Annotated in this window: 101 protein-coding genes and 1 pseudogene (2 of these 102 cut by a window edge); 57 read left to right on the forward strand and 45 right to left on the reverse strand. The window is 72.2% G+C overall.

Annotated features, from left to right (window positions below; translation table 11 throughout):
- Positions 1-129, reverse strand: the 5' end (the start) of a protein-coding gene (locus IE145_RS08530; protein ID WP_189520292.1) for a lactonase family protein. It extends 1089 nt beyond the left edge of the window; only the first 129 of its 1218 coding nucleotides appear in the window; the start codon lies at positions 127-129; its stop codon lies off the left edge, out of view.
- 124 nt (positions 130-253) lie between these two features.
- Complete coding sequence (locus IE145_RS08535) at positions 254-1093, reverse strand: GntR family transcriptional regulator (protein ID WP_189520293.1); 840 nt, start codon at positions 1091-1093, stop codon at positions 254-256.
- 316 nt (positions 1094-1409) lie between these two features.
- Here IE145_RS08535 and IE145_RS08540 point away from each other — a divergent pair, with 316 nt between their 5' ends.
- The 10 genes from IE145_RS08540 to IE145_RS08585 all read left to right on the forward strand — a co-directional run bounded on the left by IE145_RS08540 (position 1410) and on the right by IE145_RS08585 (position 13838).
- The gene (locus IE145_RS08540) at positions 1410-2678 is read left to right on the forward strand and encodes an extracellular solute-binding protein (protein WP_189520294.1); all 1269 of its coding nucleotides are present in this window, start codon (positions 1410-1412) and stop codon (positions 2676-2678) included.
- 40 nt (positions 2679-2718) lie between these two features.
- The gene (locus IE145_RS08545; protein ID WP_189520295.1) at positions 2719-3711 is read left to right on the forward strand and encodes a carbohydrate ABC transporter permease; all 993 of its coding nucleotides are present in this window, start codon (positions 2719-2721) and stop codon (positions 3709-3711) included.
- The gene (locus tag IE145_RS08550; RefSeq protein ID WP_189520296.1) at positions 3708-4553 is read left to right on the forward strand and encodes a carbohydrate ABC transporter permease; all 846 of its coding nucleotides are present in this window, start codon (positions 3708-3710) and stop codon (positions 4551-4553) included. The genes IE145_RS08545 and IE145_RS08550 overlap by 4 nt, the downstream gene beginning before the upstream one ends.
- 90 nt (positions 4554-4643) lie before the next feature.
- On the forward strand, positions 4644-6254 hold the full coding sequence (locus IE145_RS08555) for a beta-N-acetylhexosaminidase (protein ID WP_189520297.1): 1611 nt from the start codon (positions 4644-4646) through the stop codon (positions 6252-6254).
- 37 nt (positions 6255-6291) lie between these two features.
- Entirely contained in the window at positions 6292-7752 is a 1461-nt protein-coding gene (locus tag IE145_RS08560) for a cellulose binding domain-containing protein (protein WP_189520298.1), read from the forward strand.
- Between the two features lie 216 nt (positions 7753-7968).
- On the forward strand, positions 7969-8808 hold the full coding sequence (locus IE145_RS08565) for a TIM barrel protein (protein WP_189520299.1): 840 nt from the start codon (positions 7969-7971) through the stop codon (positions 8806-8808).
- A gap of 67 nt (positions 8809-8875) precedes the next feature.
- On the forward strand, positions 8876-9769 hold the full coding sequence (locus tag IE145_RS08570; protein ID WP_189520300.1) for a 2-hydroxy-3-oxopropionate reductase: 894 nt from the start codon (positions 8876-8878) through the stop codon (positions 9767-9769).
- A 231-nt stretch (positions 9770-10000) separates the two neighbouring features.
- The gene (locus tag IE145_RS08575; RefSeq protein WP_189520301.1) at positions 10001-11458 is read left to right on the forward strand and encodes a catalase; all 1458 of its coding nucleotides are present in this window, start codon (positions 10001-10003) and stop codon (positions 11456-11458) included.
- A 329-nt stretch (positions 11459-11787) separates the two neighbouring features.
- Entirely contained in the window at positions 11788-12588 is an 801-nt protein-coding gene (locus IE145_RS08580) for an alpha/beta fold hydrolase (RefSeq protein WP_189520302.1), read from the forward strand.
- Positions 12589-12656: 68 nt separating this feature from the next.
- Complete coding sequence (locus IE145_RS08585; protein WP_229825458.1) at positions 12657-13838, forward strand: PP2C family protein-serine/threonine phosphatase; 1182 nt, start codon at positions 12657-12659, stop codon at positions 13836-13838.
- Positions 13839-13918: 80 nt separating this feature from the next.
- On the opposite strand, the gene gcl is transcribed toward IE145_RS08585, so the two are convergent.
- Positions 13919-15703: a glyoxylate carboligase gene (gene gcl, locus IE145_RS08590; protein WP_189520303.1), complete on the reverse strand. Its 1785-nt coding sequence runs from the start codon at positions 15701-15703 to the stop codon at positions 13919-13921.
- A gap of 260 nt (positions 15704-15963) precedes the next feature.
- Here gcl and IE145_RS08595 point away from each other — a divergent pair, with 260 nt between their 5' ends.
- From IE145_RS08595 to IE145_RS08605, 3 genes are all read left to right on the forward strand, one after another.
- A complete protein-coding gene (locus tag IE145_RS08595; RefSeq protein WP_189520304.1) occupies positions 15964-16674 on the forward strand; it encodes a hypothetical protein in 711 nt (236 codons plus the stop codon).
- Positions 16675-16756: 82 nt separating this feature from the next.
- Positions 16757-17389: a GNAT family N-acetyltransferase gene (locus tag IE145_RS08600; protein WP_189520305.1), complete on the forward strand. Its 633-nt coding sequence runs from the start codon at positions 16757-16759 to the stop codon at positions 17387-17389.
- 9 nt (positions 17390-17398) lie between these two features.
- Positions 17399-17596, forward strand: coding sequence for a hypothetical protein (locus IE145_RS08605; protein WP_189520306.1), 198 nt, complete (start codon positions 17399-17401; stop codon positions 17594-17596).
- Positions 17597-17634: 38 nt separating this feature from the next.
- Here the strand turns inward: IE145_RS08605 and IE145_RS08610 are convergent, their stop codons facing one another.
- Together IE145_RS08610 and IE145_RS08615 are read right to left on the reverse strand one after the other, a co-directional pair.
- Entirely contained in the window at positions 17635-19242 is a 1608-nt protein-coding gene (locus IE145_RS08610) for an AMP-binding protein (RefSeq protein ID WP_189520307.1), read from the reverse strand.
- Positions 19239-20915 (reverse strand): AMP-binding protein, encoded by a 1677-nt coding sequence (locus tag IE145_RS08615; protein WP_189520308.1) that lies wholly within the window; start codon positions 20913-20915, stop codon positions 19239-19241. The genes IE145_RS08610 and IE145_RS08615 overlap by 4 nt, the downstream gene beginning before the upstream one ends.
- A gap of 132 nt (positions 20916-21047) precedes the next feature.
- Between IE145_RS08615 and IE145_RS08620 the strand changes: the two genes are divergently transcribed.
- Positions 21048-21890 (forward strand): response regulator transcription factor, encoded by an 843-nt coding sequence (locus IE145_RS08620; protein ID WP_189520309.1) that lies wholly within the window; start codon positions 21048-21050, stop codon positions 21888-21890.
- Positions 21891-21958: 68 nt separating this feature from the next.
- Here IE145_RS08620 and IE145_RS08625 read toward each other — a convergent pair whose 3' ends face one another.
- Entirely contained in the window at positions 21959-23095 is a 1137-nt protein-coding gene (locus IE145_RS08625; RefSeq protein WP_189520310.1) for a winged helix DNA-binding domain-containing protein, read from the reverse strand.
- 146 nt (positions 23096-23241) lie between these two features.
- On the opposite strand from IE145_RS08625, the gene IE145_RS08630 reads away from it, so the two are divergent.
- Positions 23242-24099: a DMT family transporter gene (locus tag IE145_RS08630; RefSeq protein WP_189520311.1), complete on the forward strand. Its 858-nt coding sequence runs from the start codon at positions 23242-23244 to the stop codon at positions 24097-24099.
- Between the two features lie 9 nt (positions 24100-24108).
- Here the strand turns inward: IE145_RS08630 and IE145_RS08635 are convergent, their stop codons facing one another.
- Together IE145_RS08635 and IE145_RS08640 are read right to left on the reverse strand one after the other, a co-directional pair.
- Positions 24109-25161 carry a glutathione S-transferase family protein gene (locus IE145_RS08635; protein ID WP_189520312.1) on the reverse strand — a complete coding sequence of 351 codons (1053 nt, stop codon included), beginning with the start codon at positions 25159-25161 and terminating at the stop codon, positions 24109-24111.
- Positions 25158-26657, reverse strand: coding sequence for an MFS transporter (locus tag IE145_RS08640; protein WP_189520313.1), 1500 nt, complete (start codon positions 26655-26657; stop codon positions 25158-25160). The genes IE145_RS08635 and IE145_RS08640 overlap by 4 nt, the downstream gene beginning before the upstream one ends.
- An 83-nt stretch (positions 26658-26740) precedes the next feature.
- Between IE145_RS08640 and IE145_RS08645 the strand changes: the two genes are divergently transcribed.
- The 3 genes from IE145_RS08645 (at position 26741) to IE145_RS08655 (ending at position 31034) form a co-directional block, all read left to right on the forward strand.
- Positions 26741-27136, forward strand: coding sequence for a VOC family protein (locus IE145_RS08645; RefSeq protein ID WP_189520314.1), 396 nt, complete (start codon positions 26741-26743; stop codon positions 27134-27136).
- 180 nt (positions 27137-27316) lie between these two features.
- Entirely contained in the window at positions 27317-28411 is a 1095-nt protein-coding gene (locus tag IE145_RS08650; protein WP_189520315.1) for a glycoside hydrolase family 5 protein, read from the forward strand.
- Positions 28412-28619: 208 nt separating this feature from the next.
- A complete protein-coding gene (locus tag IE145_RS08655; RefSeq protein WP_189520316.1) occupies positions 28620-31034 on the forward strand; it encodes a DUF8508 domain-containing protein in 2415 nt (804 codons plus the stop codon).
- 39 nt (positions 31035-31073) lie between these two features.
- Here the strand turns inward: IE145_RS08655 and IE145_RS08660 are convergent, their stop codons facing one another.
- The 3 genes from IE145_RS08660 to IE145_RS08670 are packed head-to-tail and all read right to left on the reverse strand — an operon-like array spanning position 31074 to position 33503.
- Positions 31074-31985 carry an alpha/beta fold hydrolase gene (locus IE145_RS08660; RefSeq protein WP_189520317.1) on the reverse strand — a complete coding sequence of 304 codons (912 nt, stop codon included), beginning with the start codon at positions 31983-31985 and terminating at the stop codon, positions 31074-31076.
- A gap of 22 nt (positions 31986-32007) precedes the next feature.
- A complete protein-coding gene (locus IE145_RS08665; RefSeq protein ID WP_189520318.1) occupies positions 32008-33273 on the reverse strand; it encodes a beta-ketoacyl-[acyl-carrier-protein] synthase family protein in 1266 nt (421 codons plus the stop codon).
- Positions 33270-33503: an acyl carrier protein gene (locus IE145_RS08670; RefSeq protein ID WP_006128548.1), complete on the reverse strand. Its 234-nt coding sequence runs from the start codon at positions 33501-33503 to the stop codon at positions 33270-33272. Before IE145_RS08670 ends, IE145_RS08665 begins: the two co-directional genes overlap by 4 nt.
- Positions 33504-33782: 279 nt before the next feature.
- On the opposite strand from IE145_RS08670, the gene IE145_RS08675 reads away from it, so the two are divergent.
- The 4 genes from IE145_RS08675 (at position 33783) to IE145_RS08690 (ending at position 37555) form a co-directional block, all read left to right on the forward strand.
- The gene (locus IE145_RS08675; protein ID WP_189520319.1) at positions 33783-34229 is read left to right on the forward strand and encodes a nitroreductase family deazaflavin-dependent oxidoreductase; all 447 of its coding nucleotides are present in this window, start codon (positions 33783-33785) and stop codon (positions 34227-34229) included.
- Positions 34230-34467: 238 nt separating this feature from the next.
- A complete protein-coding gene (locus tag IE145_RS08680; protein ID WP_189520320.1) occupies positions 34468-35199 on the forward strand; it encodes a nitroreductase family protein in 732 nt (243 codons plus the stop codon).
- 296 nt (positions 35200-35495) lie between these two features.
- Positions 35496-37049: a peptidoglycan-binding protein gene (locus IE145_RS08685; protein ID WP_189520321.1), complete on the forward strand. Its 1554-nt coding sequence runs from the start codon at positions 35496-35498 to the stop codon at positions 37047-37049.
- A 131-nt stretch (positions 37050-37180) separates the two neighbouring features.
- Entirely contained in the window at positions 37181-37555 is a 375-nt protein-coding gene (locus IE145_RS08690) for a hypothetical protein (RefSeq protein WP_189520322.1), read from the forward strand.
- Between the two features lie 42 nt (positions 37556-37597).
- Here the strand turns inward: IE145_RS08690 and IE145_RS08695 are convergent, their stop codons facing one another.
- Positions 37598-38269 (reverse strand): hypothetical protein, encoded by a 672-nt coding sequence (locus IE145_RS08695; RefSeq protein WP_189520323.1) that lies wholly within the window; start codon positions 38267-38269, stop codon positions 37598-37600.
- 73 nt (positions 38270-38342) lie between these two features.
- On the opposite strand from IE145_RS08695, the gene IE145_RS08700 reads away from it, so the two are divergent.
- Positions 38343-39206: a DUF3626 domain-containing protein gene (locus IE145_RS08700; protein ID WP_189520324.1), complete on the forward strand. Its 864-nt coding sequence runs from the start codon at positions 38343-38345 to the stop codon at positions 39204-39206.
- 51 nt (positions 39207-39257) lie between these two features.
- On the opposite strand, the gene IE145_RS08705 is transcribed toward IE145_RS08700, so the two are convergent.
- The 6 genes from IE145_RS08705 to IE145_RS08730 all read right to left on the reverse strand — a co-directional run bounded on the left by IE145_RS08705 (position 39258) and on the right by IE145_RS08730 (position 46463).
- Positions 39258-39401 (reverse strand): hypothetical protein, encoded by a 144-nt coding sequence (locus tag IE145_RS08705; protein ID WP_189520325.1) that lies wholly within the window; start codon positions 39399-39401, stop codon positions 39258-39260.
- Between the two features lie 151 nt (positions 39402-39552).
- Positions 39553-40695, reverse strand: coding sequence for an XdhC family protein (locus tag IE145_RS08710; protein ID WP_189520326.1), 1143 nt, complete (start codon positions 40693-40695; stop codon positions 39553-39555).
- 36 nt (positions 40696-40731) lie between these two features.
- Positions 40732-42189, reverse strand: coding sequence for an NCS2 family permease (locus IE145_RS08715; protein WP_189520327.1), 1458 nt, complete (start codon positions 42187-42189; stop codon positions 40732-40734).
- Positions 42190-42523: 334 nt separating this feature from the next.
- On the reverse strand, positions 42524-44974 hold the full coding sequence (locus tag IE145_RS08720; RefSeq protein WP_189520328.1) for a xanthine dehydrogenase family protein molybdopterin-binding subunit: 2451 nt from the start codon (positions 44972-44974) through the stop codon (positions 42524-42526).
- Entirely contained in the window at positions 44971-45570 is a 600-nt protein-coding gene (locus tag IE145_RS08725; RefSeq protein WP_006128538.1) for a (2Fe-2S)-binding protein, read from the reverse strand. The genes IE145_RS08720 and IE145_RS08725 overlap by 4 nt, the downstream gene beginning before the upstream one ends.
- 2 nt (positions 45571-45572) lie before the next feature.
- Entirely contained in the window at positions 45573-46463 is an 891-nt protein-coding gene (locus tag IE145_RS08730; protein WP_189520329.1) for an FAD binding domain-containing protein, read from the reverse strand.
- 337 nt (positions 46464-46800) lie between these two features.
- Between IE145_RS08730 and IE145_RS08735 the strand changes: the two genes are divergently transcribed.
- Positions 46801-48552, forward strand: a complete 1752-nt coding sequence (locus IE145_RS08735) for a PucR family transcriptional regulator ligand-binding domain-containing protein (protein ID WP_189520330.1) — start codon at positions 46801-46803, stop codon at positions 48550-48552.
- Between the two features lie 182 nt (positions 48553-48734).
- Positions 48735-49517: a hypothetical protein gene (locus tag IE145_RS08740; protein WP_189520331.1), complete on the forward strand. Its 783-nt coding sequence runs from the start codon at positions 48735-48737 to the stop codon at positions 49515-49517.
- Between the two features lie 52 nt (positions 49518-49569).
- Here IE145_RS08740 and IE145_RS08745 read toward each other — a convergent pair whose 3' ends face one another.
- The gene (locus IE145_RS08745) at positions 49570-50358 is read right to left on the reverse strand and encodes a GntR family transcriptional regulator (RefSeq protein ID WP_189520332.1); all 789 of its coding nucleotides are present in this window, start codon (positions 50356-50358) and stop codon (positions 49570-49572) included.
- Positions 50359-50506: 148 nt separating this feature from the next.
- Between IE145_RS08745 and IE145_RS08750 the strand changes: the two genes are divergently transcribed.
- Together IE145_RS08750 and IE145_RS08755 are read left to right on the forward strand one after the other, a co-directional pair.
- Complete coding sequence (locus IE145_RS08750) at positions 50507-51355, forward strand: (2Fe-2S)-binding protein (RefSeq protein WP_189520333.1); 849 nt, start codon at positions 50507-50509, stop codon at positions 51353-51355.
- Positions 51356-51547: 192 nt separating this feature from the next.
- Positions 51548-52642, forward strand: coding sequence for a DUF2637 domain-containing protein (locus tag IE145_RS08755; protein ID WP_189520334.1), 1095 nt, complete (start codon positions 51548-51550; stop codon positions 52640-52642).
- Between the two features lie 25 nt (positions 52643-52667).
- Here IE145_RS08755 and IE145_RS08760 read toward each other — a convergent pair whose 3' ends face one another.
- Positions 52668-53132, reverse strand: a complete 465-nt coding sequence (locus IE145_RS08760; protein ID WP_229825434.1) for an ATP-binding protein — start codon at positions 53130-53132, stop codon at positions 52668-52670.
- A 257-nt stretch (positions 53133-53389) separates the two neighbouring features.
- Here IE145_RS08760 and IE145_RS08765 point away from each other — a divergent pair, with 257 nt between their 5' ends.
- On the forward strand, positions 53390-53821 hold the full coding sequence (locus tag IE145_RS08765) for a guanyl-specific ribonuclease (RefSeq protein ID WP_189520335.1): 432 nt from the start codon (positions 53390-53392) through the stop codon (positions 53819-53821).
- A 103-nt stretch (positions 53822-53924) separates the two neighbouring features.
- A complete protein-coding gene (locus IE145_RS08770; protein WP_189520336.1) occupies positions 53925-57038 on the forward strand; it encodes an alpha-mannosidase in 3114 nt (1037 codons plus the stop codon).
- A gap of 30 nt (positions 57039-57068) precedes the next feature.
- Here the strand turns inward: IE145_RS08770 and IE145_RS08775 are convergent, their stop codons facing one another.
- The 3 genes from IE145_RS08775 to IE145_RS08785 all read right to left on the reverse strand — a co-directional run bounded on the left by IE145_RS08775 (position 57069) and on the right by IE145_RS08785 (position 64607).
- Positions 57069-58811 (reverse strand): pyruvate dehydrogenase, encoded by a 1743-nt coding sequence (locus IE145_RS08775; RefSeq protein ID WP_189520337.1) that lies wholly within the window; start codon positions 58809-58811, stop codon positions 57069-57071.
- A 110-nt stretch (positions 58812-58921) separates the two neighbouring features.
- The gene (locus IE145_RS08780; protein WP_189520338.1) at positions 58922-60637 is read right to left on the reverse strand and encodes a protein phosphatase 2C domain-containing protein; all 1716 of its coding nucleotides are present in this window, start codon (positions 60635-60637) and stop codon (positions 58922-58924) included.
- Positions 60638-60836: 199 nt separating this feature from the next.
- Positions 60837-64607 (reverse strand): S8 family peptidase, encoded by a 3771-nt coding sequence (locus IE145_RS08785; RefSeq protein WP_189520339.1) that lies wholly within the window; start codon positions 64605-64607, stop codon positions 60837-60839.
- 209 nt (positions 64608-64816) lie between these two features.
- Here IE145_RS08785 and IE145_RS08790 point away from each other — a divergent pair, with 209 nt between their 5' ends.
- Together IE145_RS08790 and IE145_RS08795 are read left to right on the forward strand one after the other, a co-directional pair.
- Complete coding sequence (locus IE145_RS08790) at positions 64817-65809, forward strand: helix-turn-helix transcriptional regulator (RefSeq protein WP_189520340.1); 993 nt, start codon at positions 64817-64819, stop codon at positions 65807-65809.
- Positions 65810-65900: 91 nt separating this feature from the next.
- The gene (locus IE145_RS08795; protein ID WP_189520341.1) at positions 65901-66383 is read left to right on the forward strand and encodes a DUF456 domain-containing protein; all 483 of its coding nucleotides are present in this window, start codon (positions 65901-65903) and stop codon (positions 66381-66383) included.
- Between the two features lie 26 nt (positions 66384-66409).
- Here IE145_RS08795 and IE145_RS08800 read toward each other — a convergent pair whose 3' ends face one another.
- Positions 66410-67789: a DNA-3-methyladenine glycosylase 2 family protein gene (locus IE145_RS08800; protein WP_308427799.1), complete on the reverse strand. Its 1380-nt coding sequence runs from the start codon at positions 67787-67789 to the stop codon at positions 66410-66412.
- Between the two features lie 74 nt (positions 67790-67863).
- Positions 67864-69024 (reverse strand): ribosome small subunit-dependent GTPase A, encoded by a 1161-nt coding sequence (gene rsgA / locus IE145_RS08805; RefSeq protein WP_189520343.1) that lies wholly within the window; start codon positions 69022-69024, stop codon positions 67864-67866.
- Between the two features lie 359 nt (positions 69025-69383).
- Here rsgA and IE145_RS08810 point away from each other — a divergent pair, with 359 nt between their 5' ends.
- Entirely contained in the window at positions 69384-69884 is a 501-nt protein-coding gene (locus tag IE145_RS08810) for a DUF5949 family protein (RefSeq protein ID WP_189520344.1), read from the forward strand.
- A gap of 176 nt (positions 69885-70060) precedes the next feature.
- Here IE145_RS08810 and IE145_RS08815 read toward each other — a convergent pair whose 3' ends face one another.
- The 6 genes from IE145_RS08815 to IE145_RS08840 all read right to left on the reverse strand — a co-directional run bounded on the left by IE145_RS08815 (position 70061) and on the right by IE145_RS08840 (position 72878).
- Positions 70061-70468 carry a rodlin gene (locus tag IE145_RS08815; protein ID WP_032768043.1) on the reverse strand — a complete coding sequence of 136 codons (408 nt, stop codon included), beginning with the start codon at positions 70466-70468 and terminating at the stop codon, positions 70061-70063.
- Positions 70469-70586: 118 nt separating this feature from the next.
- Positions 70587-70808, reverse strand: coding sequence for a hypothetical protein (locus IE145_RS08820; RefSeq protein ID WP_189520345.1), 222 nt, complete (start codon positions 70806-70808; stop codon positions 70587-70589).
- 187 nt (positions 70809-70995) lie between these two features.
- A complete protein-coding gene (locus IE145_RS08825; RefSeq protein WP_189520346.1) occupies positions 70996-71406 on the reverse strand; it encodes a rodlin in 411 nt (136 codons plus the stop codon).
- A 67-nt stretch (positions 71407-71473) separates the two neighbouring features.
- Complete coding sequence (locus tag IE145_RS08830; protein WP_189520476.1) at positions 71474-71764, reverse strand: hypothetical protein; 291 nt, start codon at positions 71762-71764, stop codon at positions 71474-71476.
- 229 nt (positions 71765-71993) lie between these two features.
- Positions 71994-72227, reverse strand: coding sequence for a chaplin (locus tag IE145_RS08835; protein ID WP_189520347.1), 234 nt, complete (start codon positions 72225-72227; stop codon positions 71994-71996).
- Between the two features lie 249 nt (positions 72228-72476).
- Positions 72477-72878 (reverse strand): rodlin, encoded by a 402-nt coding sequence (locus tag IE145_RS08840; RefSeq protein ID WP_006128514.1) that lies wholly within the window; start codon positions 72876-72878, stop codon positions 72477-72479.
- 561 nt (positions 72879-73439) lie between these two features.
- On the opposite strand from IE145_RS08840, the gene IE145_RS33850 reads away from it, so the two are divergent.
- Positions 73440-74150, forward strand: a complete 711-nt coding sequence (locus IE145_RS33850; RefSeq protein WP_189520348.1) for a chaplin — start codon at positions 73440-73442, stop codon at positions 74148-74150.
- 197 nt (positions 74151-74347) lie between these two features.
- A complete protein-coding gene (locus IE145_RS08850) occupies positions 74348-75580 on the forward strand; it encodes an FAD-dependent monooxygenase (protein ID WP_229825436.1) in 1233 nt (410 codons plus the stop codon).
- A gap of 22 nt (positions 75581-75602) precedes the next feature.
- Here the strand turns inward: IE145_RS08850 and IE145_RS08855 are convergent, their stop codons facing one another.
- Complete coding sequence (locus IE145_RS08855; protein ID WP_189520349.1) at positions 75603-76823, reverse strand: acetyl-CoA C-acetyltransferase; 1221 nt, start codon at positions 76821-76823, stop codon at positions 75603-75605.
- 137 nt (positions 76824-76960) lie between these two features.
- Complete coding sequence (locus tag IE145_RS08860; RefSeq protein ID WP_189520350.1) at positions 76961-77866, reverse strand: LysR family transcriptional regulator; 906 nt, start codon at positions 77864-77866, stop codon at positions 76961-76963.
- A gap of 144 nt (positions 77867-78010) precedes the next feature.
- Here IE145_RS08860 and IE145_RS08865 point away from each other — a divergent pair, with 144 nt between their 5' ends.
- The 4 genes from IE145_RS08865 to IE145_RS08880 all read left to right on the forward strand — a co-directional run bounded on the left by IE145_RS08865 (position 78011) and on the right by IE145_RS08880 (position 81756).
- Positions 78011-78928 carry a CoA transferase subunit A gene (locus IE145_RS08865; protein WP_189520478.1) on the forward strand — a complete coding sequence of 306 codons (918 nt, stop codon included), beginning with the start codon at positions 78011-78013 and terminating at the stop codon, positions 78926-78928.
- A complete protein-coding gene (locus IE145_RS08870) occupies positions 78925-79710 on the forward strand; it encodes a CoA-transferase subunit beta (RefSeq protein ID WP_189520351.1) in 786 nt (261 codons plus the stop codon). The genes IE145_RS08865 and IE145_RS08870 overlap by 4 nt, the downstream gene beginning before the upstream one ends.
- A 16-nt stretch (positions 79711-79726) precedes the next feature.
- On the forward strand, positions 79727-81277 hold the full coding sequence (locus IE145_RS08875; protein ID WP_189520352.1) for a 3-hydroxyacyl-CoA dehydrogenase: 1551 nt from the start codon (positions 79727-79729) through the stop codon (positions 81275-81277).
- Between the two features lie 71 nt (positions 81278-81348).
- On the forward strand, positions 81349-81756 hold the full coding sequence (locus IE145_RS08880; RefSeq protein ID WP_189520353.1) for a VOC family protein: 408 nt from the start codon (positions 81349-81351) through the stop codon (positions 81754-81756).
- Here IE145_RS08880 and IE145_RS08885 read toward each other — a convergent pair.
- Together IE145_RS08885 and IE145_RS08890 are read right to left on the reverse strand one after the other, a co-directional pair.
- Positions 81684-82454, reverse strand: a complete 771-nt coding sequence (locus IE145_RS08885) for a DUF6597 domain-containing transcriptional factor (RefSeq protein WP_189520354.1) — start codon at positions 82452-82454, stop codon at positions 81684-81686. The genes IE145_RS08880 and IE145_RS08885 overlap by 73 nt on opposite strands.
- A gap of 18 nt (positions 82455-82472) precedes the next feature.
- Positions 82473-83753 carry a YihY/virulence factor BrkB family protein gene (locus IE145_RS08890; RefSeq protein ID WP_373296578.1) on the reverse strand — a complete coding sequence of 427 codons (1281 nt, stop codon included), beginning with the start codon at positions 83751-83753 and terminating at the stop codon, positions 82473-82475.
- 17 nt (positions 83754-83770) lie between these two features.
- Between IE145_RS08890 and IE145_RS08895 the strand changes: the two genes are divergently transcribed.
- From IE145_RS08895 to IE145_RS08955, 14 genes are all read left to right on the forward strand, one after another.
- The gene (locus IE145_RS08895; RefSeq protein WP_189520355.1) at positions 83771-85408 is read left to right on the forward strand and encodes an acyl-CoA dehydrogenase family protein; all 1638 of its coding nucleotides are present in this window, start codon (positions 83771-83773) and stop codon (positions 85406-85408) included.
- Positions 85409-85650: 242 nt separating this feature from the next.
- Complete coding sequence (locus tag IE145_RS08900; protein WP_189520356.1) at positions 85651-86949, forward strand: GAF domain-containing protein; 1299 nt, start codon at positions 85651-85653, stop codon at positions 86947-86949.
- Positions 86950-86996: 47 nt separating this feature from the next.
- Positions 86997-87593, forward strand: coding sequence for a GNAT family N-acetyltransferase (locus IE145_RS08905; protein ID WP_189520357.1), 597 nt, complete (start codon positions 86997-86999; stop codon positions 87591-87593).
- Positions 87594-87806: 213 nt separating this feature from the next.
- A complete protein-coding gene (locus IE145_RS33920) occupies positions 87807-87890 on the forward strand; it encodes a putative leader peptide (RefSeq protein WP_309474722.1) in 84 nt (27 codons plus the stop codon).
- Positions 87891-88004: 114 nt separating this feature from the next.
- Positions 88005-89702 carry a nitrite/sulfite reductase gene (locus IE145_RS08910; protein WP_189520358.1) on the forward strand — a complete coding sequence of 566 codons (1698 nt, stop codon included), beginning with the start codon at positions 88005-88007 and terminating at the stop codon, positions 89700-89702.
- On the forward strand, positions 89699-89878 hold the full coding sequence (locus IE145_RS08915; protein WP_010059284.1) for a hypothetical protein: 180 nt from the start codon (positions 89699-89701) through the stop codon (positions 89876-89878). The genes IE145_RS08910 and IE145_RS08915 overlap by 4 nt, the downstream gene beginning before the upstream one ends.
- The gene (locus IE145_RS08920) at positions 89875-90591 is read left to right on the forward strand and encodes a phosphoadenylyl-sulfate reductase (protein ID WP_189520359.1); all 717 of its coding nucleotides are present in this window, start codon (positions 89875-89877) and stop codon (positions 90589-90591) included. The genes IE145_RS08915 and IE145_RS08920 overlap by 4 nt, the downstream gene beginning before the upstream one ends.
- Positions 90591-91160, forward strand: coding sequence for an adenylyl-sulfate kinase (gene cysC, locus IE145_RS08925; RefSeq protein ID WP_073823014.1), 570 nt, complete (start codon positions 90591-90593; stop codon positions 91158-91160). The genes IE145_RS08920 and cysC overlap by 1 nt, the downstream gene beginning before the upstream one ends.
- On the forward strand, positions 91157-92095 hold the full coding sequence (gene cysD / locus IE145_RS08930; protein ID WP_189520360.1) for a sulfate adenylyltransferase subunit CysD: 939 nt from the start codon (positions 91157-91159) through the stop codon (positions 92093-92095). Before cysC ends, cysD begins: the two co-directional genes overlap by 4 nt.
- Positions 92096-93433 (forward strand): sulfate adenylyltransferase subunit 1, encoded by a 1338-nt coding sequence (locus IE145_RS08935; protein WP_189520361.1) that lies wholly within the window; start codon positions 92096-92098, stop codon positions 93431-93433.
- 230 nt (positions 93434-93663) lie between these two features.
- Positions 93664-94776, forward strand: coding sequence for an aliphatic sulfonate ABC transporter substrate-binding protein (locus tag IE145_RS08940; protein WP_189520362.1), 1113 nt, complete (start codon positions 93664-93666; stop codon positions 94774-94776).
- Positions 94777-94823: 47 nt separating this feature from the next.
- Positions 94824-95615: an ABC transporter ATP-binding protein gene (locus tag IE145_RS08945; protein ID WP_189520363.1), complete on the forward strand. Its 792-nt coding sequence runs from the start codon at positions 94824-94826 to the stop codon at positions 95613-95615.
- Positions 95602-96531: an ABC transporter permease gene (locus IE145_RS08950; RefSeq protein ID WP_189520365.1), complete on the forward strand. Its 930-nt coding sequence runs from the start codon at positions 95602-95604 to the stop codon at positions 96529-96531. The genes IE145_RS08945 and IE145_RS08950 overlap by 14 nt, the downstream gene beginning before the upstream one ends.
- A gap of 8 nt (positions 96532-96539) precedes the next feature.
- Positions 96540-97292 carry a sirohydrochlorin chelatase gene (locus tag IE145_RS08955; RefSeq protein ID WP_189520366.1) on the forward strand — a complete coding sequence of 251 codons (753 nt, stop codon included), beginning with the start codon at positions 96540-96542 and terminating at the stop codon, positions 97290-97292.
- A 24-nt stretch (positions 97293-97316) separates the two neighbouring features.
- On the opposite strand, the gene IE145_RS08960 is transcribed toward IE145_RS08955, so the two are convergent.
- Both IE145_RS08960 and IE145_RS08965 read right to left on the reverse strand, forming a co-directional pair.
- Positions 97317-98009 carry a hypothetical protein gene (locus IE145_RS08960; protein ID WP_189520367.1) on the reverse strand — a complete coding sequence of 231 codons (693 nt, stop codon included), beginning with the start codon at positions 98007-98009 and terminating at the stop codon, positions 97317-97319.
- A 52-nt stretch (positions 98010-98061) separates the two neighbouring features.
- Positions 98062-98700 carry a DsbA family protein gene (locus IE145_RS08965; protein WP_189520373.1) on the reverse strand — a complete coding sequence of 213 codons (639 nt, stop codon included), beginning with the start codon at positions 98698-98700 and terminating at the stop codon, positions 98062-98064.
- Positions 98701-98904: 204 nt separating this feature from the next.
- On the opposite strand from IE145_RS08965, the gene IE145_RS08970 reads away from it, so the two are divergent.
- Positions 98905-99381, forward strand: a complete 477-nt coding sequence (locus IE145_RS08970) for a hypothetical protein (RefSeq protein ID WP_229825437.1) — start codon at positions 98905-98907, stop codon at positions 99379-99381.
- Between the two features lie 107 nt (positions 99382-99488).
- Here the strand turns inward: IE145_RS08970 and IE145_RS08975 are convergent, their stop codons facing one another.
- The 6 genes and pseudogenes from IE145_RS08975 to IE145_RS09000 all read right to left on the reverse strand — a co-directional run bounded on the left by IE145_RS08975 (position 99489) and on the right by IE145_RS09000 (position 106562).
- A complete protein-coding gene (locus tag IE145_RS08975; RefSeq protein ID WP_189520375.1) occupies positions 99489-100037 on the reverse strand; it encodes a DUF1697 domain-containing protein in 549 nt (182 codons plus the stop codon).
- Between the two features lie 238 nt (positions 100038-100275).
- On the reverse strand, positions 100276-101478 hold the full coding sequence (locus IE145_RS08980; protein ID WP_189520377.1) for a S8 family peptidase: 1203 nt from the start codon (positions 101476-101478) through the stop codon (positions 100276-100278).
- Positions 101479-102046: 568 nt separating this feature from the next.
- Positions 102047-103289 (reverse strand): annotated as a pseudogene (mgt, locus tag IE145_RS08985) (macrolide-inactivating glycosyltransferase).
- A 23-nt stretch (positions 103290-103312) separates the two neighbouring features.
- Positions 103313-104608 carry an ABC transporter substrate-binding protein gene (locus IE145_RS08990; RefSeq protein WP_189520381.1) on the reverse strand — a complete coding sequence of 432 codons (1296 nt, stop codon included), beginning with the start codon at positions 104606-104608 and terminating at the stop codon, positions 103313-103315.
- Positions 104608-105492, reverse strand: a complete 885-nt coding sequence (locus tag IE145_RS08995; protein WP_229825439.1) for a carbohydrate ABC transporter permease — start codon at positions 105490-105492, stop codon at positions 104608-104610. The genes IE145_RS08990 and IE145_RS08995 overlap by 1 nt, the downstream gene beginning before the upstream one ends.
- 26 nt (positions 105493-105518) lie before the next feature.
- Complete coding sequence (locus IE145_RS09000; protein WP_189520382.1) at positions 105519-106562, reverse strand: carbohydrate ABC transporter permease; 1044 nt, start codon at positions 106560-106562, stop codon at positions 105519-105521.
- Positions 106563-106706: 144 nt separating this feature from the next.
- On the opposite strand from IE145_RS09000, the gene IE145_RS09005 reads away from it, so the two are divergent.
- Together IE145_RS09005 and IE145_RS09010 are read left to right on the forward strand one after the other, a co-directional pair.
- Positions 106707-107573: a phosphotransferase enzyme family protein gene (locus IE145_RS09005; protein WP_189520383.1), complete on the forward strand. Its 867-nt coding sequence runs from the start codon at positions 106707-106709 to the stop codon at positions 107571-107573.
- 50 nt (positions 107574-107623) lie between these two features.
- Complete coding sequence (locus tag IE145_RS09010; protein WP_189520384.1) at positions 107624-108136, forward strand: hypothetical protein; 513 nt, start codon at positions 107624-107626, stop codon at positions 108134-108136.
- A gap of 51 nt (positions 108137-108187) precedes the next feature.
- Here IE145_RS09010 and IE145_RS09015 read toward each other — a convergent pair whose 3' ends face one another.
- Positions 108188-108901 carry a 3'-5' exonuclease gene (locus IE145_RS09015; protein ID WP_189520385.1) on the reverse strand — a complete coding sequence of 238 codons (714 nt, stop codon included), beginning with the start codon at positions 108899-108901 and terminating at the stop codon, positions 108188-108190.
- 146 nt (positions 108902-109047) lie between these two features.
- On the reverse strand, positions 109048-110283 hold the full coding sequence (locus IE145_RS09020; protein WP_029182173.1) for a DUF5919 domain-containing protein: 1236 nt from the start codon (positions 110281-110283) through the stop codon (positions 109048-109050).
- Between the two features lie 416 nt (positions 110284-110699).
- Here IE145_RS09020 and glgX point away from each other — a divergent pair, with 416 nt between their 5' ends.
- Together glgX and treY are read left to right on the forward strand one after the other, a co-directional pair.
- Entirely contained in the window at positions 110700-112829 is a 2130-nt protein-coding gene (glgX, locus tag IE145_RS09025) for a glycogen debranching protein GlgX (RefSeq protein ID WP_189520386.1), read from the forward strand.
- An 82-nt stretch (positions 112830-112911) separates the two neighbouring features.
- Positions 112912-114478, forward strand: partial view of a malto-oligosyltrehalose synthase gene (gene treY / locus IE145_RS09030; protein WP_189520388.1) — the 5' portion only. 812 nt of this gene lie beyond the right edge of the window; only the first 1567 of its 2379 coding nucleotides appear in the window; the start codon lies at positions 112912-112914; its stop codon lies off the right edge, out of view.

The following is a 114478-nucleotide window of genomic DNA, read 5'->3' on the forward strand; positions in this document are numbered from 1 at the left end:
TGCGGCGGGCCCCGCGGCCGCCAGGGCGGCCGTGGCCAGCAGGCCGCCGAGGAAGCCGCGACGGCCGGGGCGGGCGGGCACGGGAGCGGGGCGTTCGGGGCCGGAGTACGGGTGGGGGGACGGGTTCATGCGAGGCACCTCGGGTGGGGGGTCGGCTGCTTCGGATGCGTCCGCCACCCTGGCGCGCCGACGCCCGCACGGCAAGAGGCGCAACATGAGTTGCACTCTGCGCAACGGCAGTCGGGTCCGCCGGTCAGCCGGCCGCCTGGATGTCCCCCCTGGTCGAGGAGGCGATGGCGTCGCCGTGCGCGAAGTCGCCGGGAGGGATGCCCGGGTGGTGTCCCTCCCGGTCGGGGGCGACCTCCGCCGCCGGACCGAGCGCGAGCCGGGAGACGATCCGGTAGCGGTCGCCCCGGTACAGCGAGTGGACGTACTCCACCGGGCGGCCCGTGGTGTCGGAGGTGAGCCGCTCGAAGAGCAGTGCCGGGGACAGCTCCGGAACGTCGAGCAGCCCGGCCTCGGCGCGGGTGACGACGGTGGGCTCGATCGCCTGGACCGCCTCGTGGACGTGCACGCCGTGGGTGGCGCGCAGATGCTCGTACAGATCGCCGCTCTCCAGCTCCTGCGCACTGAGTCCCGGCACCAGCTCGGCCCGGATGTGCAGATGCTCGATGGCCATCGGCGCCCCGTCCACCAGCCTCAGCCGCGCCACGTAGACGATCTCGGCGGCGGGTGACATGCGCAGCTTGCGGCCGACGCGGGCCCCCGCCTGGAGCGTGGTGAACTCCAGCAGCCGGCTCGACCAGGCGCCGGCCGCCTGCGGCACACTGAGCGCGCGGTCCCCGGCGATCAGCTCCTGGGTGATCTTGGCGGGGGCGACGAACATGCCCCGGCCGTGTTCGCGCACCAGGAGCCCGGCGGCGACCAGCTCGTCGACCGCCGCGCGCACCGTGGGCCGGGAGACGCCGAGCAGGGCGCACAGGGCGCGCTCCGAGGGGATGGCGTCCCCGGGGCTGCGTGACTCGATCAGCTCCAGTACGGCATCGCGGGTCCGCTCCCGTTTGAGCACCGTCCCCGGCACATCCGCGTCCATGGTCTCCCCTCCCGACGACCGATTCTTTTCTTACCAGTTGACCACCCCGGCACCCCAACTGGCCTGCTGGTCAGGTGAAGTGTAGCGCTTGCCGGAGCAGGATCAGGCGCCCATGTTGCCAGGAGATCACCAATTCCCGCTCATACGCAGGGGGTTGACGACCCCATTGGTCTATGCCACCTTCATCCACCATCGACAGGCAAGCTGTCCAGCGAGTCTCACTGGTCAGGTGGTCAGGCCTCGTCCGGTCCGTCAGGTCCATCAAGTCCGTCCGATCCGCTCTGCTTCCCGATCCGTACCGCTCTCGAGGTGAACCGTGAAGTACCGCTTGCTCGCCGGTGGGTCCGTGCTCGTCCTGACCGCCGCGCTCAGTGCCTGCAGTCCGTCGTCCGGACCGGACTCCGGAAACGGGGACGGCCGGACGACGGTGGACGTGTGGCTGATGCGCGACAGCGTCTCGGCGCAGTTCCAGAAGGATTTCACCGCGGACTTCGAGAAGCGCCACCCGACGATCGACGTGAAGATCCAGATCCAGGAGTGGGACGGGATCGGCCAGAAGATCACCGCCGCCCTGGCCAGCAACGACGCCCCGGACGTCATCGAGGCGGGCAACACCCAGGTGGCCCAGTACGCGGAGAGCGGCGGACTGCTCGACCTCAGCGACCGCAAGGACGAGCTGAACGGCGAGGACTGGCTGAGCGGCCTGGCCGAGCCGGGATCGTACGAGGGCAGGCAGTACGGCATCCCGTACTACGCGGCGAACCGGGTGGTCATCTACCGCACCGACCTCTTCGCGAAGGCGGGCGTCGACGCGACGAAGATCAAGACCCGTGAGCAGTGGATCGACGCCACGGCCCAGCTCAACAAGGGCGGAACGCAGGGCATCTACCTCCCCGGACAGATGTGGTACGCGCTGGCCGGGTTCATCTGGGACGAGGGCGGCGACCTCGCCGCCGAGTCCGGCGGGAAGTGGTCCGGGGCGCTGGACACCCCCGAGGCGCTGCGCGGCATGGCGTTCTACGAAAAGCTCCAGGCGCTCGGCAAGGGCCCCAAGGACTCCGACGAGGACGATCCGCCGCAGGCCGAGGTGATGGCCCAGGGTCAGGTGGCCCAGGTCATCTCCACCCCGGGCGGGGCCAAGGTCATCGCCGAGAACAACCCCGGACTCAAGGGAAAGCTCGCCTTCTTCCCGATCCCGGGCAAGACGGCCGGCACCCCCGGCGCGGTCTTCACCGGCGGCTCCGACCTGGTCGTGCCGGCCGCGGCGGCCCACCCCGACGAGGCGGTCGCCTTCATCAAGGAGCTGACCGGGGACACCTGGCAGAAGAAGCTCGCCGTCGCCATGAGCTACGTGCCGAACCGGACCTCGCTGGCCTCCGCCGTGGCCGACGACCCGGGGGCCGCCGCGATGGCGGTCGGCGCCGCCCACGGGCACGCCACGCCCAACACCCCGGGCTGGGCGGCGGTCGAGGCGGAGAACCCGATCAAGGACTACATGACGGCCGTGCTCACCGGGGGCGATCCGGCCGAGGAGGCCGCGAAGGCCTCGCGGGACATCACCCGGGCCATGAACGCCGGCTCCTGACCCCGATCCGCCACCCGAGCAGGACGAAAGGAGGCGTGCCGTGCCGGTCGTCGACCAACGGACCGCACCCAGCACCCCCCGGCGAAGCCCGGCCCCACGCCTCGCCGTACGCAGGCCCCCGCCCCGGCGCCGGGGAACGGGCGGGGCCCGGAGCCTCTGGCCGTACGCCCTGGTCGCCCCCGCCGTCGGCGGCATGCTCTATCTGCTGGTCTACCCGCTGGTGCGGGCCGTCCTGATCTCGTTCCAGGACTTCCGGCTGCGGCAGCTGATCGCCGGTGACGCGGACTTCGTGGGCCTGCGGAACTACCGGACGCTGCTGACGGATCCCCGCTTCTGGGAAGTGGTCCGCCGCACGTTCCTGTTCATGGCGGTCAACGTCGTCCTGATCATGGTGATCGCCACGCTGGTGGCGTTGATGGTGGAGCGGCTCGGGCGGATCGGGCGGACGGTGGTGCTGTGTTCGCTGGTGCTGGCCTGGGCGATGCCGGTGGTGGCGGCGACCACCGTCTTCCAGTGGCTGTTCCACTCGGAGTTCGGCATCGTCAACTGGTCGCTGACCTCGCTCGGCCTCGACTCCTTCGACCGCTATCCGTGGTTCGCCAACGGCACCGCCGCTTTCGCGATCCTCGTGACGCTGATCGTCTGGCAGTCGGTGCCGTTCGCCGCGATCACCCTGTACTCGGCGCTGACCACCGTCTCCCCCGAGCTGTATGAGTCGGCACGGCTGGACGGGGCGGGCGCGGGGCGGATCTTCCGCTCGGTCACCTTCCCGATCCTGCGGCCGATCTTCCTGCTGGTGCTGTCGCTGGAGGTGATCTGGACGTTCAAGGCGTTCGTCCAGATCTGGGTGATGACGAGGGGCGGTCCGGGCGACGCCACGACGATCCTGCCGGTCTACGCGGTGCAGACGGCGCTCTCCAGCCAGCGGTACGACCTCGGCTCCGCCGCCTCGATGGTCACCGTGGTCCTGATGTCCGGGGTGCTCGTCCTCTACTTCCGCCAGATGCTCCGCCAGGAGGACGAGTCCCGATGAACTCACCTGTCGCGCGCCTTCGGCTCCGGCGCCTTCCGCTCCGCCTCGCCGCCGCCGTGACCGTCCTGATCTGCCTCTTCCCCGTGTACTGGATGATCTCCACGGCCTTCAAGCCGTCCAAGGACATCCAGTCGTCGAACCCGCGGCTCCTCCCGCACACCTGGACCCTCGACCACTTCCGACGAGCCGTGGAAGCCGACGGGTTCGCGCTGTTCTGGCGCAACAGCATCCTCGTGACGCTGGGGGCCGTCCTGCTGGCGCTGCTGGTGGCGCTGGGCGCGGCGTACGCCGTGGCGCGGCTGCGGTGGAGGGGCCGACGCCAGTTCATGCTGATGATCTTCATCGCGCAGATGGCGCCCTGGGAGTCGCTGATCATCCCGGTCTACATCATCTCCCGGGACACGAACATGCTGGACCGGCTGCCCACGCTGACGCTGATCTACTTCATGATCACGCTGCCGTTCACGGTGGTGGTGCTGCGCGGGTTCATCGGGACGATCCCGCCGGAACTGGAGGAGGCGGCGCAGGTCGACGGCTGCACCCGGACCGGGGCGTTCTGGCGGGTGGCGATGCCGCTGCTGGCGCCGGGGCTGATGGCGACCTCGCTGTTCGGCTTCATCACCGCCTGGAACGAGTTCGCCTACGCCAACTTCCTGATCATCAAACAGCAGGACAACCGGACCCTGCCGGTCTGGCTGTCGTCCTTCCAGAACACCTTCGGCACCGACTGGGGCGCCACGATGGCCGCCTCCACCCTCTTCGCGCTGCCGGCCCTGGTGATCTTCCTGCTGCTCCAGCGCCATGTCACGTCCGGCTTCGCCGCCGGTGCCGTGAAGGGGTGAGCGGCGGAGAACGCCGCTCGGCCCCGCCGGCCCCGTTGCCACCCGCCTCTCCGCCCGTCCGCCTGCCCGCGAACCGAATCCGGAGTCCCCGTGTCCGCATCGCGCCCCGACCTCTCCCTCCTCCCCCGCCCGAGCAAGGTCTCCTCGCTCGGCGGCCGGCTCACCCTCGACCGGGACACCACCGTCCGCGCGCTGCCGGGCGCGGAACCGGCGGCGGACCTGCTGCGCACCCTGGTCGGCCGCCCCGCCGGACTTCCCCTCGCCCCGTCGCCCGACGGCCGGGTCGTCCTCGCCCTGGACGACCGGCTCGGCGGCCTCGGCGAGGAGGGGTACGGGCTGACGGTCGCCCCGCAGGCGCTCCAGTTGCGCGCCGCCCACCGCACCGGGCTGCTCCGGGGCATCCAGACGGTCCGCCAGCTCCTGCCCGCCGCGGCCCTGGCGGGCGGGGCAACGGGGTCCGGGTCCTGGGAGCTGCCCTGCGTCGAGATCACCGACGTACCGGACCGGCCGTGGCGCGGGGCGATGCTGGACGTGGCGCGCCGCTTCCAGCCGATCGGCTATCTGCACCGGTACGTGGACCTGCTGGCGCTGCACAAGCTGAACGTCCTGCACCTCCACCTCACCGACGACCAGGGCTGGCGGATGCCGGTCGACGCCTACCCCCGGCTGATCGCGGTCGGCTCCCGGCGGGCCCGGTCGCAGAAGGGCCCGACCGGTCCGGACGGGGCTCACTTCGACGCGGTGCCGCACGAAGGGCATTACACCAAGGCCGAGTTGAGAGCTCTGGTGCGGTACGCGGAGGAGCGCGGCATCACCGTCGTACCGGAGATCGAGATGCCCGGCCATGTGCGGGCCGCGCTCGCCGCCTACCCGGAGCTGGGCAACCATCCCGGCCGGCGGCTGGATGTGTGGACCCGGTGGGGGGTGTGCGACACGATCCTCGGCGTGCACGAGGGGGTCTTCGACTTCTGCCGGGCCGTGCTGGAGGAGGTGATGGACGTCTTCCCGTCGCCGTACATCCACATCGGCGGCGAGGAGTGCCCGACGACCGAGTGGGAGGACAGCCCGGCCGCCCGGGACCGCGCGGCGTCCCTCGGGCTCTCGGGCCCGGCCGAACTGCACGGCTGGTTCATGGGCCGGATCGGGGCGTTCCTGGTGGAGCGCGGCCGGATCCCGCTCGGCTGGGTCGAGAACGGCGCCGAACTCCCCCCGGAGTTCACCGTGATGACCTGGCGCGACGCCACGCACGCCCGGGCTGCCGCCCGCCGCGGCCATCAGGTGATCGCCGCGCACCACCGGGCGACCTATCTCGACTACGCGCAGTCCACGGACCCGTCCGAGCCGGTCGCCCAGCCCGGCGCGCCGGTCCCCCTGCACACGGTCCACGGCTATGAACCGGCACCGCACGACTGGCCGGAGGACGAGCGGGCCCGGGTGCTCGGGACCCAGGTCCAGCTGTGGACGGAGTACGCCCGCACCCCCGAGGAGATCGAGTACCTCAGCTTTCCCCGGCTCTGCGCGCTGGCCGACCGTTCCTGGTCCGGCGGGCGCGGAGACTGGCCGGGGTTCGTCGAGCGGCTGCGCCACCACACCGCCCGGCTGGACGCCCTGGGCGTCCCCTACCGCCCGCTGGACGCGCGGTCGCTCGCGACGGCCGGGTCCGCGGCCCCCTCCGCAGGAACAGCGCGACTCCACCCGTAACCACTCCCCCACCACCGTTCCGGAGAGGAACACGCCTGTGAACACACCTGTCACCACCTCACGCAGGAATCCGCGCGGGTCCGGGCTGCGCGCCGCCGCCGCGTCGGCCGCCGCCGTGGCCCTGGCCGCCACCGGGCTCGCCGCTCTGCCGTCCTCGGCGTCCGCCGCGGCCGACGGGATCGTGGTCCAGTACCGGACGAGCGCGTCCGGTGCGAGCGCCGACCAGAGCGAGCCGTGGCTGAAGGTCCGCAACGCCGGCTCCTCGTCCGTGCCGCTCAGCGGCGTCAAGCTCCGCTACTACTTCAAGGCCGACTCGGCGTCCGCCGCCTACCGCTTCGCCTGCTCCTGGGCGGTGAAGGGGTGCGCGAACATCACCGGTACGTTCGGGACGCCCGCCAACCCGACCGCCACCGCCGACCGCTATCTGGAGATCGGTTTCACCGCCGGGGCGGGCTCGCTCGCACCGGGTGCGGACACGGGCGATATGCAACTGCGCTTCCACCAGGCGTCCTGGGCCTCGCTCGTCCAGTCCGACGACTACTCCTTCGGCCCGGACCGGACCGCCTACGGCGACTGGTCCAAGGTGACGGCCCATGTGAGCGGGGCGACCGTGTGGGGCGAGGCTCCCGGGGGCAACGGCCCGACCGACCCGCCGGACCCGACGGACCCGCCCACCGACCCGCCGGGGGACGCGCCGACGCTGTTCGACGACTTCAACTACAGCTCGCACACCGACCCGAAGATCGGCGCCAACGGCTGGAGCGTACGGTCCAACCCGGGCGGCCCCGGCGTGCCCGGCGCGACCTGGGCTCCCGAGAACGTCACCTTCGCCTCGCAGAGCGGCAACTCCGTGATGAACCTGGAGACCTCGACGGCGGGCACGGGCGCTTCGACGAAGCACTCCGAGATCCTGACCAAGTCGATGAAGTTCAAGAACGGGACCTACGCGTCCCGGGTGAAGTTCAGCGACGCCCCGCGCTCGGGTCCGGACGGCGACCGGATCGTGCAGACGTTCTTCACCATCAACGACCTCAAGGCGCCGATGGCCGACGACTACGCGGAGTACGACTTCGAGTATCTGCCGAACGGCGGCTGGGGCGAGCCGGCCAACATCCTCTACACGACCTCGTGGGAGACCTACCGGCCCGACCCGTGGGAGGCGGTCAACGCGCACAGCGAGGTCCGGGCGTCGTACGCGGGCTGGCACGACCTCGTGGTGACGATCGACGACAACCGGATCACGTACTACGTCGACGGTCAGCACTTCGGCACGCACGGGGCGGCGTATCTGCCCGAGCGGCCGATGTCGATCAACTTCAACCAGTGGCTGATCGACCTCCAGGGGCAGCCCAGCACCACCCCGCGCTCCTACGACCAGCAGGTGGACTACGTCCTGCATGTGAAGGACCAGGTGCTCACCCCGGCGCAGGTGAACGCGATGGTCGGGTCGTACCGCAGCGCGGGGAAGACCTTCGAGGACACCGTGCCCGGCAGCTAGGAGCGGTCCGCACGGGGTGAGAGCCGGGCGGGGCGGGGGTCGACAGCGGCCTCCGCCCCGCTTTCGCATGCCCCGAAGGGCCCCGGCCACCGATTCCGTACGCCGCCGACCGGGGCGAATTTCGCGGCACCCCCTTGACAGCCCTGCCACCCTCCGGGCAATCTTCCGTTAAGCAGAAACTAACTTCCGCAATACGGAAGGAGCGCCGAAACCCTCATGGGCTACCCGGACCAGCGCTTCGATGTGAACCTCTCGATCCTCTTCACGGAACTCCCGCTCCTGGAGCGCCCCGCGGCAGCCGCCGCGGCGGGCTTCACCGCGGTCGAGCTGTGGTGGCCCTGGATCGAGACCCCCACCCCCGACCGAGCCGAGCTCGACGCCCTCAAGAAGGCGCTCGACGACGCAGGCACCCAGCTCGTGGGGCTGAACTTCTACGCCGGACAGCTGCCCGGCCCCGACCGCGGCGCGCTCTCCGTGCCCGGCGCGGAGTCGGACCGCTTCCGGGAGAACATCGAGGTGGCGGCCGACTTCGCCGCCTCGGTCGGCTGCACGGCGCTCAACGCGCTGTACGGCAACCGCGTCGAGGGCGTGGACCCGCAGGTCCAGGACGCGCTCGCGCTGGAGAACCTGGTGCTGGCCGCCCGCGCGGCGGACCGCGTCGGGGCGATCCTCCTGGTCGAGACCCTGAACAAGCCGGAGTCGCCGCTCTATCCGCTGGTCAGCGCACCGGCCGCGATCGAGGTCGTCGACAAGGTCAACGCGGCGACGGGCCTCGGGAACGCGAAGTTCCTGCTGGACCTGTACCACCTGTCGATGAACGGCGAGGACCTGAGCCAGGTCATCAAGGCGTACGCCGCGAAGACCGGCCACGTCCAGATCGCCGACAACCCGGGCCGCGGCGCGCCGGGCACCGGCACGCTGCCGCTGGAGCGGCTCCTGGACGAGCTGAAGGACGCGGGCTACACGGGCCGGGTCGGCCTGGAGTACAAGCCGGGCGACCGGCCGAGCGCGGACTCCTTCGACTGGCTCCCGGCGTCGGCCCGAGCGGCCGGCTGACCGGCCGGGTCCACCACGGGTGAGTCCAGCCCCCTTACGCACACACGTTTTTCAGGAAGGCACCCTCATGAGCAACAACCTCCCCAAGGTCGCCTGGATCGGTCTCGGCATCATGGGCTCCCCCATGTCGGAGAACCTGATCAAGGCCGGTTACTCCGTCACCGGATACACCCTGGAGCAGGACAAGATCGACCGGCTGGTCGCGGCCGGCGGCACCGGCGCCTCCTCGATCGCGGACGCGGTCAGGGACGCGGATGTCGTCATCACGATGGTGCCCGCGTCGCCGCAGGTCGAGGCCATCGCGTACGGCCCGGACGGCATCCTGGAGAACGCCAGGCGCGGCGCGCTGCTGGTGGACATGTCCTCCATCACCCCGCAGACCTCGGTCGACCTCGCCAAGAACGCGGCCGAGAAGGGCATCCGGGTCCTGGACGCGCCGGTCTCCGGCGGCGAGGCCGGCGCCATCGAGGCGGTCCTGTCCATCATGGTCGGCGGCGAGCAGGCGGACTTCGACACCGCGAAGCCGCTCCTGGAGGCGCTGGGCAAGACCATCGTGCTCTGCGGTCCGCACGGCTCCGGCCAGACGGTGAAGGCCGCCAACCAGCTGATCGTCGCGGTCAACATCCAGGCCTGCGCCGAGGCCGTGGTCTTCCTGGAGAAGTCCGGGGTCGACCTCACCGCCGCGCTCGACGTCCTCAACGGGGGCCTCGCCGGCTCGACCGTGCTGACCCGCAAGAAGGACAACTTCCTGAAGCGGGACTTCGCCCCCGGCTTCCGGATCGACCTGCACCACAAGGACATGGGCATCGTCACGGACGCCGCCCGCAACGTCGGCGCGGCCCTGCCCGTCGGCGGCGTGGTCGCCCAGCTGGTCGCCTCGCTGCGCGCCCAGGGCGACGGCGGCCTCGACCACTCGGCGCTGCTGCGCTCGGTCGAGCGGCTCTCCGGCTCCCAGGTCTGACCCCTCCCCCGGCTCCACGAGGAGCCCCCGGCCCCGCACGGGGCCACGGCCCGCACGACGGGCCCCCTGATCTCCGGGCCGCGGTGGCGCTGACACCTGTCCTGTCGCGCCCAGGCGCTGCCGCGGCCCGGAACCACACACTTCGATTTCAACAAACTGTTGACGTTCTCTCGGCGGCGAATCTACGCTCCTCAAGCCGTCAGCAGCTCGTACGAAAGGTCATCCCGCCACATGGCTAAGCGTGTGCTCACGACCGAGTCAGGCGCCCCGGTCGCCGACAACCAGAACTCCGCCACCGCCGGTGCCGGTGGACCGATCCTCCTCCAGGACCAGCACCTCCTGGAGAAGCTCGCCCGCTTCAACCGTGAGCGCATCCCGGAGCGCGTCGTGCACGCCCGTGGCTCCGGTGCGTACGGCTACTTCGAGGTGACCGACGACGTCACGGGCTTCACCCGCGCCGACTTCCTCTCCGCGGTCGGCAAGCGCACCGAGACGTTCCTCCGCTTCTCGACCGTCGCCGACTCGCTCGGCGGCGCGGACGCGGTCCGCGACCCGCGCGGCTTCGCCCTCAAGTTCTACACGGACGAGGGCAATTACGACCTGGTCGGCAACAACACCCCGGTGTTCTTCATCAAGGACCCGATCAAGTTCCCCGACTTCATCCACTCGCAGAAGCGCGACCCGTTCACCGGCAAGCAGGAGCCGGACAACGTCTGGGACTTCTGGGCGCACGCCCCCGAGGCGACGCACCAGATCACCTGGCTGATGGGCGACCGCGGCATCCCCGCCTCGTACCGCCACATGAACGGTTACGGCTCGCACACCTACCAGTGGACGAACGCCGAGGGCGAGGCCTTCTTCGTCAAGTACCACTTCAAGACGAACCAGGGCGTGCGGTCCCTCTCCGCCGAGCAGGCCGCCGAGCTCGTCGGCAAGGACGCCAACTCGCACCAGACGGATCTGCTCCAGGCCATCGAGCGCGGCGTCAACCCGTCCTGGACGCTGTACGTCCAGGTGATGCCGGCCGCCGAGGCCGCCGACTACCGGTTCAACCCGTTCGACCTCACCAAGGTGTGGCCGCACAGCGACTACCCGCTCCAGCGGGTCGGCCGCCTGGTCCTGGACCGGAACCCGGACAACGTCTTCGCCGAGGTCGAGCAGGCCGCGTTCTCCCCGAACAACTTCGTGCCCGGCATCGGCCCCTCCCCGGACAAGATGCTCCAGGGCCGGCTGTTCGCCTACGCGGACGCGCACCGCTACCGCCTGGGCGTCAACCACACCCAGCTGCCGGTGAACGCCCCGCGCACGGCGGTCGTCGACAACTACGGCCGCGACGGTCTGCACGCGACCCGCAACGGCTCGCGCCACGACAAGAACTACGAGCCCAACTCGTACGCCGGCCCGGCGCAGACCGACGCGGCGCTCGCCGCACCGCTGGCGATCCACGGCTGGACGGGCACGCACGAGGCGCCCGCCCACACCAAGGACGACGACTTCTTCCAGGCGGGCGAACTCTTCCGGCTCATGTCGGAGGACGAGAAGGGCCGCCTGGTCGCGAACATCGCGGGGGGCCTCTCGCAGGTCACCCGCGACGACGTGATCGAGAAGAACCTCGCGCACTTCCACGCCGCCGACGCCGACTACGGCAAGCGCGTGGAGGAGGCGGTCCGCGCCCTGCGCGAGGACTGAGCCTCCCCTGTGCCCCTGCTCGCACCGCGCACCCGGATGAGGGGTGCCGCGCGGGACGGGCAGGACGACGAGGCCGCGGCGGCTGTGCGATGCCAGTGCGGTGGTGAAGGCCCGGGGACCGTCTCCTGACCTGAAGGAGACGCCCTCGCCCGGGCCGATCGCCGCCGCCGCGGTCCCTGTCACCCCCCTGAACGAGGGCGTGGAGTACGGATACGGTCCCGTACCCCACGCCCTTCTCGCGTGCCCGCGCCCCGCCGTGATCCGCGCCCGGTGGCGGCGGCCGGCCGGCAGACCAGGCCGTGCGGTGCGAAGGGTGCCAGGATGTCCGTATGGACGTCCGCAAGAGAAACCGGGTGCGGGTGACCGGCCGGGAAAGCGGCCCGGTGGTCATGCTCGCCCACGGTTTCGGCTGCGACCAGAACCTCTGGCGTCTCGTCGCGCCCGCGCTGGCAGAGCACTTCCGGGTGGTCCTGTTCGACCATGTGGGGGCGGGGCGTTCCGATCCGTCGGCCTGGAGCCCGGAGCGGTACTCCACCCTGGACGGCTACGCGCAGGACGTCATCGGCATCTGCCGGGAGCTCGGTCTCGGGCCCGTGACCTTCGTCGGGCATTCGGTCAGTTCCATGATCGGTGTGCTCGCCGCCGTTGAGGAGCCCGCGCTCTTCGAGAAACTGATCCTCCTCACCCCCTCGCCGTCGTACATCGACGACGGCGACTACCGGGGCGGATTCAGCGAGCAGGACATCGACGAACTGCTCGAGTCACTGGACAGCAACTATCTGGGCTGGTCGGCGACCATGGCACCGGTGATCATGGGAAACCCGGACCGCCCGGAACTGGGCGAAGAGCTGACCAACAGCTTCTGCCGGACGGACCCCGAGATGGCCCGGGTCTTCGCGAGGACCACCTTCCTGTCCGACAACCGGGCGGACCTCGCCGAGGTGACCGTTCCGACGCTCGTCGCCGAGAGCGCGCACGACACGATCGCTCCGCGTGAGGTGGGCGCCTTCGTCCACGCGCAGATCCGCGGCAGCGAGCTGGTCACACTGGACTCCAGGGGCCACTGTCCCCAGCTGAGCGCCCCCGAGGAGACCGCCGAGGCGATCATCGCCTTCGTGCAGGGGTCGTGACCGTGCGCCGGGGCAGCGAGGGGACCGACGGATCGTGGCCCTCGCAGGACCGCGACCAGGCCCCCCGGGTGTTGTCCGCCCTGCTGGAGGACAGCGTGGAGGACCTGTACGAGAACGCGCCGTGCGGCTACCTCTCCACACTGATGGACGGGCGGATCGCCAAAATCAACGGAACGCTCCTGAGATGGCTCGGCCGTCGTCGCGAGGACCTGGTGGGCCACCGGCACTTCTCCGACCTGCTGACCATCGGTGGCAGGCTCTACCACGAGACGCACTTCGCACCGCTGCTGCGGATGCAGGGCGAGATCAACGGCGTCGCCCTGGAACTCAAGGCCGCGGACGGCACCCGGCTGCCGGTCCTGGCCACGTCCACCGTCAAGCGGGGCGAGGACGGCGAACCGCTGCTCATCCGCACCACCCTCCTCGACGCCCGGGACAGGCGCGCCTACGAGCGCGAACTCCTGCGGGCCCGGCAGGAGGCCGAGCACGACCGCGAACGTCTGCAACGCCTCGCCACCACCCTGCAGCGCACCCTGATCCCGCCGGCCATCGAACCGGTTCCCGGAATGGAGGCCGCCGCGCACTACCACTTCGCGTCCTCCGACGAGGTGGGCGGGGACTTCTACGATCTGTTCCCGCTCGCCGGCGGAAGCTGGGGGTTCTTCATGGGGGATGTGCGCGGCAAGGGCGCCGACGCGGCCGTGGTGACGTCGTTGGCGCGGTACACCCTGCGGGCCGCGGCGGTCTCCGATCCGGAACCGGGCAGCGTACTGGCCAACCTCAACACCGCGCTCAACCAGCAGGCCCAGGAGGACGAACCACCCTTCTGCACCGTGATCTTCGGCCTGCTCGCACCCGAGGAGCACGGCCTCGGATTCCATGTCGTCCTGGCAGGCGGCGGCCACCCTCCCGCGATGCTGCTGCGGGCCGACGGCAGCGCCGACTACCTGCCCACCCCGGGCGGACAGCTGGTCGGCGTCGTACCGGACGCGCAGTTCACCACCGCCACCCTGGACCTGCGTCCCGGCGACACCCTGTTGCTCTACACCGACGGTCTGACCGAGGCCCGTACCGGGGACGCGGGGGAACGCTACGGCGACGAAGCGCTCCTGGACTTCGCGAGGTCCCTGGCGCCCACGTCGGCGCCCGGCGCCGTCGGGGCGGTCACCGCACTGCTGGACTCGTTCGGCGAGGGACTCGACGACGACACGGCGCTCCTGGCGATGAGCGTGCCCCCGGGCGAGCGGTGAGGGGCCGGGCGGGGGCACAGCGGCGGGCCCCGCCCGGGCAGGAGTCCGGGGCGGGGCCGTTCGGTGCGGGGGCGGGCGGGTCAGGAGACCGTCAGGGGGCGGATCGCCGTCGGGGCGTGGGACGGGTCCGTCGCCAGGTCCTCGAACTCGTTCACCGACGCGATGTCGGTCCCGCTCATCGCGATGTTCGTGACCCGCTCCAGGATCGCCTCGACGACGACCGGGACGCGGAACTCCGCCGCCTGCTTCTTCGCCTCCTCGAAGGCTGGCAGCAGCTGGTCCGGCTCGGTGACCCGGATCGCCTTGCAGCCGAGGCCCTCGACGACCTTGACGTGGTCGACGCCGTAGACGCCCAGCTCCGGGGAGTTGAGGTTCTCGAACTCCAGGTTGACCTGGAAGTCGATGTCGAAGTTGCGCTGCGCCTGGCGGATCAGCCCGAGGTAGGAGTTGTTCACCAGGACGTGGACGTACGGGATGCGGTGCTGCGCGCCGACCGCCAGCTCCTCCAGCATGAACTGGAAGTCGTAGTCGCCGGAGAGGGCGACGACCGTGCCCTCCGGGTCCGCGGTGGCGACACCCAGCGCGGCCGGGATCGTCCAGCCCAGCGGGCCCGCCTGGCCGCAGTTGATCCAGTGGCGCGGCTTGTAGACGTGCAGCATCTGCGCGCCGGCGATCTGGGAGAGCCCGATCGTGGTGACGTAACGGGTCTCCGGGCCGAACGCCCGGTTCATCTCCTCGTACACGCGCTGCGGCTTGAGCGGCACGTTGTCGAAGTGCGTCCTGCGCTGGAGGGTCGCCTTGCGCTCCTGCGTGGAGGCGGCCCAGGCCGAGCGGTCCTTCAGCTCGCCCGCCGCCTTCAGCTCGCGCGCCACCTCGACGAAGAGCGTCAGCGCCGCCTTGGCGTCGGAGGCGATGCCGAGGTCCGGGGCGAAGATCTTGCCGATCTGGGTGGGCTCGACGTCGACGTGGACGAAGGTGCGGCCCTGGGTGTAGACGTCCAGCTTGCCGGTGTGGCGGTTGGCCCAGCGGTTGCCGATGCCGAGGACGAAGTCGGACTCCAGGAAGTTGGCGTTGCCGTAGCGGTGCGAGGTCTGGAGGCCCACCATGCCGGCGTTCAGCTCGTGGTCGTCGGGGAGGATGCCCCAGCCCATCAGGGTCGGGATGACGGGGACGCCGGTCAGCTCGGCGAACTCCACGAGCAGCTCGGCGGCGTCGGCGTTGATGATGCCGCCGCCCGCGACGAGCACCGGGCGCTCCGAGTCGTTCAGCATCCGCACGGCCCGCTCGATCTGCTTGCGGGAGGCGGCGGGCTTGTGCACCGGGAGGGGCTCGTACAGCTCGGGGTCGAACTCGATCTCGGTGAGCTGGACGTCGATCGGCAGGTCGATGAGGACCGGTCCGGGGCGTCCGGTGCGCATCAGGTGGAAGGCCTGCTGGAAGACGCCGGGGACCTGCGCGGCCTCCAGGACAGTGGTCGCCGCCTTGGTGACCGGCTTGGCGATCGAGGCGATGTCGACGGCCTGGAAGTCCTCCTTGTGCAGGACGGCCGTCGGCGCCTGACCGGTGATGCAGAGGATCGGGATGGAGTCGGCGATGGCCGAGTACAGCCCGGTGATCATGTCGGTGCCCGCCGGACCCGACGTACCGATGCAGACGCCGATGTTGCCCGCCCTGGCCCGGGTGTAGCCCTCCGCCATGTGGGAGGCGCCCTCGACGTGCCGGGCCAGTGTGTGGTGGACCCCGCCGGAGGCCTTGAGGGCGGCGTAGAAGGGGTTGATCGCCGCGCCCGGAACGCCGAACGCGTTGCTGACGCCTTCGCGCTTCAGGATCTCAACTGCCGCTCGGGCAGCGGTCATACGAGGCATGGAAGCTCCTGCTCGGGATTGGTGGAGTCGGGCTCTGTCGCGCCACCTGAGAGCACCAATTCCGTATTACGGAAACTTAGTTCTGCTATATGGAAGCAATCTAGAAGCTGGGGCGATCGCAGTCAAGGGTGTGCACCGGTGCCCGCATCGCACGAAGTACGCCGATCCCCTCCCCAGAGCCTCGCTCCTGGTGGACGATGGTGTGACGAGTCAGGCACGGAGCGGAGTCGGCCGCGCGGCCGTGCCGGAGGGAGAGATACGTGGAGTCCGTGCCGGTCCGGTGCCCCGTCTGCAACCGGGACCACGCCTACAGCACACCGGCCTACCCCTGCCCGTGCGGCATGCCCACGGCCCCGCCGCTGCTCCGCGACGCCCCGGCGGTCCGGGTCGGCCATCGCAGCTGGAACGACGTGTGGGTCACCGTCCGCTGCTCGTCCTGCGCCCGGGAGGACCAGTGGCCGCAGCCCGAACTGTGCTGCCCGTGCGGCACCGTCCTGCGGATACCGGTCCGTCCGGTGGCCGCCGCCCCGCCCCCGCCCTCACCGGTCCCGCCGGCCCACATCCCCCTGCCGCGCACCGCCGCGCACCCGCGCCCGGCGTTCCGCCCGATGACGATCCGTACGGGCCACGACGCGGTGAGCGCGGCCGGTCTGTATCTGACCTGGCTCGGCTTCCGCGACGTCGGCCGGCCCGGCGCCGGCCCGGCCTCCGGCATCGACCTCCGGGGCGACGGCGTCATCGCCCGGGTCGACTCCAGCACCCGCCCGGCCGCACTGCGCGCGGTCGAGACCCTCTGGCTCAACGCGCTGGGCGCCTCGGCGGCCGGGGTGTTCTTCTCCCTCGCGGGGTACGCCCCCGACGCCCGGGCCCGCGCGGACGGCGTCGGTCTCCCGCTCTTCGTGATCGACCTGACCGGGACCCCGCAGCCGGTCAACAGCCCCGCCGGCGAACTGGTGAGCACAGGCGCCTGAACGGACGGCGCGGGCGCCGCGCGGGCAACCGGATCCGGCCACCCGCGTACCGGTCCGGCCTCCGGCGCGGCACACTGAGTCCATGCGTATCCGCTCCGCCAGACGCTCGGATCTCCCGCTGCTCCAGGAGATCGAGCGCGCCGCAGGGGAACCGTTCCGCGCCCTGGGCATGGCCTTCGTGGCCGATGATGATCCGCCCCCGCTCGACCTGCTGGAGAGCTACCGGCAGGCAGGCCGTTGCTGGGTGGCCACCGACCCCCTCTCCGTCACCGGCGACCGGCCGCTCGGCTATGTGCTCGCCGATCCCGTCGACGACGCCCTGCACATCGAGCAGGTTTCGGTCGACCCGGCCGCCGCCCGCCGGGGTATCGGGCGGGGCCTGATCGCCCACCTCGCCGCCCTGGCGGCGCGGCGGGGCATGACGGCGCTCACCCTGACCACCTTCACCGACGTGCCGTGGAACGCCCCGTACTACGCCCGGATCGGCTTCCGGGTCCTGACCGAGCACGAACTCACCGACGGGCTCCGCGCGATCCGCGCCGAGGAGGCCCAGCACGGCCTCGATCGCTGGCCCCGGGTCTGCATGCGCCGCGACCTGTCGGCCGTCCCCCGGCCCTCACCCCCGGCCCCGAAGCCCACGAAGACCCCACCGGTTCCGGAGACTTCGGGAGCCCCGGGCACTCCGGGGGCCGTGGCTGTCAGTGGTGGCGGATAAGCTGTGCGCATGGCCTTACTCCCCGACAGCTCCCACCCCGCAGACCGCCCCGCGCCCGCCGCCGAGCAGGCCAACGAGGCCATCCGCGCGCTCGTCGACGCCACCGGACCGGACTGGTCCCCGGTCCAGACGGCGACGTACGAGGTGCTGCTCATCGAGTGGGCGGCGGCGACCCGGGGCGACCCCGACATCATCGAAGCCGCCTGATCCGGCACCCCGGCCGGCCCGCCCGCCCCTCCCTCTCCTCAGTCCGCGTACGTCTCGCGCAGCTCGATCTTGCGGACCTTCCCGCTGACCGTCATCGGGAAGGTCTCCAGGATCCGCAGCCTGCGCGGGATCTTGTAGTGCGCGAGCCGCTCCCGGCAGTGCGCGGTGAGCTCCTCCAGGGTGGGCGGGTCGGCCGGGTCGCGGGGGATGACGCAGGCCAGGATCTCCTCCCCGTACCGCTCGTCCGGAATGCCGACCACCTGGACGTCGGCGATCTTCGGGTGGCCGTGCAGGAATTCCTCGATCTCCCTCGGGTACACGTTCTCGCCGCCCCGGATGATCATGTCCTTGATCCGGCCGACGACCTGCACATAACCGTCCTCGCCCATCACCGCGAGGTCGCCCGTGTGCATCCACCGCCCCGCGTCGATCACCTCGGCGGTGCGGTCGGGCTGGTCCCAGTAGCCGAGCATCACGCTGTAGCCCCGGGTGCGCAGTTCGCCCGATGCGCCGCGCGGCAGGGTGACGCCGGTGACCGGGTCGACGACCTTGACCTCGATGTGCGGCAGCACGCGGCCCACCGTGCCGGTGCGGCGCTCCAGGTCGTCGTCGCGGCGGGTCTGGGTGGAGACGGGCGACGTCTCCGTCATCCCGTAGCAGATGGACACCTCGGCCATGTGCATCTCGGCGACGACCCGCTTCATCACCTCGGCCGGGCAGGGGGATCCGGCCATGATCCCGGTGCGCAGCGAGGAGAGGTCGTACGCGGCGAAGTCCGGCAGGTTCAGTTCGGCGATGAACATGGTGGGCACCCCGTACAGCGAGGTGCAGCGCTCCTGCTGGACGGCGGCCAGCACGGCGGCGGGCTCGAAGGACGGGCCGGGGATCACGACGCAGGCGCCGTGCGAGGTGGCGGCGAGGTTGCCCATCACCATGCCGAAGCAGTGGTAGAAGGGCACCGGGAGGCAGATCCGGTCCGCCTCGGTGTAGGCGATCGTCTCCCCCACGAAGTACCCGTTGTTGAGGATGTTGTGGTGGGAGAGGGTCGCTCCCTTGGGGAAGCCGGTGGTGCCCGAGGTGTACTGGATGTTGATCGGGTCGTCGCAGGACAGCTCCGCCTCGCGGGCGGCCAGTTGGTCACGTGTGACGGCGGGGGCGGCTGCGGTCAGCTCCGCCCAGGACGGATCGCCGATGTAGTGGACGGCCCGCAGAGCGGGGCAGTTGCCGCGGACCTCGTCGACGAGGGCGCGGTAGTCGCTGGTGCGGTGCGCGAGCGAGGCGATGAGCAGGGAGATGCCCGCCTGCTTCAGGACGAACTCCACCTCGTGTGCGCGGTAGGCCGGGTTGACGGTGACCATGACGGCCCCGATCCGGGCGGTGGCGTACTGGACGAGCACCCACTCGGGGCAGTTGACCGCCCAGATGCCGACCCGGTCGCCCTTCGCCACCCCCGATGCCATCAGGGCCCGGGCCAGTTCGTCGACGTCCGCCACGAATTGCGTGTACGTCCAGCGCCGGCCGGAGGCCACGTCGACGAGGGCCTCGCGGTCACCGTGGGCGGCGGCCGTCCGGTCGAGGTTGCGGCCGATGGTGTCGCCGAGCAGGGCGGTGTCGCCGGTGCCGTGTGCGTACGAGAGCGGGTTCACTTCAGGTCTCCCTCGTCGAACTCGGCGCCGGTGCCGAGGGCGGTGCGTTCGCGGAGTTCGATGCGGCGGATCTTGCCCGAGACGGTCTTGGGCAGCTCCGCGAACTCCAGCCTGCGGATGCGTTTGTACGGGGCGAGGACCGCCCGGGAGTGCTCGAAGAGGATCTTCGCGGTGTCCGGCCCCGCCTCCCAGCCGTCCGCGAGAACGACGTACGCCTTCGGGACGGCGAGGCGGAGCGGGTCGGGCGCGGGGACGACGGCGGCCTCGGCGACCGCCTCGTGTTCCAGCAGGGCGCTCTCCAGCTCGAACGGTGAGATCTTGTAGTCGGAGGCCTTGAACACGTCGTCGGCGCGGCCCACGTAGGTGATGTAGCCGTCCTCGTCGCGGGCGCCGATGTCCCCGGTGCGGTAGTAGCCGCCGGCCATCGCTTCGGCGGTGCGGTCGGGGTCGCCGTGATATCCGGTCATCAGGCCGACGGGGCGGTCGGCCAGGTCGAGGGCGATCTCGCCCTCCGCGGCCCCGGGCTGCCCGGTCACCGGGTCGAGGAGTTCGACGGTGAAGCCGGGGCTCGGGCGGCCCATGGAGCCGGTCTTGAGGGGCTGGCCCGGGCTGTTGGCGACCTGGACGGCGGTCTCGGTCTGGCCGAAGCCGTCCCGGATGGTGACGCCCCACTCCCGCCGGACCGTCTCGATGACCTCCGGGTTCAGCGGCTCACCGGCCGCGACGACCTCGCGCGGCGGGCTCGTCAACTGGCTCAGGTCCGCCTGGATGAGCATCCGCCAGACGGTGGGCGGAGCACAGAAGCTGGTGATGCCCGAGCGGTCCATCTCGGCCATCAGCCGGCCCGCGTCGAAGCGGGTGTAGTTGAAGATGAAGACGGTGGCCTCGGCGGTCCACGGGGCGAAGAGGTTCGACCAGGCGTGCTTGGCCCAGCCGGGCGAGGAGATGTTCAGGTGTACGTCGCCGGGCTGGAGGCCGATCCAGTACATCGTCGCCAAGTGGCCCACGGGGTAGGAGACATGGGTGTGCTCGACCAGCTTGGGGCTGGCGGTCGTACCGGAGGTGAAGTAGAGCATCAGTGGTTCGTCGGCGTCCGTCTCCCGGCCGGGTGCGAAGTCGGCGGACGCCTCGGCCGCATCCGCGTACGACCGCCAGCCCGCCACCTCCTCGCCCACCGCGATCCGGGTGTAGTCGCCGGGGACCTCGTCGAACTTCGCGGTGTCCGCGTCCCGCACCAGCACATGGCGCACCCGGCCGCGCTCCACCCGGTCGCGCAGATCGGCGGGGCCGAGCAGCGGCGTGGCGGGGATGACGACGGCGCGCAGCTTCATCGCGGCGAGCGCGGTCTCCCACAGCTCGACCTGGTTGCCGAGCATCACGAGGATGCGGTCGCCCTCCCGCACGCCCTGCGCCCTCAGCCAGTTGGCGGCCCGGTCGGAGCGCTCCGACATCGCGGCGAAGGACACCTCGGTGCGCCGGCCGTCCTCCTCCACGATGTGCAGGGCGGTGCGGTCGTTGTTCTCGGCGATGACGTCGAACCAGTCCAGCGCCCAGTTGAAGTGGTCCGCCCGCGGCCAGCGGAAGCCCGCGTACGCCCGCTCGTAGTCCTCGCGGTGCTCCAGCAGGAAGTCCCGGGCGGCCCGGAACGTCTCGGTCGCGCTGGTTGCCGACATGTGCCCTCCTCGTTACGGACCGGTCGCCTAACATCATGTAAACAGTGACCCAGGTCTCACCACCCCCGGACGGGGGTGGTCCGCTCCCCGTCCGGGGGTGGGCTGAGCGGGCCGGGGCGGAGGGGCGTCGGAGTGCCGGAAGCGGTCGATGCGGTGGAGATGCAGGCGGCGCTGGCGAGACTGCGCCGCACGAGCGGGCTTCCCGTGGTGTTCGGCGGTCTGCTGACGGACGCGCGCCACGCCCGGATCGCCGAGCTGAACGGGGCGCAGACCAGCGCCCTGCGGGGTCTCGTCATCTCCGCCGGGAGCGGCCTCGGCGGCAAGGCCATCGCGCTGTCCCGGCCCTGCGCGGTGACGGACTACGCCACCTCCCGCCACATCAGCCATGAGTACGACGCGGCGGTGGCGGCGGAGGGCCTGCGTTCGGTCGTCGCGGCCCCCGTCGTCGTCCGGCGTGCGGTGCGGGGCGTGCTCTACGGTGCGCTGCGTACGCCGGTCACGCTCGGCGACCGGACGTTCGACGCGGTGGTGGCGGCGGCCCGTGATGTGGAGCAGTCGCTCGCGGTACGGGACTCGACGCGGCAGTTGCTGGCGGCGGGCCGGGAGCGGGTGAGCGATCCGGACGCGGTGCCGGGTACCTGGGAGGACGTGCGCGAGGCCCACCGGGACCTGCGTGCCCTGGTTCCCAAGGTCGTGGACCCGGCCCTGCGCGACGAGTTGCTGAAGGTCTGCGGGCGGCTCGCCTCGGCGTCGGGGGCCAGGGCGTCCACGGCCCGGGAGGTGCGCCTCGCCCCGCGCGAGGTGGACGTGGTGGCGTGTGTGGCGGTGGGCGCGACGAACGCGGCGGCGGCCGAGCGGCTGGGGCTGCGGCCCGAGACGGTCAGGGGGTATCTGCGGTCCGCGATGCGGAAGCTGGGGGCGCACACCCGGCTGGAGGCGGTGGTGGCGGCCCGCCGGGCGGGGCTGCTGCCCTGACATCCGGGCCGCCGGGCGGTGGCCGATGCCCCCTCGGCCCGCCCTGTCCCCCGGCCGCCTCGGTCCGTTCAGTCCCCGAAGTCCAGGAACGCGCCGAAGCGGATGTCGTGGTCCTCGGCGTCGGTCAGCACCGCCAGCATCCGTGCCGCCTCCTCGGTGATCTCCGTACGCTGCGCGCGGCTCGCCTTCCGCAGCGGCTGCACGGTGAGGATCGCCGTACCCCCCTCGCGGTCGACGCGCCAGAGGGCGTCCAGGAATCCGTCGACGAGGACGCTGCCGTACGTCTGGTTGCCCTTTCCGTTGCGCCCCTTGTTGACCTCGGGGATGACGCGGGCGCGGTCGGCGTGGCCGAGCAGGACGTTGTCGAACTCGGGCAGGAAGCGCGGCGGGGCCGGGGTGTCCGGGTCGGGGCGCGGGGCGTCCGGGAGGTCGAACAGCTCGACACCCCGCTCGTCCCGGAAGGTGAGCAGCCCGGGCCTGAGCCGTTCGAAGACCTCCTTCGTACGGGTGAGGCCCGCCCAGGACTGGAAGTCCATCACCGAGGCAGGGCCGAACGCGCCGAGGTAGCGCAGCACGGTGGCGTCGAGCTCCCCCACGGGCGCGGCGGGCCGACCGAGCCAGTGCTCCACGGTGGTCAGGGCGACCTGCCCGCTGCGGCCCCACAGTCCGCGCGGGGTGACCTGGACCAGCGGCAGCAGACAGCGGGCGGCGGCGGTGAGCGCGAGCGGGTCGGCCTCCGGCCAGTGCGCGAGGAGTTCCCCCCGCAGTTCCCCGACCGGGCGCGGGCGCTCCCGGACCAGCTCCTCGGCCACCGTCGCCAGCCGTTCGAGGTCCACCCCCTCCAGCCCGCGCCGGAACCCCTTCAGCTCCCGCTCGCGTGCCGCCTGCACCAGCGGGCGCAGGGTGAGCGCGTCGTCCGCCGTATGGGTGTGGAGGGTGGAGCGCAGGGTGACGATGCGGACCACCTCGCGGGCCTCCATCAGCGCGGACAGCTCCGCGGGGTCGAAGTCCGCGAGCCTGGCGTACAGCTGGAAGTACGGCGGCTTGGTGTTCTGCGCCTGGAGCCCGACGAGGTGGGCGACGGCGTCCTTCGCGGACATCGGTGACCTGTGCAGCAGGAGCTGCCGGTCCAGGGTCGCCCGGTTCAGCGCCCGCACGGGCAGGACAGCGGGGTGTGCGGCGGTGCGGTGCGTCTTCGTGGCCATGGTCCGCACGCTACCGGCGCTTGCGGTCAGCCACGGTCCGCAATCGGTGGAGCGTCCTCGTCACGTCGGCTCCGGCCGCGGCCGCGCGGCACGCCCACCGGGCCCGTGTGCGAGCGCCCCGGCCGGGGCGGCTCCATGATGAACCGGTGATCAGTGTCCTGTTCGCCGTCCTGACCGCCCTCAGCAACGGTTGCGCCTCGGTGCTCCAGCGCCGGGCGGCGATGGAGGTGCCCGACAGTGAGGCGATGCGGCTGTCGCTGATGACCCGTCTGGTGCGGCAGAAGGTGTGGCTGGCGGGGATCGGGCTGGTGATCGTGGCGGCGGTCTGCCAGGCGATCGCGCTGGCCACCGGGCCGATCGCGGTGGTCCAGCCGATCTTCGTGATCGAGCTGCCGCTGACGCTGCTGGTCGCCGGTGCGGTGATGCGGGTGCGGGCGGACGCGGCCGTCTGGTCCGGGGTCGCGGCGGTCACCGCGGGCCTGGCGCTCGGTATGGCGGCGGCCGCCCCGGTCGAGGGCAGCGACACGGTGGAGGACTTCGCGTGGATCCGGGCGCTGCTGGTGACCGGGGTGTTCGAGGCGGGGCTGATCACCGCCGCGCTCCGCACCCGGGGCAACGCCCGGGCGGCGCTGCTGGGTCTGGCCGCCGCCTGCGGGTACGCGCTGACGGCCGCGCTGATGAAGGACGCGATGGCGAACCTGGACGACGGCGGGGCGGTCGCGCTGCTGGCGTCCTGGCAGCTCTACGCCACGGCGGCGGCCGGGGTGGGTGCGCTGTTCCTGCTGCAGAACGCGCTGCAGGCGGGCAGTCTGGTGGCCGTTCAGCCGATGCTGACGCTGGGGGACGCGCTGATCAGCATCCTGTACGGGGTGACGCTCTTCGACGAGGAGCTGCGGACCGGGTGGTGGCTGCTGCCCGAGCTGGTCGCGCTGGCCCTGATCGCCACGGGCTGCGTGCGCCTGGCCCGTACGCCACTGGCCAGGGGCACGCTCGCGCCCCGGTGAACGGCCGGGTCAGACGGCGTCCGGCGGAGTGACCCGCTCGCCTTCCGGTACCGGGCCCGGGGGTGTGCCGTCGCCGAAGGGGCGGCCGCCGAGCTGTTCGCGGTGGTGCGGGGTGGTCCAGCCGGAGAGATCGGGGCCGGCGGGCACGATGCCGGTCGGGTTGATGCCCGTGTGCACCTGGTAGTAGTGCCGCTTGATGTGGTCGAAGTCGACGGTGTCGCCGAATCCGGGCGTCTGGTAGAGGTCGCGGGCGTACGCCCACAGGACGGGGTCCTCGGTCAGCTTGTTGCGGTTGCACTTGAAGTGGCCGTGGTAGACGGGGTCGAAGCGGACCAGGGTGGTGAAGAGGCGGATGTCGGCCTCGGTGATGGTGTCGCCGACGAGGTAGCGGCGGTCGGCGAGGCGGGCGGAGACCTGGTCCAGGCGGGCGAAGAGGGCAGCGTACGCCTCTTCGTACTCCTGCTGCGAGCTGGCGAAACCGCACTGGTAGACGCCGTTGTTGATGTCGCGGTAGATGCCCTCCATGACCTCGTCGATCTCCGCGCGCAGCGGCTCGGGGTAGAGGTCGGGGGCGCCTGGCCGGTGCAGGACGGCCCACTCGGTGGCGAGGTCGAGGGTGATCTGCTGGTAGTCGTTGGTGACGAGCTGTCCGCTCGGTACGTCCACGATCGCCGGCACGCTGACGCCGCCGGGGTAGTCGCGCTCCCGGGCGTCGTAGGCCTCGCTCAGGTGGCGGATGCCGAGGACGGGGTCCCTGCCGTCCGGGTCGAGGGTGAAGCGCCAGCTGCGGTCGTCCTGGATCGGGTCGGCGACGGCGAGGGACAGGGCGTCCTCCAGGCCGAGGAGGCGGCGGGAGACCAGGGCGCGGCTCGCCCACGGGCAGGCGCGGCTGACGGCGAGGCGGTAGCGGCCGGGTTCGACGGGCCACCCGTCGCGGCCGTCCGCGGTGATCCGGTCGGGGAAGTGGCTCCTGGACCGCTTGAACGGCTTGTGGCCGTAGGTGTCGTTGCCCCCGGTACCGGCGCTCTCCGCTCCCGTGGGGTCCGTGCTCGTGGCGCTCATGCCGTGCTCCTCGCTGCGTCGGTGTCGTGTCGCTCGTTACGTCGTCTGCCCCGTCGGCCGGCCTCGACATCGGCCACCGCCACGATCAGGGCGGCCAGCACGAAGGCGACGGAGACGGTGAGCCCGTGGTCGTACGCGTCGGCCCAGCCGTCCGGGCCGACCTGGGCGAAGAACACCGCGCCGACGGCGGCGATGCCGATCGCGGAGCCGACCCGCTGGCCGGTCTGGAGGGTGCCCCCGGCACTGCCCGCCCGGGGGACGGGGACCTCCGCCAGGGTGAGGGTCTGGTTCGGGGCGATGACCAGTCCGCTGCCGAGTCCGGCGAAGAGCAGCGGAGCGGCCATCGCCCAGCCCGCTCCGCGGCCGGGGACCAGGTGGACGGCGAGGGCCGTGCCCGCGAGCCCGAGCGCGACCATGACCAGGCCCGCCACCACGAGCGGGCGGCCGAAGCGGCCGACGAGCCGGCCGCCGACGGCCGCGGCGCATCCGGAGCCGAGGGCGAAGGGGGTGATGGCCACTCCGGCCAGCAGGGCGGAGTAGCCGAGGCCGGACTGGAGGTAGAGGGTGGTGACGAAGAAGATCGAGGTGAACCCGGCGAAGTAGAGCAGGATCAGCAGGCAGCCCAGCCAGTAGGAGCGCAGCCGGAACAGCGACAGGTCCAGGACCGGCTGGACGCGTCCGCCCGTGCACCGCGACTCCCAGGCGACGAACGCGGTGAGCAGGGCGGCGGCCAGGAGGAGCAGCAGCCACTTCGTGTCGCCGGGCCACTGCTGGGCCTGGACGAACGGCAGCAGCAGGGCCAGTACCCCGGCGCCCAGGAGCAGCACGCCGAACGGGTCCAGGTCGCGCGGGCGTACCCGGGTGGCGGAGGGGGTGTCGGGCAGCAGCCGGTGGGCGAGCAGGAGGCAGACGGCGCCGAGCGGGAGGTTGACGTAGAAGACCCAGCGCCAGCCGTGGTCCGGTCCGGCGGCCTGGATGAGCAGTCCGCCGAGCAGCGGGCCCACGGCGGTGGAGATGCCGACGACGGTGCCGAACATGCCGAAGGCTCGGCCGCGCTCCCGCCCGGAGAACATCTGCTGGATCAGGGCGGAGATCTGGGGGGAGATCAGACCGCCCGCGATGCCCTGCACCAGACGGGCGATCACCAGCCACAGGCTGGACTGGGCGGCTCCGCAGGCGGCGGAGGCCAGGGTGAAGAGGGCGAGTCCGGCCATGAAGACCGCCCGGCGGCCCCGCGCGTCGCCGAGGCGTCCGGCCGGGATGAGGAAGAGGCCGAAGGCGAGCGCGTAGCCGGAGAGCACCCATTGGAGATCGGACGCGGGGGTGTTCAGGCCCTCCCGGATGGAGGGGAGGGCGACGTTGACGATGGAGACGTCCAGCAGGGTCATGAAGCCCGCGACCAGGCAGACGGCGAGTGCCTGCCAACGCCGGGGGTCGGGGCCGTCCGGGGCGGTGTCGCCCCCGGGCGGCCCGGGCTGCGCCGCGCTCCGTGCCATGGTTCGCACCTTAGGCGGTGCCCGGCCGTTCCGCGCGGACCGGCGGGCGGCGTGGCCGGGCCCGCCGGGGGTACTCGTCCCGCATGACTGTGGAGAAGACGAGCGTCCTCGTCCTTGACTGTGCCGAGCCCATGGAGCTGGCCGAGTTCTACGCCGGTCTCTTCGGCGTCGAGACCCGGATCGGCAGCGACCCCGACTTCATCGAGATCGTCGGCCACGACGGCGTGCGGCTGGCGATCCGCCGCGACCACGGGTACGCCCCGCCGAGCTGGCCGCGCCCGGAGGATTCGCAGCAGGCGCATCTGCGGATCCTGGTGGCGCGGGAGGCCATCGACGAGGCCGAGCGGGAGGCGATATCCCTGGGCGCCCGGCCCGTCGACACCGGCGACAGCAACAGCGGGCCCCGGGACGTGCGGGTGTACGGGGATCCGGCGGGGCACTCGTTCTCGCTGGCGGTCTATCCGCTGCCGGAGGGGTGAGCGGCACCGCGGCCCACCCGGAACAGACGCTCGGCGGAAGGGTCTTCAACCGGCCCTTCCGCCGAGCGCGTTCAACGGGAAGGAAAGTTGCCCATCACCGTTGACGCCAATTGGTAGGAACCTTTACTTTCAGTTCTGCCGACATGGCGCCTCCCACCCCCCTCCGAAGGGAGCACCACCATGCACCAGCGCACCACTCCCCCCACCACCCCCACGGACACCGCCGGCCGCCGCAAGGCGGCCCGCAAGGCGCTGCTCGCCGCGTCCGCGCTCGGTGTCGTCGCCGCACTGATGGCTCCCGTCCGCGCCGGAGCCGCACCGGCCCCCGCCTCCCCCGCCGGCTCCGCTCCCACCGCCGCCACCCCGCTCGCCGCCAACGGGCAGCTCTCGGTCTGCGGCCGTCAGCTCTGCAACGCCTCCGGCCAGGCGGTCGCGCTCAACGGCATGAGCACGCACGGCACCCAGTGGTACGCCCAGTGCGTGACCGACGGCTCGCTCGACGCGCTCGCCCAGGACTGGCGCTCCGACGTGCTCCGCGTCTCCACGTACGTACAGGAGGGCGGCTACGAGACGGACCCGGCCGGATTCACCGCCCGTGCGCAGAAGTTCGTCGACGCGGCGCACGCGCGGGGCATGTACGCGGTGATCGACTGGCACATGCTGTCCCCGGGCGACCCGAACGCGAACCTGGCGCGGGCGAAGACCTTCTTCACGGCGATGGCGAAGAAGTACCGGAACCACCCGGGTGTGCTCTACGAGATCGCCAACGAGCCGTCGGGGGTGAGCTGGTCGGCCATCAAGTCGTACGCCGAGCAGATCATTCCGGTGATCCGGGCCGAGGACCCCGACGCGGTGGTACTGGTCGGCACACGCGCCTGGTCGTCCTTCGGGGTGTCCGAGGGTTCCAACGAGTCGGAGGTGGTGAACAACCCCGTCAACGCCTCGAACATCATGTACACCTTCCACTTCTACGCGGCCTCGCACCGTGAGGAGTACCTGAACACGCTCGACCGGGCCTCGGACCGGCTGCCGGTGTTCGTCACGGAGTTCGGGACGCAGAACTACGCGGGCGAGGGCGCGAACGACTTCGCCATGTCGCAGCGCTACCTGGACCTGATGAAGCGCAAGAAGATCTCCTGGACCAACTGGAACTACTCCGACGACCACCGTTCCGGTGCCGTCTTCAGGACCGGCACCTGCGACGGGAGCACCTGGACGGGGACCGGGGTCCTCAAGGAGGCCGGGGTCTGGATCCGCGACCGTATCCGTCAGTGACGCGGGATCCGCCTCGACCGCCGTCGACGGGGCCGGGCGGAAGCCTTCGTAACGCGCCCGGTCGCGGCCCTCCCCGGGGCCGCGGCCGGGCGGGTTGTTGTCACGATCACCATGGATACGCGCGGAATTAACCTCCAGCGCCTTGTCATGCCCGTTCTACGCGCATAGCTTTTGCCCCTACCACTCAGTTCAGTTGGGGGCTCCTCCCGTGCAGATATACAGATCCGGTTCCGTCCTGCTGACCGGCGCCGTCGCCGTGGCTCTCGCGGTGACCGCCCTGCCCGCCGCCCAGGCGGCGCCGTCGGCCACCGCCGTCATCTCCGAGGCGTACGGCGGCGGGGGCAACTCCGGCGCGACGCTGACCCGGGACTTCGTCGAGCTGGCCAACGCCGGCTCCGCGCCCTTCGAGGTCGGCGGCCTCAGCGTCCAGTACCTGCCGGGCAGCCCGTCCGCCGGATCGCGGTGGCAGGTCTCCGAGCTGTCCGGGTCGATCGCGCCCGGCGGCCGCTACCTGGTCGCCCAGGCCGCGGGCACCGGCGGTACGGTCGCGCTGCCCACCGCGGACGCCACCGGCACGATCGCCATGGCGGCGGGCAGCGGCACCGTCGCCCTGGTCTCCGGGACGGACCCGCTCACCTGCAAGTCGGCGGCGGACTGCGCGGCGGACACCCGGATCGTCGATCTGGTCGGTTACGGCTCCGCGGTCGTCCGGGAGGGCAGCGGCCCGGTCCCCGGCGCCTCGGCCACCGCGTCCGTCGCCCGGGCCGCCTCGCTCGCCGACACCGACGACAACGCCGCCGACCTCTCCGCGGGCACGCCCACCCCGGTCAACGCCAAGGGCGAGACGTCCGGCGGCGGCCAGGGGCCGGAGGAGCCCGGTCCGACCGAGCCCGGCGACGTACGGATCCACGACATCCAGGGCACCACCCGCGTCTCCGCGCTGGCGGGCACGGCGGTGACCGGTGTCCCGGGCATCGTCACGGGCGTACGCACCAGCGGCTCACGCGGCTTCTGGATCCAGGACACCGCGCCCGACAACGACCCGCGCACGAGCGAGGGCCTGTTCGTCTACACCGGCTCCGCCGCGCCGGCCGTGAAGGCCGGGGACTCCGTCCTGGTCAGCGGCAAGGTAGCGGAGTACTACCCCGGCACCGCCACCCAGTCGCTCACCCAGATCACCGGCCCCCGCGTCACCGTGGTCTCCTCCGGCAACGCGCTGCCCGCCCCGGTCGTCCTCGACGCCGACTCGGTGCCCGGCCGTTACGTGCCCTCCGCGGACGGCGGGTCGATCGACGCGCTCCCGCTGGACCCGGCCCGCTACGCCCTGGACCTGTACGAGGCGCTGGAGGGCTCCCGGATCCGGATCGCCGACACCCGGGTGACCGGGGCGACGACCGCGTACGACGAGATCTGGGTGACGGTCAAGCCGCAGGAGAACCCGACCCGGCGCGGCGGCACGCTCTACGCCTCGTACGAGGACCAGAACACCGGCCGGCTCAAGGTGATGTCCCTGGACCCGGCGCAGCCGATTCCCACGGCCAACGTGGGAGACGTGCTGCGGGGCCGCACCACCGGCGTACTCGACTACGCGAGCTACGGCGGCTACAACGTGCAGGCCACCGAGCTGGGCACGGTCGTCGACAACAAGCTGCGGCGCGAGGTGACGCGCAAGCAGAAGAAGAACGAGCTGGCGGTCGCCACGTACAACGTGGAGAACCTCGACGCGCGCGACGACCAGGCCAAGTTCGACACCCTGGCCGAGGGAGTCGCGGTCAACCTGTCCTCCCCCGACATCGTCTCGCTGGAGGAGATCCAGGACGACAACGGTGCGGTGAACGACGGCACGACGGGCTCCGAGGAGACGCTGAAGCGGTTCACGGACGCGGTCGTCGCGAAGGGCGGACCGCGGTACGCCTGGCGGTACATCGCGCCCGAGAACAACGAGGACGGCGGCCAGCCGGGCGGCAACATCCGCAACGTCTTCCTCTACAACCCGAAGCGGGTCTCGTTCACCGACCGGCCGGGCGGCGACGCCACGACGCCGGTGCGGGCCGTCGACACCTGGCTGGGCGTCAAGCTGTCCGCGTCCCCGGGTCGGATCAACCCGCAGAGCCCGGCGTGGGAGAACAGCCGCAAGCCGCTGGTGGGCGAGTTCGTCTTCCGGGGCAAGCCGGTCTTCGTCATCGGCAACCACTTCGCGTCCAAGGGCGGTGACCAGCCGCTGCACGGCCGCTACCAGGAGCCGACGCGGTCCTCCGAGACGCAGCGGGTCCAGCAGGCCGCCGAGGTCAACACCTTCGTGGCCTCGCTGCTGCAGGCGGACCGGTCGGCGCGGGTCGTCGCGCTCGGGGACTTCAACGACTTCGGGTTCTCCCCGACGATGAAGGCGCTGACCAAGGAGAAGGCGCTGACGCCGCTGATCAACACGCTGCCCGTCGGCGAGCGGTACAGCTATGTCTTCGACGGCAACTCGCAGACGCTGGACCACATCCTGACGAGCCCCGGCGTCCGCCGCCCCGACTACGACGTGGTGCACATCAACGCCGAGTTCGCCGACCAGGCGAGCGACCACGACCCGCAGGTGGTGCGGTTCAAGGTCGGCGGCCTCTGGCCCTGGGGGTAGGACGCGGGGCACCCGGCCCCGGCCGGCGCGGACCGAAGCTCAGGTCCGCCCGGCCGGGGCCGCGGCCTGCCGCGGCAGCACGACCGCACCGGTCGTGGGGGCCACCGGCTCCCGCCCGGTGAAGAACCCGGTGACCAGCGAGGCCACCTCCTCGGCCCGCTCCAGGACCACCCAGTGGTCGGACTCCCCGATCGTCAGGAACCGGCTGCCCTCGATCGTCGCGGCGAACTCCCGCTGCCGCGCCGGGGAGGTCACCGTGTCGTGCTCCCCCGCGAAGACCAGCGCCGGTACGCCCGTGAGTCCGCCGGTGAAGTCGGGCCGGTCGGCCAGCGCCCGGTAGAGGGAGTCCGCCGCGTGGGGCGAGTGGGTGAGCGCGTGGAGGAAGGAGCGCCGCACATAGCGACGGGCCAGCTCCCGCCGGTGGACCGGGCGTTCGGGGTCGAGGCACATCAGCGCGTCGGCCGCCGTGGCGGCGAACCCCTCGCGGTCCCCGGCGGCCAGTTGCCGCCGGGCCCGCTCCCAGCAGGCGACCTGGGCGGCGTCGATGTGGACCGGTACCCCGCCGAGGGCGAGCCGGGCCACCCGCTCCGGATGGTGCCGGGCGAAGCCGAAGGCGATGGCGGTGCCGTAGGAGAAGCCGAAGACGTTGAGCCGGGGGGCGCCGAGGTCGTCGGCGATGCCGAGGACGGCGCGGCGCAGCAGATCGGCGCTGGGTCCCGGCGGGAGCGGGTCGGCGCCGCCCATGCCGGGCAGGTCGGCCGTGACGACGTCGGCGGCGGGGCCCAGGTGGTCGTCCATCTGGGGCCAGCCGAACATGCCCTGGAGCGCGCCGCCGAGAATGAGCGTCGGTTCGGTACGGGGGGCGGCCCCGTCGCCGCGGTCGTACGGCAGGACGCGGTAGCCGTAGCGCACTCCGTCGGCCGACAGGGTCCGGATGATCTCCTCGGGCATGTGCTGATGCGTTCCCTTCCGCTCAGGACCTGGTGAGGACGAGTGCCGCGTTGTGTCCGCCGAAGCCGAGCGAGGTCTTGACGGCGCAGTCGAAGGTGGCGGCGCGGGCCTCCTTGGCGACCACGTCGATCGGGATCTGCGGGTCGGGGGCGTCCAGGTTGACGGTCGGCGGGACCAGTTGGCGCTGGAGGGCGAGCACAGTGAGCGCGGTCTCGATGCCGCCCGCCGCGCCGAGGGTGTGGCCGGTCATCGCCTTGGTGGAGGTCACCAGGGGGGTGTCGCCGAGGACGCGGCGCAGCATCGTCGCCTCGATCAGGTCGTTGGAGAGCGTCGAGGTGCCGTGGGCGTTGACGTGCCCGACGTCGGCCGGGGCGAGGTCCGCGTCGGCGAGCGCGGCGCGCAGGGCGCGTTCGATGCCGAGGCCGTCCGGGTCCGGGGCGACGGCGGAGTGGGCGTCGCTGGAGGCGCCGTAACCGTTCACCCGGGCGCGGACGGTGGCGCCCCGGGCGCGGGCGTGGTCCGGGTGTTCCAGGACGAGCAGGCCCGCGCCCTCGCCGACGACGAAGCCGTCGCGGTGGGTGTCGAAGGGGCGGCAGGCGGCCGCGGGGTCCTCGCGGCGGGTGGAGACGGCCTTGAGGCTGCACGCGCTGGCGATCAGGAGGCGGGTGCAGGTGGACTCCGCGCCGCCCGTGATGACGATGTCACAGGCCCCGGAGCGGAGCATCTGGTGGGCGGTGCCGATGGCGACGGTGCCGGAGGAGCAGGCGGTGGAGACGGCCTGGCTGGGTCCGTGGACGCCGAGGTCCAGGCTGACGCTGCTGGCCGCGCCGTTGACGACGCTGAGCGGGGCGAGCTTCGGGGAGACGCGGCGGGGGCCGCGCGCGGCGAGCGCGGCGGCCTGTTCGTCGTAGAAGGGCAGTCCGCCGTGGGCGGAGCCGATGACGACGCCGACCCGGCCGCTGTCCCAGACGGCCGGGTCGAGTCCGGCGTCGGCGACGGCCTCACGGGCGGCGATGACGGCGAGCTGGGAGAAGCGGTCCATCAGCCGCTGGGTGGCGACGCCGAGGACGGCCGCCGGGTCGCAGTCGGTGACGGAGTAGAAGAAGTCGCAGGGCAGACCGTCCAGTTCGGGCCGGGGCGCGGCGGCCGGCGCAAGGCCCTCGGTGACGCCGTGCCAGGCGGCGTCCACGCCCGTACCGGCCGAGGTGACCAGGCCGACGCCGGTGACGGCGGCGGCGAACGGCGCGAGCGGGGCCCGGTGGTAGGGGGCCGCGGTGGCCGCGCTCATGCGGTGACCTTCCCCTGCACGGCCTCGACGAGGCGGCCGACGGTGTCGCGCGAGGTGAGCGCGACGTCCTCCAGGTCCACATCCAGCCGGTCCTCGATGTGCAGCCGCAGCTCCTCCAGGGCGAGGGAGTCCAGCCGCAGCCGGTGCAGCGGAACATCGGGGCGGATGGCCTCGGGGTCGGTTCCGAACTTCGTCACCAGCAGCGTGCTGATCTCTTCCGACGTGCTCATGCGGCTCTCCTGGGCTCGGTGACGCGGTGACGCCGGCCGCGTGGTGAGGGGAGGTGGTGGGAGGGGCCATCGGGGGACGCCGGCTGCTCCGGAAGGACCCTTTATACGCCTTCGCGGGCGGCCCCCCGGCCCGCGTTCCCCCGTGCGAAGGGAGGGCTGTCCAGGTGTACGAATCCGAGGTGGGGCGAGGAGGGAGGGGAGATGACGGGAATGCCAGGATGGGGGGCGGTCCGAACCGGACGCCACGAGACCGAGAGACCACGAGCAGAGGAGAAGCCCATGACGGCCGAGCAGGACGGCAACGCGGAGGTCGCGCTGAGCCCCGCCGACTGGGTCGCCCGGCAGGCCGAGCTGTACGAGTCCTCCGGCGGCACGAAGGGCACGACCCAGCTCGGTGTCCCCTGTCTGCTGATGGACTACGTCGGCCGGCGCAGCGGGGCGGTGCGGCGCACGGTGCTGATGTACGGGCGGGACGGCGAGGACTATCTGATCGTGGCGTCCAACGGCGGATCGGACCGGCCGCCGTTGTGGTATCTGAACCTCCAGGCGAACCCGGAGGTCCACCTGCGGGTGGAGACCGAGCGGTTCGGCGCGGTCGCGGCGACGCTGCCCCCCGAGGAGAAGGCGCGGGTCTGGCCGGGGCTGGTGGAGCTGTTCCCGCGCTACGGGGAGTACCAGGCGGGCACCGAACGAGACATCCCGGTGGTGCGGCTGACGCGGACCTGAGCCGGGACGGGGGGTGGCCCGGGCGGCGGGTGGCACAGGCAGCGGGTGACCCGGACGGCGGGTGGCCCGGACGGCGGGTACGGGGCCGGAACAGGCGGGTCCGACGCCGGAACGGCGGGTTCCGAGCCGGAACGGCTGGGGCGCGGGCCACGCCAGTCCGCCCACCAGGGGGCATGTGCCAAGAGCCCTTGCCGCACACCCTTCTGGCGCGCCGCCCGGAACCGTAAACTCCGCGATCATGACTATGGAAACGGTTCAGGCCGACCCGTCCGCCCCCGGCGGCCCCGCTCTCTTCTCCACCATGTCCACGATGCGCGCCATGCGCCGCCTCAAGCCGGAGCCGGTCCCGGAGGAGCTGGTCGAGCAGCTGATACAGGCGGCCGTCTGGGGGCCCAGCGGCGGCAACATGCAGTGTTACGAGTACGTGGTGGTGACCGACCGCCAGGTGATGGCGCGGCTCGCCCCGCTGTGGAAGCGGTGCGTGGACGCGTATCTGGCGACGACCGGGAAGTACGCCCCCGAGGGCATGGACGAGGCGGCGTACGGCCGGATGGTCGCGGCGATCGAGTACCAGCGCGACCACTTCGCCGACACCCCGGTGCTGATCGTGCCGTGCTACCGGTTCCCGGAGCCGCGCCTGGACGAGGAGGGCCTCGCGGCGTCGGCGCGGGCGCTCGGTCCGGCGGGCACGGAGCACATGATGAACACGCAGACCCGGTTCCAGGCGCTGGCGGAGGGCTCCTGCGTCTATCCGGGGGTGCAGAACCTGCTGCTGGCGGCCCGGGGGCTGGGGCTGGCGGCGAACATCACCATCTGGCACCTGATGCTGGAGCAGGAGTGGAAGAAGGAGCTGGGCATCCCGGACGACATGGCGACGTTCGCCGCCGTTCCGGTGGGGTGGCCCGCGGGCAACTTCGGGCCCGTCCGGCGGCGCCCGGTGGCGGACGTCGTCCACCGCGACCGCTGGTAGCGGCGGGACACCCCCGAGCGTGCGTGCCGGGCGTCGCACGGCAGACAGCCGTTCGACGCCCGGACCCAGGCCCGCGTCAACCGGGACCGGCGCCCCTGTCGGGTGACGCTCGACGTCACCCGACAGGCGCAGCGCTTCGAGCAACTCCCTTGAATTTGCAGGATGTTGCCAGCGAGTTCGGCGGCGTTCCTCTTTGTCATGCTCCACTCAGGTGGATAGCCTGGCCGGGTTCGGCATCCCTCTGGCCCACCCGGGCCCGAGGGCTTTTTACTTCCTCCCACAGAGCAGGAGCCCTGATGCGCCTACGCACCGCCGCCCGAACCCGGGCCCGCGCCTGTGCCGTGGCGGCCCTCACCGCCGCGGCCCTTCTCGCCACCGGGCAGTCGGCGAACGCCGCGCCCCGGGCGGACACCCCCGACCCGATGAACCGCGCCTTCGCCGAGGCGTCCCAGGAGTACGGCGTACCGCGCGATCTGCTGGCCGCCGTGGGGTACGGCGAGTCCCGGCTGAACGGACACGCGGGCAAGCCCAGCCAGGCGAACGGCTACGGCGTGATGCACCTGGCGAGCAACCCCACCAACCGATCCCTGGAGAAGGCCGCCGAGCTGACCGGCGAGAGCGCGGCCCGGCTGCGCCGGGACACGACGGCCAACATCCTCGGCGGCGCGGCCGTCCTGCGCGACCACGCCGACGCACTGGGTCTGGACGCCGCCGAGCGGCGGGACGTGAACGCCTGGTATCCGGCGGTGGCCCGCTACAGCGCCGCCGACGGGCCGGCCGCGGCGCTCTACGCGGACGCGGTCTTCACCTTCCTGGCCGAGGGCGTGGCCGCGACGGTGGCCGGCGGCGAGCAGGTGCTCGTGCCCTCGCGGCCGGTCGACCCGGACAAGGACGAGGTGTCGGCGTCCGAGGTCTACGCGCAGAGCGCGGACTACCCCTCGGCGCGCTGGGTACCGGCCCACGCCGAGAACTTCGCCGTGGGCCGCACCGCGACCGTCGACAAGGTGGTCGTCCATGTCACCCAGGGCTCGTACGCGGGTTCCATCAGCTGGTTCCAGAACCCGGCGTCCCAGGTCAGCGCCCACTATGTGATCCGGTCGTCGGACGGCGAGGTCACCCAGACGGTCCGGGACAAGGACACGGCCTGGCACGCGCGCAGCGCCAACGCCTCGTCCGTCGGGATCGAGCACGAGGGATGGGTGGACGAGCCGGCCTGGTTCACCGACGCGATGTACCGCTCGTCGGCGGCGCTGACCTCGCACCTCAGCGCGAAGTTCAACATCCCGAAGGACCGGGCGCACATCGTCGGCCACGTCGAGGTGCCCGGCAACGACCACACCGACCCCGGCCCCCACTGGGACTGGGACTACTACATGGAGCTGATCGGCGGTGACCCGGGCGACGGGGGCGACGGTCTGACGTTCCCCCTGTACGCCACCCAGCAGTACGGTTCGTCGGGCCCGCAGGTGACCGCCGTCCAGACGCTGCTGACCGCGCAGAACTACAAGCCGGGCGCGGTGGACGGCCAGTTCGGCCCCACCACCAGGAGCGCGGTGGAGGCGTTCCAGCGGGCCCGCTCGCTGGAAGCGGACGGAAAGGTCGGCCCGAAGACCTGGACGGCCCTGCTGTCGGCCGGCTCGACCCCGCCGCTGAAGCAGGGCAGTTCGGGCGATGCGGTGAAGCGGCTCCAGCGCGCTTTGACGGCGGCGCTCGGCAGGACCGTGGGCGTGGACGGCAGCTTCGGTCCGGCCACGGACACGGCGGTGCGGAGCTATCAGGAGACGCGCGAGCTGGGCGTTGACGGCCAGGTGGGCCCGGTCACGTGGGCGGCCCTCCAGAACGGCAAGTGAGCACGGACCCGGGCGGGCCCGACCAGCAGCACGGAGCACCCGCCCGGGTCGGCGCACAAGCGGCCGGCCCGCCCCAGGTGGATTCCGCCCGGGGTGGGTCGGCTGTCGGACCGGCCCGGTAGCGTCGCCGTGTGTGCTTCTACGCGACGGTCCACTACAAGCTGCACTACGCCTGCGTCGCCTGCCGCGTCAGCTTCAAGCGGTTCTCCCTGGACGGCGGCGACCCACCGTGCCCGAACTGCGGCCGGGCCCTCGTCTGCGCCGGTCACGACTTCGCTCCCCCGCCGCGCCGCGACACCGACGCCTGGGGCGCGGTGGCCGCGGTGCTGGGGGCGGGCCTGCGCTACGAGGGCCTGGAGCCGTGCGGTTGCGGCAAACAGCCCCGGTTCCGCCCCCGCACGGGCGCGGAGGTCCGGGCCCGCCTGGCCGTGGCGGCCCGGACCGGGGCGCCGGTGGCCGAGGTACTGGCCCGGCGCGATCCGGCGGTCCCGGAGGAGGACGACTGACCCCGCGGCCCTCGGCGCGCCGCCCCCGAAGGGCTCACCGGCTCACTCGCCCGTCCCGGCCGGGTACCCGATCTCCTTGATGTCCTCGGCCAGTTCGGCGGGAACCCGCTCCGGGTTGAGCGCGGCGACGATCTCGTCCGTCAGCGGCCGCAGCGCGTAGACATGGCGTACGGCTTCGAGGCCGACACTCACCTCGAAGTGGTCCTCGGCCCACTCCCGGTACGACTCGGGGGTCCCGGTGACGAGGAGCTGGAAGAGCCAGTCGGCCCCGTCGGAGTCCTCGCCGTCCTCCGGGAACTCCACGTCCCCCGCCCGCCAGCGGTCGTCGCCGCTCTCGCGCCAGAGGCAGGCGGTGACGACGGGCAGCCCGAACTCGTCGCAGAACGACGGCTCGTCCACGTAGCGCCGGAACGCCTCGGGCACCTCGTCGAGCACTCCGGGCCAGGGCACGTCGTCCACATAGGGGCTCATCGGCGACTCGTGGTCGAAGCCCCGGGCGTACGCGCCGGCGGCGGAGAAGACGATGGAGTACTCCCCGCCCGCCCCGTCCCGCATCGAGGCCATCGCCTCGGTCGGCGACCACTGCGCGTCGAAACCGTGCCAGCGGTGGTCCCACTCCGGACACAGGATCGCGTCGAGCATCGCCAGGGAACGGCAGAGATCGGTGAGGGCGGATATGCCCGGCAGCCCGCGGGCCACGTCGTGAACGCTCATGGGCCTATCCAATCGCACCGGCCGGGCCGGGTATTCAGGTGCTCCCCCGAGGCCTCCCGGGCACACTGTCACGATGAACGCCGATCTCCCGGTCCCCTGTCCCCGCCGACGGGCGCTGGCACACGTCTCCTCGCTGTCCTCGGGCGCGCCCCTGGCCCCCGGATCACGCGTCACCCTGAACTTCCACCCCGACCGGACGGTGGCGGGGCTGCCGATCCTCGAACGGCTGGGCGGGGACGGTCTGTACGTCTCCCAGTTCGTGACGGGCACCAGCAACGGAGGGCTCACCGCGCACCCCGGCGGTGACCGGTGGCGGTGGGAAAGCCGGATCTTCGGCGGCGCGTACGACCTCGCGGAGCCCGCCGAGCGGCCCGTCTACGGGGCGCTGGACCTCGGTCGTACACCGTTCGGCGCCGCGCCCCGGTTCGGCTCCGCGCACTTCAGGCTGGTGCCGGAGATCCTCGGCGCGGCCACGTTCTGCTATCCCGACAGCGCCGCCGAACCGACGCACTTCGGGACCGCGGCCCGGATGTCGGGGCTCGTCGAGCTGGCGGCGGCGGATGACCGCGACGCCCTGGACGACTACGTCGAGGCGCAGATCCACGCCCCGGTCCGGCTGGACCGCGACGTGGAGGCGCTCGTGCTCGACCCGGCCCACCGGGGCACGGCGGTGGAGGCCGCCGCCCGCCTGCTGCCCTGCCCCGTCGAGTGGCATCCGGGGTTCCGGCTCTCCGTGGCGGAGCTGCGGCGCCGTCCCGGCTACCGGGGGCCCGAGTTCGTGGCCCTCGGCTGCGCCCTGGCGGTCGACGGGTGGCTGGACGCCCGGATCATCGGCGACGCGGTGCGGACCGGCCGGTACGACGCGCAGGACCTGAAGCGGGTCTGGCATCTGCTGGCCCGGTTCGGGCAGGTCCCCGCGGCTCTGGCCGCCTGCTGACGGCACTGGTCCCGCACTCCCGTCCGCGAGGTGCGGGACCAAGTCAGGGGGTCACTCCGGGCCGAAGGCCGGTGCCGTCGTCGGGCACCGGGGAGCCGAGCTCATGGAGACGATGCCGGCCCCTTCGGCCTTCGCCCACTCCATGGTCTCGATGATCCCGGAGTCCGCGCCGGTGCCCTCGTCGTCGTACCCCATCCTGGCCAGGGCCGAGACGTCGAACAGCCGCCGGTCCGGAAGTCATGCAGCCGGTCCACCGGTTGATCCGGGGTGACCGCTGCGTTCCGGGCGGGCGGCAGACCGCCGTGGCGGCAACCCGCCCAGGACGGAGGGGGCGTTGACGGGCGTCTCAGGCCACCGAGGCGAGGGGCTGTCCGCTGCTGTCGTGGTGGATGGGGGTGTGGGCCCCGGTGAGCGGTACGCCGCTGCCGCCGCGCCGGACCGCGACGATCTCGGCCGCGATGGACAGGGCCGTCTCCTCCGGCGTACGGGCGCCGAGGTCGAGGCCGATCGGCGAGTGCAGCCGGGCGAGTTCGCGCTCGGTCAGCCCGACCTCGCGCAGTCGGTCGTTGCGCTCCAGGTGGGTGCGGCGCGAGCCCATCGCGCCGACGTAGGCCACCGGGAGGCGGAGGGCCGCCTCCAGCAGCGGTACGTCGAACTTGGCGTCGTGGGTGAGGACGCAGAGCACCGTGCGGGCGTCGGTGTCGGTCCCCGCGAGGTAGCGGTGGGGCCATTCGACGACGATCTCGTCGGCCTCGGGGAAGCGGGCCGCGGTGGCGAAGACCGGGCGGGCGTCGCAGACGGTGACCCGGTAGCCGAGGAACTTCCCGGCCCGCACCAGGGCCGCCGCGAAGTCGATCGCGCCGAACACGATCATGCGAGGCGGCGGCACGCTGGACTCGACCAGCAGCTCGACGGGCCGGCCGCAGCGGGAGCCCTCCGCGCCGATGGCGAGCGGCCCGGTGCGGCCCGCGTCGAGCAGGGCCCGGGTCTCGGCTGCGGCGGTCCGGTCGAGCGCCGGGTGGCCGCCGAGCCCGCCCTCGTAACGTCCGTCGGGGCGGACCAGGAGCGGCAGGCCGAGCATGTCCTCGGGCCCGTCCGTGACCCGGGCCAGTGCGGCCGCCGTCCCCTCCGCGGCGGCCGCGAGCGCGGCGGCGAACACCGGCCGGGCGGGGTCGTCCGCCCGGACCGGGGTCACCAGGATGTCGATGACGCCGCCGCAGGTCAGGCCGACCGCGAAGGCGTCCTCGTCGCTGTAGCCGAAGCGCTCACGGACGGGCAGCCCGTCCTCCAACGCCTGTTGGCACAGTTCGTACACGGCCCCCTCCACGCAGCCGCCGGAGACCGACCCGACGGCCGTGCCGTCGCGGTCGACGGCGAGGGCCGCGCCGGGCTGCCGGGGCGCGCTGCCGCCGACCGCCACCACGGTGGCGACGGCGAACTCGCGTCCCTGCGAGACCCACCGGTGCAGCTCTTCGGCGATGTCCAGCATGGCGTTCTCTCCTTTGGGGGGAAGGGGGCCCGGGCGTCAGTGGACGCCCAGCCAGCTCTCGATCGGGTTGAGGGCGAAGAAGACGATGAAGATCACCGTCAGTCCCCACATGAAGGCCCCGACCTCGCGGGCCCGGCCCTGGGCGAGCTTGATGGCGCTGTACGCGATGACACCCGCGGCGACACCGGTGGTGATGGTGTACGTGAAGGGCATCAGGACCACGGTCAGGAAGACCGGGATGGCGACCGAGCGGTCGCCCCAGTCCACGTGCCGGGCGTTCTGCATCATCATCGCGCCGATGACGACGAGGGCGGCGGAGGCCACCTCGGTCGGCACGATCGCGGTGAGCGGGGTGAAGAAGAAGCAGGCGGCGAAGAAGAGGCCGGTGACGGCGGAGGCGAGTCCGGTGCGGGCCCCTTCGCCGACGCCGGTGGCCGATTCGACGAAGACCGTCTGGCCGGAGCCGGAGGCGACACCGCCGATGACACCGCCGGCGCCGTCGATGAACAGCGCCTTGGACAGGCCCGGCATACGGCCCTTGTCGTCGGCGAGCTTGGCCTCGGTGCCGACGCCGATGATGGTCGCCATCGCGTCGAAGAAGCCGGCCAGCACCAGGGTGAAGACGATCATGCCGACGGTCATCACGCCGACGTCGCCCCAGCCGCCGAACTCGACGTTCCCGAAGAGCGAGAAGTCCGGGGTGGAGACCGCGCTGCCCTCCAGCTCCGGCGGGCCGCTGCTCCACTTCTTGGGGTCGATGTCGACGATCGCGTTGATGACGATCGCGACCAGCGTGCCGACGACGATGCCGATCAGGATCGCGCCGGGGACGTTGCGAGCCTGGAGCATGAAGATGAGCAGCAGGGTCACGCAGAAGATCAGGACGGGCCAGCCGGCCAGTTCACCGGCCGGGCCGAGGGAGACGGGGGTCGCCTGGCCCTGGTGGACGAATCCGGCCTTGTAGAGGCCGATGAGGGCGATGAAGAGCCCGATGCCCATGGTGATGCCGTGCTTGAGCGCGAGCGGGATCGCGTTCATGATCATCTCGCGGAGGCCGGTGACCACCAGGAGACAGATCACCACACCGTAGATCACGCACATGCCCATGGCCTGCGGCCAGGTCATGCTGGGCGCGACCTGCGAGGCGAGCACACCGGAGACGCTGAGGCCGGCGGCGAGCGCCAGGGGCACCTTGCCGACGAAGCCCATGAGCAGGGTCGTCGCGGCCGCCGCGAAGGCGGTGGCGGTGATCAGGCCGGGCTGGCCGAGGAGGTTCCCGTTGACGTCCTCCCCGCCCAGGATCAGCGGGTTGAGCAGGAGGATGTACGCCATGGCCATGAAGGTCGTGACGCCGCCGCGCAGCTCGCGCGCGACCGTGGATCCTCGTTCGGATATGTGGAAGTACCGGTCGAGCCATGATCTTCCGGCGGGGACGCGCGAGCCGGGGCCCGCGCTTTCCGGACTGGTCTTCGGTTCCACTGACTGCTGGGTCATGATGCCTGACTCCCAAGGTTCACAGGGGCACCCGCGTGGAGATTCCTGAATGCGGGATTTGGGATGGCTGCGTCGGCTGCACGACCCGGGGACGGCCGGGACGGACTGTTGAAGCAGAACGGATGTGCCGGCGGCACGGATGATCCGTGAGGCGCTTGCCGTGCTGTCGGGCACGGCGGAGAAGAACCGCGAGCGGTGCGGTACTTGGGCCTCCGGGCGGTGCGGGGTGCGGAAAAGTGTGACGTTCTCGGCGCTGCGCACCGCCCGGAGAGTTCGGGGGGGACCGCTCGGAGCGTGCCGGGTGACGACCGGTGGGAGGTCACCCGGCAGGCTCTCAGGTGGCGGTGAGGTGTTCGGGCCGCACCGGTGTCCTGTTGAGCTCAAGGCCCGTCGCGTTCCGGATCGCCGCGAGGACGGCCGGGGTGGACGACAGGGTGGGGGCCTCGCCGATGCCGCGCAGCCCGTAGGGGGCGTGCTCGTCGGCGAGTTCGAGCACGTCGACCGGGATCGTCGGCGTGTCGAGGATCGTGGGGAGCAGGTAGTCCGTGAAGGAGGGGTTGCGCACCTTCGCGGTCTGCGGGTCGACGATGATCTCCTCCATCACCGCCACGCCCATGCCCTGGAGGGTGCCGCCCTGGATCTGGCCGAGGACGGAGAGCGGGTTGAGCGCCTTCCCGACGTCCTGGGCGCAGGCCAGTTCGATGACCTTGACCAGGCCGAGCTCGGTGTCGACCTCGACGACCGCGCGGTGCGCGGCGAAGGAGTACTGGACGTGGCCGTTGCCCTGTCCGGTACGGAGGTCGAAGGCCTCGGTGGGCCGGTGGCGCCACTCCAGCTCGATGTCGATGGCCTCGTCCTCCAGGACGTCGGCCAGGTCCGCGAGGACCTCGCCGCCGTCGGTGACGACCTTGCCGCCCTCCAGGAGGAGCTCGGCGGTGGCCCAGGCCGGGTGGTAGGTGCCGAACTTGGTGCGGCCCAGCTCCAGGACCTTCTCCCGTACGGCTTCGCAGGAGTTCTTGACCGCGCCGCCGGTGACGTACGTCTGGCGGGAGGCGGAGGTGGATCCGGCGGAGCCGACGCGGGTGTCGGCCGGGTGGATGGTGACCTGGTTGACGCCGAGTTCGGTACGGGCGATCTGGGCGTGGACGGTGACGCCGCCCTGGCCGACCTCGGCCATCGCGGTGTGCACGGTGGCGACCGGTTCGCCGTTGATGACCTCCATCCGCACCCGGGCGGTGGAGTAGTCGTCGAAGCCCTCGGAGAAGCCGACGTTCTTCAGGCCGACCGCGTAGCCGACACCGCGGACGACGCCTTCGCCGTGAGTGGTGTTGGAGAGCCCGCCGGGCAGGGCGCGCACGTCGACGGAGGTGCCGTCGGCGCCCGCCGTCAGCCACTCCTGCTCGGGCGGCAGCGGACGGGCCTTGACCCGGCGCAGCAGCTCGGCGACCGGGGCCGGCGAGTCGCAGGGCTGTCCGGTGGGCAGCAGGGTGCCCTGCTCCATGGCGTTGAGCTGCCGGAACTCCACCGGGTCCATGTCCAGCTTCGCGGCGAGCTTGTCCATCTGCGCCTCGTAGGCGAAGCACGCCTGGACCGCGCCGAAGCCGCGCATGGCGCCGCAGGGCGGGTTGTTGGTGTAGAGGGCGATCGCCTCGATGTCGACGTCCTCGATCTTGTACGGGCCGACCGAGAGCGAGGAGGCGTTGCCGACGACGGCCGGGGAGGCGGAGGCGTAGGCCCCGCCGTCCAGGACGATGCGGCACTTCATGTGCGTGAGCTTGCCGTCCTTGGTGGCACCGTGCTCGTAGTGGAGCTTCGCCGGGTGCCGGTGGACATGGCCGAAGAAGGACTCGAACCGGTTGTAGACGATCTTGACCGGCTTGCCGGTGCGGAGCGCCAGCAGGCAGGCGTGGATCTGCATCGAGATGTCCTCACGGCCGCCGAAGGCCCCGCCGACGCCGGAGAGCGTCATGCGGACCTTGTCCTCGGGCAGGCCGAGGACGGGGGCGATCTGGCCGAGGTCCGAGTGCAGCCACTGGGTGGCGACGTACAGCTCGACGCCGCCGTCCTCGGAGGGCACGGCCAGGCCGGACTCGGGGCCGAGGAAGGCCTGGTCCTGCATGCCGAAGACGTACTCGCCCGTGACGATGACGTCGGCGCGCTTGGCGGCCTCGTCGGCGTCCCCGCGGATGATCGGCTGGCGGTGCACGATGTTGGGGTGCGGGACGTGGCCGATGTGGTGGTCGTCCCGGCCCTCGTGGACGAGTACGGCACCGGGGGCGGTCGCCGAGGCCTCGTCGGTGACGATCGGCAGCTCGCGGTACTCGATCTTGATCTTGGCGGCGGCGCGGCGGGCCGTCTCCGGGTGGTCGGCGGCCACGATGGCGACCGGCTCACCGTGGTGGCGGACCTTGCCGTTCGCGAAAACCGGGGTGTCCTGGATCTCCAGGCCGTAGTTCTTCATCTCGGCGGGCAGGTCGTCATACGTCATCACCGCGTAGACGCCGGAGGTGGCCAGCGCCTCGGAGGTGTCGATGGAGACGATCTCCGCGTGGGCGACGGTGGAGCGCAGCGTCTGGCCCCACAGCATGTCCTCGTGCCACATGTCGGAGGAGTACGCGAACTCGCCGGTGACCTTGAGGGTGCCGTCGGGGCGGAGCGTGGACTCGCCGATACCGCCCTTGGTAGGCGAACCCTGGGTGATCTCGGTGGGTGTGCCGGACGGTGCGTTCTGGGCCTTCGGCACGGTGGCCGCGGGGCGCGTGGTGGCTTCGGGGCGCGTCGTCATGACTGGGCCGCCTCTCCCTGGCGGGCGGCCGCGAGGCGGACCGCGTCGAGGATCTTCTCGTAACCGGTGCAGCGGCAGAGGTTGCCGGAGAGCGCCTCACGGATGTCCTGGTCGGACGGGGAGGGGGTGTTCTCCAGCAGTTCGTCGGCGGCGACCAGCAGGCCGGGGGTGCAGAAGCCGCACTGGACGGCTCCGGCGTCGATGAACGCCTGCTGGATCGGGGCCAGTTCGACGGCCTCGCCGGTCTGGCCGTCGGTGGGCCGGGCCTGCCAGCGCTTGGCGGAGTCCAGGGTGGTGCCGCAGGCGCCGGAGGCGCAGCCGCCGCCGGGGTGGGCGTCCTCGCGGTGCTTGGCGTAGTCGGCGAGGCCCTCGACGGTGACGACCTCGCGGCCCTCGACCTGTCCGGCGGCCACCAGGCACGCGCAGACCGGGACGCCGTCCAGGCGGACCGTGCAGGAGCCGCACTCGCCCTGCTCGCAGGCGTTCTTGGAGCCGGGCAGGCCCATGCGCTCACGCAGGACGTAGAGGAGGGACTCGCCCTCCCAGACGTCGTCGGCTTCCTGCTGACGGCCGTTGACCGTGAAATTGACTCGCATGGTTACGCAGCTCCTTCCAGCGTGCGGCCCGCGCCGCGGTACTGCTCCCAGGTCCAGCCGAGCGTGCGGCGGGCCATGATGCCGACCGCGTGCCTGCGGTACTTCGCCGTGCCGCGCACGTCGTCGATCGGGTTGCAGGCGCCGGACGCGAGAGCGGCGAACTGCTTGGCGATCGCGGGGGTGATGATCTTGCCGTTGTCCCAGAACCCGCCCTCGTCCAGCGCGGCGTTCAGGAAGTCCTCGGCCTCCTTGGCCCGGATGGGCGTCGGGGCGGCGGAGCCGATGCCGGTGCGCACGGTGCGGGTCTCGGGGTGCAGGGCGATCCCGAACGCGCAGACCGCGATGACCATGGCGTTGCGGGTGCCGACCTTGGAGTACTGCTGCGGTCCGTCGGCCTTCCTGATGTGCACGGCGCGGATCAGCTCGTCCGGCTCCAGGGCGTTGCGCTTGACCCCGGTGTAGAAGGCGTCGATGGGAATCAGCCGCGTACCGCGCACGGATTCGGCCTCGACTTCGCCGTCGGCGGCGAGGAGGGCCGGGTGCGCGTCACCGGCCGGCGAGGCGGTGCCGAGGTTGCCGCCGACTCCGCCGCGGTTGCGGATCTGCGGGGAGGCGACGGTGTGCGAGGCGAGCGCCAGGCCCGGCAGCTCGGCCCGCAGGTGCTCCATGATGCTGCTGTACGGCACGGAGGCGCCGAGCCGCACGCTCTCCTGGCCCACCTCCCACTCGGACAGCTCACCGATGCGGTTCAGGTCCAGGAGGTACTCGGGCCGCCGGTGGTCGAAGTTGATCTCGACCATCACATCGGTGCCGCCCGCGATGGGCACAGCCGTGGGGTGCTCGGCCTTGGCGGCGAGCGCCTCCTCCCAGCTGGCGGGGCGAAGGAAGTCCATGAGTGGCTCTCTTCTTCTCAATCGGGTCGTTCGCCGGGGCCGGGGACGGCCTGCCTCGACTGGCTCGTTCATGTGGTGTTCACGTGGTGTGTGGCCCAGTACACAAGCCCGGCCCCGGCCGGTGCAGTCACCGAAACACTGAAGGAGTTGGCTGGTCTCCGTCCTCGTCTTGTAGATTCGAACGAATGACGGGGATCGGTAACCTCACCGCAATTCACAGATACCCCGTTCACCCCACCCGCTCCCCCACCCCACGGCCCCCTTCACCCCCTTCCCTCTCACCTGTCCCCTCGGCGAACTTCACCTGTTCCCTCTACGAAAGATCGGCGGCGAAGCGATGCGGCTGCGCGCACTGCTGGAGACCGATGCGCTGGGCCTGCGGCTGCTCGGCGGCGAGGACGAGCTGGACCGCACGGTCCGGGGCGTCATGACGACCGACCTGCGCGACCCCAGCCGCTATCTCTCCGGCGGCGAACTGGTCCTCACGGGCCTCGCCTGGCGCCGGGACGCGGCGGACTCCGAGCCGTTCGTCCGGATCCTGGCGGGCGCCGGGGTCGCCGGGCTCGCGGCCGGCGAGGCGGAGCTCGGTGACATCCCCGCCGATCTCGTCGAGGCGTGCCTGCACCACCGGCTACCGCTCTTCGCCGTGCACGAGACCGTTGCGTTCGCGACGATCACGGAGTACGTCGTACGCCAGGTCTCCGGTGAGCGGGCGGGCGACCTGGCGGCCGTGGTGGACCGGCACCGGCGGCTGATGACCTCCGGTCCGACGGGCGGCGGCCCCGAGGTGGTCCTGGACCTTCTCACCTCCGACCTGGACCTGCGGGCCTGGGTCCTGTCCCCCACCGGCCGCCAGATCGCCGGGGCGGGCGCCCCGCTGCCCGGCCCGCTGGGCGCCGCGCTGGCCGGGCACCACCTGGCCGCGACCCGCACCGGCCGCCGGGCCCCGCACCGGGCGGCGGTCGCCGGTACGACATATGCGCTCTTCCCGATCCGGAACACCGGCCGGGGCGCGGTGCCGGCCGCCCGTGACGTACGGGAGTCGGTGCTCTCCGACTGGCTGCTGGCGGTCGAGGCGGACGCCTCGGACTGGCCCGCCGCCCGGCTCGACCTGCTCCAGGGCGTCACGCAGCTGATCGCGGTCGAACGCGACCGCCGCGACGCGGCCCGTACGGTACGCCGCCGGCTCGCCCAGGAGGTGCTGGAGCTGGTGCAGGCGGGCGCCGCCCCCGCCGAGATCGCGGCCCGGCTGCGGGTCGCCGCACCGGTCCTGCTGCCGGGCCTCGGCGCGGCCCCGCAGTGGCAGGTCGTGGTGGCCCGGGTCGACTGGAGCGCCTCGGGCCAGTCCGCCGACGCGGGTGAGATCGCGAGCGGCCCGGTGGCCCAGGCGCTGCTGGAGGAGATCCTCGTCGACCCGGCGGTCAGCGGCCCCGACTCCGCCGACCGGATCGCCGTCGCCCACACGGGCGAGGAGGCCATCGCCCTGGTACCGCTGCCCGCGGTCATCACCGCGCCGGCGGAGCCCGGCGAGGACGAGGAGGGCGCCGCGGCGGGTTCGGACGGCGAGGACGCCGACGCCCTCGCCGATGAGCCCGGACTCCACGCCGACGCGCTGCTCGCCTCCGTACGCGAACCCCTCACGGCGGGGCTCGCCGACGACGGCCGGCTGACACTGGGTGTCAGCGCGGCCGTGCATTCCGCCGAAGGACTGCGCGGCGCGCTGGAAGAGGCCCGGCACGCCCGCCGGGTGGCCGCGGCCCGGCCGGGCCGGGTCTGCGCGGCCGGGCACCACGAGCTGGCCTCGCACGTGCTGCTGCTGCCGTTCGTCCCCGACGACGTCCGGCGCGCCTTCACCGCGCGGCTGCTGGACCCGCTGCGCGACTACGACCGGCGCCACCGGGCGGAGCTGATCGAGACGCTGGAGGCCTTCCTGGACTGCGACGGGTCCTGGACCCGCTGCGCGGCCCGGCTGCACCTCCACGTCAACACACTGCGCTACCGCGTCGGCCGCATCGAGCAGTTGACGGGGCGTGACCTTTCGCGGCTGGAGGACAAGCTCGATTTCTTCCTCGCCCTGCGGATGAGCTGATCTTCCGGCCGCGCACGGGGTCCGCCGGGACCCCGTCGCCCTCCCAGCGATTGTGAAATCTTTCACCTGACATTGCCCGGACCTCTTGGCCCGGAGTGCCGATCCATGCTGAGATGCGGCATCACTCAAGCACTCAACAGCACAATGGCGCGCTCGGGGAGGGCAATGTGGCGCATACCGCCATGTCTGGTTCCGGAACGACAGCAGATGACGATCCGCCGCTCCAGACCGCGGTATGGCGGCTGCGGTCACGCGCCTGCTGGACGGACGCGGCCGCCCTGCTGGAGCACGCCGCGGGCACCGAACCGGCCGCGGCGCTCCAGCGCACCGCGCTGCTGACCGAGCGGTGTCTCTACACCGGGCAGGGCTGGACCGAGGCCGAGGACGCCCTGCGCACGGCGGAGGCCGTCGCCCGCAGCGACGACGAGCGGGGCGCCGCCGCCTGTGAGCGGGGCCATCTGGCGTACGCCTCCACCCTCCTCGCGGTGCGGGACCGGGCCGACGAGGCGAGCGTGGCGCTGAGCCGGTCGGCGGCCCTGCTGGCTCCCGCGTCCCCCGCCCGGCCGCTGCTGGACTTCCGGCGCGGGCTGATCGCCCAGAACATCGCGGAGTCGCCGCAGGCCGCGCGCGCCGCCTTCCGCCGGGCGCACGCCGGTGCGGCGAACCTGGGCGACGAGCTGCTGCTGTCGTCCACCTGGCGCCATCTGGCCGCGCTCGCGCTGCGCGAGGGGGAGCTGGCCGAGGCCCGGCACGGCTTCGCGGAGTCGCTGCGGATCCGGGAGGAGCTGGGGTTCCTGGTCGGTACGGCCCCGGCGCTGATCTCGCTCGCGGAGGCGGAGGACGAACCGCAGGCGGCCCGGCTGCGCGCCGAGGCCGGCCGGCTGTTCCGGCTGCTGGGCGGCGTGCCCACCTGGCTGGCCCCGTATCTGGGTCCCCCCGCCCAGCGCACCGCCGAGGCGAGCTGAGCGCGGGCGGGGGCTGACCGCTGACCGGGCGGGGCTCACCGGCCCCGCCCGGTCAGCGGTCGGCGCCGTTGAAGTGCTCGCGGACCAGGGCCTGGACGACGGTGAGGTCCTGGGCGATGAGGGCGTCGAGCAGCGCGGTGTGCTCGGCGGCGTCGGCCAGCAGCTCGCCCCGGCGGGTGGCGGGCCCCGCGACCAGCGGCCACTGGGAGCGCCGGTGCAGTTCGTCGGCGACGGTCACGAGCTGCTCGTTGCCCGACAGGGCGAGGACCGCCCGGTGGAAGGCCCGGTCCGATTCGGCGTAGGCGGCCCGGTCGCCCACGGCCGCCGCCGCGACCGTGGCCTCCGCCAGCGGGCGCAGGACGCTCCAGCGGTGCGCCGGGACCGTACGGGCCAGGCTCAGCATCACGGGGACCTCGATCAGCGCCCGCACCTCGGCCAGCTCGGCCAGCTCACGGGGGCCGCGTTCGGTGACCCGGAAGCCGCGGTTCGGCACGACCTCGACGGCGCCCTCGACGGCCAGCCGCTGCATGGCCTCGCGCACCGGTGTGGCGGAGACGCCGAAGCGGGCGCCGAGCGCGGGGGCGGAGTACACCTGGCCGGGCACCAGCTCCCCGTCGACGAGGGCGGCGCGCAGGGCGTCCAGGATCTGGCCGCGGACGGAGTGGCGCCGGACGGCACGCGGCGCGGGGGGCTCACTGTGGGTGTGCTCGCCCCGGGCCTGTTCCGGCACGCGGTTCCGCGGGGCCCGGTCCTGCGGCACACGGGCGTCCCCCGGGGCGGACGGGAACGCTCCGGGGGCGTACGCCGGACGTGCGCCCTCGCGCGCGCTGCCCTGCTCCACCCGGACCTCCTCCGTCTGCCGCGGGCCGACTCGCGTGTGCCGGACCTCCTGTGCACGATAGAAGACCGAGGCTGCAGTTCACACATCGATGGCGTCGGGTAAGGTTAGCCTTACCTGCAAACGATCCCCCGATTCGGTGGTCCCCTGCATGACCCTCTCCCCGCCGTTCACCGGTGCCGCGACGTCCCCCGTGACCGCCGCGTACACCCGTCTGACCGAGGTGTTCCCCGGCCTGCGGGCCGATGTGCTCGACGGCGACACCGTCGCCCCGTCCGGCGCGGGCTGGGTCGGCGCGGCGGAGCTGGCGGCCGGCGGAGCCGCCGTGGACGCCTTCCTGGCCTGGGACAACGCCCAGGTGCTGCGCGACTACGGCCGGCAGGCCCGCCCGGACGTGGTGGCGAGCTTCGGTCTGCACCGGTACGCCTGGCCCGCCTGCCTGCTGGTGACCGTGCCGTGGTTCCTTCAGCGCCGGGTGCCCCGGATCCCGGTCGAGAACGTGGCGTTCCAGCGGACCCTGGGGCACCTGACCGTGCGCGTGGGGGAATTCGCCTGCCTTCCGGACGACCCGGCGGCCTCGCTGCCCGGAGCCCGGGTCGTCCCGGACGAGACGGCACTGCGGGCCGAGGTCCTGGCCTCGCTGACCGAGCACCTCGGGCCGGTGCTGGAGGGCTTCGGTCCGCGCATGCGACGCGGGAAGCGGGCCCTGTGGGGGATGGCGACGGACGAGATCGTCGAGGGCCTCTGGTACGTGGCGCACCTGATGGGCGAGGAGCGCCGCGCGATGGCCGAGCTGGAGCTGCTGCTCCCCGGCACGACGAAGCCGTACGTCGGCACCGCGGGCTTCCGCGAGCTGACCGGGCCCGACGGACAGTCGCTGCCGACCCGGGACCGGGCGAGCTGCTGCCTCTTCTACACCCTGCGCCCCGAGGACACCTGTGTGACCTGCCCGCGTACCTGTGACGCGGACCGGGTGCGGAAGCTCGCGGCGGCTTCCTGATCCACACCGCCCGTCCGGGGGACGTGGAATCGAACACAACTCGGCTCGATCGGGCGGGAGTTCGAGAAGATTCCACCCATCGATAGCCTCTCCTTACCCCATGGCGTGCTCTTGTCCCGAAACCACCGGAGCGGGACGGGAATTCCGTCACGATGGCGCACGAAACGCCCTACGTGACGCAAGGGACCGCGCATGAGACTGACCGACATATCGCTTGACTGGCTGCTTCCGGGCGCCGTACTGCTCGTGGGGGTCATGGCGGCGGTGACGGTGGTCGCACGCGGTAAGCGTGCCAAGGCCGCGGCCGACGACTCCTGGGAACGCAGCGAGGAACGCCGCAGACGCAAGGAAGCGCTGTACGCCACCGCCAGTTACGTCCTGCTGTTCTGCTGCGCCGCGGTCGCCGCCGCGCTCTCCTTCCACGGGCTCGTCGGCTTCGGCCGGCAGAACCTGAACCTCAGCGGCGGCTGGGAGTACCTGGTCCCGTTCGGACTGGACGGGGCCGCGATGTTCTGTTCCGTGCTGGCCGTACGGGAGGCGAGCCACGGAGACGCGGCGCTCGGCTCCCGGCTGCTGGTGTGGACGTTCGCCGGGGCCGCCGCCTGGTTCAACTGGGTGCACGCCCCCCGGGGCATGGACCACGCGGGCGCTCCGCACTTCTTCGCGGGGATGTCCCTCTCGGCCGCGGTGCTCTTCGACCGCGCGCTGAAGCAGACCCGCCGTGCGGCGCTGCGCGAACAGGGCCTGGTGCCCCGCCCGTTGCCGCAGATCCGGATCGTCCGCTGGCTGCGGGCCCCCCGGGAGACCTTCGGCGCCTGGTCGCTGATGCTCCTGGAGGGCGTCCGCACCCTGGACGAGGCGGTGGACGAGGTGCGGGAGGACCGGAAGGAGCAGGAGCAGGACCGGCTGCGCCGCCGGGACCAGGCCAAGCTGGACCGGGCCCGCATCAAGGCCCTGAACCGGCAGAACCGGGTCTGGGGACGCGCCCGGGGCGGGCAGCAGGTGGACGTACCCGCCCTCGCCCCGGCCTCCGGCGGCGCGCCACCGGCCGTCGCGGAGCCCGCCATAGCAGAGCCGGGTCAGCTGCCTCTGCGACCCCGGCCATCCCTGCAAGCCGTCGGCCCGAAGCAGACGGCCGATGGTTCGAGCCCGAAGAGCCTGGACGCGCCGAACCAGGGAAGTGATCCGAGGACCGTCGACCTCACCGCCGAGGACGACACCCAGACACTGCCCCGGCTCGACTCGCTGGAACAGAAACTGAAGGATCTGGAGCAGCAGTTCGGCTGATGCCCATCGCGCGGCGGAGGGCTCCTCAGGGCCTTCCGCCGTGCAGCTCGAACCAGACGGTCTTGCCCAGGGCCTGCGCCTCCACGCCCCAGGCGTCGGCCAGGCTCCGGACCAGGATCAGGCCCCTGCCGTGCGTACCGTCGTCGGCGTTCGGTACGTACGGCGCGGGCAGATCCTCGGACGCGAAGTCCTGCACCTCGACCCGCAGTCGGGCGGCTGTCGCCGTGGCGGTGACCACGGCCCCGTGCCGGGTGTGGATGAGCGCGTTGGTCACCAGCTCGCTCACCAGCAGCTCCGCCGCGTCGGTCTGCTCCTGGCCGGAGCGGTGCCGGAGGAACTCCCGCAACTCCCGGCGGACCTCCCCCACCGCGGCCCGTTCGGCGTGCCCCACTCTTCGGCGCATCCGGGCCGGCTGCGATGCCTCACCCGGTCTCCGGCCCCGGGGGGCGCGCCCCTCGATGACCGTGACCCTCTTCTGACGCTTCGCCATTTCCCCCGCCCGCACAGTGAACCGACCTCCTTCGATCCGGCTGCCCGTCGAACAGCCTCACGGGATGCATGCCCCTGTACGCACACGGTCACGCCCCGGGACCCATCAATAAGTGAACGGTCGGGAGCGGCGAGGGGCGCACGGAACATCACACCCGCGCACGCCATCACCACATAGGCGCAGCTGCGGTTAACGTCCGGCGAATAGACCCGAGTTGACGTTGACGACCCGACTTCTACGCGCGTCATCATGACGGCATGCGCATCCCCCCACGCATCACCCGGCTCGGCGGCTCGGCCGCCCTTCTGTCCCTTCTCCTCGCCTCGGGCCCGGTCACGGCCCAGGCGGCCACCCCGGCGACGACCTCCACCACCGCCCACTCCGCTAGCGCGTTCCGGGCGGCGGTGGGCAGCATCTGCTTCTCCGCGCTGCCGTCGCAGGCGCACGACACGCTGGATCTGATCGAGCAGGGCGGGCCGTTCCCGTACGAGCAGGACGGCACCGTCTTCCAGAACCGCGAGGGCCTGCTGCCCGGTCAGTCCACCGGCTACTACCACGAGTACACGGTCATCACCCCCGGTTCGCCGACCCGCGGCGCCCGCCGCATCGTCACCGGCGAGCGGAACGAGGAGGACTACTACACCGCCGACCACTACGCCTCCTTCGACCTGGTCGACCACGACTGCTGAACCCGTCTCCTGGGTCCTGTCGGCCCGGGGGTGTTCCGCACGTCCTGCGGGAAGGGAACCTGAGCTGTCACGCCAGGACCCCACACCTTCCCGAGGAGCTGTGATGCACGACGACCGCACCCTGGTGGAGGGCCGCCTGGAGAGGGCCCTCCACCAGTTCGTCCGCCCGGCCCAGTACGCCGCCCGCACCCCGCTCACCGTGTCCGTCTGGCACGTTCCGGGCGAGCCGGTGCCGGTGGCGGAGGCCCTGGGGGCGGACTTCGCGCCGTTCACGGCCGGTACGGAGTGGGGGAAGCCCTGGTCCACCAGCTGGTTCCGGCTGCGGGGAGCGGTGCCCGGGGAGTGGTCGGGGCGCCGGGTGGAGGTGGTCGTCGACCCGGGGTTCACGGGCCAGGGCCCGGGGTTCCAGGCGGAGGGGATGCTGTACGACCATCTGGGCGTCCCCCTGAAGGGTGTTCATCCCTGCAACCGGCACCTGACGCTCGCGCACCCGGCGGCGGGCGGGGAGCCGGTGGATCTGCTGCTGGAGGCGGCCGCCAATCCGGCGGTTCTGGAGCACGGTTTCCAACCGACCTCGCTCGGTGACGTGGCTACGTCCGGCGACCGCCCCCTGTACCGCTTCGCCTCCGCCGACCTCGCGGTACTCGACGAGGAGGTCTGGCATCTCGTCCTGGACATCGAGGTGCTGTCCGAGCTGATGCACGAACTGCCCGACGATCGGTCGCGGCGGCACGAGATCCTGCGGGCGCTGGAGTCGATGCTCGACGCGCTGGATCTGCACGACGTCTCCGGCACCGCGGCGGCGGGCCGGGCGGCGCTGGCCGAGGTGCTGGCGCGGCCCGCCTCGGCGAGCGCGCACCGGATCTCGGCGGCCGGGCACGCCCACATCGACTCGGCGTGGCTGTGGCCGCTGCGCGAGACCGTCCGCAAGGCGTCCCGTACGTTCGCCAATGTCACCGCCCTCGCGCGGGACTATCCGGAGCTGGTCTTCGCCTGTTCGCAGGCGCAGCAGTACGCCTGGGTGAAGGAGCACCAGCCACGCATCTGGGAGCGCATCGAGGAGGCGGTGGCGGCGGGGCAGTGGGCGCCGGTCGGCTCCATGTGGGTGGAGTCGGACGCCAATATGCCGGGCGGTGAGGCGCTGGCCCGCCAACTCGTGCACGGAAAGCGGTTCTTCGAGGAGGAGCTGGGCATCGAGACGGAGGAGATCTGGCTGCCGGACTCCTTCGGCTACACCGCCTCCTTCCCCCAGCTGGCGAAACTGGCCGGGGTGAGGTGGTTCCTCACCCAGAAGCTGTCCTGGAACCAGCACAACAGAATGCCGCACCACACCTTCTGGTGGGAGGGCATCGACGGCACCCGGGTCTTCACGCACTTCCCGCCGGTCGACACGTACAACGCCCAGCTCCACGCCCGCCAACTGGCGCACGCGGAGAAGAACTTCGCCGACAAGGGGCGGGCGACGCGTTCGCTGGCGCCGTTCGGCTGGGGCGACGGCGGGGGCGGGCCGACCCGCGAAATGCTGGAGCGGGCCCGCCGGCTGCGGGATCTGGAGGGCTCGCCGCGTGTGACGGTCGAGAAGCCGTCGGCGTTCTTCGCGGCGGCCGAGGAGGAGTACGGGGAGCGCGCGCCGGTCTGGTCGGGCGAGCTGTATCTGGAGCTGCACCGGGCGACCTACACCACGCAGGCGAAAACCAAGCAGGGCAACCGCCGCAGCGAACATCTGCTGCGCGAAGCCGAGTTGTGGGCGACGGTGGCCGCTCTGCGCTCCCCCTCCTACCGCTATCCGTACGAGCGCCTGGACCGGGTGTGGAAGACGGTGCTGCTGCACCAGTTCCACGACATCCTGCCCGGTTCGTCGATCGCCTGGGTGCACCGCGAGGCCCGGGACACCTATGAGGAGGTCCGCGCCGAGCTGGCGGACCTGGTGGCCGGGGCGGTGGCCTCGCTGGGCACCGCCGAGGGCATGGTGGCGCTCAACTCATCCCCGTACGACCGGTTCCAGGTGATCGAGCTGGACGCGGAGGCCGCCGGGGTACTGCCGTCCGGGGCGCACGTCCAGAAGCTGGGCGAGGGCCGGGCGGCGGTGCCGGCGCGGAGCCCGGGGCTCGGGGCGGGCCCGCTGGACGGAGCGGCGGTCCCGGAGCACGCGGTGACGGCGGCAGTCTCGGATTCAGGTGGTATCGCCCTGGACAACGGGCTGTTGCGGGTGGTGGTGGACGGCGACGGCCTGGTCTCGTCGGTCCGCGATCTGCTCGCCGGGCGTGAGGTGCTGGTCCCTGGTGCTCGCGCGAACCTCCTCCAGCTGCACCCGGACCACCCCAACCACTGGGATGCGTGGGACATCGACCGGCACTACCGGAACACCCGGACCGATCTCACCGACGCCGACTCCGTGTCGCTGGTGGAGGAGGGACCGCTGCGGGCCGCCGTGCGTGTGGTCCGGTCCTTCGGGAGGTCGACGGTCGTGCAGGAACTGCGGCTCGCGGCGGGGGCCCGGCAGCTCGACATCGGCACCGAGGTCGACTGGCAGGAGTCCGAGAAGGTCCTCAAAGCGGCCTTCCCCCTCGATGTGCACGCCGAACGGTCCACCGCCGAGATCCAGTTCGGCCATGTCCACCGGGCCACCCACGACAACACGTCCTGGGACGCGGCCCGTTTCGAGATCTGTGCCCACCGCTGGCTGCGGGTGGCCGAGCCGGGCTACGGCGTGGCGCTGCTCAACGACTCGACGTACGGCCACGACGTGACCCGCACCCCGCACCCGGACGGCCTCGGCACCACGGTGCGGCTCACGCTGCTGCGCGCCCCGCACAGCCCGGACCCGCACACCGATCTGGGCGTGCACCGCTTCCGCTACGCGCTCGCGCCCGGCGCGGAGGTGACGGACGCCGTACGGGAGGGCCTGGCGCTGAACCTCCCGCTACGGGCGGCGGTGGCCCCGGCCGTGCCCGCGCTGGTGTCGACGGGGCACCCGGCGGTGACGGTCGAGTCGGTGAAGCTCGCCGAGGACCGGAGCGGGGACGTGATCGTACGGCTCTACGAGTCGGCGGGCGGCCGGGCGCGGACCCGGCTGAAGGCGGCGTTCCCGGTCACGGAGGCGAGGATCACCGATCTGCTGGAGCGGCCGCTGCACCCGGCGGAGACCGACGAGGACGGACTGGTCCTCGTCCTGCGGCCGTTCCAGATCCTGACGGTTCGCCTGACCCCGGCGTGACGGGGCCGGGCGGGCGCCGGTCGCAGGGGCTCAGGGGCGGGGGACGTTACGGAGGTTGGAGCGGGCCATCTGGAGCATCCGGCCCACTCCGCCGTCGAGCACGATCTTGCTGGCGGAGAGCGCGAAGCCGGTGACCATCTCGGCGCTGATCTTCGGCGGGATGGACAGCGCGTTCGGGTCGGTGACGACGTCGATGAGCGCGGGCCCCTTGTGCTTGAACGCGTCCTTGAGGGCGGACTGCAACTGCTTGGGCTTCTCCACACGCACGCCGTAGGCGCCGGCCGCACGGGCGATGGCGGCGAAGTCGGGGTTCTTGTTGGTGGTCCCGTACGACGGCAGTCCGGCCACCAGCATCTCCAACTCGACCATGCCGAGGGAGGAGTTGTTGAACAGGACGACCTTCACCGGCAGGTCGTACTGGACGAGGGTGAGGAAGTCGCCCATCAGCATGGCGAATCCGCCGTCGCCGGACATCGCGACGACCTGCCGGTTCAGGTCGGTGAACTGGGCGCCGATCGCCTGCGGCAGGGCGTTGGCCATCGAGCCGTGGCTGAACGAACCGATCACCCTGCGCTTGCCGTTGGGCGTCAGATAGCGGGCGGCCCACACGTTGTTCATGCCGGTGTCGACGGTGAACACCGCGTCCTCGTCGGCCATCTCGTCCAGCACGGAGGCGACGTACTCGGGGTGGATCGGGACGTGCTTCTCGACCTTGCGGGTGTAGGCCTTGACCACCCCCTCCAGGGCGCCCGCGTGCTTCTTCAGCATCCGGTCGAGGAACTTGCGGTCGGACTTCGGCTGCACCCGGGGGGTGAGGCAGCGCAGGGTCTCGCGCACATCGCCCCAGACCGCGAGGTCGAGCTTGGAACGGCGGCCGAGGTGTTCGGGCCGCACATCGACCTGGACGATCTTCACGTCGTCCGGGAGGAAGGCGTTGTAGGGGAAATCGGTGCCGAGCAGGATCAGGAGGTCGCACTCGTGGGTCGCCTCGTAGGCGGCGCCGTAGCCGAGCAGCCCGCTCATTCCGACGTCGTACGGATTGTCGTACTGGATCCATTCCTTGCCGCGCAGCGCGTGCCCGACCGGGGACTTGATCTTCTCGGCGAACTCCATGACCTCGGCGTGCGCACCGGCCGTGCCGCTGCCGCAGAACAGCGTCACCCGTTTGGCCTCGTCCACCATGCGGCAGAGCTTGTCGATCTCGTCGTCGCCGGGCCGGACGGTCGGCCGCGTGGTGACGAGAGCGTGTTCGATCGACTTCTCGGGGGCGGCCTTGGAGGCGACGTCGCCCGGCATCGTGACGACGCTGACGCCGCCGCGCCCGATGGCGTGCTGGATCGCCGTCTGGAGCAGCCTCGGCATCTGCTCCGGGTGGGAGATCATCTCGTTGTAGTGGCTGCACTCCTGGAACAGCAGCTCGGGATGGGTCTCCTGGAAGTAGCCGAGGCCGATCTCGCTGGAGGGGATGTGCGAGGCGAGGGCCAGCACCGGGGCCATGGAGCGGTGCGCGTCGTACAGGCCGTTGATCAGGTGCAGATTGCCCGGCCCGCAGGAGCCCGCGCAGGCCGCGAGCGAGCCGGTGACCTGCGCTTCGGCTCCGGCGGCGAAGGCGGCGGTCTCCTCGTGCCGGACGTGGATCCAGTCGATGGACGGATTACGCCGGATGGCGTCCACGACGGGGTTCAGGCTGTCGCCGACGACACCGTACAGACGTTTGACGCCCGCCCTGGCGAGGATGTCGACGAACTGCTCCGCCACGTTCTGCTTGGCCATGGGTGCGCGCCCTTCCTTGCCCGTGCTCCGTGCACTTCGGTTGTCCGGACTCCGGAGCCCGAAACGCCGTTCGCCGGACTCCGGAATCCATCAACCCACGGGGCGCGCGGTTACGCCTCCCAGACGGCGGCGCAGGTGCGGTCGTCGGCGTACCCCTTGATCCGGAGCTGGGTGTCGGCGAGGAAGGCGGGCAGTCCGGGCGGCCCTTCGCTCCCCCAGCGGGCGGCGAGCTCGCCGGGGAGCGCCGGTTCGCCGCGCATGGGCTCGGCGAGGCCGTTGCTGCACAGCATCAGCGTGTCCCCGGGGCGGGCCACGGAGGCCCGGAACCGGAAGGGCTCGGCGGGCGGCTGCGTGAGACCTTCGACGTCCGGCGACGCCGGCCCGGTGATCTGGAGATCCATGGTCAGCCGGTCTCCGTCCGGCGACGCCTCCTGCTCGCCGTCGGGCGACGCGCCCTGACCGGCCCGGCTCTGCGGAATGAAGGGCTCCAGGTCCTGCCAGAGCCCGTCGCGGAGCCGGAAGAGGCCGCCGCTGCCGACGCCGAAGAAGACCCGGGTGCGGCACTCGGGGTCGGCGGACAGCAGCAGGCAGCGGAGGCTCGCGGTGTACGCCCCGGGTTCGACGCCGAGTTCGGCGGCGCGGGCGCGCAGCTTGCCGTACGTACGGTCGGTGAGCCGGTGCAGCCCGGATTTCAGGTCGCCCCGGCGGCCCGCTCTTATGTCCTCGGACAGCCGGAGGTGGCTGCGGGCGACGGCTCCGCCGATCCAGCGGCAGGCGTCGGCCGCGGCGAGGTGGGCCGCCTCGCCGTCCCGCCTGCCGCCCGCCACGGCGATGAGGACGAGGGCGCTCTCGGCGGCCCCGAACCGGGCGGTGAGCAGCCCGTCGCGCCGGGGTTCGCCGCGGAAGCGGGCGGAGTCGCCGCGCACGGAGGCGGAGCGCAGGGTGTACGTCCCGTAGCGCGCGCCGTCCAGAACAGTGTCGGGGACGAGACCCTCCAGGTTTTCCGAGGTGGCGGAGGGCAGGGCGGCGGGTTCGGCGTCGTAGGTGGGTGGCCGGTCCCCCAGATGTCCGACGACGGGCCGGATGGCCGCGGCGGCCGTGGGATCCGGCGGCAGTTCGTGCAGCGCGCTGGGGTCGGGGGCGAGGGCGGCCTCGGGCCCGTCGGACCCGGCCTCGCCGGCCTCGGGCTCGGGCGCGGCCGGCCCACGCGGCGCGGCGAAGGTCCGGGGCCCGGCCTGCCCGCCGGGCGCTTCCCAGGGCGCGGGGAAGGCGGTGGTGCGGGGCGCGGTGGGCGGCGGCGGGATGGGCGGCGACACGCGCGGGTCCGGCACGAGGCCGGGCGGCGGGGCGGGGTCCGCCGCCGGTGCCGAGGCCCGGGCCGGCCCCGGATCCTGGACCGGCCCCGCCGGCACGGACGGGTCCGGGACGACTGCCGGAACCGGGGCGGGCGGCTCCGGGACCACGGCCGGGTCCGGGGCGGCTGACGGGCCGGGAATCACCCCCTGCTCCGGCGGCGGCCGGTACGCGTCCGGGGCCGGGGCCTCGTACCGGTCGGCGTCCGCCTCCTCGTAGCCGTCGGCGTCCGGAGCCTCGTAACGGTCCGCGAACGGGTCTTCGTAGGCGTCCGCGTACGGGTCGTGGACCGATTCGCGTGCGGTGGCCCGGCCGGTGTCCGCCGGGCCGCTCACCGTGTCCGACACGGAGTCGAAGCGGTCGTCGAGGCTGTCGGCCGCGCGGCTGGGACCGGTGTCCGGTGCGGACTCGTCGTACAGCTTGCGCCACCAGTCGTCCTCGTGGGCGGCGGGCTTCTCCCCCTGCTGACTCATGCCCCTATTGTCGACCGCGAAGGCGGCCCGAAAACGGGGCATCGGGAAAAAGTGACCCATAAACAGGGTCCGCCGGGCGGCCCCACCCCCCACGGGAAGGACGCCCGGCGGACCGGTCGGAACGATCGGCATATCGGCGTTTCAGCCGCTCATACGCTCAGCCGATCCTCGGTTTCGGCGGCTCGTCGTGCCCCGCTCCTCAGCGCACGGCATAGGCGTCCGCCACGGTCTGGACGACGGAGTTGCCGTTCGCGTCGGCCAGTTCCGTCCGCAGGGTGACGGACTTGCCGGCCGCGTCCGCGTGGTCGAGGGTGGCCGACCAGCGGCCGCCCCGGTGCGCGGTGGTGGCCGCGTGCCAGGTCTCGCCGCCGTCGTAGCTGAACGAGACCTTCGCGGAAGTGAGTTCACCGGGGGTGTACCCGGCGTGCCCGGTCGCGGCGAGCGCGATCCGCTGACCGTTTTCCGCGGGCACGGTCTTCATGCCGTCGGTGGCCACGTCGTAGCGCGGGAAGAGCAGCGGGAGCCCCTGCGACGCCACGTCCGGCTTCCGCTCGGAACGGAAGCCCCAGGTGGTCTCCGTCCGCGTGGACCGCTTCCAGACCGCCGCGGGCGAGCCGATCTTCGTGGTCATCAGGGTGAGTTCGTAGGCGGCGTCCTCGGAGGGCACGGTGAAGACTCCGAACGGATAGCCGCTCTCGCCGACGACGTCGCCCTCGCGCTTGAGCCGCGTGTTGCCGATGTCGCCGAACGAGCCCTGCTGGCCGACGTGTTCGGAGTCGGTCATGAAGGCCGGGGCGACACCGATGAGATTGCCCTGCCGTTCACCGGCGAGCGCCTCCCCGCCCTGGGCGTCGCGCGGCGCGCCGGGGACCAGCAGGCCCCGGTACCACTCCTCCGTCGTGGCCCGGCCCGCCTGGTACGTACGGGCGTCGCCGGTCATCAGCTCGCCCCACGGGAAGCTGGAGGAGAGCATCTTCTGCCAGATCGTGTCCCCCGCCGTGTAGTACTCGGTGCGCTTTCCGGGGGCGGCGACCAGGGCGAGGGAGGACGCGCTGTAGGTCGCGCCGTAGGGGCGGGAGACGAGGAGCGTGTCGACGAAGTCGGCGGCCACGCCCATCGATTCATGGGTGGAGACGACCGAGCCGAGCTTCTTGTCGCGGACCTTGTAGGTGCGGTCCGAGGTGAGCTGCCCCTTCTCCGGGAACGACAGGTTGTAGACGAACGGGCTGACGGCCGTGGCGGTCCAGGAGACCTCCGCCTTCCCCTTGCCCAGGGCCGTCTTCAGCACGGCGGCCTCGTCGGCGCGCAGCCCGAGGACCGGCAGGGGCGCGGCCCCGTAGCCGAGGCTCGGCTGCCAGTCGCCGGCCGAGGGGCGGTGCACCAGGAGCGCCTTCGCCCCGGCGGCCTCGGCGGCCCGTGCCTGGGCCAGGACGCCCGGGGCGTCGTCGCCGACGTTCACCAGCGCGATCCGGTTCTTCGCACCGGCGGCCTCCAGCTCGGCGGCGCTGCCCGCACCGGCGTCGACGACCTCGGCCCGGCCGGTGCCGTCCAGGTTGACCGAGCCCGTGGTGGCGGGCCTGGGGTGCAGGGCGGCTCCGCCGACCAGGGAGAACTTCTGGATCTGAGGGGCGTAGGCGCGCCAGAAGGAGGTGAACTCGAACTCCCCGTCACGGGCCCTGCCCCGGACGTCTGCCAGGTAGTCCTTGATGATCCCGGTGCCGGAGATGGATCCGGAGTGCAGCCAGGTGTCGTCCCAGGAGCGTCCGAAGGCGAGGGTCGCGCCGCGTGTCTCGGCGGCCCGGTCCTCGGTCCGGACCTTCAGGCGGTGGGCCTTGCGGGCGTCGAGGACGACAGTGGTGTCCTCGGTGATGTTCAGCTGGGGGCGGGCCAGATAGCCGACGGACCCGACGAGCCGACCGGTCGGGTCGGTGGTGTCGGGCGTCGCGATGAAGCTGGAGACGAAGTAGGCGCCGGGCCGCACCTGGAAGGTCTGGTCGGTGGCGCCCTCGTTGAAGCGGCGTTCGCCGGAGGCGGTGTCGGTGCCGATGAGGTCGAGGGAGGAGACGCCGTCGGCGGGCTTCCCGGTGCGGTCGACGAGCTTGACGCGCAGGGTTACCGTCTCCGGCGCCACGTACAGGGAGAACGGGGTGGAGACCTTCACTCCCCCGGTGGCCGTGGCGAGGACGCGGCCGGTGACATCGCCGTACTGGGCGGGGGTCAGCCGGGCGGCGGGGTCGAGGACGAGCGGCACCTCGACCGTCTCCCCGGCGGGCACGGTGACGGTCGTGCGGCCGAGCGAGGCGACCTTCGAGCGGACGGCCGAGCCGTCGTTGCCGGTGACGCCCGCGACCCGCAGCGACAGCTTCACCGGCTTGCCGCCGGTGTTGGTGTAGGGCACGGCGACGGTGGCGCGGTCGCTTCTGTCCTGCGGCCAGTTGAAGGTGCCGCCCTGCACTGCGGGGGCGCCGGTCACCGGCGTGCGCACGGCGCGGTCGACGTCGAGACGGCCGCCTCCGGTCTCGCGTACGTCGCCGGGGACGGCACTGCTCGCCGAGGAGACGAGGGCCGCCTTGATCCGCTGGGCGGTCCAGTCCGGGTGACGCTGCTTCACCACGGCCGCCGCGCCCGCGACATGCGGGGTCGCCATCGACGTACCGGACATGGAGCGGTACGCCTGTGAGCCCCGGCCGCCCGCGGCGGCGGCGGAGATCGCGACGCCGGGCGCGGCGATCTCCGGCTTGAGGGTGTGCGAGACGATCGCGGGGCCGCGGCTGGAGAAGTCCGCGGTGGAGTCGTCGCGGTCGACCGCGCCCACGGTCAGGACGCCGGGGGCGCAGCCGGGCGAGGAGACGGTGTTGAGGGACGGGCCGAGGTTTCCGGCGGCGACCACGAACAACGTGTCCTTGTTCTTGCCGAGTTCGGTGGCGGCCAGGCTCATCGGGTCGGTGCAGTCGGTGGGTTCGGCGCTGCCGAGGCTCATGGAGACGACGTCCGCCTTGTTGTCGACGGCCCACTGCATGCCCGCGATGATCCAGGAGGCGGCACCGGAGCCGCTGTCGTTGAGGACCTTGCCGACCATCAGATCGGCGCCGGGGGCGACGCCCTTGTTCTTCCCGTCGCTCGCCGCGCCGGATCCGCCGACGGTGGAGGCGACGTGGGTGCCGTGGCCCTGGCGGTCCTCGGTGTCGGGTGAGTCGGTGAAGTTCTCCGACGCGGTGATCCGGCCCTTGAGGTCGGGGTGTTCGGCGTCGGCCCCGGTGTCCAGGACGGCGACCCTGGTGCCGGTGCCGTCGTAGCCGGCGGCCCAGGCTCGGTCCGCGCCGACCTGCTTCGTCGATTTGTCGAGACTGGCCTGAACCTTGCGGTCCAGCCAGAGCTTCTTGAGGCCGGAGCCCGCACGGGAGCGGGGTGCGGTGAGGTCGGCCCAGAAGTCGGCGGCGCGCTTCTTGTCGGCCTTGAGCGCCAGTCCGCCGATGATGTCGAGGGCCGCTCCGCGCTCGGCCCCGCGCGGGGTGACGAGGGTGCGGCGGGCGGCGGCGCCGGTGTAGGTGGCGATCAGCGGGACGGAGTCGGCGCGGCTGTCGTCGTACCCCTGGCGGATCAGCTCGGTGACGTTGAACAGCTCCTCGTCCACGGCGCCCGCGGCGAGCGCGGACACGGCGGACTCGGGGTAGACGTACAGGTCCGGGCCGGACTGCCGGGTCTGGACGAGGGGCACGCTGCCGTCCGCGCGGGGCAGGGCGGTGGCGGCGGCCGCGCCCGAGGCGTCCGTGGTCACCAGGACCTTGTCCCCGGTGACGAGTGTCAGCGTGACGGGCTTCGGGTCCGTGGCGGCGGTCGCCGCACTCCCGGTGATCGGTCTGGTCGCGTCTCGCCCGTCCGGTGGCGCGGCCACCGACGGAGCGATCACGGTGACGGCGAGCACGGCGGCGGTCGCCGTTCCGAGTGCCGTACGCGATATCGGGCGCATCGCTCTCCCCAGGTCATTCCGGAACGAAAAAGCCCAAGAGGCCGTATCCCGGGGGTTGTTGGTGCTGCGGTGGCGCCACACTGGCAGAGGGGCCAGGGGTACGGGGGATGATGTGGGCGGCGGGTTTACGCCGTGGCCTTTTCCCGCCACACGGACCCGCCGCAGGGGCGCCGCGATGCGCGATCAGCCACGTCCGGGGAGGTCGGAGAATGCTGGGGGCCATTGGTCTCGACGAGAGACAGGAGACCGCGTACCGCGCGCTCGTCGCGGCGGGAGCCGCGGAGCTCACCGATCTCGCGCACCGGCTGGCGCTTCCGGAGGCGGACGCCGAGCGCGTGCTGCGGCGGCTGGAACAGCAGGGGCTCGCCGCCCAGTCCTCGGCCCGGCCCGGCCGCTGGGTGGCGGCGCCGCCCGGGGTGGCGCTCGGCGCGCTGCTGATCCAACAGCGGCACGAGCTGGAGCAGGCGGAGCTGGCGTCCGCGCTGCTCGCCGAGGAGTACCGGGCCGAGGCGAGCGAACCGGCGGTGCACGATCTGGTGGAGGTGGTGACGGGGGCGAGCGCCGTCACCCAGCGTTTCCACCAGTTGCAACTGGGGGCGGTGTCCGAGGTGTGCGCCCTGGTGACGGGGAAGCCGATCGCGGTGACCGGGATGGAGAACGAGTCCGAGGAGCGGGCCGCCTCGCGCGGGGTGAGCTACCGGGTGGTGGTCGAGCGCGAGGTGCTGTCGACGCCGTACGGGATCCTGGAGCTGTCGGCGGCGCTGAGCCGGGACGAGCGGTGCCGGGTGGTGGACCGGGTGCCGACGAAGCTGGTGGTGGCCGACGGGAGCCTCGCGATGGTCCCGCTGACCGGGCGGGGCGCGGAGCCCGCGGCCCTGGTGGTGCACGCCAGCGGTCTGCTGGAGTCGCTGATGGGCCTGTTCGAGGCGGTGTGGCGCGATGCCATGCCGTTGCGTCTCGGCGAGGGCGGCGGGGTCCGCGAGGACGGCGTCGGGCCGGATCCGACGGACCTGGAGATCCTGTCCCTGCTGCTGGCGGGGCTGACCGACGCCAGTGTGGCCAAGCAGCTGGACCTGGGGCTGCGGACCGTGCAGCGGCGGGTCAAGGGCCTGATGGAGCTGACCGGCGTCTCGACCCGGCTCCAGCTGGGCTGGCACGCGTACGAGCGTGGCTGGGTGGCCCGTACCGGTCCGCAGGCCTGAGGCCCGGAGACCGGGGCCCGCCGCCTCGTCCCCGCAGGTGGCCGGGGTGCGCTGACGGGCGGAGCCGGGCACTCTCCGGCACGCTGGTCAGATGAGTGTGTGGCAGCTCGTCGCCGTCGGCCTGGTCATGCTGCTGGGTCTGGTCGGCGTCCTGCTGCCGGGTGTGCCGGGGCAGGCGATCGTCTGGGCGGCGGTGCTGTGGTGGGCGCTCACCGACATGACGCCGGCCGCCTGGGGCGTCCTGATCGGCGCGACGGGTCTGATGCTGCTGAACCAGGCCCTCAAACCGCTGCTGCCGCCCCGCCGCCCGGGTGAGTCGGGGGCGCCCCGCCGGACGTTGATGATCGGCGGGGTCGCGGGGATCGTCGGCTTCTTCGTGGTGCCCGTGGTGGGCGGGGTCCTCGGGTACGTGGGAGCCATCTTCGGGGCGGAGCGGCTGCGCCTGGGCAGCCGGGGTGCGGCCTGGACGTCGGTGCGCTCGGTGATGCGGGCGACGGGCTACGCGGTGCTGGTGGAGCTGTTCTGCTGCCTGCTGGTGGCGGGCGCCTGGCTGGGCACGGTGCTCTGGGGCTGATGATGGGGGCGCCCGGCGCCCCCGGGTCAGCTCAGCGCATCCACCTGCGAACCCGCCGTCTCCAGATGGCGTACGGCGTACGAGCGCCAGGGCCGCCACCGTTCGGCGCCCGGTGTTCGGTACGGGTCCACGTCCGGGTCGCCGAGCGCCCGTATCCGGATCAGGGCGGCGGTGGACCGGCCCATCCCGGGCAGCGCCAGCAGCGTCTCCTCCGCCGCGTCCCGGTCGGCCCCGGCGTCCAGCCGCAGCCGGCCGTCGGCGAGCGCGGTGGCGAGGGCCCGCAGCGCCGGGTCCTCGGCGGAACCGGCGAGCACGTCCGGCTCCGGGAACAGGTGGGTGAGCCCGCCGCAGGGCACGTCCAGCGCCTTCCCGTACCGCTCGACCAGCTCCCCGGCCCCCGCGCGCCCCACCAGGGTCCGCACCGCGGCCTCCTCCGGGTCCGCCGCGCCCGGCGAGCGCAGCCCGGGGCGGGCCGCGACCAGCGGGGCGAGCCGAGGGTCGGCGGCCAGCACCTCGTCCACGGCGTACGGGTCGGCGTCCAGGTCGAACAGGCGGCGCACCCGCTGGACGGCGGTCGTCAGGTCGCGCAGGTCGGTGAGCTGGATCCGGGCCTCCAGCCAGGGGCCGCCGGGCGAGGCCTCGTCGATCTCGGCGAGGCCGGAGCCGTACGGCAGCCGGAGGGTGCGCCGGTAGGTGCGGGAGCCGGGCCTCCCCGCCACCTCCTCGACCCGGGCGACCGCCTCGGCGGCCAGCAGGTCGAACAGGGCGGCGGTGGCGTACGGACCCCGGTGGGCGAGCCGCAGCGGGATACCGGCCCGCAGCCCCTCGTGGCGTCCGCCCGCGAGCCCCGTGCCCGCTTCGGCGCGCAGGGCGCTGGGGGTGCGGGCGTAGATCTGCCGGATGGTGTCGTTGAACTGCCGCACGCTGGCGAACCCGGCGGCGAAGGCGATCTCGGTGACGGGCAGCGGGGTGGTCTGGAGGAGCACCCGGGCGGTGTGGGAGCGCTGGGCGCGGGCGAGCGCGACGGGTCCCGCGCCCAGCTCGGCGGTGAGCTGGCGCTGGACCTGCCGGGCGCTGTAGCCGAGCCGCCCGGCGAGTCCGGGGACGCCTTCGCGGTCGACGACGCCGTCGCCGATCAGGCGCATGGCCCGGCCGACGACGTCCGCGCGGACGTTCCACTCGGCGGAGCCGGGCACGGCGTCCGGGCGGCAGCGGCGGCAGGCCCGGAAGCCGCCGGCCTGGGCCGCCGCCGCGGTCGGGTAGAAGCGCACGTTGGCGCGTTTGGGGGTGACGGCGGGACAGCTGGGCCGGCAGTAGATGCCGGTGGTCACGACGGCGAAGAAGAACGCGCCGTCGAACCGTGCGTCGCGGCTGCTCACCGCCTCGTACCTGGTCCGTTCGTCCATCACACCGTCCAGTGTGCGGCAGCCGGGGCTGCCGCACTCGCGGGATTCGGACGTCGAACCCGTGCGCCTTCGGGCTACCGCACCCGGCCGCGCTTGGCCTGCATGGCCGCGCGCCCCTCCGCGCCCTTGCGCTTCCAGTCCCGCAGGATCTCGGCGCGTACCCGGGCATCGGTCTTGGCGACGATCCGCTGGTTCTCGCGGATCAGCTTGCGGTAGCTCTCCAGCCGCCGCTCGGGCAGGGTGCCGTCCTCCAGGGCGCCGAGGACGGCACACCCCGGCTCGGCCTCGTGGGCGCAGTCGTGGAACCGGCACTCCGCGGCCAGCTCCTCGATCTCGGAGAACACCTCCCCGACCCCGGTTTCGGCGTCGAAGAGACCGACGCCGCGCAGCCCGGGGGTGTCGATGAGGACGCCTCCCTGCGGCAGGAGCAGGAGGTTGCGGGTCGTGGTGGTGTGCCGGCCCTTTCCGTCGACGTCACGGGCCGCCCGCACGTCCATCACGTCCTGGCCGAGCAGGGTGTTGGCCAGGGTGGACTTGCCCGCGCCGGAGATGCCGAGCAGCACGCTCGTACCGCCGGAGACGATGGCGCCGAAGACGTCGACCCCTTCGCCGGTGGTGGAGCTGACGGGCAGGACCTGGATGCCGGGGGCGATGGCCTCGATGTCCTGGACGAGGTGGGAGAGGGTGACCGCGTCGGGCACCAGGTCGGCCTTGGTCAGGACCACGATCGGCTGGGGCCGGTGTTCCCCGGCTGAGCCGTCGCCCAGCAGCGCGGTGCCCTCGGAGCTGGACAGGGCGAGCGCGAGGAACCGCTCGACCCGCCCGAGGTCCAGCTCGACGGCGAGCGAGACGCAGATGGCGATGTGGTCGATGTTGGTGGCGAGCACCTGGCCCTCGGACCGCTGCGAGGAGGTCGAGCGGACGAAGGCGGTACGGCGCGGCAGCAGCGTACGGACGAAGCGCGGGTCGCCGTCCGCGTCGAGCGCCACCCAGTCGCCGGTGCAGACGATCCGCATCGGGTCACGGGGCACGACGAAGGCGGTGTCGGCGCGGACGGTGCCGTCGGCGGTGATCACGTCGCACTGCCCGCGGTCCACGCGCACGACCCGGCCGGGCACGAGCCCCTGGGCGGCGTACGAGGAGAAGGCCGCCGCCCAGTCCTCGTCCCAGCCGTACGGAGTCAGCGAGGACGCGGAAGAGGAGAAGGAGGAAAGAGAGGAAGACGAGAAAGACAAGGGAAACCCTTCACAGGGTGGCCCCGGCACGCGCGCTCGGCGCGGATGAGGAGAGAAGTGGTCAGCCGGTGGCCACGGGGATGAGGACGATGCTCTTCCGGTTGTGGGCAGTGCCCATCGCAACGACAGTCATCAATGTCCTCACCTCCTGATTCCTCTGGTTCCCGGTCCCCGGAACTGGCTTCCGACGGAACGGTGATCACCCTAGCCCGTCCTCCGGGAGCACCGTCAACCGATTTATCCGGGACCACGGTCGGGGGACGTTCGAGCGGGCACATTCGCGACAGATGGCCGTGATCTCCCTCGATCGGGTGATACGTGTGCATGAGCCCCGGTCCGGGGCCGTTAGGGTGCCGAGCATGACCACACCCCAGGCCTCCTCCGTGACGTTCACCCCGGCCCAGTTGGGCACCCAGATCCTGATCGGCTGGAGCGGCCGACAGCCCGACGCGGACCAGGACACCGCCTTCCTCCTCGCCTATTCGCTGGGCGACGGGCAGGACGGTCCGGTGGTCGGCCGCGAGGCCATGCGCGCCGCGCTGGAGCGTGCGGGGCTCCACATCGGCGGTTCGATCCAGGACGCCGCCGAGAGCCCGGGCATCCAGGCGAAGCTCCTCGTCCAGGCGGGTCAGGCCGTCCTGACCCTGCCTCACCTCAGCGCGCAGTACCCGGCCCCCGCGGAGTGGCTGGCCGCCGCCCAGGCGCAGGGCCAGGTGTACGGGATGTTCGCCACGACGCCGTGGCCGGAGGCGGTTCCCGGGCAGCCGGTCAGCGAGGACCAGTTGCGGGCCTTCGCCGCCGACGAGGAAGTCGTCCGCACCGCCGCCCACTGCCTGCTCCCGGTCCGCTCCCTGGGCTGAGGAACGTCACCGCCCCGCGTAAGCGACGAGGCCCACCACCCCCCGTGGAGTGGTGGGCCTCGTCGTGTACGCGGTGCCGTGCCGAAGTCGTGTGCACGGTGCCGTGCCGAACGAGAACGGGCGGGCCGAGGAGGATCCTCGGCCCGCCCGCGCCGACTGCGTCAGGCTGGGGTGCGTCAGTTGTTGCCGACGCCGTTGCCCGAGAGGACCGGGATGTCGTCCAGGATGTGCGACAGCGGCTCGTCGCCCTTGGCCTGGGTGGAGTTGTCGGCGCACTGCTGGTTCTGCGGGTTGGACAGGACGTTGACGTCCTGGACCGCGATCGGCACGACACCGACGAGCGAGCCGACGTTCGCCTTGAGGGGCAGGCCGACGCAGAGCTTGTTCAGGGTGCCCTGAACGAGCTGGTTCTGCGGGCTCCAGTCGCCCTTCGTCTCCGCGTTGCCGATCTCCGACTCGGCGCCGTTCCCGTTGAGGGTGGTGGTGCCGCCGTCGTTGCCGATCGCCATGGCCGTGGGAGCCGCGACTGCGGACAGACCGAGCAGGGACACGGCCACTGCAGCGCCGGCCATCATCTTCTTCATCAACTTCACCTTTCGGAGCGTCCCGTTGTGGAACGTACTGATCAACTGCCGTTGTCCCTGATCGGTTGCGCAGTACCACTCATATGGGTTCGTTCCGGCGCAAGGTCGACGCTTCCGGTCACTGTCCGTCCGTCTCAGGCCCGGGGGCCTGGCCCGCGGTCCGCGCGGCCGGCACGAATCCACCGCGGCGGGGGGCCGGGTCCTGGTGCGGTTCCGCCAGGGGGTGGCCGCCGCCGGCCGCCTGCCATTCGGCGACGAGCCGGTCGTAGATCGGTGTGCCGCCGCCCGGCGCGGGCCACCGTTCGGCGCTCTGCGGGGTCTGACTGTCGTACGGATCCATGCCGGTGCCCTACCCGGCCCGGCAGGGGCCGTCATCCGGGGTTACGGCATCCGGCCCAACCGGTTGACCCGACCGGAGACATGGGCACACGACGAGGGGCCGGCCCGTCCGGTGCGGCGAGGAACGGTCGCCGTACGGATGGGCCGGCCCCAGATGGTCACCGGGAGCGGACCGGGGTCACGCGGTCTCAGCTGTTGCCGGCGCCGTTGCCCGAGAGGATCGGGATGTCGTTCAGGAGGTGCGACAGGGCCTCGTCGCCCTTGGCCTGGGTGGAGTTCTCGGTGCACTGCTGGTTCTGCGGGGAGGACAGGACGTTGATGTCCTGGACGGAGATCGGCACGAGGCCGAGCAGCGAGCCGACGTTCGCCTTGGCCGGGAGGGCGATGCAGGGCTTGTTCAGCGAGCCCTGGATGAGGGCGAACTGCGGGCTCCAGTCACCGTGGGTCTCGGAGTTGCCGTAGGCCTGCGAGGCGCCGTTGCCGTTGACCGTGGTGGTGCCGCCGTCGTTGGCGATGGCCATGGCCGACGGGGCGGCCGCGGCGGAGACGCCGACGATGGAGACGGCGACGGCCGCCGAGGACATGATCTTCTTGAACATGGAAGAGCCCTTCTCGAAGTGATGCGTATCAGGCGGAGAAGCCTGGGAGATGGTCGTGGTGCGGCGGTCAGCCGCCGAGGGGAACACCGCCGAGCAGCGGGGCGGCGCCCTCGACCGCACCGGTCGCCTGGCCCGCCACCTTGCCGACCGTGCCGTCCTCCGAGAGCGTCTCGGTGGTCTCGGCGGCCGTGTCCACCAGCGGGTCCACGACCTGCGGGGCACTGGCCATCACCTGGTTGAGGCCGCTGTCGAGGCTGAAGTTGGGGGCCGTGGGCGTGGGAGCCGCGAAGGCGGGAGCGGCCGTTCCGAGGGCAGCCATGGAACCGACAACGAGGGCGGCGGTCTTCGCGTACTTCACTTTTCTGGTTCCCTTCTGCGCGGCGTCTGCTTCGGTCACGTCTCCGTGCCGCACACAAGCTTTCTTTACCTGTGACTTCTGCCGCTTTCCCACTGATCAACGATCGGCCCGCTTCCGGGAAACTGTGGGGCGCGGAATTTCTCCGACCTCGTCCACGAAAAGGCCCCGGACAGCATGTGCCGTCCGGGGCCCACCGACTGCGGGCCGGGAAGCCCGGCCGGCCGGGGAGTTACTGGTTGATGCAGGTGTTGCCGAACGCCGGGTTCAGGGCACCGATCACGTTGACGGTGTTGCCGCAGACGTTGACCGGAATGTGGATCGGGGCCTGGAGGATGTTGCCCGACAGCACGCCCGGGGAGTGGGTGGCAATGGCTTCGGCGCCCGAGTCGGCCATGGCCGGCGCGGCGACGCCCATCGCCATGAACGTACCGGCGGCGACAGCGGCAACCTTGGTGAACTTCACTTTTCTTACCTTTCCTCGGCGGAGTCCGGTGCGGTCACGACTGTCGTGCCCCGCCCGAGCCGGATACTGAATCACTCACGACTCCTGCACTGTCCTGCGTAACGACGAGCACCCGGAATCGGAACTGTTCGTCGGGCGGATTTCTGGATATCCCCTCGAATGCCGCAGTAGCGTCCCGGTAAAGCAACGGGCCCGGGCCGCTCGGTGGAGGAACGCCGAGGGCCCGGGCCCGAGTAGGGCGGCTGCGGGTCAGTTGTTGCCGACGCCGTTGCCGGAGAGGATCGGGATGTCCTCCAGGATGTGCGACAGCGCCTCGTCACCCTTCGCCTGGGTGGAGTTCTCGGTGCACTGCTGGTTCTGCGGGGAGGACAGGACGTTGATGTCCTGGACCGCGACCGGCACGAGACCGATGAGCGAACCGACGTTCGCCTTGGCCGGGAGGGCGATGCAGGGCTTGTTCAGCGAGCCCTGGACGAGCGCGAACTGCGGGCTCCAGTCACCGTGGGTCTCGGAGTTGCCGTACGACTGCGAGGCGCCGTTGCCGTTGACCGAGGTGGTGCCGCCGTCGTTGGCGATGGCCATGGCCTGCGTCGCACCGAGACCGAGGATGGAGGCGGCGACAGCGCCCGTAGCCAGAACCTTCTTGATCACGATTAACCCTTCTCGAACTGGTTGCCCCGTGGCGGAGCACCCTGGTCAACTCGCCACGCGCCATGAGGTTCCGCCCCTTCACCCGAATGCCGGACACGAGGGGCCCCGCAGCCCCCTCCGTGCGGTCATTTCGCAGGGCATCCCGTTCCCGTTCGTGAAGGAATTGCACAGGCCCTCTCCGACATATTTCGCCCGAACGGGTGGGCGAGCGGCGGCGCCCGTGACGCCGCGCGGCAGTCGCGACGGATACCCGAGCGCCGTCAACACCAGCGAAGAGCAGCACAGTTGAGGGCGAATCGTTTTTCTTGTTCCGTGACCCGGGATGGCCGGGATACAGGGGTGCCACCCGTTCGGGTGATTACACAATTTCCACGCAACTCCAAGTTTCCCGCGTGACGTCTGTGTCGTTATGGCAGTCGTCCAGCGCGCACGTCTTCACCACTTTCACCATGGCTTCCCGCCGGATCCGGCTGTGCAGCGGCTCCGCCCGATGGCTGCCCGTTGTCCGCGCGCGAAGCACCCACGCGATGTCCTCGCGAATGTCCTCAGAAAGGGCAAGTAATGCGACAGGTTTTGAAGAGAAGCATGATCGTCATGGCGGCCGCATCGGGCCTCCTGGCGGCCGTGGGCGGCACCGCGCACGCCGACGCGTCGGCCGAGGGCGCGGCCGTCGGTTCGCCGGGGGTCGGTTCGGGCAACGTCGCACAGGTGCCGGTACACGTCCCGGTGAATGTGTGCGGCAACACCGTCAATGTGATCGCTCTGCTGAACCCGGCGTTCGGCAACAAGTGCGTCAACACCGATGGCCCGAAGCACGAACACCCGCCGGTGGACGAGCCGCCCGTGGACGAGCCCCCGGTCGATGAACCGCCGGTCGATGAGCCTCCCGTGGACGAGCCGCCGGTCGATGAGCCGCCGGTGGACGAACCGCCCGTGGACGAGCCTCCCGTCGACGAACCGCCGGTGGACGAGCCGCCGGTCGACGAACCGCCCGTGGACGAGCCGCCCGTGGACGAGCCGCCGGTCGACGAGCCCCCGGTCGACGAGCCCCCGGTGGACCAGCCCCCCGTCGACGAACCGCCGACCGACACGCCCGGAACCGACACTCCCGGCTCGGACACGCCCGGGTCCGACACGCCCGGCTCCAACACCCCGGACGCGCACCTGGCCGACACCGGCGCCGCCGACCTGGGCCTGGCCGCCGGCGCGAGTGCCGCGCTCCTGCTCGGCGGTGCGGTGCTGATGCGCCGCACCCGGGACGCGCGGGACTGACAGAGCTCCTGCGGGGAACGAGGTCCGGCCGGACAGCAGGGACTGTCCGGCCGGACCTTCCGTGTGTGCGGCGGCCCGTCTCCCGGGAAGGCGGGGGCGGGCGAGGGACGATGGCCACGGCACCGCGACGCATCGCGCACCGCGCGGAACGCCGAGGGACGCACGGGACGGGCGGGACGACGGGAAGGGCCGGGGACGTGGCAGCAGCGTTACGCATCGGGGTGATCGGCGGCAGCATCGCGGGGTGCGCGGCGGCCGTCGCGGGCTCGCGGGCCGGGGCGGACGTCACCGTGTACGAACGGAGCGGCGCCGAACTCCAGGACCGGGGCTTCGGCATCGTGATTCCACCGCCGCTCCACGCGGAGCTGGTCGGGTCCGGGTATCTGGGCGCGGACCTGCCGACGGCTCCCGTCGGGACGCGGGTCTGGCTGACGCGGGAGCCGGGCGGGCGGTCGACCCGTGAGCTGGCCCGTCAGCCCTCCCCCGTGACCCCGTGCAACTGGGGTCTGCTGTGGCGGTCGTTGCGTGCGAGCGCCGCGACCGCGCGCTATCTCCGGGGCGAGCCGGTGACCTCGCTCCGGGCGGACGCGACCGGGCGGGCGGTGATCACCTCCGCGCGGGGCGAGGAGCCGTACGACGTGGTCGTGGGCGCCGACGGGCACGCCTCGGCCACCCGGCCGTTGCTCGCACCGGGGCTTCGGCCGGAGCCCGCCCCGTACCTGGTCTGGCGAGGCGCGATCCCGCTCGGCGCGCTGGCCGGGCACCCCCGGGAGCTGGACCTGCTGCGCGGCGCGTGGGTGACCCTGGGCTTCCCCGGCGGGCACGGCATCTTCTACCTGATCCCCGGCGGCCCGCAGGACGGCGACGGCAGCACGGGGGCGGGCAACCGGCTGCTCGCGTACGCCATTTACGGCCGGCCGCCCGAGGGCGCCGAGCCCGGACCGTACGTCCAGGAGCTGGCGCGGGAGCACTTTCCGGCGGCCTGGGCGGACATCGTGGCGCGGGGCGGCCGTCGGGCGACGGCCTGCCATCCGGTCGCCGATGTGCAGGCTCCCCGGGTCGCCCGCCCGCCCCTGCTGCTGGCCGGGGACGCGGCCGGCGTGACCAGGCCGCACACGGCGACCGGCGCGGTCAAGGCACTCCAGGACGCCCTGTGCCTGGAGCGGGTCCTGCGCGAGGGGCCGGACCCCGCCACGGCGCTGGAACGGTACGCGGACGAACGCACGTCGGCGGGCGCCCGGTTGGTGGAGCTGGGCCGCCGGATGGGACGCGCCCTGGTCGAGGAGGTCCCCGACTGGGCGGCCATGGGGCAGGACGAGGTGGACGTCTGGTTCCGCCGGGTGCTGGCCGGGACGTGGCACTACCTCTACGAGGAGCCCGGGGAAGCCGCCGAACCCGAGGCGGGCCCGGAGGCGGCCGTCGGCCGGTGAGGCGGATCCGCGCGAACCGCCCTCAGTCCGCGATGCGTTCGAAGACCGCGGCGAGGCCCTGGCCGCCGCCGATGCACATCGTCTCCAGGCCGTACCGGGCCTCGCGGCGGTGGAGTTCGCGGGTGAGGGTGGCGAGGATGCGGGCTCCGGTGGCGCCGACCGGGTGGCCGAGCGAGATGCCGGAGCCGTTGACGTTGATCCGCTGCTCGTGGTCCTTCTCGCCGAGGCCCAGCTCCCGTGTGCACGCGAGGACCTGGGCGGCGAACGCTTCGTTCAGCTCGATCAGGTCCAGGTCGGCGAGGGCGAGGCCCGCCCGGTCGAGGGCGGTGCGGGTGGCGGCGACGGGGGCGATGCCCATGGTCGCGGCGGGCACCCCGGCGCGGGCGAACGAGACGAGGCGGACGAGCGGGGTGAGGCCGAGGCGTCCGGCGGTCTCGGTGCTGGTCACCAGGCAGGCGGCGGCCGCGTCGTTCTGGCCGCTGGCGTTGCCCGCGGTGACGGTGGCGTCCGGGTCGGACTTCGCCATCACGGGTCGGAGGGCGGCGAGTTGCTCGGCCGTCGTGTCGGGCCGGGGGTGTTCGTCGGTGGTGAGGATCGTCTCGCCCTTGCGGGTGCGTACGGTGACGGGGACGGTCTCCGCGTCGTAGCGGCCCTCGGCGGCGGCGCGGGCGGCCCGCGCCTGCGAGCGCAGCGCCAGGGCGTCCTGGTCGGCGCGGCCGATGCCGTACTCGCGGCGCAGGTTCTCCGCCGTCTCGATCATGCCGCCGGGGACCGGGTGGTTGACGCCTCCGGCGGTGACGCGGCCCCGGGCGAGGGCGTCGTGGAGCTGGAGGCCGGGGCCCTTGATGCCCCATCGTCCGTCGTGGGTGTAGTAGGGGGCGGCGCTCATCACGTCGACGCCGCCCGCGATCACGACGTCGCTGAACCCGGCGCGGATCTGCATCGCCGCGTCCAGCACCGCCTGGAGCCCGGAGCCGCAGCGGCGGTCGATCTGGGAGCCGGTGACCGTGGTGGGCAGTCCGGCGTCCAGGGCGGCGACCCGGCCGATGGCGGGGGCCTCGCTGGTCGGGTAGGCGTGGCCGAGGATCACCTCGTCGACCCGGTCGGGATCGATACCGGTGCGGGTGACGATCTCCGCGATGACGCGTGCGGCCAGCGCGGCCGGGGTCTGCTGGGCCAAGGCCCCGCCGAACCGGCCGATGGGGGTGCGCAGGGGTTCGCAGATGACGACGTCGAGCGGCACGGAGGGCCTTTCCTGGGGTCGGGGGCGGCGGGACCGGGGCATGTCGTGGTGGGTGAGTGGTGCGGTGGGACGACCTTCGCATCCGGCACTGAGTCGGTCCAATATCGAATCCGCACCGGACTGAGAGGTCTTGCGTCTCAATCGGGCGAACGCACGGGTGTCGGCAGCGCTTCCTCCGCCACCGCGAGCACCGCGCGCAGGGCGGCGGAGGGGTTGTCCGCGCGCCAGGCCAGGGCGGCGCGGAGGCGGACGGTCGGGCCGGCGAGGGGGCGGTAGACCAGGCCGTTCTGCTGGATGTGCTGGACGGAGGTGACCGTGAGGGTGACCCCGACCCCGGCGGCGACCAGGGCGAGGATCGTGTACGAGTCGGGGGCCTCCTGGACGATGCGCGGGGTGAATCCGGCGCCCTCGCAGGCCTCGGTCATGGCGTCGCGGACGGTGGAGCCGGAGTTGGCGGGGAAGGAGACGAACGGTTCCCCGGCGAGCACGTCGAGGGGCACGGTCTCCCGCCGGGCGAGCGGGTGGTCGGAGGGCAGGGCGCAGACCAGCTCCTCCTCGTCGATCACCCGGTGGGCGACGCCGGGGCGGGTCACCGGGAGCCGGACGAAGCCGAGGTCCAGGGAGCCGTCGGCGACCCGGGACAGGGCGGTGTTGGCGTAGGTCTGGCCGGTCATGACGAGTTCGAGACCGGGGTGGGCGGCGCGCACGGCCCGGGTGAGCCGGGGCAGCGTCTCGTGGCTGGAGGCCCCGGCGAAACCGATGGTGACCCGGCCGTACTCGCCGGTCCCCGCCGATCTGGCCGCCCGGACGGCGGTGTCCAGATCGTCCAGGACGGTCCGTACGGGTTCGAGGAAGGACTCCCCCGCGCTGGTGAGCCGGACCGAGCGGGTGTTGCGGTGGAAGAGCTGGACGCCGAGTTCCCTCTCCAGCTGGCGGATCTGCTGGCTCAGCGGAGGCTGGGCCATCTGGAGCCGCTTGGCGGCGCGGCCGAAGTGCAGCTCCTCGGCGACGGCGAGGAACGCGTTGAGGTGGCGTAGTTCCATATTGATACTCCTGGCGTCTCGATCCGACCCTAATTCGGTATTGGACAGCCATCAATGGTGCTGACACCGTGGGGGCGGCACATACGGAGGGTGAGGGGCGCGGTGGAGCGGACGGCCGGGGCGGGCGGAGTGGCCGGCAAGGTCATGTCGATGCGGGAGGCCGTCGCCGCCTTCGTCCACGACGGGGACACCGTGAGCCTCGAAGGGTTCACCCATCTCATCCCGACCGCCGCCGGACACGAGATCATCCGGCAGGGCCGCCGGGATCTCACGGTCGTCCGGATGACGGCGGACATCGTGGTGGACCAGATGCTCGCCGCCGGCTGCGTGACGCGGCTGGTCTCCTCGTTCGTGGGCAACTCCTCCGCCGGTTCGCTCGGAGAGCTGCGGCGGCGGATCGAGCACGCCGATCCGGAGCCGCTGGCGTTCGAGGAGTACAGCCACTACGGGATGGTGTGCCGGTATCTCGCCGGTGCGCAGCGGCTGCCGTTCCACCCGCTGCGTTCGTACGCCGGCAGCGACCTGCCTTCCGTGAACCCCGGTATCCGCAAGGTCACTTCGCCCTACCCGGCCGCAGACGGCTCCACCGAGGAGATCTACGTCGTACCGCCCGTCCACCCGGACGTGACGTTCATCCACGCCCAGCGTGCCGACCGCCGGGGCAACACCCAGATCTGGGGGCTGACCGGGGTCCAGGCCGAGGCGGTGTACGCGGCGGAGAAGGCGGTCGTGGTGGTGGAGGAGCTGGTGGCGGACGAGGTGATCCGCGCGGACCCGAACCGCACCCTCGTCCCCGCCCACGCGGTGGACGCCGTGGTGGTCTGTCCGCGCGGGGCGCACCCGTCGTTCGCGCAGGGCTACTACGACCGGGACAACGCCTTCTACCGGGCCTGGTCCGCGATCAGCGGGGATCCGGCGCGGCTGCGGGGCTGGCTGGAGGAGTGGGTGTACGGGACCGCCGACCATGCCGCGTACGTGGCGAAGCTGGGCGGGGAGTTCTGGGCGGGGCTGGCGGTCGGCGAGGCGCCGAGCGGGTCGGTGGACTACGGGAGGCGACGGTGAGTGACCGCCTCGCGGGGGCCGCGCGGCCCGTCACCTCCTCCGAGCTGCTCTCCGTCGTCGCCGCGCGCGAACTGGCGGGCCGACGCACGGTGTTCGCGGGGATCGGGCTGCCTACGCTCGCGACCGAGCTGGCGCGGCTGACCGTCGCTCCGGGCATCGAGGTGGTGTACGAGTCCGGGGTCTGCGGCGCGCACCCCTCCCATCTGCCGGAGACCATCGCGGACGCCGTCCTCATCACGGGGGCCGAGGCGGTGGTGTCCATGGCCACGCTGTTCGGCTCGGTGCTCCAGGGCGGGCACATCGACGTGGGCTTCCTGGGGGCCGCGCAGATCGACCGGTGGGGCAACCTCAACACCTCGGTGATCGGGGAGTGGAAGCGCCCCTCGGTCCGGCTGCCGGGTTCCGGAGGCGCGGTCGAGGTGATGGCGAACGCCCGGGAGGTGTTCGTGGTGATGCGCCGCCACACCCCGCGCTCCTTCGCGGACGTGCTGGACTTCTGTACGACGCCGGGGCCCGACCGGGCGCTCGCGGACGGCATCCGTCCGCTCGGCGCCGGGGTCACCCGGGTCATCACCGAGCTGGGCGTGCTCGCCCGGGCCGGCGTCGGGGACGAGCTGCGGCTGGTCGCCGTGCATCCCGGGGTGAGCGTCGAGCAGGTGCGGGCCGCGACCGGCTGGGAGCTGGAGATCGCCGACCGGCTCACGACCACCGCCCCGCCGACCTCCGCGGAGCTGCGGCTCCTGCGCGACGATGTCGACCCGAACCGTGTCTACCTCCGCTGAAAGGGCCGTAACTGCCATGCGTATCAGGATCGTCGGGGCCGGGGCCATGGGCCGGGGCATCGCCCAGTGGGCGGCGAGCGCGGGACACACCGTGGAGCTGGGCGACGTACGGCCCGAGGCGGTGAAGGAGGCCCTGGACTTCGTCGCGTCGATGCTGGACCGGGCGGTCGCGAAGGGCCGGACGACCGCCGCCGACCGGGACGCGGCGGTGGCCCGGCTGGTGCCGCTCGCCGAGCCGTGGGCGGCGGGCCCGGACGTGGAGCTGGTGATCGAGGCCGTACGGGAGGACCTGGAGACCAAGGCCGAGGTGTTCGGGAAGCTGGAGCGGGCGCTGCCCGCCTCCGCCGTCTTCGCGACGAACACCTCGTCGCTGTCGGTGACCCGGATCGCCGCGACCCTCCAGGACCCCTCCCGTCTGGCCGGGCTGCACTTCTTCAACCCGGTGCCGCTGATGCGGATCGTCGAGGTGGTGCCGGGCGCGGCCACCCGCCCGGAGATCCCGGACCTGCTCACCGCGCTGGTGGAGGGGTGCGGGCACCGGGCGGTGACCGTCGCCGACACCCCCGGATTCCTGGTCAACCACGCCGGTCGGGGGCTGGTGACCGAGGCGCTGGCGCTGCTGGAGGAGTCGGTGGCGGACCCGGCGGAGATCGACCGGATCGCCCGGGACGTGCTGGGGCTGCGCATGGGCCCCTTCGAACTGATGGATCTGACCGGCCTCGACGTGACGGCCGCGGTGATCGACTCGATCTGGCAGGGCTTCCGGTACGAGGACCGGCTGCGCCCGTCCTTCCTGACCCCGAACCGGGTGGTGGCGGGGCTGCACGGCCGCAAGACGGGCCGCGGCTGGTACGCGTACGGCGACGGGGCGTCCGGCCCCGCCCCGGAGAGCCCGGTCACCGGGGACGCCGACCGCCCGGTGTTCCTCGCCTCGGCCGGGCGACCGGAGACGGTGACGTACGAGAAGGAGCTGACGGCGTCCCTGGAGGCCGCGGGGGTCCGCGTCGAGCGGGGTGCGGGGCCGTCGGCGGAGGCCGTGGTGCTGGTGCCCGTCTGGGGGACGCCGGTGTCGGCGGCGGTCGCGGAGGGCGGGCTGCCCCGGGAGCGTACGTTCGGCGTGGAGGTGCTGCCTCCGGCGGGGCGGCGGCGGGTCCTGGCCGTGACGGCGGCCGGTGACCGGGCGGCCGCCCGGGACGCGCGGGCGGTCCTGGCACGGGCGGCCGGGGGCGAGGAGCCGTACGGGGTGTCGGTGGTGCGGGACACCGCGGGTTCGGTCGCGCAGCGGCTGCTGTCCTCCGTCGTCGCGGTGGGCTGCTCGATCGCGGAACGCTCGCTGGCCGCGCCCGCCGACATCGATCTCGCGGTGACCACGGGCCTCGGCTATCCGGCGGGGCCGCTGACGTGGGGCGAGCGGATCGGGGCCGTACGGATGCTGGCGCTCCAGCGGGCCCTGCACGCGTCGACCGGCGATCAGCGCCACCGGCCGACGCGGTGGGTCACGGAGCGGGCCGCCCTGGGGCTCGCACTGACCGATCCGGGGACGTCGCCGGCGGACTGCCTGGGGTGAAGCCCGGAGCGAACCCGCGGATGACCGATTCGTACAAGACGGTGGGGGTGCCGGGTGCCTACGGTCGGGGCATGACTCCACGACTCGACGCCATCAGCATCATCACCTCCGACCTCGCGGCCTCCCTCGCCTTCTACCGGCGGCTCGGCCTCGACATCCCCGAGGGTGCGGAGGCCGCGCCCCATGTCGAGGCGACCCTGCCGGGCGGACAGCGGCTGCTGTGGGACACGGAGGAGGTCATCGCCTCGTTCGACCCGGACTGGAAGCGCCCGGCGGGCGGCGGTGAGCGGGTCGCCCTGGCCTTCGTCTGCGACAGCCCGGCGGAGGTGGACGCGTTGTACGCGGAGCTGGTCGACGCCGGGTACGCCGGGCATCTCAAGCCGTGGGACGCGGTGTGGGGACAGCGTTACGCGGTGGTGCTGGACCCGGACGGGTGCGGGGTGTCGCTGTTCGCCTCCGCGTCGCCCGCCGAGAAGTAGGCCCCGAGGGTCGTGCCGGCCAGGTCGCGCATCTCCCGGGCCAGGTGTGCCTGGTCGGTGCAGCCCGCCGCGCAGGCCGCACCGGCGTAGGGCAGGCCGGCGCGGACGAGGGCCAGGGCGCGTTGCAGGCGGAGGATCCGGGCCAGGGTTTTCGGGCCGTAGCCGAAGGCGGCCAGGGAGCGGCGGTGCAGTTGGCGGGCGCCGAGGCCGACCTCGGCGGCCGTCGACGCCACGCTCCTGCCGCGCCGCAGCCCCTCCGCCACGGCCGACGTGAGCGGGTCCGGCGGTCCGGTGTCGGCGGACCGGGCGAGCGCGAACTCCTCCAGTGCAGCGGCGGGATCCGCGGACCGGGCGATCCGTCCGGTGAGCGCCGCGACGGCTCTGCGGGGCCAGAGCTCGGCCAGGTCGACCCGGTGGTCGCGCACCTCGTGCGCCGGTACGCCGAGGAGGACGGGGGCGGTGCCGGGACCGAACCGGATCGCGGCGCAGGAGCCCCGGTTGCGCGGGGCGACCTCGAACGCGTGGGTGTCGGGCCCGGCGACGACCAGGCGGCCGGCGGTCCAGATCAGGTCCATGCAGCCGTCGGGGAGCACGGACCGGTCGGGCTGCCCGGGGCCCGGCGGGACGTCCAGGGTCCAGACGACGGACCCGTCCAGCCGGGAGGGCCGCTCCTGGTAGCGCTGGTGTCGCCGGGGCATGCCTCCACGCTAGCGCGGTCAGCGGGCGGGGGGTTCCCTGAAGTCGGTGGGCTCCCTCGTCTCCCTGGGTTCTCCGGTCTCTCTCGTCTCCCTGGCTTCTCTCGTCTCCCTGGCTTCTCTGGTTTCCCTGGCTTCTCTGGTCTCCCTGGGTTCCTTCGCGTCCTTGGGCTCCTTCTCCCAGGTCGCGTGCAGCCGGGACTTCACGTCGTCGGGCGGCAGGAAGCGGGACCAGCGCTCGGGGAACTCGGAGGGCATGTACGCCGGACCGTCGTCCTCGTCGTCATCGTCGTCCGTGCCGTCGTAGGCGGCCGAGCGGGTGCGGGCGACGAACTCGGCGGCCTGCGCGGCCCGGACGCGTTCCGTGGCCTCGCGGGCGGCGGCCGTGGCGAGCGAGGGCCACACCCGGTCGATGGCCGCGTTGACCGCGGCGCCGACCAGGACCGCGAAGGCGGAGATGCCGATCCACAGCAGGACGGCGATCGGCGCCGCCAGGGAGCCGTAGATGGTCGGGCCCTCGACCGTGTTGGTCAGATAGATCCGGAGCAGGAAGCTGCCGAGGACCCACATGCCGAGGGCCACCAGCGCCCCGGGAACGTCCTCGATCCAGGGCGAGCGGACCGGCACGGACACGTGGTAGAGCGTCGTGAGGAACGCGATGGTCAGCAGTATCACGAGCGGCCAGTACAGGACGGCTATGACCTCCGTGCCCCAGGGCACGAACTCGACCACCCGGTCCGGGCCGACGACCAGCAGCGGCAGCACCACCGCGCCGAGCAGCAGGGCGACGACGTACAGCAGGAAGGCGAGCAGCCGGGTCTTGACGATGCCGCGGTGGCCGTCGAGGCCGTACATGACGGTGATGGTGTCGATGAAGACGTTCACCGCGCGGGAGCCGGACCACAGGGCGATGGCGAAGCCGATGGAGATGACGTCGGGGCGGGCCCCGGTCGTGACGTCGGCGAGCAGCGGTTTGGCGAAGTCGTTGACCCCGCGCTCGGACAGCACCGTCTCGGCGGCGGAGAGGATGTTGCGCTCGATGGAGGCGACCGTCGTGGTGGTCGTCCACTCGTCGACGTAACCGAGCAGTCCGATCATGCCGAGCAGCAGGGGAGGCAGCGAGAGCAGGGTGAAGAACGCCGCCTCGGCCGCGAGGCCCAGAATGCGGTATTCGATGCACGAGTTGACGGTGTCCTTGAGCAAGTGCCACGCCATCCGTCGTTTGGAGACGTTGCGGTAGAGCACTTGCGCCCGGTGGAGCCGGCCCAGTGGCCGTTCGGGTGTTTCCTTTGCTGCCTGCACCTCCTTACCGTATCGGCATGGCAGCCACCACCCACACCGTGACCAATCAGGTTCCGCCGCTGGTCGGCCACGACGTCTTCGCCACCGACCGGGTTCTGTCGGAGGCCGTCGAGCGGCACGTCGAGCCCGGCGTCCTGCCCGTGGCGCTGGAGGAGCTCGGCGAGCTCGGCCGGTCCGCGGGCTCCGCCCAGGCCCAGGAGTGGGGTGTGCAGGCGAACGCCCATCCGCCCGTTCTGCTGACCCATGACCGTTATGGGCATCGTGTCGACGAGGTGGAGTTCCATCCGGCCTGGCACCGGTTGCTGGGGCATGCCGTCTCCGCCGGGCTGACCGACGCCTGGGGACGGCCGGCCGGTCATGTCCGGCGTGCGGCCGGATTCCTGGTGTGGACGCAGGCCGAGGCGGGGCACGGCTGCCCGCTGTCGATGACGCATGCCGCGGTGCCCGCGCTGCGCACCGATCCGGCGCTGGCCGCGGAGTGGGAGCCGCTGCTCACCTCGCACACGTACGTCGAGGGGCTGCGAGACCCGCGCGAGAAGGCCGGGGTGCTCTTCGGGATGGGCATGACGGAGAAGCAGGGCGGCAGCGACGTGCGGTCCAACACGACCCGGGCCGAGCCGCTGTCCGGCGAGGGCGCGTATCTGCTCACCGGGCACAAGTGGTTCTGCTCGGCGCCGATGTCGGACGGCTTCCTGGTGCTGGCGCAGGCGCCGGGCGGGCTGAGCTGTTTCCTGGTGCCGCGGGTGCTCCCGGACGGCACGCGCAACGTGTTCCTGATCCAGCGGCTGAAGGACAAACTGGGCAACCGGTCCAACGCGTCCGCCGAGGTCGAGTTCGACGGGACGTGGGCCCGCCTCGTCGGTGAGGAGGGGCGCGGGGTGCGCACCATCATCGAGATGGTGGCGGCCACCCGGCTGGACTGCGTGGTGGGTTCGGCGGGGCTGATGCGGCAGGCGGTGGCGCAGGCGGTCCACCACAGCGCGTACCGGGACGCGTTCGGCGGGCCGCTGATCGACAAGCCGCTGATGCGCAACGTCCTGGCGGATCTGGCGCTGGAGTCGGAGGCGGCGACCGTGCTGGCGATGCGGCTGGCGGCGGCGTACGACGCGGACACCGAGGCGGAGCGGGCCTTCCTGCGGCTCGCCCTGCCCGTCGCGAAGTTCTGGGTCACCAAGCGCTGCACCGCCGTGGTGGGCGAGGCGCTGGAGTGCCTGGGCGGCAACGGGTACGTGGAGGAGTCGGGGATGCCCCGGCTGCTGCGGGAGGCCCCGCTCAACTCGATCTGGGAGGGCTCGGGGAACGTCCAGGCGCTGGATGTGCTGCGGGTGCTCCAGCGGGAGCCGCGGGCGCTGGACGCGTTCCTGCGGGAGGTCGGGAAGGCGCGGGGGGCGGATCACCGGCTGGACGCGGCCATCAAGGGGCTGCTGACGGAGCTGGCCGATCTGGACGGTGTCGAGGGGCGGGCGCGGCGGCTGGTGGAGCGGTTCGCGCTGGTGCTCCAGGGGGCGCTGCTGGTGCGCTGGGCTCCGCCGGAGGTGGCCGACGCGTTCTGTGCCGCGCGGCTCGGCGGGGACGGGGGCGCGGTGTTCGGGACGCTGCCGCACAGCCTGGATCTGGCCTCGGTGGTGGCACGGGCCCGGCCGTCCGGGGCGTAGCGGCCCGGAAGCGACGGAGGGTGGTGCTGCGCCGACACGGCACCACCCTCCATGCTCATGCGACACCGCACGACCGGGAACCCCGGCGCCCAGTGTCTCTGCCACTCTTGTACGGACCCGCAGGGCATCGCCAGAGTTGCAAAGGGTTGCAACCATTGTGTGGACTGCTCGGTGGCCCGGCGGGGTGACCGGCAGGATGTACCGGGCCGGGGGCCGGGAAGCGTTCGGGGGGAACGGGGACCATGACGGAGACAGGTTCGGCGGGGGTGCTGCGGGTGACGGGCCAGGGGGCGGGCCGCCAGGCCACCCGGTTGCTCCATCGGGCGCGGGAGGCCCGGCTGACGGGCGAGCCGTCCCGCGTCGCGCCCCGGGCGGAGATCGACGCCTCCTGGGACCGGGTGGTGCGCAGCGGTGTCGATCCCGACCAGTCGCCGGAGAGCGACCTGCTGGAGGCGGACGAGATCGAGCACCGGCGGCGCAGCACGGCGCTCGGCGAGCTGATGCCGTTGCTGCGGGCGGGGCTGGCCTCGATCGCGGACGCCGCGCAGCAGATCATGGTGGTGACCGACACCGAGGGCCGGGTGCTGTGGCGGCAGGGCAACACGGGGGTGCTGCGCCGGGCCCACGACATCTGCCTGGAGGAAGGGGCGGCCTGGGCCGAGGCGGCGACCGGGACGAACGCGATCGGGACGGCGCTGGCCGCCCGGGTCCCCATCCAGGTGCACTCCGCCGAGCACTTCATCCGGGCGCTGCACGGCTGGACCTGTGCGGCAGCCCCGGTGCGGGATCCGCGCGACGGGCAGCTGATCGGGATCGTCGACATCAGCGGGCCCGCGTCCACGTTCCATCCGGCGACGCTGGCCCTGGTCGACTCGGTGGCGCGGCTCGCCGAGGGCGAGATCCGCAACCGGCACCTGGCGGAGATCGAGCGGCTGCGCGCGGTGGCCGCGCCGATCCTGTGCCGGATCGGCGGGCGGGCGCTGGCGGTGGACGCGCACGGGCGGCTGGCGGCGGTGACCGGTATGCCTCCGGTGGACCGGCTGCCGCTGCCGAAGTCGCTGCGGCCGGGTCCGGTGTGGCTGCCCTCGCTCGGCATGTGCCGGGTCGAGCCGCTGCCGGGCGGCTGGCTGGTGCAGGTGGACGAGGCGGGGACGGCGCCCGGGGCGCCGCGCCGGGTGGTGCTGGACCTGAGCCGGCCCCGGGGGCTCGCCGTGCATGTGACGGGGCCGCTGGGGAGCGTGAAGCAGCGGCTCTCGCCGCGCCACGCCGAGCTGCTGTACGCGCTGGCGGTGCACCGGCAGGGGCGGACGGCCTCGGAGCTGGCGCGGGACATCTTCGGGGACGCGACCCGGACGGTGACGGTCCGGGCCGAGATCTCCCGGCTGCGGCGCCATCTCGCGGAGGTCCTGGCCCACCGCCCGTACCGCTTCGGGGACGGGGTGGAGGTGGAGGTGATCCGTCCGGAGCACGGCGCGGATCTGCTGCCGCACTCCCGGGCGCCGGTGGTGGCGGAAGCCCGCACGGCGGCCCGGGCCACCTGAGGGGGGCGCTGTGCGCCGCTGTGCGCCTCCATGGTTTTCTGGCCGTCATGAGCGACATCCCGCAGCCCGCAGCGCCGACCACCGAGGTGACCGTCTGGTCCCTGGAGCAGACCTCGCCCGCCGATCTCCGCCCGGCGCGCGCACCGGAGGGTGATGTCCGCGTCGTGCGGTCCGAGGTGGTGCTGCCGGAGTTCAGCCGGTTCCTCTACACGGCGGTGGGCGGCGACATCCGGTGGACCGACCGGCTGGGCATGACGTACGCCCAGTGGGAGGAGGCCCTGCGGCGGCCCGGCGCGGAGACGTGGGTGGCGTACGAGAACGGGACGCCCGCGGGGTACGTCGAGCTGGACCCGCAGGACGACGGCGTGGTCGAGATCATGTACTTCGGGCTGATCCCCGCGTTCCGGGGGCGGCGGATCGGCGGTCACCTCCTGTCGTACGGGGTGGCGCGCGCCTGGGACCTGGCGGAGCGCTGGCCGGAGCGGCCGGCGACGCGGCGGGTGTGGCTGCACACCTGCTCCAAGGACGGGCCGCACGCGATGGACAACTACCTGCGGCGCGGCTTCCGGCTCTTCGCCACGAAGACCGAGGTGGAGCCGGAGGTGGCGACGCCCGGCCCGTGGCCCGGGGCGTACGCCTCCTGACCGTCGGTGTTCCCGCAGAGGGGGCGGTGGAGTGGCCACCGCCCCCTCTGCGCGTCCCCTCTTCGGGTCTTCGGGCCCTGCGCAGGCGATTTGTCCCCATTGGCGATGTCGCAGCCCGTGACGGGCGCCACACGGTCCCACTCTTCGAGACTCAGCCGTCCACATAGCGGATACTGGTGGACTGCCCCGAGATGCCCGTGACACGCTTCCGTCATGTCTGGAACTGGAATTGCCTTGGTGAGTCGACGCCACGTCGACCTCGGCCGCATGTCCAGCGCCATCTGTCCGGTGAGCTGAGAGCCCCAGCACCGCCGCTTTTCTCTTCCCTCTGAACCGCCTGCGCACCGCCGCGCCTCAGCGCGAGTGTGCTGCTCAGAGCCGCCCTCCCGCAGTCCCGAAGGACGTATTGTCATGGCCGCCACCCCGGAACAGCCTGCGACCGCCACGCCCCGCCGCAAGGCCGGACGCCACCGTGGCGAGGGTCAGTGGGCCGTGGGCCACCACACCCCCCTCAACGGGAACGAGCAGTTCAAGAAGGACGACGACGGTCTCAACGTACGGACACGTATTGAGACGATCTACTCCAAGCGCGGCTTCGACTCCATCGACCCGAACGACCTGCGCGGGCGGATGCGCTGGTGGGGGCTGTACACCCAGCGCAAGCCCGGCATCGACGGCGGCAAGACGGCCGTGCTGGAGCCGGAGGAGCTGGACGACGAGTACTTCATGCTGCGGGTCCGGATCGACGGCGGCCGACTGACCACGCGGCAGCTGCGGGTGGTCGGAGAGATCTCGCAGGAGTTCGCACGCGGGACCGCCGACCTCACCGACCGGCAGAACGTGCAGTACCACTGGATCCGCATCGAGGACGTGCCGGAGATCTGGCGGCGGCTCGAAGAGGTGGGCCTGTCCACCACCGAGGCCTGCGGTGACACGCCCCGCGTGATCCTCGGCTCGCCCGTCGCGGGCGTCGCGGAGAACGAGATCATCGACGGCACCCCCGCCATCGACGAGATCCAGCGGCGGTTCATCGGCAACCCCGACTTCTCCAACCTGCCCCGCAAGTTCAAGACGGCGATCTCCGGCTCCCCGCACCTCGACGTGGCGCACGAGATCAACGACGTCGCGTTCGTCGGCGTGAACCACCCCGAGCACGGTCCCGGCTTCGACCTCTGGGTCGGCGGCGGTCTCTCCACCAACCCCAAGCTCGGGGTGCGGCTCGGCGCCTGGGTGCCGCTGGACGAGGTGCCGGACGTGTACGGCGGCGTCATCGGGATCTTCCGCGACTACGGCTACCGGCGACTGCGCACCCGCGCCCGGCTGAAGTTCCTCGTCGCGGACTGGGGCGCGGAGAAGTTCCGGCAGATCCTGGAGGACGAGTACCTCCAGCGGAAGCTGGTCGACGGCCCCGCGCCCGAGCAGCCCGCCCAGACCTGGCGCGACCACCTCGGGGTGCACCGGCAGAAGGACGGCCGTTTCTACGTCGGCTTCGCCGCGCGGGTGGGCCGGGTCGACGGCTCCACGCTCACCAAGATCGCCGACCTGGCCGACGCCCACGGCTCCGGGCGGGTGCGGACCACCGCCGAGCAGAAGATGATCGTGCTGGACGTGGCCGAGGAGCAGGTGGACTCCCTGGTCGCCGGCCTGGAGGCGCTGGACCTGAAGGTCACGCCGTCCCCGTTCCGGCGCGGCACGATGGCCTGCACCGGCATCGAGTTCTGCAAGCTGGCCATCGTCGAGACGAAGGCGCGCGGCGCCGCCCTGATCGACGAACTGGAGCGCCGCATCCCGGAGTTCGACCACCCGATCACCATCAACATCAACGGATGCCCGAACGCCTGCGCCCGGATCCAGGTCGCGGACATCGGTCTCAAGGGCCAGCTGATGCTGGACGAGAACGGCGAGCAGGTCGAGGGCTACCAGGTGCACCTGGGCGGAGCGCTGGGCCTGGAGGCCGGGTTCGGCCGCAAGGTCCGCGGCCTGAAGGTCACCTCGGCCGAACTGCCGGACTACGTCGAGCGGGTGCTCGGCCGGTTCCAGGAGGAGCGCGAGGACGGCGAGCGCTTCGCGGCCTGGGCGGCGCGCGCCAGTGCGGAGTCGCTGTCATGAGCGAACGAGCCGCCCCGTTCTACTGCCCGTACTGCGGCGACGAGGACCTGCGCCCCAACGAGACCGGTCACGGCGCCTGGGAATGTGCTTCCTGCAACCGTGCGTTTCAGCTGAAGTTCCTGGGGCTGCTGACCCGGGGCGTGCAGCGCAACGACGGTGAAGGGGACGCGATATGACGGACACTCTGCTGAGCGGCGAGCTGACCGACGAGGAGCTCCGGGAGCTCGCCGAGCGGGCCGGACGGGAGCTGGAGGACGCCTCCGCCACCGAGATCCTCAAGTGGGCGACCGACACCTTCGGGCCGCGCTTCTGCGTCACCTCCTCGATGGAGGACGCCGTGGTCGCGCACCTGGCGTCGCGGGTGCTGCCGGGCGTGGACGTGGTCTTCCTGGACACCGGCTACCACTTCCCGGAGACCATCGGGACCCGGGACGCGGTGGCCGCGGTGATGGACGTCGACGTCATCACGATCACCCCCCGGCAGACGGTCGCCGAGCAGGACGCGGAGTACGGCGAGAAGCTGCACGACCGGGACCCCGACCTGTGCTGCGCGCTGCGCAAGGTCAAGCCGTTGGAGGACGGTCTGACCGCGTACACCGCGTGGGCGACGGGGCTGCGCCGCGACGAGTCGCCGACCCGGGCGAACACCCCGGTCGTCGGCTGGGACGCCAAGCGCCGCAAGGTGAAGGTCTCCCCCATCGCCCGCTGGACCCAGGACGACGTGGACGCGTACGTCGCCGAGCACGGAGTGCTCACCAACCCGCTGCTGATGGACGGTTACGCCTCCGTCGGCTGCGCGCCCTGCACCCGGCGGGTGCTGGAGGGCGAGGACGCACGGGCCGGCCGCTGGGCCGGGCGCGGCAAGACGGAATGCGGGCTGCACGGCTGATGACGACTGATCAGGAGACTTCGATGAGCGTGACGGAGACGGGGGCCACGATCTGGCTGACCGGTCTGCCGAGCGCGGGCAAGACCACCATCGCGTACGAGCTGGCCGGCCGGCTGCGTACCGAGGGCCACAAGGTGGAGGTGCTCGACGGCGACGAGATCCGGGAGTTCCTCTCCGCGGGGCTCGGCTTCTCCCGCGAGGACCGGCACACCAACGTGGCCCGGATCGGCTTCGTCGCCGAACTCCTCGCCGCCAACGGTGTGAAGGTGCTCGTCCCCGTCATCGCCCCCTTCGCCGACAGCCGCGAGGCCGTCCGCAAACGGCACGCCGCCGAGTCCACCACCTACCTGGAGGTGCACGTCGCGACCCCCGTCGAGGTGTGCTCCGTACGCGATGTGAAGGGGCTGTACGCCAAGCAGGCGGCCGGCGAGATCAGCGGGCTCACCGGGGTCGACGACCCCTACGAGGCCCCCGAATCGCCCGACCTGCGGATCGAGTCGCACCAGCAGACCGTGCAGGAGTCAGCGGCGGCGCTCCACGCGCTGCTCACCGAGAGGGGCCTGGCGTGAGTGCCGTCACCACCACCGTGTCCGAGGACACCGCGAACCCGTACGCGCTCAGCCACCTGGACTCCCTGGAGTCCGAGGCGGTCCACATCTTCCGGGAGGTGGCGGGCGAGTTCGAGCGGCCGGTGATCCTGTTCTCCGGCGGCAAGGACTCCATCGTGATGCTGCACCTGGCGCTCAAGGCCTTCGCGCCCGCGCCGGTGCCGTTCACGCTGCTGCACGTGGACACCGGGCACAACTTCCCCGAGGTCCTCGACTACCGCGACCGTACGGTCGCGAAGCACGGGCTGCGGCTGCACGTCGCCTCCGTGCAGGAGTACATCGACGCCGGGAAGCTCCGCGAGCGCCCCGACGGCACCCGCAACCCGCTCCAGACCGTGCCGCTGACCGAGGCGATCCAGCGGCACCGCTTCGACGCGGTGTTCGGCGGCGGGCGGCGCGACGAGGAGAAGGCGCGCGCCAAGGAGCGGGTCTTCTCGCTCCGCGACGAGTTCTCCCAGTGGGACCCGCGCCGCCAGCGCCCCGAGCTGTGGCAGCTGTACAACGGCCGGCACGCCCCCGGCGAGCACGTCCGGGTCTTCCCGATCTCCAACTGGACCGAGCTGGACGTCTGGCAGTACATCGAGCGCGAGGGGATCGAGCTGCCGGAGATCTACTTCGCCCATGAGCGCGAGGTGTTCAACCGCAACGGCATGTGGCTGACGGCGGGGCACTGGGGCGGGCCGAAGGAGCACGAGGCCACCGAGACCCGGCTCGTGCGCTACCGCACGGTCGGCGACATGTCCTGCACCGGGGCCGTCGACTCCGACGCCACCACGCTGGACGCCGTGATCACCGAGATCGCCGCCTCCCGGCTCACCGAGCGGGGCGCGACCCGCGCCGACGACAAGATGTCCGAGGCCGCGATGGAAGACCGCAAGCGCGAGGGGTACTTCTAAATGACCACCACAGCTGAGCAGTTGAGCGCCACCACCCTGCTGCGCTTCGCCACCGCCGGGTCCGTCGACGACGGAAAGTCCACCCTGGTGGGCCGGCTGCTGCACGACTCCAAGTCGGTCCTCACCGACCAGCTGGAGGCCGTCGAGCAGGCGTCGCTGAATCGCGGGCAGGAGGCGCCGGACCTGGCGCTGCTGACCGACGGGCTGCGCGCCGAGCGGGAGCAGGGCATCACCATCGATGTCGCCTACCGCTACTTCGCCACCACCCGGCGGCGGTTCATCCTCGCCGACACGCCCGGCCATGTGCAGTACACCCGGAACATGGTGACCGGCGCGTCCACGGCCGAGCTGGCGGTGGTGCTGGTCGACGCCCGCAACGGGGTCGTCGAGCAGACCCGCCGGCACGCCGCCGTCGCCGCGCTGCTGCGCGTCCCGCACGTGGTGCTGGCGGTCAACAAGATGGACCTGGTCGACTACGCGGAGCCCGTGTTCGCCTCGATAGCGGAGGAGTTCACCGCGTACGCCGCGTCCCTCGGCGTCCCGGAGATCACCGCGATCCCGATCTCGGCGCTGGCCGGGGACAATGTGGTGGAGCCGTCCGCGCACATGGACTGGTACGGCGGGCCGACCGTCCTGGAGCACCTGGAGACGGTGCCGGTCAGCCATGACCTCACCGCCTGCCACGCGCGTTTCCCCGTGCAGTACGTGATCCGCCCGCAGTCCGCCGAGCACCCCGACTACCGGGGGTACGCCGGTCAGATCGCGGCCGGGGTGTTCCGCGTCGGCGAGTCCGTCTCCGTGCTTCCCTCGGGGCGTACGACGACGATCACCGGCATCGACGCGCTCGGCGAGAGCGTCGACATCGCCTGGGCGCCGCAGTCGGTGACGCTCCGGCTGGCCGACGACATCGACATCTCGCGCGGCGATCTGATCGCTCCCGCCGACGACGCCCCGCCGGTCACCCAGGACGTCGAGGCGACCGTCTGCCATGTGGCGGACCAGCCGCTCTCGGTGGGCCAGCGGGTGCTGCTCAAGCACACCACCCGCACCGTCAAGGCGATCGTCAAGGACATCCCGTCCCGGCTCACCCTGGACGACCTCTCCCAGCACCCGGCCCCCGGACAGCTGGTCGCCAACGACATCGGGCGGGTCGTCGTGCGCACCGCCGAGCCGCTCGCGCTCGACCCGTACGAGGACTCCCGGCGCACCGGCTCGTTCCTGCTGATCGACCCGGCGGACGGGACGACGCTGAGCGCCGGCATGGCGGGCGCCGCGTTCGCCGGGGCCGCCGCCGAAGCCGTCGTGGCGGCCGACGACGACGCCGAGTGGGACTTCTGATGGCCACCGACTTCTTCTCCTCCTTCGCGAAGGAGGGCGGCCGGGTGGGCAGCGGCACCCGGGGCAGCGGCCAGGGCGGGGTCGGCCGATGTGCGTGGTGACGTACGCGCACCGCTCGCGCGCACCGCATCCTGCGCGCCCGTACCGCCGCAGATCTGCCGACCTCCCGGCCGCGCCCCCCTGACCAGACAGCGGGGCGCGGTACCGGGCCGACGAGAGGAAAGCCTCCCGTGCCTGCCCCCCGTGCCACCGTTCGCCGCGGTCTCGCCGCCGTAGCCGCCCTGCCGCTGCTCGCGCTGGCGGCCACCGCCTGCGGCTACGGCTCCCAGGCGAAGGACGCCGACGCCGAGCCGAACGTCTCCGCCAAGGGGGCGAAGCTCTCCTCGGACACCGTGAAGATCGGGTACTTCCCGAACCTCACGCACGCCACCGCCCTGGTCGGTATCCACGAAGGCACCATCCAGAAGGAACTGGGCGGCACCGAGGTCGAGTCGACGACCTTCAACGCGGGCCCGTCCGAGATCGAGGCGCTGAACGCCGGCTCCATCGACATCGGGTTCATCGGCCCCTCCCCGTCCATCAACGGGTACAGCAAGTCCCAGGGCAAGGGGCTGCGGATCATCGCCGGTTCGGCCTCGGGCGGGGTGAAGCTCGTCGTCAACCCGGACAGGATCACGACCCTGGACGACCTCAAGGGCAAGAAGATCGCCACCCCGCAGCTCGGCAACACCCAGGACGTGGCCTTCCTCAACTGGATCTCCGAGAAGGGCTGGAAGGTCGACGCCCAGAGCGGCAAGGGCGACGTCTCGGTGGTCCGCTCGGACAACAAGGTGACCCCGGGCGCCTACAGGGCCGGTGACCTGGACGGCGCGTGGGTGCCCGAGCCGACCGCCTCCCGGCTGGTCTCCGAGGGCGCGAAGGTGCTGCTGGACGAGACGGACCTGTGGCCGGACAAGAAGTTCGTGATCACGAACATCATCGTGTCGCAGAAGTTCCTGGACGAGCACCCGGACGTCGTCGAGGCGGTGCTGAAGGGTTCGGTCGCCACCAACAAGTGGATCAACGCCAATCCGGACGAGGCCAAGGCGTCCGCCAACAGGGCGCTGGAGAAGCTGAGCGGCAAGCCGCTTCCCGAGGAGATCCTCGACCCGGCGTGGGAGTCCATCGAGTTCACCGATGACCCGCTGGCCCGGACGCTCAGGACGCAGGCCGGGCACGCGGTCGAGTCCGGTCTGCTCAAGGAGCCGGACCTCCAGGGCATCTACGACCTGGGTCCGCTGAACAAGATTCTCAAGGCCGAGGGTCTGCCCGAGGTCGCCGACGCCGGTCTCGGCGTCAAGTAGCCCGCCCATCCGCAGCAGGACGTAAGGATTCCCAGGAGGTGACGACCATGGCGACCCCTACCCTCACCAAGGCCGAGGACCGTACGACGGTCGAGCACGCGGCCCGTCTCGCGCACGTCTCGAAGTCGTTCGCCGGACCCACGGGGCAGCAGCTCGTGCTGGACGACATCACCCTCGATGTCGCTCCGGGTGAGTTCGTCACCCTCCTGGGCGCGTCCGGGTGCGGAAAGTCGACGCTGCTCAATCTGGTGGCCGGACTCGACCGCCCGTCGAAGGGGTCCATCGAGACCCCCGGCGGGCGGCCGGCCCTGATGTTCCAGGAGCACGCCCTCTTCCCGTGGCTGACGGCGGGCAAGAACATCGAACTGGCCCTGCGGCTGCGCGGAGTACCGAAGTCGGAGCGCCGCACCGAGGCGGAGCGGCTGCTCGAACTGGTCCGGCTCGGCGGGGCGTACGGCAAACGGGTGCACGAGCTGTCCGGCGGTATGCGCCAGCGCGTCGCGATGGCCCGGGCGCTCGCGCAGGACAGCCAACTGCTGCTGATGGACGAGCCGTTCGCGGCGCTGGACGCCATCACCCGCGATGTGCTGCACGACGAGCTGACCCGGATCTGGGCGGAGACGAACGCCTCGGTCCTCTTCGTCACCCACAACGTGCGCGAGGCCGTACGGCTCGCCCAGCGCGTCGTGCTGCTGTCGTCCCGGCCGGGCCGGATCGCCCGGGAGTGGACGGTCGGCATCGAGCAGCCGCGCCGCATCGAGGACACCGCCGTGGCGGAGCTGTCCGTCGAGATCACCGAAGAACTGCGTGGGGAGATCCGCCGACATGGCCAGCACTGACATCACGTCCGACCGTAAACGGCCGGACGGGACGGCCGCCGGACCGGTCGGCAGGAAGCCGGACGACCTGGCGGGTCTGGAGGCCGGTCTCGACGCGCTCGAAGCCGTGCAGATCCGCCGCACCCCGGTGCGCGAGGTCCTCCTGCGGAAGGTGCTGCCGCCGTTCGTCGCGGTGGCGCTGGTCCTGGTGGTCTGGGAGCTGCTGGTCCGCGCCCAGGTGACGGAGGCCTACAAGCTGCCGCCGCCGTCCGCGGTGTGGGACAGCGCGCGGGAGATGTGGCTGGCGGGCACGCTGCTGGACGTCGTCTGGACCAGCGTCTCGCGCGGTCTGCTCGGCTTCCTGCTCGCGGTCGCCATCGGTACGCCGCTGGGGCTGCTGGTCGCCCGGGTGAAGCTGGTCCGGGCCGCGATCGGCCCGATCCTGTCCGGGCTCCAGTCGCTGCCCTCGGTGGCGTGGGTGGCCCCGGCGGTGATCTGGCTCGGGCTGAACGACCAGATGATGTTCGCGGTGATCCTGCTGGGCGCGGTGCCCTCGATCGCCAACGGTCTGGTCTCCGGCGTCGACCAGGTGCCGCCGCTGTTCCTCCGGGCGGGCCGCACGCTGGGGGCGACCGGGCTGCGCGGCACCTGGCACATCGTGCTCCCGGCGGCGCTGCCCGGCTATCTGGCGGGCCTCAAGCAGGGCTGGGCGTTCTCCTGGCGCTCGCTGATGGCCGCCGAGATCATCGCCTCGTCGCCCGAACTGGGTCTTGGACTGGGTCAGTTGCTGGAGAACGGCCGCAGCAACTTCGACATGCCCGGGATCTTCCTGTCGATCCTGCTCATCCTGTTCGTCGGTATCGCCATCGACCTGCTCATCTTCAGTCCGCTGGAGCGGTGGGTGCTGCGCAGCCGCGGTCTCCTCGTCAAGAACTGAGCCCTCCCATGACGCATCCCACTCTCCTCGTCATCGCCCACGGCAGCCGCGACCCGCGGCACGCCGCGACCGTGCACGCGCTCACCGAGCGGGTCCGCGCCGAGCGGCCGGGACTGCGGGTGGAGACGGCGTTCCTGGAGTTCAACGCCCCGTCCGTGCCCCGGGTGCTGGAGCGCCTCGCGGCGCAGGGGGCGGGCGAGGTCGTCGCCCTCCCGCTCCTGCTGACCCGGGCGTTCCACGCCAAGGCCGACATCCCCTCGGTCCTGCGCGAGTCCCGCGCCCGGCTGCCCGGGCTGCGCATCCGGCAGGCCGACGTCCTCGGCCCGTCCCCGCTGCTCAACGCCACCCTGGGGCGGCGGCTGCGGGAGGCCGGGGTCCGTCCCGGCGACCTCCCCCGGACCGGGCTCGTCCTGGCCTCGGCGGGATCCACAGACCCGGAGGCGATCGCAGTGATCGCTGAAATCGCGCGGGAGCTGCGGCACACCGGTTGGTGCGCCGTGCGGCCTGCGTTCGCCTCCGCACTCCTTCCCCGTACCGAGGACGCGGTACGGGCCCTGCGCGCCGAGGGCGTGGACCGGGTGGCGGTGGCCCCGTACGTCATCGCCCCCGGCCGGCTCCCCGACCGCATCGCGGCGGGCGCGGAAGCGGCCGGTGCGGACGTCCTGGCCGATGTACTGGGCCCCGCACCGGAGTTGGCGCGGCTGCTGCTGAACCGGTTCGACGAGGCGCGGGTGCCGGTGGGGGCGTCGCTGTCGGCGTGAGGGCCAAGGAGAGCGGGGCGGCTCTCAGCCGGTCGGTCCGGTCAGCCCGGCGATCGCGCAGACGACGGCCCCGAGGGCCATGGTGTCCGCGCCCACCGACCAGGTGAACCGCCGCTCCACCGGCGCGTAGCGCGGGGACGCCGTACGCGACCGGGGCGAGCCCGACCGGGCCGAACGCGCTCGGGGCGGCTTCGACCGGGCCATGCGGACATGGGCTTCCATGGCGTGGGCGCAGACGCTGGAGAAGTCGTAGAACAGGTCCCACAGAGAACCGCCGAGCCACACGAAGTCGATCCTCTCCCCCGCGTGGGTCTCCAGGGCGAGCGGTGAACGGCCCTCGGGATGGATGAACCGCTTCACGGCGGAGCAGGGCACGACGGTGTGTCGCCACACGCTGTGGCGGACGATCTCACCGGAACCCAGCACCACCCTGACGAGGGAGAACCGCCAGATGACGGACGCGGTCACGAGGGCCAAAGCCCCCACCAGGCCCCGTTCGGTGGCGTCCGAGCCGGAGGGCGGGTCCAGAGTGACCGCCAGGGCGAGGACGACGAAGGTCACGGCCGCCACCCGGACGCAGCCGATCCGCGCCCAGCGCGCCAGCTTGATGCGCCCCCGCCGATTCGGGCGGTAGCCGCGCACCCTCCGCACGAGCGGGGTCCCCGGCCCGTACCGGGCCAGCAGCCCCGCGTCCCACAGTCCCGCCCCCGTCGCCATGTCCACGATCCTAAGGACGGACCGGCGGGGGCCCACCGGCGGCCCCGTCGGCTCAGTCGTAGGACAGGCCGCCGGACCGGGCGCGCTTGAGTTCGAAGAAGCCCGGGTGGCCGGCGAGGACCCGGAAGCTGTCGAAGAGTTCGGCCGCCTCCTCACCGCGCGGGATCGCGTTGAGGACCGGACCGAACCAGACCGTGCCGTCGACGTGGATCGTCGGCGTGCCCACGTACGCGCCCTGCCCCGGGTCCTTGCCCGCTTCGTGGTGGCGGGCGACCTCGTCGTCGTACGCCGTGGAGTGGGCCGCTTCCGCCAGGGCGGCGGGCAGAGCGGCTTCGGCCAGGGAGGCGGCGATCACCGCGTCGAAGTCCTCCTCCTTGTGCTGGTGAATGCGGGTGCCGAGCGCCGTGTAGAGGTCGCGCAGGACTCCGTCGCCGTGGGCGCCGGCAGCGGCGACGGCCACCCGGACCGGGCCGATCGACTTGTCGACGAGTTCGCGGTACCAGTCGGGCAGTTCGTTGCCCTCGTTGTGCAGGTAGAGGCTCATCGGGCGGAAGCTCAGCGCGATGTCCCGGTGGCGCTCCACCTCCAGCATCCAGCGGGAGGTGATCCAGGCGAACGGGCAGGCGGGGTCGAAGAAGAGGTCGACGGTGGTGCGGGCGGCGGGACCGGTGGCGGGGCGCTGTGTGCTCATGCGTCCCACCCTAGGCAGCGAGTGGCGCGCACCCCCGGGCCAATCCGTGGCTGATGCGGTGGGCCATTTCCGTACGCCGTCGGGGGCGGGGAACGGCCGAACAGGCCCCGTTGACGGGCAACGGGCCGCATGTCAGCGTCGGTTCGCGCGGAACGGCCGCGCGAGGCCCCGTCGGCACGGCGGGCGACCGGGAGGGGAACCATCATGAGAAGACGCAGGTCCACGACGATTCCGGCGTTAGCACTGGCACTGTCCGGGGCGATGCTCACGGCCGGGGCGGCGGCACCGGCCCTGGCCGCCGGCGGCGGGCACACCGGCGCACCGCCGGTCGCCGGGGCGTTCCGGCTCCAGGCCGACCCGACGCCCGAGGAGCAGGAGCGTCTGAGGGAGATCGCGGGCGCCATCTGGACGCCTCAGCTGGCCGCCGGCTGGAACATGAACGCCGAGGTCGCCGACGTACTCTCGCAGGCCACCGACCAGATCCTGCGGTGCTCCGAGGCGTTCGCGCTGGTGCCCCGGCCGCCGGGCTTCGTGCCGGGCCTCGGCTATCTCGTCCAGTACTGGAAGAACCTGCGCGACTACTTCCTCGTGGTGAAGGACAACCGCACCTACCGCGCCTGTGTGGTCGTGACGGCCGCCAACTACCGCTCCGCCATCGAGATGGCGTCCGCGGGCATCTGAGCCCGTACGGGACGGGCCGCCGTACGGCCGGTACGTGCGGCGGCCCGTCAGCCGAGGGTCTCGGCGGGCTCCTCGGGCTCCGGCTCCGGGAGCGCGGGGGCGACGGCTCAGTCCCGGGTCAGCTCCACCAGTTTCGCCACGGTGTTCCAGTTGCGGGAGGTGGCGACGAGGCCTTTGACATGGCGGGGACGGCCCAGCGCGACGGCCAGCTTGGAGCGGCCGAGGCCGTCGGGGGCGTACAGGTACATACAGCGGTCACCGAGCCGGAACTCCTCCGGCAGGAACGCTTCCGCGTCCAGGTCCGCGAAGCGGCTCGCGTCCACGGGCCGGTCGAAGTAGGTGACGTGGAGCTGCTTGCCCTCCAGTTCGGCGGCGGGGAAGGGGCAGGCGTCGGCGACTGCCGCGAGATACGTGGCGTCGCGGACGAGGCAGTCGACGGCGAACCCGAACCGCGTCCGCAGGGCCTGCTCCAGGGCCGCGGCGACGGCGTCGGCGTCCTCGCTCTCGCTGCGGAAGACGGCGTTGCCGCTCTGCAGGTGGGTGGCGATGCCGGTGTGGCCCAGTCCGGCGAGCACATCGCGCAGTTCGGCCATCGGGACTTTTCTGCTGCCGCCCACGTTGATCCCGCGCAGCAGCGCCGCGTACGTCGTCGTCATGGCCACCCACCCTAGGTCCTGTCGTCACACTGCCGTCGTCGCCCGGAGGGCGGCCGCGCGGCAGACGGCAGTTTGACGACAGGTCCTAGAGCGATACCCGGACACGCCGCAGCCGCCGCGCCCCGTGGGGGCGAGCGCGGCGGCTGCTGTGTGACGGTGGCCGGGCGGCGGGGTACGTGTCCACCGCCGCCCGGCGTCCGGTCGGAACCGGGGTACTGACCGAGCTGCTGACCGGGTCCTACTCGACGACCTTGAGGAGCAGGTTCGGCGTGCCCTCGGTGGCGTTGCTGATGGCGTCCGGGGTGGCTCCCTCGGTGAGCGCCGTGGCGACGGCCTCCGGGGTGGCGTCCTGGTGGCCCGCCAGGTAGACGGCGGCCGCGCCGACGACGTGCGGGGTGGCCATGGACGTACCCGAGATGGTGTTGGTGCCGCTGTCGCTGTCGTTCCAGGTGGACGTGATGTCCGAGCCCGGGGCGTAGATGTCCACGATGGAGCCGTAGTTGGAGAACGAGGACTGCTCGTCGGCGTCCGTGGAGGAGGCGACGGTGATCGCCTCGGGGACACGGGCGGGCGAGCCCTGGCCGGCGTCGCTGGACTCGTTGCCGGCGGCCACGCCGAAGGTGATGCCCGCGGCGATGGCCTTCTGGACCGCCTCGTCGAGGGCCGGGTCGGCCCCGCCGCCGAGGCTCATGTTGGCGACGGACGGGCCCTTGGCGTTGGCGGCGACCCAGTCGATCCCGGCGATGACCTGCTCGGTGGTGCCCGAGCCGTTGTCGTCGAGGACGCGGACGGCCACGATGTTCGCCTTCTTGGCGACGCCGTGCGCGGCCCCGGCTATGGTGCCCGCCACGTGGGTGCCGTGCCCGTTGCCGTCGTCGGCGTCGTCGTCGTTGTCGACGGCGTCGAAGCCGGAGGTGGCGCGGCCCTCGAAGTCCTCGTGGGTGACGCGGACACCGGTGTCGATGACGTACGCGGTGACGCCCTCGCCGCCGGCGTCCGGGTAGGTGTAGGCGTTGTCGCCCGCGGTCTCGGCCTGGTCGATCCGGTCCAGACCCCACGACGGCGGGTTGTCCTGGGTGGCGTCGATGCTGAACTTCTTGTTCTGCACCACCTTGGCCACGGCCGGGTCGGCGGCGAGGCGCTTGGCCTCGGTCTCCGAAAGGCCGCTGGCGGAGAAGCCGTTGATGCTGGAGTTGTAGTCGCGCTTGAGCTTGCCGCCGTACTCCTTGGCGAGCTCGGACTTGTCGGCCTTCTTCTCGTCCAGCATGACGATGTAGCTGCCGGAGACCGCGGTCGCGGCGTCCGTGCCGTAGACCGTGCCCATGGGGGCCGGTGCGGCTCCCGCGAACGAGGTTCCGAGAAGGGTGACTCCGGCGGCGGCCGCCACGGCGGTGATCGCGGCGGTGAGCTTGGTGCGACGGGTGCGCTGGTGCTTGGCCATGAAGAGGGTTCTCCTCGTCATTCTTTGTGGGGGGATTGGCCCTCGGCCGGAAGATCTCCGGGGGCTGGCTCGAAACCCTGACCGATTGACGAGCGCAGATCAAGACCCTCATGGCGGTGTGACTTGCTCAACAAGGTTTCGTAATAAGGAATCGGCCAGGGCTGGTCACAACGGCCGCCACGGCCCGCCGCACGGTTACCTCGACCGGATCGGCGGCTCCGCGACCACCCCGAGGGGGCCACCACGCCCCTCATATCCCCTGTTCAGAGCGGCACTTGAAGCGCTGGGCGCCGATCGCCCGGCCGACGTCGGCACCTCCCCTGGGCCCTCCGGGGCAGGAGTGACCATGCGTGAAGACACGTGAAGACCCGTGAAGGTGTGCGCAAGGGGGGTGAACGCCCCGCCCCGGGTGTGAAATCGCGAGGGGGTGCGTGCAGATGCACCGACCGTCTCCGCCGCGACATCGGGTTCACCGGGCCGTAACAGAAGCGTCCCGCCCCGGGTAACCGCAGGTCGCGGCGGTCGGGGCGGGACGGAGAACGTCCGGATAACAGTCAGGCGGATCCGCTCAGCGCGACAGCTCCGCCTCGATGAGGTCGGCGGCCCTCGGCGTGCCGCCCTCTCGCGCCGTCTGCTCGCTCAGGCGTGCGCAGCGGGCGGCGACTTCGGGGTCGTCCACCAGGGCGAGCACGGCCTCGCGCAGGCTCGCCGCGTTCGCCTCCTCCATCGGCAGATGCCGGGCGACGCCCAGGGACTGGAGCATGTCCGCGTTGCCGAACTGGTCGACGGCCTGCGGAACGGCGACCATCGGGGTGCCCGTGGCGAGCCCCTCCTGGCTGCCGCCCGCCCCCGCGTGGGTGATGAAGGCGTCGGCCTGCTTGAGGACGGCCAGCTGCGGCACCCAGGTGCGCACGTCCACGTTGCCCGGTACGTCACCGAGTTCGGCGGGGTCGACGTGGGCGCCGATCTGGAGCACCACATGCCAGCCGGGCAGATCGCCGAAGGCCGCGACGCACTCGCGGTAGAAGGCGGGCTGCTTGGTGAACGAGGAGCCGAGCGACACCAGCAGCACCTTCTCCGCACCGGCCGGCCGGACCCACTCCCCCTGGTCCGCGCGGTCGCCCTGGCAGGCGCCGACGAAGGTGTACATCTCGCGGTTCACCCGGTCCGCGTTCGGCTGGAGTGCCTCGGGGATCAGGACGAGGCCGCGGCGCGGGCGGGCCACGAAGTCGTCGCTGGGGACATGACCGAGGCCGTTCTCGGCGAGCCAGCTCTCGAAGCGCGCGTAGTACGCCTTGCCGCGCTCGGTCTGCTTCAGCTCGGCGGTCATCGGCTCACCGACCTCCTTCTCGTACCCGTCCCAGGGCACGAGGTTGGGCCAGAGAGAGACGGCGGGGACACCCCAGCGATGGGCGAGGACGCGGGCGGGATAGGAGGTGATGTCGTGCAGAACGAGGTCGGGCTCGTCACCGGCGAAGGCGTCCGCGAGCTGCGGCAGGGCCTGGATGGCGTCGGCGAGGAAGGGCTCGATGTTGTCGATCAGCTCCGTGCCCCAGGCTTCGGGGTCCTCGTCGGTCGGCAGGGTCGAGGTCCAGATCACCGGCTCGGCGCCGGTGGCGGCGACCTTCTCCGCGAAGGAGGCGGGGATGGCGTAGCTGACACGGTGTCCACGGTCGACGAGCTCGCGGACGACGTCGAGGCTCGGGTTCACATGTCCGTGGGCGGCGATGGAGAACATGGCGATGTGGGCACGCGGGGATTCCGTCATGCCGACGACTCTAAACGAGACGAGACGTCTCGTGCAACCTCATTCCGTGTGCGGATCCTCCAGCGATCAGCGTTGATAGCGGGCCAGCACCCGGTTCCCGTCCTCCACCAGCCTGTTGCTCAGTTCGTCGGCGCCGATCGCGCCGCTGTAGAACTCCTGGTACGCGGGGGTCGCCACCTTGTCCTTCCACTCGGGGTAGCCGCGCACCGACTGGGCGGGCGCCGGCCGCAGCCCCTCGGCGAGCGCGGCGCCGACGGCCCACCCGTGCTCGGCCACCCGCAGCGACGGATCGGCCAGCGCCTCGGTCCCCGTGGGCAGCATCCAGTCGCCCCGGGCGAGGCGCACCATGTTCGCGGGACGCAGCAGGAAGTCGATGAACGCGACGGCCTCCTTCTGGTGCGGGCTCTCCTCGGCGACGGACAGCGTCTGCGGGCTCACGCCCTGGACCGCGCCGCCCGCGCCGGCCGGCATCGGCAGCACGGTCCACTCGAATCCCTCGGGAGCCTGCTGGATGATCTGCTGGCGGTAGGAGAAGCCGAGCGGGAGCATCGCGTACCTGCCGCCGAAGAACCCGGGCAGCGCGTCCGACCCGCCCATGCCCAGCGCGCTGCGGGCCGCGCTGCGGTCGGTGTTGACCTGGTCGTGGATGGTGCCGGTGACCACGCCGTCGCCCGGCTCGAAGCGCAGGACCGCCTTGCCGTCACCGTCGCGGTGGAAGAGCCGGCCGCCGCCGGACAGGCCCAGGTTGAGGCTGACGGAGACGGGCTCCTTGAGCGGCCAGGCGATCCCGTACCGCCCCTGGCCCGTCAGCTCCTTCGTGACCTGCCGGAACTCCTCCCAGCTCCAGGGGCGCTCCGGGGTCGGGGTGCGCGCGCCCGAGGCCTTCAGCAGCTTCGTGTTGGCGATCAGGACGCGGGGCTCCTGGAGGAAGGGCACCCCGTGGACGCCCTCGCCGAAGGTGGTGGTGCGCCAGGACTGTTCGGGGATGTCGGCCTTGAGCCGCTCGGGCAGGAGGGGGCGCAGGTCGGCGAGGTAGCCCCCGTAGGCGAAGTCGGCCAGGTCGTCGGAGGCGTCGTGGATCACGTCGGGGGCCTCGCCGCCCTCGAAGGAGGTGAGGAGCTGGTCGTGGACGCTGTCCCAGCTGCCCTGGACGTACTCCACCTGGACATCGGGGTGGGCGGCGTTCCACTCCTTCACCAGCTGCTTGTTGGCGTCGACGGACTCCTTCTGCCAGGCCAGCGACTGGAACCGGAGCCGGATCGTGCCGTCCGCGTCCCGCCCGTCGTCGCCGCCGGAGCAGCCGGTGAGCAGCAGGGCCAGGACGGTGACGGCGGTGGCCGCCCGCCGGACCGTGGCGCGCATCAGTGCTTCACCGCCCCGGCCGTCATCCCGCCGGTGATCCGCCGCTGGATGAAGGCGAAGAGCACGAGGGAGGGGAGGGTGGCGAGGAACGCGGCGGCGGCGAGCGGCCCGAGGTCGGCCACGCCCTCCGCGCCGAGGAAGTGGGTGAGGACGACCGGCAAGGTCTGCTTCTCCGGGGTCTTGAGCAGGACGAGCGCGAAGAAGAACTCGTTCCATGCGGTGATGAACGCGAACAGCGCGGTGGCGACGATGCCGGGGGCGAGCAGCGGGGCGACGACCGAGACGAGGGTACGGAAGCGGCCCGCGCCGTCCACGGCGGCGGCCTCCTCCAGCTCGGTGGGCACGGCGCGTACGTACCCGGCGAGCATCCACAGAGCGAAGGGCAGCGACCAGACGACGTAGACGAGGATCAGCCCCCACAGGGTGTTGATCAGATGCAGGTTCTTCAGGATCAGGAAGAGCGGGATGATCACCAGGACGAACGGGAACGCCTGGCTGACCACGACCCAGCCGGTCGCCGCGGTGGCGAGGCGGCCCCGGTGGCGGGCCATCACATAGGCCATCGGGGTGGCGATCACGACGGCGATCAGCGCGGCGGAGACGGCGGCGACCAGCGAGTTGCCCGCGGCCTGGAGCAGCGGCTGCTCGTCGAAGGCCTGCCGGAAGTTGTCCAGGGTGGGGTTCTCGGGGATCCAGGTGGGATGCAGCGAGCCCAGTTCGCGGGCGGGTTTGAAGGCGGTCGAGATCAGCCATACGAACGGGAACGCGAGGAAGACCAGATACGCCAGGAGGGCCAGGTACTGCCCGGTGCGCGCGGCCCGGCCGGTCCGCAGCCCGGTGGACTCACGGTCGGGCGCTCCGCGTGTCAGCAGCCCGCGCCTCATCGGTCCCCGCCTCTCCGGTGCTCGCCTCATCGGTCCTCGCCTCCCCTGAGCCGGCCGACGAGGTAGAGGGCGAGGAGCACGGAGATCACCGCGACCATCACGCAGCCCATCGCCGCGGCGTAGCCGAACTGCCCGTAGCGGAAGGCCTCCTCGTAGGCGAAGAGCATCGGCAGCCGGGTCCGGCCGCCTGGTCCGCCGCTGGTCAGGACGTAGACCAGGGCGAAGGAGTTGAAGTTCCAGATCAGGTTGAGCGCGGAGATCGCGAGCGCGATGGGCTTGATCGCGGGCCAGGTGACCGTACGGAACCGTCGCCAGGCGCCCGCTCCGTCCAGGGCGGCCGCCTCGTGGAGTTCGCGCGGGGTGTTCTGGAGTCCGGCGAGCAGGGCCACGGTGGTCTGCGGCATGCCCGCCCAGACGCCGACCAGGATCACGGCGGGCAGCGCGGTGGCGAGGCCGGTCAGCCAGTCCCGTCCGTCGCCGAGTCCGAGGTCGCGGATGGTCTCGTTGAGGATGCCGGCGTCCGGGTTGTAGACGAGCCGCCACATGATGCCGACGACGACCTCGGGCATCGCCCAGGGGACGATCGCCAGCGCCCGGGCCAGCCAGCGCAGCCGCAGGTTCTGGTTGAGCAGCAGGGCGAGGCCGAGGGCCAGGAGGAACTGCGGGACGGTGACGCCGGCCGCCCAGACCAGGCCGATCCGGAACGAGTCCCAGAACAGGGTGTCGTGCAGCAGGTCCTGGAAGTTCAGCGTGCCGGTCCACTGGGTGGAGCGGGTCCGGCCGGACTGGGCGTCGGTGAAGGCGAGCGCGATGCCGTAGAGGAGCGGTCCGACGCTCAGGACCAGGATCGGGATGAGCGCGGGCAGTACCAGGAACCAGGCGGTCCGGTCCCCGAGGGCCTTGCCCCGGGGCGGCGGCCCCGGGGGGCCACGCCACCAGGACCTGCGCGGCCGTCCTCCCCGTCCGCCTCGTCCGTCCTGCCCGTCCCGCCCGCCTCGCCCGTCCCGGCCGCTGCGCCCGCCGTCGGGGCCGTCCGGTCCGGACCGCTTCGTCGCGGTCACCGATGTCACGAGAAGACCTCTCTGTCCCGTATCTGCCCGATGCGCGCCTGGGGCGGACTTCATCCCTTTCCGGCTGTCCGGGAGGCCTCCGTCATCGTGCTGACGGGCCGTCGGTTCGTCAAGGTGGCCTGCGAGGATGCGAAAATCGCACCCATGGACGAGATGCGTGCGCGCGAGGTGCTGACGGCCGCCGGGTTCCCCGGTGCGGCGGAGCTGCTCGCGCTGGGCGAGAACGCGGTGTTCGCCGTCGGCGACCTGGTGGTCAAGGTCGGCCGGGACGCCACCGGCCACCCCGAGCTGCGTGCGCGGGCGGAGCGGGAGGTGGCGCTCGCCGACTGGCTCGCCGCGTCCGGCGTCCCGGCCGTCCGCGCGGCCGAGCGCGGGGCCCGCCTCATCGAGGGCCACCCGGTGACGCTGTGGCACCGGCTCCCGGACGCCGTACGCCCGGCCGAACCGCGCGACCTCGCCCCGCTGCTGACCCTGGTGCACGCGCTGCCCGCCCCGAAGGACTTCGCCCTGCCGCGCCGCGAGCTGCTCGGCGGGGTCGAACGCTGGCTGACGCTGGCGGGCGACGCGATCGACCCGGCGGACGCGGACTACCTCCGCGAACGCCGCGACGGCTTCGCGTCGGCGGCCGCCGCCCTGGTCCCGCACCTCCCGCCGGGCCCGATCCACGGCGACGCGCTCCCGCGCAACGTCCATGTCGGCCCCGACGGCCCGGTCCTGGTCGACCTGGAGACGTTCTCCGCCGACCTGCGGGAGCACGACCTGGTGGTCCTCGCCCTCTCCCGCGACCGCTACGGCCTGGACCCGGCGGCCTACGACGCCTTCACCGCCGCGTACGGCTGGGACGTCCGGGAGTGGGAGGGATGCGCGGTCCTGCGCGGCGCCCGCGAGACGGCGAGCTGCGCCTGGGTCTCCCAGCACGCCCCGGCCAACCCGAAGGCCCTCGCCGAATTCCGCCGCCGGGTGGCGTCCCTGCGCGAGGGCGACCCCGAGGTCCGCTGGTACCCGTTCTGAAGGGGCCGGGCGGTGCGGGTCCACGCTTCCCGGTCGCCTAGGTTGCCCCCATGGGATTCTTCGACAGGCTGACCGGGACCAAGCGCCCCGAGGCCGGGGTCGCGCCACGTCCGACCGAGGAGCTGCGGAGGGCCCTGCTCTCCCTGAACGGGCCGGATGTCCCCTACCTCATCAGCGGCGGCGCGGCACACGGTGCCGATCTGGTGGCCGAGTGGCGGATCGCCGAGCCCGCCTGGCAGCACGTCTTCGTCCAATCCCAGCTGACGCACGCCCTCCGGATCCGGATGAGGCTGGCCGAGGACGTCCCCGAGGTGCGTGCTGCCGAGGAGAGCTGGGAAGTCACCCGCGTCGGCAACCCGCCGAGGCTCCGGGCCTCGGCGACGTACGGGCGCGGCGGGGGCAGGACCATCTCGCGCCGGTACACGCTGGGACGAGGGGAGAGTGGCCGACTGGAGGCGACCGAGTCCTTCAGCTTCGACAGCGCACACCTGACGGATCCGCTCCGGAACACCACCCTGGACGCGGGGTGGACCTGGCGCGGCGTGGTCTTCGGCAGACTCTGAGCAGGGCCCGGCGGCCACCGTCGACGGCCGCCGGCTCGGCGGTCGTCCGGCTCAGGCGCCGCGTGGGATCAGCGGCCAGGCCGACTCGACCACCGCCGCCGGATCGCTCGTGCGCCGCAGATAGGCCTGGAGCGAGGCCGACTGTTCGGCCGCCGCCCGTATCTGAAGGGCGTGCAGTTCGTCGGGGGGCAGGGTGGCGACGGGACGGTGGCGCTCGCCCATCCGGCGCACCACGCGCACCGCGGCCACCGCGTCGGCGCTCGCGTCATGGGCTCCGTCGAGCGTGACCCCGTAGTGGTCGCACAGCGCCTGGAGGGCACGCTTGCCCTTGCGGTACTTGTCGACGTGCTTGTCGATGACCAGCGGGTCGATGACGGGTGACGGCGCGCCGCCGACCCGCTCCTCGACCGACGGCAGTCCGTACCTGCGGCATTCACGATCCAGCAGCGAGAGGTCGTAGCGGGCGTTCATCACCACCAGCGGGACGTCCGAGCGCAGCACCTCGGCGACCGCGTGGGCGATCTCCTCGACGGCCGAGGCCGCCCGGGTGCCGTGCTTGCGGGCGTGGTCGGTGCCGATGCCGTGGATCGCGGAGGCCTGCTCCGGTATCGCCACGCCCGGGTCGAGCAGCCAGGTGCGCTGCTCGGCGACCGCGCCGTCCGGGTCCAGCCGGACGAGTGCGGCGGTGACGATCCGATCGCTCTCGACGTCGGTCCCCGTCGTCTCCAGGTCGAAGCCGACCAGTGTGCCCTGATGCCAGCTCATCCCGATACCTCCTTCGTGGTGCTCCCCCGTGGTGCTCCCCCGAGTGATGACCACCTTCGCACGGGCCACTGACAAACCCGGTGGAGGGTCAGGAGGGTAGGAAGGTCAGGAGAGGCCAGCCGGAGGGCAGGAGAGGTCAGCGGGGGTCAGGAGACCGGCCGGGAGTCCGTCCAGACCGATTCGAACTCCTCGCGGTACGTCTCGAAGAGCCCGTGCTCGTTGTCCTGGCCCTCCCGCACCACCGTGCGCCTGCCCCCGCCGCGCAGCACCAGCACCGGCGCCTCCATGCCCCGGGCCCGCCGCAGATAGGGCTGGACGACGCCCACCGCGTCCGGCCCGTCACCGTCCACCAGGTAGGCGGTGAAGCGCGGGGTCTCGTCGAACACCTGGATCTGGAACGCGCCGGGGTCGCGGAGCTTGGAGCGGACGCGGCGCATGTGGAGGATGTTCATCTCCACCGAGCGGCTCAGCTCGCCCTTTTTGAGACCGAGTTCCCGCTCACGGCGGCGCACCGCGCTGCTGGCCGGGTTGATGAACAGCAGCCGGACCCGGCAGCCCGACTCCGCGAGCCGGACGAGCCGGCGGCCGGAGAAGTTCTGCACGAGCAGATTGAGGCCTATCCCGATGGCGTCGAGCCGACGCGCCCCGCCGAACAGGTCCTCGGCGGGCAGCTGGCGCTGGAGCCGGACCCGGTCGGGGTGGACGGAGACCACGTCCGCGTACCGGTCGCCGACCAGCTCCTCCACCGCGTCCACCGGCAGCCGGTCGGCCGAGGGCACCCCGGCCCCGCTGCCGAGGATGTCGAGCAGGCGGGCCGAGGCGCGCTCCGCCTGGGCGAGGACCGCCTCGTTCAGCGCCCGGTTTCGGGAGACCACGTTGCGCGCGACCTCCAGCTCGTCCAGCGCCAGCTCGACATCGCGCCGATCGTCGAAGTACGGCTCGAAGCACGGCCAGTGCTGGACCATCAGCTCGCGCAGCTGCGGCAGCGTCAGGAAGCTGAGGACGTTGTCGTCGGCCGGGTCGAGCAGATAGCCCTTGCGGCGCGAGACCTCGCGGACGGCGACGGCGCGCTGCACCCACTCCTGCCCGGCCGGTCCGGCCGCGGCCACCACCCACTCCTCGCCGTGCACCGGCTCGTAGATCGGCCGGAGCACCGCGGCGACGACGGCCCGTAGGCGTTGTTCGACCAGATTCAGCCAGATATAAGCCCGCCCGGCCCGCTGGGCGCGCGTGCGCACCTCGCCCCAGGCCTCGGATCCCCAGTCCAGCTCGGCGCCTATCTCCATGGGCTGCGCGAGGGACACCGCCCCGGGCGGGGCATCGGTCGATTCCCCCTCGTGACCTGCGTCACCTGGGGGTAGCTCGAACCCTCCCGAGCTCACCCGCGTACCGCCTTCCACTCCCCCACCCAACGATCAAGGAAGGGTACTCCGGGAGCGTGATCCGACGCAGCCCGATGCGCAGGCGACTTTCTCAACTCCCCTGACCGTCAGGCTTGTTCCTTGCGGCGAGATCGGGTGGAGTGAGCGGATTCATAGTGATTGGGGGCCCGCCCCGGGGCGGGAATCGGACGCACTGCCGACAGCGGGGTCCGCAAGCACGTCCGGGGCGGCACGGGCGTGTCCGAAGTTGACCGGTGCGGCCGGGGGCCCGGCGACGGGATGTGGCCGCACCGCGCGACGTCCTAGGTGAGCGCCCCGTTTTCGGGGAAGATTCGGGACGAATTCGGGAAGTATTCGAGGAGCATCGGGCCGAGGAAAGCCACCGCACCCGGATCAGAAGTGGAAGAGTCTTCATCATGCAGGTCTGGCCGGGACACGCTTACCCCCTCGGCGCCACGTACGACGGCGCCGGCACCAATTTCGCGGTCTTCTCCGAGGCCGCCCACCGGATCGAGTTGTGCCTGTTGCACGACGACGGTTCAGAAACGGCGGTGGAGCTCCGCGAGACCGACGCCTTCGTGCGCCACGCCTATCTGCCCGGGGTGATGCCGGGGCAGCGGTACGGCTTCCGGGTGCACGGGCCCTACGAACCGCAGCGCGGGGCGCGGTGCAACTCCGCGAAGCTGCTGCTGGACCCGTACGCCCGTGCGGTCGCCGGGAAGATCGACTGGGGCGAGGCGGTGTACGGCTACCCCTTCGGGAGGCCGGACGCCCGCAACGACCTCGACTCCGCCCCGCACACCATGAGCTCGGTGGTGGTGAACCCCTACTTCGACTGGGGCGACGACCGGCGCCCCCGGACGGACTACCACCGCACGGTGATCTACGAGGCCCATGTGAAGGGCCTGACCATGCTCCATCCGGGGCTTCCGCCCGAGCTGCGCGGGACGTACGCGGGGCTCGCGCATCCGGAGGTGATCGCCCACCTCACCGAACTGGGCGTCACCGCGATCGAACTGATGCCCGTGCACCAGTTCGTCCAGGACCACCGCCTCGCGGACATGGGGCTGGCCAACTACTGGGGCTACAACACCATCGGCTTCTTCGCCCCGCACAACACCTACGCCTCCTGGGGCGACCGCGGCGAACAGGTCCTGGAGTTCAAGCAGGCGGTGAAGGCGCTCCACCAGGCGGGCATCGAGGTCATCCTCGACGTGGTCTACAACCACACCGCCGAGGGCAACCACCTCGGGCCCACCCTCTCCTTCCGCGGTCTCGACAACGCCTCCTACTACCGGCTGACCGACGACCAGCGCTACTACATGGACACCACGGGCACGGGGAACTCCCTGCTCATGCGGTCCCCGCACGTCCTTCAGATGATCATGGACTCTCTGCGGTACTGGGTGACCGAGATGCATGTGGACGGCTTCCGCTTCGATCTGGCGGCCACGCTCGCCCGCCAGTTCCACGAGGTGGACCGGCTGTCCTCGTTCTTCGACCTGGTGCAGCAGGACCCGGTGGTCAGTCAGGTGAAGCTGATCGCGGAGCCGTGGGACGTCGGCGAGGGCGGCTACCAGGTGGGCAACTTCCCGCCGCTGTGGACCGAGTGGAACGGCAAGTACCGCGACACGGTCCGCGACCTGTGGCGGGGCGAGCCGCGCACGCTCGCGGAGTTCGCGGGCCGCCTCACCGGCTCCTCCGACCTCTATCAGGACGACGGCCGCCGCCCGCTCGCCTCGATCAACTTCACCACCTGCCACGACGGCTTCACCCTCCACGACCTCGTCTCGTACAACGAGAAGCACAACGACGCCAACGGGGAGGACAACCGGGACGGTGAGAGCCACAACCGGTCCTGGAACTGCGGGGCGGAGGGCGAGAGTGACGACCCGGAGGTCCTGGAGCTGCGGGCCCGCCAGATGCGGAACTTCATCGCCACGCTGATGCTGTCGCAGGGCGTGCCGATGCTGAGCCACGGCGACGAGTTCGCCCGTACGCAGCAGGGCAACAACAACGCCTACTGCCAGGACAACGAGCTGGCCTGGGTGCACTGGCCCGACCCGGACGACCCGGCCGACGCCCCCGCCACCACCCTGCTGGAGTTCACCCGGGCGATGGTGTGGCTGCGCCGCGACCACCCGGTCTTCCGGCGTCGCCGCTTCTTCCACGGGCGGCCGGTGGAGGGCACCCACGACGAACTGTCCGACATCGCCTGGTTCACCCCCGAGGGCGAGGAGATGACGCAGCAGGACTGGCAGGCGGCGCACGCCAAGGCGATGACCGTGTTCCTCAACGGGCACGCGATCTCGGAGCCGGGGCCGCGCGGCGAGCGGATCTTTGACGACTCGTTCCTGCTGATGTTCAACGCGAGCGCCGAGACCCTGGAGTTCGCCGTCCCCGTCGACCACGGGGAACAGTGGCAGGTCGTCGTGGACACCGCGCGGCCGGACGGGGTGGAGCCGGGGACGGGTCCGAAGGTGGCCGAGGGCGAGCGGGTCACGCTGATCGGGCGCAGCCTGACGGTGCTGAAGCGGCCCGCCTGAGCGGTGGGCGGGAAGAGACGGCTGGAGTGAGTGTTCCGCCCGGGGTGACACGGTTCGCCCCGGGCGGGGTACGTAGAAGTCCATGACGCCCTCCGCCACGTACCGGCTTCAGCTCCAGCCCGACTTCCCGTTCGCCGCCGCCGAGAAGGCCGTGCCGTATCTCGCCGCGCTCGGCGTCTCGCATCTCCACCTCTCCCCCGTCCTGGAGGCGGTCCCCGGCTCCACCCACGGTTACGACGTGGTCGACCACAGCCGGGTCCGGGGGGAGCTGGGCGGTGAGGAGGGGCTGCGGTCGCTCGCCTCGGCCGCCCGGGAGCACGGGCTCGGCCTGGTCCTGGACATCGTGCCCAACCACATGGCGGCCTCGCCCCGGCACAACCGCCGGCTGTGGGAGGTGCTGCGCGAGGGCCCGGCGTCCCCGTACGCCCGTTGGTTCGACATCGACTGGGCGGCGGGCGGCGGCCGGGTCCTGCTGCCGGTGCTCGCCGGTACGCTCGGCCGGGAGCTGGAGCACCTGGCCGTGGACGCCGACGAGCAGGTACTGCGCTACCACGACCTGGAGTTCCCGTTGCGCGCCGGTACGGCGGGCCTTCCGCTCCCGGAGCTGCTGGACGCCCAGCACTACCGGCTCGGCTGGTGGCGGCTGGCCCGCACCGAGCTGAACTACCGGCGCTTCTTCACCGTCCCGGAGCTGATCGGGGTGCGCGTCGAGCATCCGGAGGTCTTCGACGCCACGCACGCCAAGGTCATCGAACTGCTCCGCGACGGAGTGCTGGACGGGCTGCGCATCGACCATCCGGACGGTCTCGCCGCGCCCGCCGCCTATCTGGAACGGCTGAACGAGGCCACCGGCGGGCGCTGGACGGTGGTGGAGAAGATCCTCACCGGCGACGAGCACCTCCCGGCGGAGTGGGCGGTCGCGGGCACCACCGGGTACGACGCCCTGCGTCGGATCGACGGAGTGTTCACCGACCCGTCCGGCGCGGCGGAGCTGCTCCGCCGCTACCGCGAGTTCGCCGGACCGCCCGGCGACCGGGGCGGCGACTGGAGCGCGACGGTGCGCCGCGCCGCGTACCGGGTGGTGACCCATGAGCTGGCCGCCGAGACCGCGTGGCTGACCCGGCAGGCCACCGGGATCTGCGACCGGGACCCCGCGCTGCGCGACCACGCGCCGTGGGCACTGCGGACGGCGGTACGGGAGCTGCTGGTACGGGTCCCGGTCTACCGCCCGTACGTCACGGCGGGCGAGCCGCCGACCGGGACCGCCCTGGAGACGCTGACCGACGAGGCGGTACGGGAGGCCAGGGCGGTGTTCTCCGTGCCGGAGGAGGCGGCGGCCGTCGACGTCGTACGGGATCTGGCGCTCGGGCGGCTCGGTGGCGGGGAGCAACAGGCAGCGTTCTGCGCCCGGTTCGCGCAGACCGCGTCCGCGCTGCACGCCAAGTCGGCGGAGGACACGGCGTTCTACCGGTACGTTCCGCTGATCTCGGCCACCGAGGTGGGCGGCGAGCCGGGTCGGCCTGCCGTATCACCGGAGGAGTTCCACGCCTTCGCCGCCCGGATCGCCCGGGACCGGCCCGCCACCGGCACGGTCCTGACCACTCATGACACGAAGCGCAGCGCGGACGTCCGGGCCCGGATCGCGGTGC

The organism is Streptomyces sindenensis (assembly GCF_014649035.1).
In the GTDB taxonomy this organism is placed as follows: domain Bacteria; phylum Actinomycetota; class Actinomycetes; order Streptomycetales; family Streptomycetaceae; genus Streptomyces; species Streptomyces sindenensis.

Bases quoted from the DNA above. Each gene is read 5' to 3' on its own strand.
- IE145_RS08600 (WP_189520305.1), top strand. From the start codon at position 16,757: ATGCGTATCCGCTCCGCCAGACGCTCGGATCTCCCGCTGCTCCAGGAG.
- IE145_RS08770 (WP_189520336.1), top strand. From the start codon at position 53,925: ATGCACGACGACCGCACCCTGGTGGAGGGCCGCCTGGAGAGGGCCCTC.
- IE145_RS08980 (WP_189520377.1), bottom strand. From the start codon at position 101,478: ATGGCCAAGCACCAGCGCACCCGTCGCACCAAGCTCACCGCCGCGATC.
- IE145_RS08945 (WP_189520363.1), top strand. From the start codon at position 94,824: ATGGCGACCCCTACCCTCACCAAGGCCGAGGACCGTACGACGGTCGAG.
- glgX (WP_189520386.1), top strand. From the start codon at position 110,700: ATGCAGGTCTGGCCGGGACACGCTTACCCCCTCGGCGCCACGTACGAC.
- IE145_RS08570 (WP_189520300.1), top strand. From the start codon at position 8,876: ATGAGCAACAACCTCCCCAAGGTCGCCTGGATCGGTCTCGGCATCATG.
- IE145_RS08715 (WP_189520327.1), bottom strand. From the start codon at position 42,189: ATGACCCAGCAGTCAGTGGAACCGAAGACCAGTCCGGAAAGCGCGGGC.
- IE145_RS08790 (WP_189520340.1), top strand. From the start codon at position 64,817: ATGCTGGGGGCCATTGGTCTCGACGAGAGACAGGAGACCGCGTACCGC.
- IE145_RS08750 (WP_189520333.1), top strand. From the start codon at position 50,507: ATGACCCTCTCCCCGCCGTTCACCGGTGCCGCGACGTCCCCCGTGACC.
- IE145_RS08965 (WP_189520373.1), bottom strand. From the start codon at position 98,700: ATGAGCACACAGCGCCCCGCCACCGGTCCCGCCGCCCGCACCACCGTC.
- IE145_RS08645 (WP_189520314.1), top strand. From the start codon at position 26,741: ATGACTGTGGAGAAGACGAGCGTCCTCGTCCTTGACTGTGCCGAGCCC.
- IE145_RS08920 (WP_189520359.1), top strand. From the start codon at position 89,875: ATGACGGACACTCTGCTGAGCGGCGAGCTGACCGACGAGGAGCTCCGG.
- IE145_RS08755 (WP_189520334.1), top strand. From the start codon at position 51,548: ATGAGACTGACCGACATATCGCTTGACTGGCTGCTTCCGGGCGCCGTA.
- IE145_RS08550 (WP_189520296.1), top strand. From the start codon at position 3,708: ATGAACTCACCTGTCGCGCGCCTTCGGCTCCGGCGCCTTCCGCTCCGC.
- IE145_RS08685 (WP_189520321.1), top strand. From the start codon at position 35,496: ATGCGCCTACGCACCGCCGCCCGAACCCGGGCCCGCGCCTGTGCCGTG.
- IE145_RS08675 (WP_189520319.1), top strand. From the start codon at position 33,783: ATGACGGCCGAGCAGGACGGCAACGCGGAGGTCGCGCTGAGCCCCGCC.
- IE145_RS08725 (WP_006128538.1), bottom strand. From the start codon at position 45,570: ATGCGAGTCAATTTCACGGTCAACGGCCGTCAGCAGGAAGCCGACGAC.
- IE145_RS09005 (WP_189520383.1), top strand. From the start codon at position 106,707: ATGGACGAGATGCGTGCGCGCGAGGTGCTGACGGCCGCCGGGTTCCCC.
- IE145_RS08780 (WP_189520338.1), bottom strand. From the start codon at position 60,637: ATGAGTCAGCAGGGGGAGAAGCCCGCCGCCCACGAGGACGACTGGTGG.
- IE145_RS08775 (WP_189520337.1), bottom strand. From the start codon at position 58,811: ATGGCCAAGCAGAACGTGGCGGAGCAGTTCGTCGACATCCTCGCCAGG.
- IE145_RS08810 (WP_189520344.1), top strand. From the start codon at position 69,384: ATGACCACACCCCAGGCCTCCTCCGTGACGTTCACCCCGGCCCAGTTG.
- IE145_RS08740 (WP_189520331.1), top strand. From the start codon at position 48,735: ATGTCTGGTTCCGGAACGACAGCAGATGACGATCCGCCGCTCCAGACC.
- IE145_RS08765 (WP_189520335.1), top strand. From the start codon at position 53,390: ATGCGCATCCCCCCACGCATCACCCGGCTCGGCGGCTCGGCCGCCCTT.
- IE145_RS33850 (WP_189520348.1), top strand. From the start codon at position 73,440: ATGCGACAGGTTTTGAAGAGAAGCATGATCGTCATGGCGGCCGCATCG.
- IE145_RS08995 (WP_229825439.1), bottom strand. From the start codon at position 105,492: ATGAGGCGCGGGCTGCTGACACGCGGAGCGCCCGACCGTGAGTCCACC.
- IE145_RS08710 (WP_189520326.1), bottom strand. From the start codon at position 40,695: ATGCTGGACATCGCCGAAGAGCTGCACCGGTGGGTCTCGCAGGGACGC.
- IE145_RS08785 (WP_189520339.1), bottom strand. From the start codon at position 64,607: ATGCGCCCGATATCGCGTACGGCACTCGGAACGGCGACCGCCGCCGTG.
- IE145_RS08950 (WP_189520365.1), top strand. From the start codon at position 95,602: ATGGCCAGCACTGACATCACGTCCGACCGTAAACGGCCGGACGGGACG.
- IE145_RS08760 (WP_229825434.1), bottom strand. From the start codon at position 53,132: ATGGCGAAGCGTCAGAAGAGGGTCACGGTCATCGAGGGGCGCGCCCCC.
- IE145_RS08580 (WP_189520302.1), top strand. From the start codon at position 11,788: ATGGACGTCCGCAAGAGAAACCGGGTGCGGGTGACCGGCCGGGAAAGC.
- IE145_RS08970 (WP_229825437.1), top strand. From the start codon at position 98,905: ATGAGAAGACGCAGGTCCACGACGATTCCGGCGTTAGCACTGGCACTG.
- IE145_RS08650 (WP_189520315.1), top strand. From the start codon at position 27,317: ATGCACCAGCGCACCACTCCCCCCACCACCCCCACGGACACCGCCGGC.
- IE145_RS33920 (WP_309474722.1), top strand. From the start codon at position 87,807: ATGTCTGGAACTGGAATTGCCTTGGTGAGTCGACGCCACGTCGACCTC.
- IE145_RS08635 (WP_189520312.1), bottom strand. From the start codon at position 25,161: ATGAGCGCCACGAGCACGGACCCCACGGGAGCGGAGAGCGCCGGTACC.
- IE145_RS08895 (WP_189520355.1), top strand. From the start codon at position 83,771: ATGGCAGCCACCACCCACACCGTGACCAATCAGGTTCCGCCGCTGGTC.
- IE145_RS08900 (WP_189520356.1), top strand. From the start codon at position 85,651: ATGACGGAGACAGGTTCGGCGGGGGTGCTGCGGGTGACGGGCCAGGGG.
- IE145_RS08625 (WP_189520310.1), bottom strand. From the start codon at position 23,095: ATGGCCACGAAGACGCACCGCACCGCCGCACACCCCGCTGTCCTGCCC.
- IE145_RS08860 (WP_189520350.1), bottom strand. From the start codon at position 77,866: ATGGAACTACGCCACCTCAACGCGTTCCTCGCCGTCGCCGAGGAGCTG.
- IE145_RS08640 (WP_189520313.1), bottom strand. From the start codon at position 26,657: ATGGCACGGAGCGCGGCGCAGCCCGGGCCGCCCGGGGGCGACACCGCC.
- IE145_RS08820 (WP_189520345.1), bottom strand. From the start codon at position 70,808: ATGGATCCGTACGACAGTCAGACCCCGCAGAGCGCCGAACGGTGGCCC.
- IE145_RS08915 (WP_010059284.1), top strand. From the start codon at position 89,699: ATGAGCGAACGAGCCGCCCCGTTCTACTGCCCGTACTGCGGCGACGAG.
- IE145_RS08705 (WP_189520325.1), bottom strand. From the start codon at position 39,401: ATGGGGTACGACGACGAGGGCACCGGCGCGGACTCCGGGATCATCGAG.
- IE145_RS08575 (WP_189520301.1), top strand. From the start codon at position 10,001: ATGGCTAAGCGTGTGCTCACGACCGAGTCAGGCGCCCCGGTCGCCGAC.
- IE145_RS08735 (WP_189520330.1), top strand. From the start codon at position 46,801: ATGCGGCTGCGCGCACTGCTGGAGACCGATGCGCTGGGCCTGCGGCTG.
- IE145_RS08795 (WP_189520341.1), top strand. From the start codon at position 65,901: ATGAGTGTGTGGCAGCTCGTCGCCGTCGGCCTGGTCATGCTGCTGGGT.
- IE145_RS08905 (WP_189520357.1), top strand. From the start codon at position 86,997: ATGAGCGACATCCCGCAGCCCGCAGCGCCGACCACCGAGGTGACCGTC.
- IE145_RS09010 (WP_189520384.1), top strand. From the start codon at position 107,624: ATGGGATTCTTCGACAGGCTGACCGGGACCAAGCGCCCCGAGGCCGGG.
- IE145_RS08670 (WP_006128548.1), bottom strand. From the start codon at position 33,503: ATGAGCACGTCGGAAGAGATCAGCACGCTGCTGGTGACGAAGTTCGGA.
- IE145_RS08825 (WP_189520346.1), bottom strand. From the start codon at position 71,406: ATGTTCAAGAAGATCATGTCCTCGGCGGCCGTCGCCGTCTCCATCGTC.
- IE145_RS08955 (WP_189520366.1), top strand. From the start codon at position 96,540: ATGACGCATCCCACTCTCCTCGTCATCGCCCACGGCAGCCGCGACCCG.
- IE145_RS08975 (WP_189520375.1), bottom strand. From the start codon at position 100,037: ATGACGACGACGTACGCGGCGCTGCTGCGCGGGATCAACGTGGGCGGC.
- IE145_RS08680 (WP_189520320.1), top strand. From the start codon at position 34,468: ATGACTATGGAAACGGTTCAGGCCGACCCGTCCGCCCCCGGCGGCCCC.
- IE145_RS08960 (WP_189520367.1), bottom strand. From the start codon at position 98,009: ATGGCGACGGGGGCGGGACTGTGGGACGCGGGGCTGCTGGCCCGGTAC.
- IE145_RS09015 (WP_189520385.1), bottom strand. From the start codon at position 108,901: ATGAGCTGGCATCAGGGCACACTGGTCGGCTTCGACCTGGAGACGACG.
- gcl (WP_189520303.1), bottom strand. From the start codon at position 15,703: ATGCCTCGTATGACCGCTGCCCGAGCGGCAGTTGAGATCCTGAAGCGC.
- IE145_RS08535 (WP_189520293.1), bottom strand. From the start codon at position 1,093: ATGGACGCGGATGTGCCGGGGACGGTGCTCAAACGGGAGCGGACCCGC.
- IE145_RS08615 (WP_189520308.1), bottom strand. From the start codon at position 20,915: ATGTCGGCAACCAGCGCGACCGAGACGTTCCGGGCCGCCCGGGACTTC.
- IE145_RS08730 (WP_189520329.1), bottom strand. From the start codon at position 46,463: ATGGACTTCCTTCGCCCCGCCAGCTGGGAGGAGGCGCTCGCCGCCAAG.
- IE145_RS08720 (WP_189520328.1), bottom strand. From the start codon at position 44,974: ATGACGACGCGCCCCGAAGCCACCACGCGCCCCGCGGCCACCGTGCCG.
- IE145_RS08695 (WP_189520323.1), bottom strand. From the start codon at position 38,269: ATGAGCGTTCACGACGTGGCCCGCGGGCTGCCGGGCATATCCGCCCTC.
- IE145_RS08815 (WP_032768043.1), bottom strand. From the start codon at position 70,468: ATGAAGAAGATGATGGCCGGCGCTGCAGTGGCCGTGTCCCTGCTCGGT.
- IE145_RS08565 (WP_189520299.1), top strand. From the start codon at position 7,969: ATGGGCTACCCGGACCAGCGCTTCGATGTGAACCTCTCGATCCTCTTC.
- IE145_RS08990 (WP_189520381.1), bottom strand. From the start codon at position 104,608: ATGCGCGCCACGGTCCGGCGGGCGGCCACCGCCGTCACCGTCCTGGCC.
- IE145_RS08800 (WP_308427799.1), bottom strand. From the start codon at position 67,789: ATGGACGAACGGACCAGGTACGAGGCGGTGAGCAGCCGCGACGCACGG.
- IE145_RS08885 (WP_189520354.1), bottom strand. From the start codon at position 82,454: ATGCCCCGGCGACACCAGCGCTACCAGGAGCGGCCCTCCCGGCTGGAC.
- IE145_RS08700 (WP_189520324.1), top strand. From the start codon at position 38,343: ATGAACGCCGATCTCCCGGTCCCCTGTCCCCGCCGACGGGCGCTGGCA.
- IE145_RS08665 (WP_189520318.1), bottom strand. From the start codon at position 33,273: ATGAGCGCGGCCACCGCGGCCCCCTACCACCGGGCCCCGCTCGCGCCG.
- IE145_RS08910 (WP_189520358.1), top strand. From the start codon at position 88,005: ATGGCCGCCACCCCGGAACAGCCTGCGACCGCCACGCCCCGCCGCAAG.
- IE145_RS08865 (WP_189520478.1), top strand. From the start codon at position 78,011: ATGTCGATGCGGGAGGCCGTCGCCGCCTTCGTCCACGACGGGGACACC.
- IE145_RS08875 (WP_189520352.1), top strand. From the start codon at position 79,727: ATGCGTATCAGGATCGTCGGGGCCGGGGCCATGGGCCGGGGCATCGCC.
- IE145_RS08935 (WP_189520361.1), top strand. From the start codon at position 92,096: ATGACCACCACAGCTGAGCAGTTGAGCGCCACCACCCTGCTGCGCTTC.
- cysC (WP_073823014.1), top strand. From the start codon at position 90,591: ATGACGACTGATCAGGAGACTTCGATGAGCGTGACGGAGACGGGGGCC.
- IE145_RS08605 (WP_189520306.1), top strand. From the start codon at position 17,399: ATGGCCTTACTCCCCGACAGCTCCCACCCCGCAGACCGCCCCGCGCCC.
- IE145_RS08660 (WP_189520317.1), bottom strand. From the start codon at position 31,985: ATGCCCGAGGAGATCATCCGGACCCTGTCGGCCGACGGAGTGCGCTAC.
- IE145_RS08880 (WP_189520353.1), top strand. From the start codon at position 81,349: ATGACTCCACGACTCGACGCCATCAGCATCATCACCTCCGACCTCGCG.